Source organism: Streptomyces sp. NPDC031064, assembly GCF_055570965.1.
In genome coordinates, this window is sequence record NZ_JBVIGF010000006.1 from 503,910 (window position 1) to 607,363 (window position 103,454).

General features: G+C 73.4%; 83 protein-coding genes and 2 pseudogenes. 45 read left to right on the top strand and 40 right to left on the bottom strand.

Annotated features, from left to right (window positions below; all coding sequences use genetic code 11):
- Positions 1-107: 107 nt before the first annotated feature.
- Genes ACZ46W_RS23900 through ACZ46W_RS23915 form a run of 4 tightly spaced genes read right to left on the bottom strand, consistent with a single transcriptional unit; the run spans position 108 to position 6,134 of the window.
- A complete protein-coding gene (locus ACZ46W_RS23900) occupies positions 108-1,313 on the bottom strand; it encodes a type III PLP-dependent enzyme (protein WP_468340883.1) in 1,206 nt (401 codons plus the stop codon).
- Entirely contained in the window at positions 1,310-3,085 is a 1,776-nt protein-coding gene (locus ACZ46W_RS23905) for an IucA/IucC family protein (protein WP_468340886.1), read from the bottom strand. The genes ACZ46W_RS23900 and ACZ46W_RS23905 overlap by 4 nt, the downstream gene beginning before the upstream one ends.
- Positions 3,085-4,866 carry an IucA/IucC family protein gene (locus ACZ46W_RS23910; protein ID WP_468340889.1) on the bottom strand — a complete coding sequence of 594 codons (1,782 nt, stop codon included), beginning with the start codon at positions 4,864-4,866 and terminating at the stop codon, positions 3,085-3,087. The genes ACZ46W_RS23905 and ACZ46W_RS23910 overlap by 1 nt, the downstream gene beginning before the upstream one ends.
- The gene (locus tag ACZ46W_RS23915) at positions 4,863-6,134 is read right to left on the bottom strand and encodes an ATP-grasp domain-containing protein (protein ID WP_468340892.1); all 1,272 of its coding nucleotides are present in this window, start codon (positions 6,132-6,134) and stop codon (positions 4,863-4,865) included. The genes ACZ46W_RS23910 and ACZ46W_RS23915 overlap by 4 nt, the downstream gene beginning before the upstream one ends.
- 193 nt (positions 6,135-6,327) lie before the next feature.
- Here ACZ46W_RS23915 and ACZ46W_RS23920 point away from each other — a divergent pair, with 193 nt between their 5' ends.
- The 3 genes from ACZ46W_RS23920 to bfr all read left to right on the top strand — a co-directional run bounded on the left by ACZ46W_RS23920 (position 6,328) and on the right by bfr (position 8,544).
- Positions 6,328-7,182 (top strand): (2Fe-2S)-binding protein, encoded by an 855-nt coding sequence (locus ACZ46W_RS23920; protein WP_468340895.1) that lies wholly within the window; start codon positions 6,328-6,330, stop codon positions 7,180-7,182.
- Between the two features lie 42 nt (positions 7,183-7,224).
- Positions 7,225-7,953, top strand: coding sequence for a DUF2470 domain-containing protein (locus ACZ46W_RS23925; protein ID WP_468340898.1), 729 nt, complete (start codon positions 7,225-7,227; stop codon positions 7,951-7,953).
- 111 nt (positions 7,954-8,064) lie between these two features.
- Positions 8,065-8,544 (top strand): bacterioferritin, encoded by a 480-nt coding sequence (gene bfr, locus ACZ46W_RS23930; RefSeq protein WP_468340901.1) that lies wholly within the window; start codon positions 8,065-8,067, stop codon positions 8,542-8,544.
- Positions 8,545-8,561: 17 nt separating this feature from the next.
- Here the strand turns inward: bfr and ACZ46W_RS23935 are convergent, their stop codons facing one another.
- The gene (locus ACZ46W_RS23935) at positions 8,562-10,133 is read right to left on the bottom strand and encodes a PucR family transcriptional regulator (RefSeq protein WP_468340904.1); all 1,572 of its coding nucleotides are present in this window, start codon (positions 10,131-10,133) and stop codon (positions 8,562-8,564) included.
- 146 nt (positions 10,134-10,279) lie between these two features.
- Here ACZ46W_RS23935 and ACZ46W_RS23940 point away from each other — a divergent pair, with 146 nt between their 5' ends.
- The 5 genes from ACZ46W_RS23940 (at position 10,280) to katG (ending at position 18,996) form a co-directional block, all read left to right on the top strand.
- Positions 10,280-11,824: a purine-cytosine permease family protein gene (locus ACZ46W_RS23940; RefSeq protein ID WP_468340906.1), complete on the top strand. Its 1,545-nt coding sequence runs from the start codon at positions 10,280-10,282 to the stop codon at positions 11,822-11,824.
- A gap of 35 nt (positions 11,825-11,859) precedes the next feature.
- A complete protein-coding gene (locus ACZ46W_RS23945; RefSeq protein ID WP_468340909.1) occupies positions 11,860-12,675 on the top strand; it encodes a lysyl oxidase family protein in 816 nt (271 codons plus the stop codon).
- Between the two features lie 89 nt (positions 12,676-12,764).
- On the top strand, positions 12,765-14,927 hold the full coding sequence (locus ACZ46W_RS23950; protein WP_468340912.1) for a DUF4139 domain-containing protein: 2,163 nt from the start codon (positions 12,765-12,767) through the stop codon (positions 14,925-14,927).
- 9 nt (positions 14,928-14,936) lie between these two features.
- Entirely contained in the window at positions 14,937-16,529 is a 1,593-nt protein-coding gene (locus ACZ46W_RS23955; protein ID WP_468340915.1) for a DUF4139 domain-containing protein, read from the top strand.
- 277 nt (positions 16,530-16,806) lie between these two features.
- Positions 16,807-18,996 (top strand): catalase/peroxidase HPI, encoded by a 2,190-nt coding sequence (gene katG, locus ACZ46W_RS23960; RefSeq protein WP_468340918.1) that lies wholly within the window; start codon positions 16,807-16,809, stop codon positions 18,994-18,996.
- Between the two features lie 306 nt (positions 18,997-19,302).
- Here katG and ACZ46W_RS23965 read toward each other — a convergent pair whose 3' ends face one another.
- Positions 19,303-20,256 (bottom strand): hypothetical protein, encoded by a 954-nt coding sequence (locus tag ACZ46W_RS23965; protein ID WP_468340921.1) that lies wholly within the window; start codon positions 20,254-20,256, stop codon positions 19,303-19,305.
- A gap of 385 nt (positions 20,257-20,641) precedes the next feature.
- Here ACZ46W_RS23965 and ACZ46W_RS23970 point away from each other — a divergent pair, with 385 nt between their 5' ends.
- Genes ACZ46W_RS23970 through ACZ46W_RS23980 form a run of 3 tightly spaced genes read left to right on the top strand, consistent with a single transcriptional unit; the run spans position 20,642 to position 26,228 of the window.
- A complete protein-coding gene (locus ACZ46W_RS23970) occupies positions 20,642-21,592 on the top strand; it encodes a glycosyltransferase (RefSeq protein WP_468340924.1) in 951 nt (316 codons plus the stop codon).
- A 20-nt stretch (positions 21,593-21,612) separates the two neighbouring features.
- Positions 21,613-23,463 carry a hypothetical protein gene (locus ACZ46W_RS23975; RefSeq protein WP_468340927.1) on the top strand — a complete coding sequence of 617 codons (1,851 nt, stop codon included), beginning with the start codon at positions 21,613-21,615 and terminating at the stop codon, positions 23,461-23,463.
- Positions 23,464-23,501: 38 nt separating this feature from the next.
- The gene (locus ACZ46W_RS23980) at positions 23,502-26,228 is read left to right on the top strand and encodes a glycosyltransferase family 4 protein (RefSeq protein WP_468340930.1); all 2,727 of its coding nucleotides are present in this window, start codon (positions 23,502-23,504) and stop codon (positions 26,226-26,228) included.
- Positions 26,229-26,310: 82 nt separating this feature from the next.
- Here the strand turns inward: ACZ46W_RS23980 and ACZ46W_RS23985 are convergent, their stop codons facing one another.
- Positions 26,311-27,789: a glycosyltransferase family 4 protein gene (locus ACZ46W_RS23985; protein ID WP_468340933.1), complete on the bottom strand. Its 1,479-nt coding sequence runs from the start codon at positions 27,787-27,789 to the stop codon at positions 26,311-26,313.
- Positions 27,790-28,201: 412 nt separating this feature from the next.
- On the opposite strand from ACZ46W_RS23985, the gene ACZ46W_RS23990 reads away from it, so the two are divergent.
- Positions 28,202-29,308 (top strand): PucR family transcriptional regulator, encoded by a 1,107-nt coding sequence (locus ACZ46W_RS23990; protein WP_468340936.1) that lies wholly within the window; start codon positions 28,202-28,204, stop codon positions 29,306-29,308.
- 155 nt (positions 29,309-29,463) lie between these two features.
- Entirely contained in the window at positions 29,464-30,843 is a 1,380-nt protein-coding gene (locus tag ACZ46W_RS23995) for a Vgb family protein (RefSeq protein WP_468340939.1), read from the top strand.
- A gap of 57 nt (positions 30,844-30,900) precedes the next feature.
- On the opposite strand, the gene ACZ46W_RS24000 is transcribed toward ACZ46W_RS23995, so the two are convergent.
- A complete protein-coding gene (locus ACZ46W_RS24000; protein ID WP_468340942.1) occupies positions 30,901-32,094 on the bottom strand; it encodes a PucR family transcriptional regulator in 1,194 nt (397 codons plus the stop codon).
- Between the two features lie 710 nt (positions 32,095-32,804).
- Here ACZ46W_RS24000 and ACZ46W_RS24005 point away from each other — a divergent pair.
- A complete protein-coding gene (locus ACZ46W_RS24005; protein WP_468340946.1) occupies positions 32,805-33,545 on the top strand; it encodes a class I SAM-dependent methyltransferase in 741 nt (246 codons plus the stop codon).
- 54 nt (positions 33,546-33,599) lie between these two features.
- Here the strand turns inward: ACZ46W_RS24005 and ACZ46W_RS24010 are convergent, their stop codons facing one another.
- The 6 genes from ACZ46W_RS24010 to ACZ46W_RS24035 form a co-directional block, all read right to left on the bottom strand.
- Entirely contained in the window at positions 33,600-35,198 is a 1,599-nt protein-coding gene (locus ACZ46W_RS24010; RefSeq protein ID WP_468340949.1) for a sodium/solute symporter, read from the bottom strand.
- Positions 35,195-35,563: a DUF485 domain-containing protein gene (locus ACZ46W_RS24015; protein ID WP_468340952.1), complete on the bottom strand. Its 369-nt coding sequence runs from the start codon at positions 35,561-35,563 to the stop codon at positions 35,195-35,197. Before ACZ46W_RS24015 ends, ACZ46W_RS24010 begins: the two co-directional genes overlap by 4 nt.
- 328 nt (positions 35,564-35,891) lie before the next feature.
- Positions 35,892-37,256 (bottom strand): DEAD/DEAH box helicase, encoded by a 1,365-nt coding sequence (locus tag ACZ46W_RS24020; RefSeq protein WP_468340955.1) that lies wholly within the window; start codon positions 37,254-37,256, stop codon positions 35,892-35,894.
- A 186-nt stretch (positions 37,257-37,442) separates the two neighbouring features.
- Entirely contained in the window at positions 37,443-38,000 is a 558-nt protein-coding gene (locus tag ACZ46W_RS24025) for a DinB family protein (protein ID WP_468340958.1), read from the bottom strand.
- A gap of 57 nt (positions 38,001-38,057) precedes the next feature.
- Complete coding sequence (locus ACZ46W_RS24030; RefSeq protein WP_468340961.1) at positions 38,058-39,878, bottom strand: ABC transporter ATP-binding protein; 1,821 nt, start codon at positions 39,876-39,878, stop codon at positions 38,058-38,060.
- A gap of 125 nt (positions 39,879-40,003) precedes the next feature.
- Complete coding sequence (locus tag ACZ46W_RS24035) at positions 40,004-41,107, bottom strand: AI-2E family transporter (protein ID WP_468340964.1); 1,104 nt, start codon at positions 41,105-41,107, stop codon at positions 40,004-40,006.
- 64 nt (positions 41,108-41,171) lie between these two features.
- Between ACZ46W_RS24035 and ACZ46W_RS24040 the strand changes: the two genes are divergently transcribed.
- Positions 41,172-41,681 (top strand): hypothetical protein, encoded by a 510-nt coding sequence (locus ACZ46W_RS24040; RefSeq protein WP_468340967.1) that lies wholly within the window; start codon positions 41,172-41,174, stop codon positions 41,679-41,681.
- Between the two features lie 24 nt (positions 41,682-41,705).
- On the opposite strand, the gene ACZ46W_RS24045 is transcribed toward ACZ46W_RS24040, so the two are convergent.
- The 3 genes from ACZ46W_RS24045 to ACZ46W_RS24055 all read right to left on the bottom strand — a co-directional run bounded on the left by ACZ46W_RS24045 (position 41,706) and on the right by ACZ46W_RS24055 (position 45,436).
- The gene (locus ACZ46W_RS24045; protein ID WP_468340970.1) at positions 41,706-42,563 is read right to left on the bottom strand and encodes a fructosamine kinase family protein; all 858 of its coding nucleotides are present in this window, start codon (positions 42,561-42,563) and stop codon (positions 41,706-41,708) included.
- Positions 42,564-42,657: 94 nt separating this feature from the next.
- Positions 42,658-44,856: a trypsin-like serine protease gene (locus ACZ46W_RS24050; RefSeq protein ID WP_468340973.1), complete on the bottom strand. Its 2,199-nt coding sequence runs from the start codon at positions 44,854-44,856 to the stop codon at positions 42,658-42,660.
- Positions 44,857-44,920: 64 nt separating this feature from the next.
- A complete protein-coding gene (locus tag ACZ46W_RS24055) occupies positions 44,921-45,436 on the bottom strand; it encodes a hypothetical protein (RefSeq protein ID WP_468340976.1) in 516 nt (171 codons plus the stop codon).
- Positions 45,437-45,815: 379 nt separating this feature from the next.
- On the opposite strand from ACZ46W_RS24055, the gene ACZ46W_RS24060 reads away from it, so the two are divergent.
- Positions 45,816-49,196, top strand: coding sequence for an ALF repeat-containing protein (locus tag ACZ46W_RS24060; RefSeq protein ID WP_468340979.1), 3,381 nt, complete (start codon positions 45,816-45,818; stop codon positions 49,194-49,196).
- 8 nt (positions 49,197-49,204) lie between these two features.
- Positions 49,205-49,576: a hypothetical protein gene (locus tag ACZ46W_RS24065; RefSeq protein ID WP_468340982.1), complete on the top strand. Its 372-nt coding sequence runs from the start codon at positions 49,205-49,207 to the stop codon at positions 49,574-49,576.
- A gap of 57 nt (positions 49,577-49,633) precedes the next feature.
- Here ACZ46W_RS24065 and ACZ46W_RS24070 read toward each other — a convergent pair whose 3' ends face one another.
- Both ACZ46W_RS24070 and ACZ46W_RS24075 read right to left on the bottom strand, forming a co-directional pair.
- On the bottom strand, positions 49,634-50,131 hold the full coding sequence (locus ACZ46W_RS24070) for a protease inhibitor I42 family protein (protein ID WP_468340985.1): 498 nt from the start codon (positions 50,129-50,131) through the stop codon (positions 49,634-49,636).
- Between the two features lie 530 nt (positions 50,132-50,661).
- Positions 50,662-52,077, bottom strand: a complete 1,416-nt coding sequence (locus ACZ46W_RS24075) for an MFS transporter (protein ID WP_468340988.1) — start codon at positions 52,075-52,077, stop codon at positions 50,662-50,664.
- Between the two features lie 179 nt (positions 52,078-52,256).
- Between ACZ46W_RS24075 and ACZ46W_RS24080 the strand changes: the two are divergent.
- From ACZ46W_RS24080 to ACZ46W_RS24105, 6 genes and pseudogenes are all read left to right on the top strand, one after another.
- Positions 52,257-52,430 (top strand): annotated as a pseudogene (locus tag ACZ46W_RS24080) (BlaI/MecI/CopY family transcriptional regulator); the annotation flags it as partial.
- Positions 52,431-52,882: 452 nt separating this feature from the next.
- On the top strand, positions 52,883-53,749 hold the full coding sequence (locus ACZ46W_RS24085) for a nuclease (RefSeq protein WP_468340991.1): 867 nt from the start codon (positions 52,883-52,885) through the stop codon (positions 53,747-53,749).
- Between the two features lie 17 nt (positions 53,750-53,766).
- The gene (locus ACZ46W_RS24090; protein ID WP_468340994.1) at positions 53,767-54,165 is read left to right on the top strand and encodes a sugar dehydrogenase complex small subunit; all 399 of its coding nucleotides are present in this window, start codon (positions 53,767-53,769) and stop codon (positions 54,163-54,165) included.
- Between the two features lie 14 nt (positions 54,166-54,179).
- On the top strand, positions 54,180-55,880 hold the full coding sequence (locus tag ACZ46W_RS24095; RefSeq protein ID WP_468340997.1) for a GMC family oxidoreductase: 1,701 nt from the start codon (positions 54,180-54,182) through the stop codon (positions 55,878-55,880).
- Positions 55,881-55,890: 10 nt separating this feature from the next.
- Positions 55,891-56,562, top strand: coding sequence for a histidine phosphatase family protein (locus tag ACZ46W_RS24100; protein ID WP_468340999.1), 672 nt, complete (start codon positions 55,891-55,893; stop codon positions 56,560-56,562).
- 306 nt (positions 56,563-56,868) lie between these two features.
- Complete coding sequence (locus tag ACZ46W_RS24105; protein ID WP_468341002.1) at positions 56,869-58,227, top strand: MFS transporter; 1,359 nt, start codon at positions 56,869-56,871, stop codon at positions 58,225-58,227.
- A 56-nt stretch (positions 58,228-58,283) separates the two neighbouring features.
- Here the strand turns inward: ACZ46W_RS24105 and ACZ46W_RS24110 are convergent, their stop codons facing one another.
- The 6 genes from ACZ46W_RS24110 to ACZ46W_RS24135 form a co-directional block, all read right to left on the bottom strand.
- A complete protein-coding gene (locus ACZ46W_RS24110) occupies positions 58,284-60,236 on the bottom strand; it encodes a helix-turn-helix domain-containing protein (RefSeq protein WP_468341005.1) in 1,953 nt (650 codons plus the stop codon).
- A gap of 74 nt (positions 60,237-60,310) precedes the next feature.
- Positions 60,311-61,096, bottom strand: a complete 786-nt coding sequence (locus ACZ46W_RS24115; protein ID WP_468341008.1) for a 3-hydroxybutyrate dehydrogenase — start codon at positions 61,094-61,096, stop codon at positions 60,311-60,313.
- 60 nt (positions 61,097-61,156) lie between these two features.
- Positions 61,157-61,633, bottom strand: a complete 477-nt coding sequence (locus ACZ46W_RS24120) for an NUDIX hydrolase (RefSeq protein ID WP_468341011.1) — start codon at positions 61,631-61,633, stop codon at positions 61,157-61,159.
- 9 nt (positions 61,634-61,642) lie between these two features.
- Complete coding sequence (gene lnt, locus ACZ46W_RS24125) at positions 61,643-63,262, bottom strand: apolipoprotein N-acyltransferase (RefSeq protein ID WP_468341014.1); 1,620 nt, start codon at positions 63,260-63,262, stop codon at positions 61,643-61,645.
- A gap of 182 nt (positions 63,263-63,444) precedes the next feature.
- Positions 63,445-64,107: a hypothetical protein gene (locus ACZ46W_RS24130; protein WP_468341017.1), complete on the bottom strand. Its 663-nt coding sequence runs from the start codon at positions 64,105-64,107 to the stop codon at positions 63,445-63,447.
- Between the two features lie 48 nt (positions 64,108-64,155).
- Positions 64,156-64,941 (bottom strand): glutamate racemase, encoded by a 786-nt coding sequence (locus ACZ46W_RS24135; RefSeq protein ID WP_468341020.1) that lies wholly within the window; start codon positions 64,939-64,941, stop codon positions 64,156-64,158.
- Positions 64,942-64,999: 58 nt separating this feature from the next.
- On the opposite strand from ACZ46W_RS24135, the gene ACZ46W_RS24140 reads away from it, so the two are divergent.
- The 5 genes from ACZ46W_RS24140 (at position 65,000) to ACZ46W_RS24160 (ending at position 71,337) form a co-directional block, all read left to right on the top strand.
- Positions 65,000-66,193: a glycosyltransferase gene (locus ACZ46W_RS24140; RefSeq protein WP_468341022.1), complete on the top strand. Its 1,194-nt coding sequence runs from the start codon at positions 65,000-65,002 to the stop codon at positions 66,191-66,193.
- A 386-nt stretch (positions 66,194-66,579) separates the two neighbouring features.
- Positions 66,580-67,053 carry a DUF6643 family protein gene (locus tag ACZ46W_RS24145; RefSeq protein ID WP_468341025.1) on the top strand — a complete coding sequence of 158 codons (474 nt, stop codon included), beginning with the start codon at positions 66,580-66,582 and terminating at the stop codon, positions 67,051-67,053.
- Positions 67,054-67,094: 41 nt separating this feature from the next.
- On the top strand, positions 67,095-67,946 hold the full coding sequence (locus ACZ46W_RS24150; protein WP_468341027.1) for an MOSC domain-containing protein: 852 nt from the start codon (positions 67,095-67,097) through the stop codon (positions 67,944-67,946).
- Between the two features lie 77 nt (positions 67,947-68,023).
- A complete protein-coding gene (locus ACZ46W_RS24155) occupies positions 68,024-68,632 on the top strand; it encodes an Rv1733c family protein (RefSeq protein WP_468341031.1) in 609 nt (202 codons plus the stop codon).
- Positions 68,633-68,856: 224 nt separating this feature from the next.
- Positions 68,857-71,337, top strand: coding sequence for a right-handed parallel beta-helix repeat-containing protein (locus tag ACZ46W_RS24160; protein ID WP_468341034.1), 2,481 nt, complete (start codon positions 68,857-68,859; stop codon positions 71,335-71,337).
- On the opposite strand, the gene ACZ46W_RS24165 is transcribed toward ACZ46W_RS24160, so the two are convergent.
- Complete coding sequence (locus ACZ46W_RS24165) at positions 71,307-73,724, bottom strand: hypothetical protein (RefSeq protein ID WP_468341037.1); 2,418 nt, start codon at positions 73,722-73,724, stop codon at positions 71,307-71,309. The genes ACZ46W_RS24160 and ACZ46W_RS24165 overlap by 31 nt on opposite strands.
- A gap of 205 nt (positions 73,725-73,929) precedes the next feature.
- Between ACZ46W_RS24165 and ACZ46W_RS24170 the strand changes: the two genes are divergently transcribed.
- From ACZ46W_RS24170 to ACZ46W_RS24180, 3 genes are all read left to right on the top strand, one after another.
- Positions 73,930-74,760: a DeoR/GlpR family DNA-binding transcription regulator gene (locus ACZ46W_RS24170; protein WP_468341040.1), complete on the top strand. Its 831-nt coding sequence runs from the start codon at positions 73,930-73,932 to the stop codon at positions 74,758-74,760.
- A 423-nt stretch (positions 74,761-75,183) separates the two neighbouring features.
- The gene (locus ACZ46W_RS24175; protein ID WP_468341043.1) at positions 75,184-75,630 is read left to right on the top strand and encodes an SRPBCC family protein; all 447 of its coding nucleotides are present in this window, start codon (positions 75,184-75,186) and stop codon (positions 75,628-75,630) included.
- Between the two features lie 61 nt (positions 75,631-75,691).
- A complete protein-coding gene (locus ACZ46W_RS24180) occupies positions 75,692-76,180 on the top strand; it encodes an SRPBCC family protein (RefSeq protein ID WP_468341045.1) in 489 nt (162 codons plus the stop codon).
- A gap of 88 nt (positions 76,181-76,268) precedes the next feature.
- On the opposite strand, the pseudogene cds1 reads toward ACZ46W_RS24180, so the two are convergent.
- Positions 76,269-77,408: pseudogene (cds1, locus tag ACZ46W_RS24185) on the bottom strand (L-cysteine desulfhydrase Cds1); the annotation flags it as partial.
- A gap of 251 nt (positions 77,409-77,659) precedes the next feature.
- On the opposite strand from cds1, the gene ACZ46W_RS24190 reads away from it, so the two are divergent.
- Positions 77,660-77,989 carry a hypothetical protein gene (locus ACZ46W_RS24190; RefSeq protein WP_468341048.1) on the top strand — a complete coding sequence of 110 codons (330 nt, stop codon included), beginning with the start codon at positions 77,660-77,662 and terminating at the stop codon, positions 77,987-77,989.
- 198 nt (positions 77,990-78,187) lie between these two features.
- A complete protein-coding gene (locus tag ACZ46W_RS24195) occupies positions 78,188-78,730 on the top strand; it encodes an ATP-binding protein (protein WP_468341051.1) in 543 nt (180 codons plus the stop codon).
- Positions 78,731-78,756: 26 nt separating this feature from the next.
- On the opposite strand, the gene ACZ46W_RS24200 is transcribed toward ACZ46W_RS24195, so the two are convergent.
- Positions 78,757-79,023, bottom strand: a complete 267-nt coding sequence (locus ACZ46W_RS24200; RefSeq protein ID WP_366126728.1) for an SHOCT domain-containing protein — start codon at positions 79,021-79,023, stop codon at positions 78,757-78,759.
- 140 nt (positions 79,024-79,163) lie between these two features.
- On the opposite strand from ACZ46W_RS24200, the gene ACZ46W_RS24205 reads away from it, so the two are divergent.
- Complete coding sequence (locus ACZ46W_RS24205; protein WP_468341054.1) at positions 79,164-79,430, top strand: mycoredoxin; 267 nt, start codon at positions 79,164-79,166, stop codon at positions 79,428-79,430.
- Positions 79,431-79,484: 54 nt separating this feature from the next.
- Here ACZ46W_RS24205 and ACZ46W_RS24210 read toward each other — a convergent pair whose 3' ends face one another.
- Entirely contained in the window at positions 79,485-80,711 is a 1,227-nt protein-coding gene (locus tag ACZ46W_RS24210; protein ID WP_468341056.1) for an ROK family protein, read from the bottom strand.
- 191 nt (positions 80,712-80,902) lie between these two features.
- On the opposite strand from ACZ46W_RS24210, the gene ACZ46W_RS24215 reads away from it, so the two are divergent.
- The 5 genes from ACZ46W_RS24215 (at position 80,903) to ACZ46W_RS24235 (ending at position 85,490) form a co-directional block, all read left to right on the top strand.
- A complete protein-coding gene (locus ACZ46W_RS24215) occupies positions 80,903-81,559 on the top strand; it encodes an HhH-GDP family DNA glycosylase (protein ID WP_468341059.1) in 657 nt (218 codons plus the stop codon).
- 41 nt (positions 81,560-81,600) lie between these two features.
- Positions 81,601-81,960 carry a DUF8129 domain-containing protein gene (locus ACZ46W_RS24220; protein ID WP_468341061.1) on the top strand — a complete coding sequence of 120 codons (360 nt, stop codon included), beginning with the start codon at positions 81,601-81,603 and terminating at the stop codon, positions 81,958-81,960.
- A gap of 415 nt (positions 81,961-82,375) precedes the next feature.
- Positions 82,376-83,605 carry an MFS transporter gene (locus tag ACZ46W_RS24225; protein ID WP_468341062.1) on the top strand — a complete coding sequence of 410 codons (1,230 nt, stop codon included), beginning with the start codon at positions 82,376-82,378 and terminating at the stop codon, positions 83,603-83,605.
- A gap of 51 nt (positions 83,606-83,656) precedes the next feature.
- Positions 83,657-84,685, top strand: a complete 1,029-nt coding sequence (locus ACZ46W_RS24230; protein WP_468341065.1) for an ArsR family transcriptional regulator — start codon at positions 83,657-83,659, stop codon at positions 84,683-84,685.
- Positions 84,686-84,737: 52 nt separating this feature from the next.
- The gene (locus tag ACZ46W_RS24235; protein WP_468341068.1) at positions 84,738-85,490 is read left to right on the top strand and encodes a maleylpyruvate isomerase family mycothiol-dependent enzyme; all 753 of its coding nucleotides are present in this window, start codon (positions 84,738-84,740) and stop codon (positions 85,488-85,490) included.
- Positions 85,491-85,589: 99 nt separating this feature from the next.
- On the opposite strand, the gene ACZ46W_RS24240 is transcribed toward ACZ46W_RS24235, so the two are convergent.
- Complete coding sequence (locus ACZ46W_RS24240; RefSeq protein WP_468341071.1) at positions 85,590-86,039, bottom strand: MarR family winged helix-turn-helix transcriptional regulator; 450 nt, start codon at positions 86,037-86,039, stop codon at positions 85,590-85,592.
- 87 nt (positions 86,040-86,126) lie between these two features.
- Here ACZ46W_RS24240 and ACZ46W_RS24245 point away from each other — a divergent pair, with 87 nt between their 5' ends.
- Both ACZ46W_RS24245 and ACZ46W_RS24250 read left to right on the top strand, forming a co-directional pair.
- Complete coding sequence (locus ACZ46W_RS24245) at positions 86,127-87,644, top strand: MFS transporter (protein WP_468341073.1); 1,518 nt, start codon at positions 86,127-86,129, stop codon at positions 87,642-87,644.
- Positions 87,645-87,717: 73 nt separating this feature from the next.
- On the top strand, positions 87,718-87,996 hold the full coding sequence (locus ACZ46W_RS24250; protein ID WP_468341076.1) for a DUF6332 family protein: 279 nt from the start codon (positions 87,718-87,720) through the stop codon (positions 87,994-87,996).
- Here ACZ46W_RS24250 and ACZ46W_RS24255 read toward each other — a convergent pair.
- The 6 genes from ACZ46W_RS24255 to ACZ46W_RS24280 all read right to left on the bottom strand — a co-directional run bounded on the left by ACZ46W_RS24255 (position 87,957) and on the right by ACZ46W_RS24280 (position 93,955).
- The gene (locus ACZ46W_RS24255) at positions 87,957-88,622 is read right to left on the bottom strand and encodes a response regulator (RefSeq protein ID WP_468341079.1); all 666 of its coding nucleotides are present in this window, start codon (positions 88,620-88,622) and stop codon (positions 87,957-87,959) included. The two genes, ACZ46W_RS24250 and ACZ46W_RS24255, sit on opposite strands and share 40 nt — an antisense overlap.
- A complete protein-coding gene (locus ACZ46W_RS24260; protein ID WP_468341082.1) occupies positions 88,619-89,908 on the bottom strand; it encodes a sensor histidine kinase in 1,290 nt (429 codons plus the stop codon). The genes ACZ46W_RS24255 and ACZ46W_RS24260 overlap by 4 nt, the downstream gene beginning before the upstream one ends.
- A 52-nt stretch (positions 89,909-89,960) precedes the next feature.
- On the bottom strand, positions 89,961-91,238 hold the full coding sequence (locus ACZ46W_RS24265; protein ID WP_468341085.1) for a GDSL-type esterase/lipase family protein: 1,278 nt from the start codon (positions 91,236-91,238) through the stop codon (positions 89,961-89,963).
- Positions 91,239-91,279: 41 nt separating this feature from the next.
- The gene (locus tag ACZ46W_RS24270; protein ID WP_468341088.1) at positions 91,280-91,699 is read right to left on the bottom strand and encodes a TetR-like C-terminal domain-containing protein; all 420 of its coding nucleotides are present in this window, start codon (positions 91,697-91,699) and stop codon (positions 91,280-91,282) included.
- 54 nt (positions 91,700-91,753) lie between these two features.
- On the bottom strand, positions 91,754-92,116 hold the full coding sequence (locus ACZ46W_RS24275; RefSeq protein ID WP_468341091.1) for an antibiotic biosynthesis monooxygenase family protein: 363 nt from the start codon (positions 92,114-92,116) through the stop codon (positions 91,754-91,756).
- Between the two features lie 621 nt (positions 92,117-92,737).
- Positions 92,738-93,955 (bottom strand): geranylgeranyl reductase family protein, encoded by a 1,218-nt coding sequence (locus ACZ46W_RS24280; RefSeq protein ID WP_366126711.1) that lies wholly within the window; start codon positions 93,953-93,955, stop codon positions 92,738-92,740.
- Positions 93,956-94,120: 165 nt separating this feature from the next.
- On the opposite strand from ACZ46W_RS24280, the gene ACZ46W_RS24285 reads away from it, so the two are divergent.
- Positions 94,121-95,506, top strand: a complete 1,386-nt coding sequence (locus ACZ46W_RS24285; protein ID WP_468341095.1) for a M20/M25/M40 family metallo-hydrolase — start codon at positions 94,121-94,123, stop codon at positions 95,504-95,506.
- An 81-nt stretch (positions 95,507-95,587) separates the two neighbouring features.
- Positions 95,588-96,310 (top strand): MBL fold metallo-hydrolase, encoded by a 723-nt coding sequence (locus ACZ46W_RS24290; protein WP_468341176.1) that lies wholly within the window; start codon positions 95,588-95,590, stop codon positions 96,308-96,310.
- Between the two features lie 25 nt (positions 96,311-96,335).
- Here ACZ46W_RS24290 and ACZ46W_RS24295 read toward each other — a convergent pair whose 3' ends face one another.
- The gene (locus tag ACZ46W_RS24295; protein ID WP_468341098.1) at positions 96,336-97,388 is read right to left on the bottom strand and encodes an NUDIX hydrolase; all 1,053 of its coding nucleotides are present in this window, start codon (positions 97,386-97,388) and stop codon (positions 96,336-96,338) included.
- A 228-nt stretch (positions 97,389-97,616) separates the two neighbouring features.
- Here ACZ46W_RS24295 and ACZ46W_RS24300 point away from each other — a divergent pair, with 228 nt between their 5' ends.
- Entirely contained in the window at positions 97,617-97,796 is a 180-nt protein-coding gene (locus tag ACZ46W_RS24300) for a hypothetical protein (protein ID WP_468341101.1), read from the top strand.
- Between the two features lie 143 nt (positions 97,797-97,939).
- Here ACZ46W_RS24300 and ACZ46W_RS24305 read toward each other — a convergent pair whose 3' ends face one another.
- Positions 97,940-98,899, bottom strand: coding sequence for an ROK family protein (locus ACZ46W_RS24305; protein WP_468341104.1), 960 nt, complete (start codon positions 98,897-98,899; stop codon positions 97,940-97,942).
- Positions 98,900-99,100: 201 nt separating this feature from the next.
- On the opposite strand from ACZ46W_RS24305, the gene ACZ46W_RS24310 reads away from it, so the two are divergent.
- Positions 99,101-100,132: a LacI family DNA-binding transcriptional regulator gene (locus tag ACZ46W_RS24310; protein WP_468341106.1), complete on the top strand. Its 1,032-nt coding sequence runs from the start codon at positions 99,101-99,103 to the stop codon at positions 100,130-100,132.
- Between the two features lie 9 nt (positions 100,133-100,141).
- Here ACZ46W_RS24310 and ACZ46W_RS24315 read toward each other — a convergent pair whose 3' ends face one another.
- Entirely contained in the window at positions 100,142-101,899 is a 1,758-nt protein-coding gene (locus ACZ46W_RS24315) for a serine/threonine-protein kinase (protein ID WP_468341108.1), read from the bottom strand.
- A gap of 75 nt (positions 101,900-101,974) precedes the next feature.
- Positions 101,975-103,264, bottom strand: a complete 1,290-nt coding sequence (locus tag ACZ46W_RS24320; RefSeq protein WP_468341111.1) for a DUF6986 family protein — start codon at positions 103,262-103,264, stop codon at positions 101,975-101,977.
- Positions 103,265-103,454 lie beyond the last annotated feature (190 nt).

The window sequence follows — 103,454 nt, forward strand, 5'->3', positions numbered from 1 at the left end:
AACGCCCCCCCCCCCCCCTCTCTCCCCCCCCCCCCCCCCCCCCCCCCCCCCCCCCCCCCCCCCCCCCCCCCCCCCCCCCCCCCCCCCCCCCCCGGCGCCTTTTCGCGTCAGCGGCCGAGGAAGTGGAAGCCCGGCCGGGGGTGCATGAGGAAGTCGTGGTGCGAGATGTTCCACGCGTAGGCCCCCGCGAGGCCGAACGCCACCCGGTCGCCGGCCCGGAGCCCGGGCGCCGGGACATTCCGGGCGAGAACGTCCTTGGGGGTGCAGAGCTGGCCGGTGAGGGTGACCCGGTCGCGCCGGGCCGAGGGACGCGGCCAGGAGTGGGGCCACGTGTCCACGGGCAGGACCGAGCAGGGCTGGTCGTGGCCCTTGGTGGCGGGGGTACGCAGGTGGTGGGTGCCACCGCGGACCACGGCGAACTCCTCGCCGTGGCTGTGCTTCACGTCCAGGACCTCGGTGGCGTACCAGCCGCAGTACGCGGTCAGGGCGCGGCCCGGTTCGACGCGGAGGGTCAGGTCCGGGTGCGCGGCGGCGAGGCGGGCGAGGCCCGCGCCGTACGCGGCCCAGTCGAACCGGCGGTGCGGGTCCGCGTAGTCGACCGTCATGCCGCCACCGACGTTGACCTCCGCGAGGCGGACGCGGTGCCGTGCGGCGAGGCCGGTGGCCCAGGTGACGACGGACTCGGCCACCGCGAGCTGCTCGGCGGCGTCCAGGCCGCTGGCCAGGTGGGCGTGGACGCCGCGCAGTTCGAGGTGCGGGTGGGTGCCGTCGGTGAGCAGGCGGACGGCCGCGTCGGCGTGACTCGGGTCGAGGCCGAACGGCGTCGGGCGGCCGCCCATCGTCAGCGAACTGCCGGCCAGCGAGCCTTCCGGCACGGGCACGTTGAAGCGGAGCAGGACGGCCACGCGGGTGTCCGGCGCCACGCGTCGGGCGAGCTCGGCCAGCATGTGGAGCTCGTACGCGCTCTCCACGTGGAAGCGGGCGACGCCCCGCTCCAGCGCGGCCGTGATCTCGGCCGGGGTCTTTCCCGGGCCGCCGAACGCCAGCGGGTGGTCCGGCACCGCCTTTGCCACGTGCGCGAGCTCACCGCCCGAGGAGACCTCGTAGCCGTCCACGTACGGGCCGAGCGCGGCCAGGATCTCCGGCTCCGGGTTGGCCTTGGCGGCGTAGTACAGCTCGACACGCCCGGGCAGGGCCGCCCGCACGGCCGCGGCGTGCTCGCGCAGCGCGGCCAGGTCGTAGACGTAGGCGGGCAGCTCGGCGCAGGACAGGGCGAGGACGCGGTCGCGTACGGCGGCGGTGGGAGTGGTCATCGGGCGGCGCTCCGGACGGGGTCGGCGGTGGACGGCACGTCCTCCGCGAGCGGTGAGGGCAGGCGTACGTAACCGGCCTCGCGGTCGGCCTTGCGCTCCCAGCGGGTGAGCAGGTTGGCCTTGGCGGGCAGCGGCGCGCCGGCGATCAGGGCGGCGAGCCGTGGCGGACGTCCGTGCCGGTCGGCGTGGGCCCGGAGGGTGGCGCGGACCCGGTCCCACAGGGCGTGCTCGATGTGCGGGTGCAGGTCGGCGAGGGCGGCGAGCATCTCGGCGACGTGGTTGACGAGCAGGCAGTACACGACGCGGTCCCAGCCCCGCCCGGCGTCGTACGTCAGGGCCCCGGCGACCTCGGCGGGCAGGGCGGCGAGGGCCCGCGCGTGATGCTCCGGGACGAGCTTGGCGCCCTCCAGGTCACGGAAGAGGACCTGGGCGGGCATGCCGTCGTCGTCCACGCACACGAGGACGTTCTGCAGGTGCGGCTCCAGCACCAGCCCGTGGTCGAAGTAGGCGGCCAGGACGGGCGGGACGAGCAGTCCGAGGTACGCCGCCCACCAGTCGAGGGCGGTCTCGGGACCCGCCCCGGCCAGCAGGTGGGAGACATGGGCGGGGCCCATCGCGTACTCGTCGGCGACGGCACCCGCGAGCAGCGGGGTGGTGCCGGGCATGATCCGGGCGGCCAGCCCTTCCCGCACGATCACGCCGAAGCCTTCGAGCAGGGCGCGGTCCGGGGCACCATCGGGGCCGGGCAGGGCGAGGGTGCGGTAGGCGGGTTCGCGCAGCACGGCGCTGCCGGGGAAACGGGTGGCGAGGTCGGTGAGGACCGGCTCCAGCAGCCTGGTCAGGGCGACCGCGCCCGACAGTTCGTAACGGGCGTTCTTGCGCAGGCAGTTGGTGATGCGGACGTTGAGGCTGAATTTCAGGAACGTCTCGCCGTCGTAGAGGGTGCGTACGGAGGCGGTGGCGGCGAACGGCCGCCCGCCGCGCCCCAGGTCGAGGACGTCGCCCCGGTGGAGGGCGGCGCGCAGTGCGGGGTGGTCGCGCAGCATCTCGTACTGCCACGGGTGGGCGGGCAGCAGCCGGTAGCCGGGCGGGACATCGGGGCGCAGCCGGTCCAGCGGGGCGGCGGCGCCGTCGTCGGCGGTCTCCTCGGCGACCAGGTGCTCGCGGACGGCGAGGTGGCGCAGCGGGAAGGAGGCCCCGGCCTCGGGCGCGTACGACCGCCAGGAGGCGGGGTCACCGGAGCGGGCCTTGGGGGTGGGGTGGAAGCGGTGGCCGAACAGCAGGGACTGCTCGGAGGCGACGTAGGTGGCGCACCTGTCACCGCCGTGGGCGGGGCCGTCCCCCGACCCTGCCGCGAGCGCGACGGATACGGCCCGGTGGCTGGAATCGACCTGCTCCAGGAACTCCTCGTTGCGAACCCCTGTGCGCAGCGACAGCTCGTCCTGTACGTGGGCGGCCAGGCGCCGCCAGGCGATCTCCGCCCAGCCGCCGTCGCGCTGTTCCCGCACCGGCCCGGTGAACCGGTGGGCGCCGATCAGGGACGTACGGCGCAGGGCGACGCGCAGCAGCACGCCCCGGCGGGGCAGGCGCAGCAGCAGGTGGCCGCCGGCGACGACGGCCTGGCGCTCGGGGCCGGACACCTCGCGCAGAAGGCAGTTGAGCAGTGTGTGGGCCACCGCCTCGTCGGCGGTGGGGACGGTGGCGGGGGTGGTGGCGGTGGCGGTGGCGGTGGGGATGGTGGCGGTGCCGGGCGGGTCGTTCAGCGGAGGCATCAAGCGGCTCCAGTGCGGAGAGAGCGAGGAGAGCGGAGGTAGTTGGGGCCGGTGGTGTAGTGCTTGTTGATGTCCGCCGCGCCCGAGCGTTCCTTGGTGAGCAGGGTCCCGGCCGTGACCATGGCCTTGACCGGCAGTTCGGGCGCGTCCAGCACGTGCGCGCGGAGCACCGCACCCGGCTCCCCCGGCGCGGTGCCGAGCCGCTCCACGGCCTCGGCCAGCCGGTCGCGTACCAGCCCGAGCAGCGTCCCGAGCGGGGCACGGCCGTGGCGGGCGAGCCCGAAGGCGTAGGCACCGGCGCAAAGGTGGACGGTGATCGTGGTGAACAGGTCGGTGACGGCCCGGTCGTCGGCGCCCAGGATGCGGGCGTCGTCGAAGGCGGCCGGGTCGGGGGCGTCGGGGCCCAGCGTCTCGCGCATGCGCGTGGTGTTGACGCGCGGGCCGTCGTTGTCCTTGAGCAGCAGGCGCAGCCGGGTGTGTCCCGCGTGGCGGTCCAGTACCAGCGAGATGTTCTGCTGGTGTGACTCCAGCGCGATGCCATGGCCGTAGAGCGTCGTCTGCCAGTCGAGGAGCGGGGTGAGGCAGGCGTCGAGCAGCGCGACCGGGTCGCCGCCGTAGAAGCGGTCGGCGAGGTGGTCGATCAGCAGGCGGCCTCCGGGCGCCCGGCTCAGCAGGCCCGCCATGGGGACGACGACGGTGTCGTCGAGGCCGGCCGGAAGGCGGCGGCAGAGCACGGCGAGGAGTTCGTGCCCGGCGTGGGCGTGGACCGTCTCGTCGGCGTGCAGCACGGTGTCGCGGAAGCGGGGTTCGCGTGCGATCACGGCCTCCAGCAGTCGCTGGCAGGCGGCGCCGTCGACGAGGGTGCCGGGCTTGATGGTCCGGCGGTTGCGCAGACCCAGGGTGGCGGTGGCGAGGGGCAGTTTGAGGTGGAGGGCCGGATCGGCGGTGAGTGCCACCGTGCGCATGGACAGGGTCGGTACGGCGTCGAGGTACGGGCGCTCGGCGAGGACCGCGTCCCGCTCCAGGCCGGTGTCGCGCAGGGCCTCGCGCAGCGGGGCGCCCAGCGTGAGGGGGTGGACGGGCAGGGCGAGGTGGCTGCGGTGGAGCCGCGGCAGCCCGAGCGTCGCGGGTGTGGGCCAGCGGTCCGGGAGCGGGCCGCGCACGGTGAGCGCCTCACGCGGCACGGCGAGCCAGCGCAGCGCGAAGCGCGGGTGGAACTCCGGTGCGTACGCGCGCAGTTGCCGCTCGTCCAGCCCGGCGCGCCCCCGCGCGGTCGGGTAGACGGGGTGGTCGTGGCGGGCGGCGAGCGTGTCGTGGGCCAGGCCGCCGGCGAGGCCGGTCCAGTGGGCGGGGTCGGGGCCGTGGCGGGCGGTCAGGGCGCCGGTGACGTCCTCGTGGGTGCGGGCGTGCAGCCGCATGGTCGCGAGGGTCTGCCGGCACTCCTCGGCGAAGGCGTCGAAGCCGCCGCGGTCGTCCGGGTGGGCGAGCGCCCGCAGGGCGTCGAGCACCTGGTCGTGGCCGGTCAGTTCGGCGCCGCCGGGCTCCCGTACGAGCAGCGGCAGCCGGGCGGCGTACACGCTCTGGAACCCGTCCTCGACGACGGGCAGCAGCAAGGCACCCCGCTCCCGTCCGGGGATCGGGAGCCGCAGCCAGGGGCCGTCCTGCCGCTGCACGAGCGTGGAGCGGCCGCGCAGGCCGACCACGTCCTCGCGCAGCAGCGCGCCGAGCACGCGGAGCAGGAGGTCCCGCTCGGCGGTGTCGGACGGTGTCGCGGTGGTCACGGGGTGATCTCCCAGCGCTGCGCGGCGAGGAAGTCGGCGGCCACGCGGTCGACGGTCTTCTGGTCGGTGCCGGTGGCCCGCAGCACGCCGAGGAAGTCGCGGTTGGTGTGGTACAGCTCGTGCCGCTCGCCGACCCCACGCAGCGGCCGGTACGTGAGGGCCACGCCGTCCACGGTCACGTCCGCCGCGGCGGGGGCGGCCGTCAGCGTCCCGGCGCTCTGGGCGCAGGGGTATTCGAGCCGGGCCGCGCCGTCGGTGCGGGCGCCGAGGTCCGCCGGGAGCGGCTCGCCCAGGTGCGTACGCAGGATGTGTTCGAAGAGCGGGATGCCGAGAAGCTCGGCGAGGAGCAGGTCGCACTGGTCGCCGATGGCGCGGTAGTTGACCTCGATGAGGCGGGCGCGGCCCTCGTGGACCACGAACTCGGTGTGGCAGGCGCCGAAGCCGACGCCCAGGGCGTCGAGCTGGGCGAGGACCTGCGCGACGACCGGCTCGGGGTGGGCCGGGACGAAGGTGAGGCGTTCCTCGATGAAGTACGGCGGCGGGGACAGTTCGGTGTGGAAGCCGCCCAGCACGTGGCGGACGCGGCCGTCGCCGAGCGTCTCCAGGGTGTACAGCTCACCGGCGAGGTACTCCTCGACGACCAGCGCCGCGTGCGGCCGCCGCGCCCGGATCTCCCGGCAGCGCGGCAGCAGGTCCTCGGCCCGGTCGACCAGCACCACGTCCTCGCTGGCCACGCCCTCGCGGGGTTTGACCACGCACGGGAAGGGCACGTCGAGACGCGACAGCAGGGCCGGGAGGTCGTGCCCGGCGGCGGCCGGGAATCCGGCGGGGCGGGCCGGTCCGGCCGGGGACTCGGCGGTGAGGCCCTTTCCGGCCGGGAACTCGGCGGGCAGTTCGGCGGCCCACACCGTGTCGGCGCCGGTCGCCGCGAGGTGGCGGCGCATGTGGGCCTTGTCCTTGGTGCGCAGCGCGGCCCGCCAGCTCTTTGCCGGCAGCCCGAAGTACTCGGCGGCCAGGGCGGCCTGGGTCTGGAGGTGGTCGCTGTTGGTGAAGACCGCGTCCGGCGTGCGGTGGGTCGCGATGCGGGTGATGACGGCGCGGAAGTCGCGTACGTCGCACTCCCGTATGTCGATCCCGGGATGGCGGCGGCGGTGGGCTTCGGGCTGGTCGGTGAGCACGGTGACGTCGAGGCCGAGCCGGGCCGCTGCCGGCAGGAAGCCTTCGCTGACCGAATCGGTGGGGTTGAGGGCGAGCAGGTACAACCGCATGGCGGCGGCCCCTTCCGGAGTCGAAGAGGTGGGGAGGCCGACGGTTTCCGCCACATCGGCGGCGACAGCCTAGGTTAGGCAACCCTAAGGGTTCAACTTCCGCCCCACGCGCGGGACATGGCCCGGTGATCACTGGACATCCACCTCGTGGTTAAGGTTAGGCTTACCTACCTCCCCTCACACTGGAGCGCCGATGACCATGGCACCGGGGACAGCCGCGCCCGGCCGGACCCTGCGCACGGCCGCCGCCCTCACCAGCACGTACCTGCGCCTGGCGGCCCGTTGTGAAGCGCTCGACGTACGGGTTGCACTCGGCCCGGCCACCGGAGGGCAGATCGACGGAGCGGAGCTGGCGGAGAGCCCGGCGGCACTGGACGCCTTCGTCGACGCCGAGGACGCGCGCATCCGGGAACGCCACGGACACTCCCCCCGCCGGGACGTCGCCGCCTCCCGGGCACTGCACGACTACCTCTGGTCGGTCAGCCTGCTGATGAGCGGCGCCTGGTACCTGGAGCGACGCGTCCCGCGCGTCCACCCGCGCGAGGTGCGGCTCGATCCGGCGAGCGGCGCCTTCGAGGTGACGCCCACGTCCGGCTTCGCCTGCCTGCCGGACGACCCGGCGGCGCTCCTGCCGGGGGTGCGGGTGCTCGGCCACGAGGAGGCGCTGCGCGCGGAGTTGCGGTCCGCCGTCGCCGACCACGTACGCCCCCTGCTGGCCGCCATCGGCCCGCACGTCCGGCGCGGGCCGCGCGCCCTGTGGGGCATGGTCGCCGACGACCTCGTCTCCGGCATCTGGTACCTGGGGCGCGCGCTCGGTGAGGAGGAACGGGCCGTGCGGGCCGCGACCGCGCTGCTCCCGACCGGACTCCCGCCGTTCCCGGGCGGCGCCGACTTCCGCGTCCTGGACGGCCGGCGGGGGCAGCGTCACCCCACCCGCACCCGGCTCGGGTGCTGCCTCTACTACAAGCTGGAGCCGGCCCAGGCGTGCCTGACCTGCCCCAGGACGTGCGACGCGGAGCGCGTACGACGGCTGGACGGGGACGACTGACTCCACTAGGTTAGGCAAGGCTTACCTAATTGGAGGTTCCCCATGAGCGCTCCCCACGTCCCGGGACCGGGACCGGTGCCGGCACCGAGCAGCGCCGAGCACGTCCGTTCGGTACTGGCCCGAGCGGTGTCCCTGACGCTCACCACGGAGGGCCGGCAGTACGACCTGATCGGTGCCCACTGCGTCGACCGGAAGGGCCGGGTGACGCTGCATCCGCCGGCCGAGAGCCCCCTCGCGGCACACGCCGCGTGCGCGCCGCGCGGCCCCCTGGCAGCGCTCATGGAGTTCACCGACATCGCCCCCCTCTCCGTACGCGACCGGGTGCGGGCCAAGGTGACCCTCTCCGGATGGCTCGCCCCGGCCGGGCCGCCGGACGACCCCCGTCTCCGTCTCGACACCGCACGGGCGTCCCTCACGACGGTGACGGACACGGCGACGGACACGGTGGACGTAAGCCTCGGCGAACTCGCCCGGGCGGAGGCGGACCCACTGGCCGTCGACGAGGCGGCCATGCTGACGCACCTGGCCGGCGCCCACCAGGACGTGGTCACCCGACTGACCCGGCTCGCCGAACCGGGCCTGCCGCACGGGGTCGTCCGCGTACAGCCCCTCGCCCTGGACCGCCACGGGATCACGCTGCGCTGCGAATACGCCACGAACCACCGCGACGTCCGCGTCCTCTTCCCGGCCCCCGCGCACGAGCCGGCCCAGGCGGGCGACCGTATCCGCGACCTGGTCCGCGGAATCACGTCCGCGGACCTACATCCGTAGAAAGAGCAACGACCCGGGCCGACCAAGCAAGGCCTGACTTCCTGGAACCGATCAGTGCCACGGTGCCACGATGGAGGAGTCCGCCCGCCCACGTGCGGAAGGAGCCTCGCCATGAAGGGCGATTCCGAGGTCGTCGAATTCCTCAACGAGCAGCTCACCGCCGAATTGACGGCGATCAACCAGTACTTCCTGCACGCGAAGATGCAGCAGAGCTTCGGCTGGACGCATCTCGCCGAGCGCACACGCCACGAGTCGTTCGAGGAGATGAACCACGCGGAGGTCCTCACCGACCGCATCCTCTTCCTGGACGGCCTGCCCAATTACCAGCGGCTGTTCCACGTCCGCGTCGGACAGACGGCCAAGGAGATGTTCGAGGCCGACCGGGAGATCGAGGTCGAGGCGATCGACCGGCTCCGGCGCGGCATCGACGTCATGCGCGCCAAGGGCGACATCACCTCCGCGAACCTCTTCGAGTCGATCCTCGCCGACGAGGAGCACCACATCGACTACCTGGACACCCAGCTCGACCTGATCGAGAAGCTCGGCGAACCGCTCTACATCGCCCAGGTCATCGAACAGTCCACGAGCTGACGTCTTCCCATCCGGCATCACGGGAACCGGCCGCACAGGTGCGCGGCCCGCAGGGCGAGCCACACCTCCGTGAGGTCCGCCGTCGACGACAGGTCCTTGCCGCTGAGCCCGGAGAAGCGGCGCAGCCGGTAGAGCAGGGTGTTGGGGTGGATGTGCAGCGCCCGCGCCGCCTCCTCGGTGGACCGGTCCCGCTCCAGCCAGGTCAGCGCCGAGAGCACCAGCGCGCTGCCGTGCTCGGCGTCGTAGCGCAGTGCCGCGCCGAGCACCTGGTCCACCAGCCCGTGCAGGACGGACGGGTCCTCGTGCAGCCAGCGGTCCGTCAGGTCGTCGCCGAACACCACCAAGGACGCGCCCGAGGTGCCCGCTCGGCGCAGTGCCAGCACGGCTTCGCGCCGCGCGAGGCCGAGGCTGCCGCCGGGGGCGAAGGGGCGTGAGACGCCGGCTCTGGTGCGCGGCAGTGCCGTGAGGGCGGAGCGCGCCTCCGGGGAGTCGGTCAGGAGCACGTACAGCCCTTCGTGCCGGCGCAGCACCAGGTGGGGCACGGCCGAGTCGTCCAGGGCCTGCACCACCGCGGCGTCGTCCAGCGGCCCGTCGTCCCCACCGTCGAGGACGGCGAGGAGGACGGGCGCGTCGGCGGTCAGCCCCAGCCGGCTGAGGTGGCGGCGGGCGGTGTCCGGGTCCAGGACGTCCTGGAGGAGTTCCGCCAGCGTCTCCGCCCCCTGGCGGCGGAGCGTCTCACGCTCGTGACGCACCATGGAGACCTGGAGGGCGGCGACGGTCGCGATGTGCTGGACGACGCCCAGTCCGGCCGGTTCCGCGCCCTCGCCCTGCGGCTCGCCCTCCCCTCGCGCGCCTGCCCGCGCCCGCGGCTCGCCCTCCCCCCTCGTCCCTGCCCGCCGTTCCAGCGCCAGCAGGTAGCCGGCCGGTCTGCCGGGGGCGGGCACGGGAAGGACGTACCCGCCGGGGACGGTCGGGGCGGGGTCGGCCGAGCCGGGCAGCAGCGCCGCGTGCCGGGCGGGCGGTACGGGGACGCCGGGCAGCAGCGGGCCCCCGGCGGGCGTGCACAGGTAGAGGGCGTAGCCGGACAGTTGCTCCAGCTTGCGGAAGAGCTCCGCCGCGGTGAGGCCCTCGGCGGCCAGCCAGCGCAGGGCGCCGAAGACCTGGAGCTCGGTGCCGAGCCTCCGCCGGGCACCGGCCTGGAGGGCGGCGGCCACCTCCTGCGCCACGGCGATGAAGGGCACCTGCAACGGCAACTCCAGCACCGGCAGGGACCGTTCGTCGGCCGTCGCCAGGAACTCCCGGCGCAGCGGGGGGACGTGCAGGTGCGCGGAGAGGGCGAGCGCGGCGACGCCCGCGTCGGCCAGCCGCTCGACGTAGGCGCGCTGCCGGACGGCGGTGCGGGGAACCGCGATCCCCGTCGTCATGATCAGCTCCGCGCCGAGCAGCCACGGGGTGGGGTCCTCCAGCTCGCTCACGTGTGCCCATGAGACGTGCCGGTGCAGCCCGCCCTCGCCCGCCAGCACGCGCAGTTGGAGGGCGGGGGAACGCACGAGGTCGCCGACCCGGAAGGCGGCTGTCGGTGCTGTCATCGCGCACATGCTGCATCGTGGCGCGCCACAAAGGAAGAGGTCGCGTTTGAGTGCCGCACAATTGCCGTCCCGTGCGCGGTGACCGCACACTCGGGCCTCCGATTCCGGGCTGTTCCGTCCCGGAGCGAACGAGAACGGGAGGGTCCATGGCGGTCCGGACTGACCATCGCTCGAACCCCGATCCCAGCCGCGTGGAGGTCATCGAAAGCCTCTCCATCCAGCACGTCCCCTTCGCCGAGCGGCACGGCAGGCTGTGGAAGCAGGGGCCCTTCTGGTTCCAGGGCAACTTCCAGCCCTTCACCCTGTCGCTCGGGTTCATCGGCCCCGGGCTCGGTCTGTCCATCGGGTGGACGGTGCTGGCCAGCGCGCTGGGGCTGCTGGTGGGCACGTTCTTCATGGCGTTCCACGCCAGCCAGGGCCCGCAGCTCGGGCTGCCGCAGATGATCCAGTCACGCGGCCAGTTCGGGTACCGGGGGGTGATCGTGCCCCTGGCGGCGACACTGTTCACCTTCGTCGGCTTCAACGTCGTCGACACCATCATCATCGGCCACGGCCTGGAGGCGGTTTTCGGCTGGGACGTGACGGCCGTGGGGATCGGCATCACCGTCCTCGCGGTGGTCCTGGCGGTCTACGGGCACGACTGGCTGCACCGGGCGTTCCAGGTGCTGTTCTGGTGCTCGGCGCCCTGCTGGCTGGCGCTGTCGATCGGCATCCTCACCGGCCGGGTGACCGGCCCGGCCGACGCGGTGGCGGACGCGGGCGGCTTCACACTGGTCGCCTTCATGGCGCAGTTCACCGCCGCCGCCGGATACAACATCTCGTACGCCCCGTACGTCTCCGACTACTCGCGCTACCTGCCCCGCTCCACCCCGACGTCCCGGATCGTCGCCTCCGTCTTCGGTGGCGCGGCGGGGTCACCGATGTGGCTCATCCCGATCGGCGCCTGGATGGCCGCCGGCCTGGGCGTGAACGACCCGCTGGCCGGCACCCGCGCCGCCGGCGACCAGGTGGTGGACGGCCTGGGCGCCACCTTGACGCTGCTGTCGGTGCTCGCGCTCGTGGCCACCATGGGACTCAACGCCTACAGCGGCATGCTCACCGTGCTCACCGGGATCGACTCGGTGCGCCCGATCCGCCCCGGCCGGCGGTCCCGGGTGCTGACCATCAGCGGGCTCGCCGTCGTCTGGTGCGCCGTGGGGCTCGGTGTGTCGGCCGACTTCTCCACCGCGCTGGGCAACGCCCTGCTGCTCATGCTGTACCTGCTGATCCCGTGGACCGCGGTGAACCTGGTCGACTACTTCTTCGTCCGGCGCGGCCACTACGCCATCACCCACCTCTTCCGCCCCGACGGCATCTACGGCGCCTGGGCGTGGCGCGGCCTGCTGGCCTACGGCGTGGGCCTGCTCCTGATGGTGCCGTTCATGGTGGTGGGCCCCTTCACCGGCCCCGTCGCGGCGGCGCTCGGCGGGGTCGACGTGGCCTTCGTGGTCGGCCTCGCGGTCTCCGGAGCCCTCTACCACGCCCTGACCCGCGGCATGGACCTGTCGGCGGAGGAACCCGCGATAGCGGCCAGCGAACGCGAACTGACCGAGGGCGAGGGGGCGTTCGGCGAACGCCCCACCGGGGCGACCCGGGACGGGGCGCCGGGCGGGGACGGCCTCCCGGCCGTGAACCGCGCCCCCGGATCGTGACCACCGAGGTATCCACAGCAACCGGAAGGACAGTCATGAGACGCACACGACGACGCCGGCCCACCGCCCGCACCTGGATGGCCGTGGCCGTGCTGGCACTCGGCACGCTCCTGGCCACCGGCTCCGGCCCGGCCTCGGCCACCGACACCCCCACGGACCGGCTGCCCGCCCTCGAACCGCTCCAGCGGGAACTCGCGGACAACGACCTGGTCCGCCAGCCCGAAACCGGTATCACCTGGCTCCGCTTCACCGGCGCGCCCGCGAACCTGGGCTCGGGGGCCCTGCACGTCACCGGGCGGCGCACCAAGGAGGAGGCCGCGGCGGCGACGCCCGGCAACAACGTGTTGCCCGCCTACCAGCGGATCACCCGCTCCGACGGGTCGTCCTACGAGGTGCCCGTCGGCCTGATGACGTACCACGACGAGCACAAGCACTTCCACATGGAGGGCATCTCCCGCTACCGGCTCATCGACGCCGGCGGCCAGGTGGTGCGCGAGTCACCGAAGGTCGCGTTCTGCCTGGTCGACCTGGAGGTCGCGGACGCCACCCTCCCCGGCACGCCCGTCAACCCCGTCTACAACTCGTGTTCACACAACGCCAACGCGACGACCCTGACGATGGGCGTCTCCATCGGCTGGGCGGACGTCTACGACAAGGCGCTGGACGGACAGTCCTTCGACGTCAGCGCGCTGATGGAGCTCCCGCCGCGGGAGTACACGCTGGAGATGACGACGAACCCGCTCGGTCTCCTGCACGAGGCCAACCGCGCGGCCCCCAGGACGACATCGGTGAAGGTCACGATCGGCAAGGGCGTACCGGTGGGCGTCGGCGGACCACGTCCGGGCGTCTGACCGGCGGCACCGCACGGGGCGGTGGGAGACCTCTCCCGCCGCCCCCGCGTAGGCTTCGCCCCACACGGAGACGTCGGGGGGCGGAGCACATGACGGCTGGGACAGCGCAGAGGTGGGGATCGGCCCTCGATTCGGTCGTGGTGTACGCGCGGGGCGCGGTCTGCCGCCGCCTGGCCCGGGGCAGCGTGCCGCCGGGCGGCCGGGTGCGGGTGACGGGACTGCCGCGTTCGCTGGATCCGGGCTCACTGCGGGCCCGGGTCCTCGGCGGCGCCGGGGTGCGCGTCACCGAGGCCCGGGTGGACGTGGAGGCCGAGCCGCTGGGCGCGGGTACGCCCGACGAGTTGCGGCGCGACGTCGAGCGGCTGAGCGACGCGTACGCGGCGGCGCGGGGCCGCCGGGACCGGGAGCTGAGCCGCATCGAGGAGATCAGGGCGCTGCACCCGGTGCCGCCGGGCCGCAAGCGCGAGGACCCGCACCGCCGCACCCCGGTCGACGCGTGGCTCGAACTGGCCGGCTTCGTCGACGAGCGGCTGACCCGGCTGCACGGCCGCCTCGTCGAGCTGGAGCAGGAGCTGAGCCGCGTCGAGCACGAGCTGGCCGTCGCCACGGACAGGCTGGAGCGGGCCTCCACCGACGCACCGTCAGCGCACGTGGAGACCACGGTGTGCGCGGTGCTGACCCTCGCCGGTGCCGGTGCCGGTGCCGCGGACGGGGACGGCGACGGGGGCGCGGACGGGGTCACGGAGGTCGAGGTGGAGCTGGAGTACGGAGTGCCGGGCGCCGTCTGGGTGCCCGCCTACCGTCTCAGTCACCGTCAGGGTGACGGCACCGGCCGTCTGGTGATGCGTGCCTCGGTCGCCCAGCGCACCGGCGAGGACTGGACCGGCGTGCGCATCGGCCTGGCCACCGCCGACCTGCGGCGCCGCACCGACCTGCCCCGCCTCCGCTCGGTGCGGATCGGGCGCCGTCAGCCCGCCCCCGCGCCTTCCGGCTGGCGCGAGCCCCCGGCGGGCCTCGCCGACCTGTTCACCGGCTACGACGCGGCGGGCCCCCGCCCCGCGACCGAGGCCGTCCCCGTGGCCGCCGTGGGCGGCTCCGTTCCGCCACCGCCACCTTCCCCGGCGCCGCGGGCGTACGGCGGGCCGCCCGGCGCGCACCCGGCGCCCGGCGGTGCGGGCGGCTGGGGAGGCGCGGCTCCCGAGGTCCACGACGGGATACCCGCCCCCGCGCAGCCGGTCAGGTCCCGCCCGGGCGGCAGGCCGCGTACCGCGGGCGGGGGCCTGGCGGGGCCGCCCGCCGCCATGGCGCCCGCCGTGCCACCGGCGCCCGCCGTGCCACCGGCGCCTGCCGCACCCGGCGCACCCGCGGCTCCCGGGCACGCCGCACCCCCACCGCCTCCGGCACCGGTGGCCGGCCCGCCCCGGCCGAGCGGAGCCGAGCTCGACTACGCCGCGCTCGTCCTGTGCGGGCCCGAGGAGCCGGGCGATCGCCGGGGCCGGCTGTTTCCCGACGCGCCCTTCGACGCGGTGGCGGCCGAACACCGGCGGCGCGCCGAAGCGGTGGCCGCGCTGCCGCTGCCCGGGCACGCCGTGCGGCCCCGTGAGTCGGCGGGCTCCTTCGACCACCGCTTCGACGCCGGCGCCCGCGCCGACATCCCCTCGGACGGCACCTGGCACACCGTCACCGTCACCGAGCTCCCGGTCGGGCTGCGTACCGAGTACGTGTGCGTGCCGTCCGTGGAGCAGACCGTGTACGCGACGCTGGTGCTCTCCAACGCCACCGACCATGCTCTGCTGGCCGGCCCGGTGGAGGTCACCGTGGACGACGACTTCCTGCTGACCGCCGCGCTGCCGACGCTCGCCCCCGGCGGTGTCCGCCGCGTGGGGCTCGGGCCCGCCGAGGGCATCCGGGTCACCCGGCGTACGAACCTCCACGAATCCACCTCGGGCCTGCGGGGCAACACCACCGTGCTCGGCCACCGCGTCCACGTGGAGCTGGCCAACCGGCTCGCCAGGCCCGTCACCGTCGAGGTCCGCGAGCGGGTGCCGGTCACCTCGGAACCGGACGTCCGGATCGAGGAACGTGCCGACTGGACGGCGCCCGAGGAGGGCGCCGGGCCCGAGCACCATGCCCCGGGCACCCGCGTCTGGCGGGTCGACCTGCCCGCCGGCGGCACCGCCGCCCTCGACGGCGGCTATGAGATCCGTATCCCGGCCGGCAAGGCCCTGGTCGGCGGCAACCGCAGGAGCTGACGCACACCCATGTCCACGGTCCCGTCCACGGCCCCGGTCCCGTCCACGGCCCCGGAGCCGGTCCCCCTGCCCGTCACCGCCGTCACCTGCCTGGAGGACCGCGCCCACGTGGAGCGCGCCGCCGTGCTCGACCTGGACGCCGGGGTCCAGCGGCTGCGTCTCGGGCCGGTCAGCGCGCTGGCGGTCGACCGTACCCTCCACGCCGAGCTGACGGCCGATCACCCCGTGACCGTGCTCGATGTGCGGATCGTCCGGAGCTGGACGCCACGCGGGCCGGTGCCGTCCGCCGGCGACGACTCCGCCCTGCGCGTCCGCGCGCACGGTCTCGAAGAGGAGCGGCTCACCCTGGAGCAGCGGCGCGACCGGCTGCGCGCCCGTCTCGACCTGCTCGGCCGCCTCGCCGCCGATCTGCTGCGGGAGATCGGCGAGGGCGCCGGTTCCGGGGAGAGCGAAGCGGCCCGCTGGAGCCGCGAAATGGACCGGGTGGACGACGAGCGCGACACGTACGGCGAGGAGCTGCGCACCGTGGAGGCCCGGCTGGCGGCCCTCGCCGCCGAGCTCGGGGACGTCCGGCGGGCCATGGACCTCGCCGAGGAGCGGCCCGCCGAGCTGGTCGGCCATGTCGAGCTGACCGTCCGGGCGGCGGTGGCCGGGCCGGCCCGGCTGCGCCTGAGCCACCTCACCCCGTGCGCGCTGTGGCGGCCGGCCTACCGGGCCGTGCTCGACGGGGACTCCCTGACGCTGGAGACCGACGCGATGGTCTGGCAGCGCACCGGCGAGGACTGGTCGGACGTACGCCTGACGCTGTCGACCGCCCGGTCGGCGCGGGCCACCGATCCGCCGCGGCTGGACGAGGACCGGCTGACGCTCAAGGACCGCTCCGCGGCGGAGCGCCGCACGGTCGACGTCGAGCTGCGCGAGGAGGAGACCGGGGACCTGGGCCCCGCCCCGGTGCTCGGTCTGCCGGGGGTGGACGACGGCGGTGAGGCGCGGGTGCTGCACTCCCCCGCCCCGGTCTCCGTGCCGTCGGACGGCCGCGCCCACCGGGTGCCGCTCTCCGCCTTCAGCACGGCCGCGAGCAGCGAGTACGCCTGCTCACCCGAGCTGTCCCCGCTGGTCACCCAGGTGGTGCGGTTCGACAACCGGTCCGGCCACGCGCTGCTCGCCGGGCCCGTGGACCTGGTCCGGGGCGGCGGGTTCGGCGGCCGCGGCACGCTGGAGTTCGCCGCTCCCGGCGCCCCCGTCGAGCTGGCCTTCGGCAGTCGCGACGACCACCGGGTGGTCCGGTCCGCCGAGGAGTCCCGCGACACGGCGGGGATCACCCAGCGGACCGTGGTCACCCGCACGGTCCGGCTGCACGTGTCCCGGTTCTCCGCCCCCGGGGAGCAGGCCGATCGGGTGGTCGTCCTCCGGGAGCGGATCCCGGTCTCCGAGGTCTCGGCGGTGGAGGTACGCCTCCGCGAGGAAGCCTGTTCCCCGGCGCCCGACGCGGTCGACGCCGACGGCATCGTCCGCTGGGACGTCACCCTCCCTCCCGGTGGCCGCCGCACGGTCACCCTGGTCTACGAGCTGTCGGCGAAGGGCAGGGTCACCGGGCTCTGAGCCCGCTCCCGCCTCGCACGTGGGCGGGCGCACATCCCAGAAAATCTTCACATTCGAGTTCTTGTTACGCGGGGGGCCCTGCGTGTTCTCGTAGCAGTGTGGACCGCGGTGCGCGACCATACGGACGCCGACGTGACGGCCCGGCAGGCGTTTCCGGTCGGCGGGCGCCCTTGGCGCGCCACGGGCGCGGGTCGCGGTGCTCGGCACCAGGCAAAGGCACACAACGTCGAGATCAGCAGCCAGCAGAAGGAAGCACCGAGCAGAAAGAAGGACGGACGTGTCCCGCAGCGAGAGCGAGAACCCTTCGATCCCCTCCCCGACCCCCACCCCGACCCGCCCCAAGACAAACCGGGACTGGTGGCCGAATCAGCTTGACCTCCAGGTTCTCCATCAGCACTCGCCCCAGTCCAATCCGATGGGCGAGGACTTCGATTACGCGAAGGAGTTCGCGACCCTCGACGTCGACGCGCTGAAGCGGGACGTCTTCGAGGTGATGACGGCGTCCCAGGACTGGTGGCCCGCGGACTACGGCCACTACGGGCCGCTCTTCATCCGGATGAGCTGGCATGCCGCGGGGACGTACCGCGTGGCCGACGGCCGGGGCGGTGGTGGCAGCGGCGCGCAGCGCTTCGCCCCGCTCAACAGTTGGCCGGACAACGCGAGCCTCGACAAGGCGCGCCGTCTGCTCTGGCCGGTCAAGCGGAAGTACGGCCGCAAGATCTCCTGGGCCGATCTCCTGGTCTTCGCCGGCAACTGTGCCATGGAATCGATGGGTTTCAAGACGTTCGGGTTCGGCTTCGGGCGCGAGGACATCTGGGAGCCCGAGGAGATCTTCTGGGGGCCCGAGGACACCTGGCTCGGGGACGAACGCTACAGCGGCGACCGGGAACTCACCGGCCCCTTCGGCGCCGTGCAGATGGGACTGATCTACGTCAATCCGGAGGGCCCCAACGGCAATCCGGACCCGGTGGCCGCCGCCCGGGACATCCGCGAGACGTTCGGGCGCATGGCGATGAACGACGAGGAGACGGTCGCGCTCATCGTCGGCGGCCACACGTTCGGCAAGTGTCATGGCGCGGTCGATCCGTCGTACATCGGCCCGGAACCCGAGGCCGCGCCCGTCGAGCAGCAGGGCCTGGGCTGGCGGAACACGTACGGCAGCGGCAAGGGCGGTGACGCGCTCACCAGCGGGCTGGAGGGCGCGTGGACGACCCAGCCGACGAAGTGGGACAACGGATACCTGGACAACCTGTTCCGGTACGACTGGGAGCTGACGACGAGCCCCGCCGGGGCCAAGCAGTGGACCCCCACGGACCCCTCGGCCAAGGACACCGTGCCCGACGCCCACGATCCGTCGAAGCGGCACGCGCCCATGATGCTGACGACGGACCTCGCGCTGAAGGTGGACCCGGTCTACGGGCCGATCGCGAAGAGGTTCCACGAGAACCCGGACGAACTCGCGGTCGCGTTCGCCAAGGCCTGGTACAAGCTGCTGCACCGCGACATGGGGCCCGTCTCGCGTTACCTCGGCCCGTGGATTCCCGAGCCCCAGCTCTGGCAGGACCCGGTCCCCGAGGTCGATCACGAACTGGTCGGTGACCAGGACATCGCCGATCTCAAGGCCCGGATCCTCGCCTCGGGACTGTCCATCCCCCAGTTGGTCACCACGGCCTGGGCGGCGGCGGCGAGCTTCCGCGGCACCGACAAGCGCGGCGGGGCCAACGGCGCCCGCATCCGCCTCGCGCCGCAGAAGGACTGGGAGGTCAACGACCTGCCCGAGGTGACCGAGACGGTACGGACCCTGGAGCGGCTCCAGCAGGACTTCAACGGCTCGCAGAGCGGCGGGAAGAAGGTGTCGCTCGCCGACCTGATCGTCCTGGGCGGGTGCGCTGCCGTCGAGCGGGCCGCGAAGAACGCGGGGTACGACATCACGGTCCCGTTCGCCCCGGGGCGCACGGACGCCTCCCAGGAGCAGACCGACGTGGAGTCGTTCGGCGTGCTCGAACCCAAGGCGGACGGCTTCCGCAACTACCTCCACGCGGGCGAGAAGCTGTCGCCGGAGACCCTCCTCCTGGACCGCGCCAACCTGCTGACCCTGACCGCCCCCGAGATGACGGTGCTCATCGGCGGCATGCGGGCGCTGAACACCGGTTTCAAGGGGTCCCGGCACGGTGTCTTCACCGACCGTCCGGAGACACTGACCAACGACTTCTTCGTCAACCTGCTCGACATGGGCACGGAGTGGAAGGTGTCGGCCTCGACCGAGAACGTCTACGAAGGCCGCGACCGCGCCACGGGTGAGCTCAAGTGGACGGCCACCGCCGTCGACCTCGTCTTCGGTGCGAACTCCCAGCTCCGGGCCGTCTCGGAGGTGTACGCGTCCGATGACGCGGGTGAGAAGTTCGTGCGTGACTTCGTGGCGGCGTGGGACAAGGTGATGAACCTGGACCGGTTCGACCTGCGCTGAACCCGGTGTCCCCGTCGAGCCGCCGGCCCTGTGCAGCACGGGGCCGGCGGCTCGGCCGTCTGTGGGGGGCCGGCATCAAAGGCGCGTAGAGATTGCGGGAAGCGGCGGTGAGATTCCCGGCGGACGGCTACGGCGAGGTGCTGCTGCGGGTCGCCGGTCAGCCGGTGAAGCTGCCGCGAAGGCGGCCCCGCCCGTCCAACTGATGCGGTGGGCGAACCTCCAGAGCCACCGGCCCCACGTTCACCGCGATGCCTCGGACCGCCGGAACGCCCGGCCGGGTTGCCCGGCCGGGCGTCCTGTGTCCGATCAGGCGGGTTCGGGGCAGACGGGCGGGTTGCCGTTCTCGTCCTTCATGACGAAGTTGGCGTCACCGGCGCCGAGACGGTCCACCGAGAAGTTCACCCGCGGCACCTCGCACGGCTTCAGCCACTTGTACGTGCCCACGATGGTGCGCAGTTCGATCGACTCGCCGGGATCCAGGTTGAGGTTGACGTCCTTGCACAGGACCTTGTCGGTGTCGTCCTGATCGATGCGGCACTTGAACTCCTCCGTTCCGCCGTTGCGCGGCGTGTAGAGGCTCTGCCAGCCCAGCCAGTGCAGGCCGCCCGGGCCCAGGGTGAGGGTGACGTCGCGCTTCCCGATCCGCTCGCTGGTGGTGTTGGTGACGGTCACCTTCGGCACGGCCATGCCACCCGGCACCGCGGTGACCCCCTCGACCTGCACGACCGGCCGCGGCTTGATCTTGACCGTCAGGTCCTGCGTCTCGCCATGGGCCGTGAACGAACCGTGGAACGTGCCGCCGACCAGCGGGGCGTCCTTCTCCGCCCGCAGATAGACGTCGTAGGGGCGGGTGTTGACGTGGTTGTGGCTGTCGAACGGCACCCGCGCCGTCTTGCCGTCCGGCGAGATCGTCACCGGGCAGGGCATGCCCCAGCAGTTGGGGTTGATGTGGGTGATGCGCGTGTGCGGCGGGGCCTGGACCGTCAGCTCGGTCGGGTGGTTGTAGTGCTGGTTGTTCGGCGGCAGGATCACCTTCTGCTCGGCGCCACCGGCTTCCAGCTCGGGGACGTTCTCCTGCGGAGGCCGCTGCGCGACGTGCACGGAAGGCGCCTGGGTCGGCTGGGCGACGGCCGTGCCGGGTACGGAGGCCAGGGCGGTGCCGGTGAGGGCGGCCACGGCCATCGCGGCGGCGGCCCACCGTGCTCCGCCGGAGGCCGTTCGCCCACGGGCGGGCCTGCGGGCGGTCGTTGAACTGTGCATGGGTGTCTCCTCTTGGTGGGCGGGAGCGGGCGGGGCGTCCCCGCCGGCATGTGACTCACGCCCTCACCGGGGCAGATGTGCTTCTCGCACCGCGCACATGCGATCCGGCGTCCGGCCCTGGCCACTCCGTCGAGAACCGTGACGACGCGTGCTCACCAACGCCCTCGCACACCGCCACATCGGCCTGTCCGGCCGGGCGGCGTGCGGGTTCCGGTGCCGGTGGAGGGGACGCTCGGAGCGGGTACCGGCCGCCACCGGCCCGGGCCGATGGCCCGCTCCCTGGGCCCGCCGAGTCCGCGGCGCCGCCGACGCGCCGACGGTGCGCGGCGGGGCGGCCGCCCGTCACCGTCGCCTCGCATCCCACCCACCGGAAGGGCACTTCGCCGTGAGACAGCTCCCCCGCACACCCGCGGGTCTCCTGACACCGGGGCCCCGCGCACCCCTCGGCGGTGCGCGGCCCGCCGAGCCGCCGCAGCCGCCCGGGGCCGGCCCCGCACCCACCTACCCGCTCGACCTGGAGATCATCGTTCCCGCCTTCAACGAGGAGGAGCGGCTGGCCCCGACCGTCCGGGCCCTCAACCGGCGTATGCGGACGCTGCCCCTGAGCTGCGCGCTGCGCGTGGTGGACAACGGGAGCAGCGACCGGACGCTGGAGTGCGTGGACAGGCTGGCCTCGTCGGGCATCGCGGTGACCGTGACCGGCTGCGCCCGGCCGGGCAAGGGAGCGGCGGTGGCCCGGGGGATGCTGACGTCCCGGGCGAGGTGGCGGGGCTTCTGCGACGCGGACCTCGCCACGTCCGCCGACGCCCTCGACGACGCGGTGGCCCTGCTGTGCCGGGGTTTCGACGTGGTGATCGGGTCGCGCCGGTGCCCCGGCGCACGCGTACGTACCCGGCAGCCGGCCTTGCGGCGCCTGGGCGGTGCCGGGTTCCGCCTGGCGTCCCGTCCGCTGGCCGGGCCGGTCGCCGACACTCAGTGCGGGTTCAAGTTCTTCACGGCCGACGCGGCGCGCTTCCTCTTCCGCTCTCTGACGACCTCCGGCTTCGTCTTCGACCTCGAACTGGTGGCGCGGGCGCGGGCGTCGGGCCTGCGCATCGCGGAGTTCCCGGTCACGTGGGACGACCGGGGCGGCTCCACGTTCCGGCCGCTGCGCCACACCTGGCCGACGGCGGCGGAGCTCTGGCGGCTGTACGGAACGGTACGCCGCCTCCGGCACGCCGCGCCGGACCCGGGGGGCGGACCCGCGCCGGGGGCCGGCTCCGGGCTGGAGGGCGGCTCGGTGCGGGGGGACGGCTCCGTGCCGGGTGACAGTTCCGTCCCCGTACAGAGACGATGAGGCCGGCGAAGGGCGACCCTGTGGCCCGTCTCCCCGGCGCGGGGGCCCCGGACGTCCGCGCCACGGTGGTCACCCTCCCCCGCGGGGCGCTCGACGGTACCGACCCGGGCCTGTTGGGCCCCGACCCCCTGGTCGGCGTATCGGCCCGCCGGCCCCGCCTGCTGTTGATGGGCTGCGACGTCCACGCCGCCCGCGACCGGCTGGCCCGCGCCGGCATCGATCCCGACGGCGAGCTGGTCGCCGTTCGCCCCGCGCGCCGCAGTGACCTCCTCGGCCGGTACCGGCGCGCCGGCGCCCCCGTCCCGGCGGAACCGCGCACGCCCGGCCGCCGGGCGGCCGCCCTGTGGGTGCCCCTCGGGCTCCTGTTCGCCCTGGCCCTGGCCGCGCGGCTGACCGCTCTCGACACGTCCTACGACGTGTTCGTCGACGAGCTGTACTACACGGACATCGCCCGCAACCTCGCCACCGGTCGCGGGCTGACCTTCCAGGGTGAGTTGTTCGCCCTGCACCCGCCGACCCTCTTCGCCGTGCTGGCCACGGTCCTGCGCCTCACCGGGGGTGAGGGTGACCTGCTGCCGACGGTCCTCGCCGTGCGGCCCGTCATCGCCGTAACCGGCGCCCTGCTGGTCGTCACCGTCACGGCGCTGCTGCACCGGGCCGTGCGCCCGGGGGCCGCCTGGGCGGCCGGACTGCTGCTGGCCGTCGACCCGTTCCTGGGCCGCTTCGACAGCCGCGTCATGCTGGAGACGCAGGCCACCACCGCCGCGGCGGCCGGGATGCTGGTGCTCGCCCACACCCCCGCCTCACCCCGGGGGCGCCGTGCCGGAGCGGTCGGGGGCGGGCTGCTGTTCGCCGTGGCCGTCACCACCAAGGACTGGTACGTCCTGATCACCTTTGGGCCCGCCCTGGCGCTCGGCGCGCTGTCCACCGGCCCGGCGCGGCGCATGATGCTGACCGCCGCCGCCGTCACCGCCGCCGGTTACGCGACGTACGTGGCCGCCGTCTGCGCCACGGGCGGCTGGCCCTCCTGGCGGGCGCAGAAACTCGACGGGCTGGAACGCGCCGTCGGGCTGAAGCAGACCACCGGGTTCCACCGTCCGGAAGCCACCACCGGCTTCACCGACCGGCTCCTCGCCAACGCGGGCCAGCTCGGCGTCTCGTACGCCCTCATCCTCTTCGGTGCCGCCGCCACCTGCTGGCTGCTGTGGCAACTCGTGCGTCGGCCATGGCTGTTCGCCGGTGTGCCCGCGCGGTCGCTGGTCGCCGTGTGGGGCGTGTTCGCCCTGCCCGCCCTGTTGTACGCCGTGCTGTGGGGTACGTGCGAGGAGCAGATGTTCTACTCCCTTCCCGTGATGGGCACCGCGGCTCTCGCCGTTGCCGCCGAACTGCTCCTGCCACGTGGGCAGTCCGCCCGCGCAGTCCCGATCCGCCGACTGGTGCCCGCGGTCGTCCTGGTCGCCGCCCTGACCGCCGACACCGCCGTGTGGGCCCAGGTGCACACCCGCGAGGACGACGCGTACCGACGCCTGATCGCCTGGACCTCCCGCCACCTCCCACCGGACGTACGCGTCGCCGTGACCGAGGAGACGCCCACGCTTCTCCTGCCCCGCACCGTCAAGGGCACGTGGGGCAGCCGGGCGGACCTGGTCCGCCACCGCGCCGACTACCTGCTGCTGTCCGACACCCAGCTCGCGGCGCAGGGTGCCGCCGCCATCGGTCCCGGCCTCCTCTCGGACATCGAGCGGCGGGCCGGGCTCGCGCACCGGGAAGCCGGGGTCACCAACGGGGCCTTGCGGCTCTACGACGTTCGCGGGCTGACCACCGCCCCCGGATCCTGTGCGTCCGCGACTTCTCCGGAGCGTGCCGAATGACCCTCACCACGTCGTCCGGTCGCGGACCGGGACCTGAGGTGCCCACCCTGCGTGGGGCCGGTGACGCCGGGTCCGCGGCGATGCTGCTGGCCGGTTCCACGGTGTTGGCGGGCGTCGGCCACTACGGGCTGTCGCTCCTGCTGGTCCGTCTGCTGCCGCAAGGCCAGTACACCGTCTTCGCCGCCGCAACCTCGGTCCTGCTGACCGTCGGCGTGCTGTCCACCGCGACCGTACCGGCCGTTCTCGCCCGCGAGGTGGTGACCACCCGGGGCGGGGGTGACCGGCGCCGGGCCGCTGTGCGCGCCTGCCTTCGTATGACGGCCGCCCTTGGGGCGGCGTGCGCCCTGGCGGCCTGCCTGGCCGTCGCTCCGTACGCGGGGCCGGGTCTGCTCGCCGCGACGGCCGCCGCCTGCCTGGCGATCTGGTGCGACTCCGCGGGCGCCGGCTACCTCCAGGGCGCCGGCCGGTTCCGGCGCCTGGCCGCCCTGCAGTTGGCGGAGACGGTCGTGCGCTGCTGCGCCGCGCTCGCCGCCGTCGGCGTCGGCTGGGGGGCCGCCGGCGCGGTGGGTGCCACGGCCGCCGCCGCGGGGGCCGGCGCCCTGGGCGCGCTCGCCGCGGTCCGCCGGGGCGGGCCCGGCGCGTGGCGACGCGGGCACCGCGACCGGCACCGGAGCGCGTCGCGCGGCGAGCAGTGTCGCGACCATCGTCACAGGACCCGGCCCTGGGTCCAGTTGCGATTGCGGTTGCGGTCCCGCGTCCGTTTGCGGCTGCGGCCATGGCGTCGGCCCGCTTCCCGTGCGTCGGCCGGGAAACCGGCAGCGCTGACGGGGGAACCGACGGCGGCGCCGAGCGGGCTGTGGCGCCGGACCTGCTCGGTCGCCGGGGTGCAGGTGCTGCTGTGCCTGCTGCTGACCGGGGACGTGGCGGTGTCCACGGCGGTCCTGGGCGGCGCCGCGACCCTGGCGCCGTATCAGGCGCTGGTCGTCCTCGCCCGCCTCCCCCTCCACCTGGCGACGGCCACGGCCACCGTGCTCTTCCCCCGCCTGGTCGCGAACGGATCCCGCACCGCTGTCGGTCGTACGGCCGTCAAGGAGGCGCTGCGCACCCACTGGATCACCGGGGGCCTCCTGACCGCCGTCGTGGTCACCTGTCCCCCCGGCCTCCTCGGCCTCCTCCTGCCCGCCCCCTACGCCCGTTCCGCGCCCCTGCTGCTGCCGCTGGGGATCGCCGGCCTGGCGGGTGCCACCCTCACCGTGACCACCACGGTCTTCCGCGCCGGGCCCTCCGCGCGGCCCGCCGTCCTGCTTCTGGCCGCGGGCTGCCCCGTCCTCGCGTACGCCACCGTCCTCACCGCGGACCGTCCCTGGGCGCTGGCGTGGAGTACGGCGGCCGTCACCGCCGCCGCCGCGGCCGGATCCGTGGCCCTCACGCGGCGGCGGGTCACCGGTCTCGGCCCCGCCGCGGGCGCGACGGCACCCCTGGCCGCCGCCGCTGCCGCCGCCGTCGCGCTGCACGCGCTACGGCCCCACGCGGGGGCGTGGCTGCCCGCCGCGTGCGCGCTGCTGCTCGCCGCGGGTCTCGCCGCCCGTCCCCGGCGCCGCCGCGGCGGTCCGTACCGCGTGCTCCACCTCGGATTCGAGGCCCCGCACAGCCCCGGGGCCGGGGGCGCCGCCCTGCGCGCCCATGAGGTCAACCGGCGGCTGGCCGCGAAGGGCGTCGAGGTCACCGTCGTGTGCGCGCCGTGGCCCGGGTGCGCCGCGACGGTCCGCGACGGTGTGCGCTACTGGCCGCTGCCGCCCCGGCCGGGGCCCCTGGCCCGTCATCGTTTCCTGTACCAGATGACCTACTTCCCCGTCATCACGCTCGGTCTGCCCTGGCTGCTGCGCCGCACGGATCCGGACCTGGTCGTCGAGGACTTCGTACCGCCCTTCTCCAGCGTCTGCGTCCCGTACCTGACCCGTCGCCCGGTGGTCGGCGTGGTGCAGTGGCTTTCGGCGGCGGAGATGACCGCCCGTTACCGGTTACCCTTCCACGTCGTGGAACAGCGCGGCCTGCGCTCGCACACCCGTCTCGTCACCGTGGGCAGGCACCTCGCCGCCGAACTGCGGCGCCGCCATCCCTCCGCCGACGTCTCCGTCCTGCCCAACGGGCTCGCCCCGGCGGCCTTCGTCCCTCCCCGCCCCGGCCCGCGCGACCACCTGCTCTACCTGGGGCGCCTGGAGACGAAGTCCAAGGGCCTCGACCTGCTCCTGCGGGCCTACGCCGACGCCGCTCCCGGTCTGGCCACGGACCTGCTGATCGCCGGGGACGGCCCGGACGAGCGGGCGGCCCGCGCGCTGGCGGCGCGGCTCGGTATCGGCCACCGCGTCCACTGGCTGGGGCGCGTGAACGGCGACGCCCGTTTCCGGCTGCTCGCCGGAGCCCGCCTGGTGTGCGTGCCGAGCCGCTCCGAGACGTTCGGCATGGTGGCCGCCGAGGCGCTGGCCGCCGCCACCCCGGTCCTCGCCTTCGATCTGCCCTGCCTGCGGGACCTGGTGACGGAGGCGGTGGGCGTACGGGTCCCGGCCGGGGACGTGGCCGCCTACGGCCGGGCGCTCAGGGAACTGGCCGCCGACCCCGCCCGCTGCCGCTCCCTCGGCGCGGCGGGTCCCGCGACCGTGCGCCACCTCGACTGGGACGTCGTCGCGGAACGCCAACTCGCCCTCTACTACGAGGCGGCCGCCCCGCCCGGCGGCCCGAGCACACGGTCACGGCACGCCGGGTGAGTGCGGCGAACGCCCGAGCCACCGCGCGGCAGCCGGTCTGCCGCGCGGTGGCATCGGTAGGGGCGAGTCGTCCGGCCGTGCGCTATGGCCTCGTAACCGTGCGGCCGGGGGGACAGCAGGGCGGGTGCTGCCGCCAGCCGAGGGTGTCGTGGTGGCGGCCGAGGCGGATGTCGACGTGCCGGTCCGCGGGGTCGACGCCGATGCGGGTGAGGAGCGCCCTCGCGTCGTGTTCGTCGGCGCCCGGCAGCAGCAGCCTGGCCCGGGGCGCGGACACGTCGATGAGGTCGGTGGCGCGCAGGGCCGTCAGATCGGAGCGGAGCAGGAGGGGGAACGGCATGCTGACCAGGGAGCACAGGTCGGTGGCGGGCGGGTGCCGGGCGTCGCGCCGGGACGTGTTCAGCCGGTGCCGTTCCTCGGTGAGGGCGGCCAGCAGGTGGGCGGCGGTGGCGGGCCAGGTGAAGGACCGGGCCCACGTGCGGCAGTGCCGGTCGTACGTGCCCGGCCGCCCGTCGGGGGCGAGTTCGCGCAGTATGGTGGTGAGTGCGGCGGGCAGGTCCTGGCCGGGGCCCAACAGCCAGCCCGTACGGCCGTCCTGGACGGTGTCGCGCAGGCCGGGCACGTCGTAGGCCAGAGCCGGGACACCGGCCGCCGCGGCCTCCATCACCGACAGGCCCCACCCTTCGCGTACGGCGGTGGTGACGGTCATCCAGGCGGTGGCGAGCAGCGCGTCGCGCTCGGGCCCGGGCAGCCGTCCGTGGAAGACGACGGTGTCGCCCACGCCGAGGGCGGCGGCGAGTTCCTCAAGTCCGCGACGGGCCTCCCCGTTGCCCACGAGGTGCAGCTCCAGGTCCGGGAAGGCGTGCCGAACGGCAGGCAGGGCGCGGATCAGCCGGTCCCAGCGTTTCTGCCGGGCGAGCCGGCCGACGCACACGATGCGTGGCGTCCGCGCGGGCGTACGGGCGTGGTGGTGCGTCGCGGGCGGTGCGGGCGGCAGGCCCGGCGGAGCGAGGTGGACGGGGCCGCGCAGCCCCAACTGCGCGCGGATCTGGGCGCGGGAGGACGGGGAGACCGCGCACACCGCCCGCCGCCCGTACACCAGGGTGCTGCCCTGGTTCTCCAGCCAGCGTCCCAGGGCCGCGACGGGGCGGGGGAACCACAGGGCGAACTGCTGCTGGTGGACGTGGTGGACCAGTAGGACCACCGGGGTGCGACGGGGCAGTACGAGCGGGCTGAAGAACGGTACGCCGTTCTGGGAGTCGATCACGGCGTCGATGCGGCGGCGGTGCCGGAGCAGCCAGAGCAGGGCACGGAGGTACACGGTGTAGCGCCCGCCGCGCCGTACCACGCTGCCGTGCGGGGTCTCCTCGTGTCCGGGCAGGCCCCGGGGGCGGGCGGTGAGATAGGTGACGCGCAGTCCGGCCTCGGTGAACTGACGGGCGGTCTGCTCGCAGTACAGCTCGGCGCCTCCGGCCTGCGGGTGGCGGCCGTCCCGCCAGTTGCAGATCACGAGGTGGCGTCCCTGCCAGTGGGTGACGCCGGGGAACGCGGTCCGCAGGTCCATCACGTCCTCCCGTCGCGCGGTCCCTCGGCGGACGTCCGTGGGTGTGAGTACGCGTGCTGCATCGGCGGTGGCCCCTTTCCGGTTGGCTTTCCGGTTGGCTTTGCGGCTTCCTTGCGGTGCGAACGGGTCGGCCATTGCGTACCGACTGGTTCACCTCATGCCATCGCCGGCGTGGCCGGAAAGGAAAGCTCCTGGCCTTTTCGTTGGACACGGCGGCCATTCCGGCGCCGTACGCGGAGCCTTGCCGTGCCGAGCAGCGCAATTGTTGGACACAATGCACGGTTTACCCGGCGCGTCGCGGCCGTTTTTCTCGCCCGGTTGTCCATAGCCGTGCACCGGAAATGACATTCATGCTGGTTTCTCCGACGAAAGCAGGCCACCCAGTGCGTTTCCCGATGTCATAGGAGCGACCGTGCACGACACCGCGATCCCTCAGCTTTTCGCACCGCCCCGCGCCGCCACGTCCGACGACGAGCCCGCACACCCCCTGCACCGGCAGGTGGCGGCGCTGACCCGGCAGGTCCTCTGCGAACCGCTGCTGCGGGACTCGGCCAACCCCCAGCGTGCCACCACGGTGAGTGACGACCTCGCCGCGTGGATCGCGGTCCTCACCGAGAACCTCCCCGGGGAGCGGGTGGCGGCGCTCTTCCGTGTCCGGGCCGCCGCGCACGCGGCGGCCGGTCTGCGGTGCGAGGAGTCACTCGTGCAGCAGCACGTGTGCGTCACCGCCCTCAACCAGACCGTGGCCGACTCCACCGGAGGGCACACCGGTGGCAGCGAGACAGGCCCCGCGGCGGGGCCACTCAGCCTGCACCTCCTGGGCATCGCCACCACGGCCATCGTCCGCCACTACCGGGGCGGGCACACCGCGCACACCACCGCTGTGCGCGCACTCCCCGCCCCCACGGAGCCCGCAGCCGACACGGCACCACGGTGGTGCCTGTCCGCCACTCAGTCGGGCGAGAACGGCAGGAACGCGTTGTCCCGGTTCCGCGACGCCAACCCGCGGGCGGTCATCGCCGTCACCGGCACACACCTCACCGCCTTCACGAGCCACCGTCCGCGGCAGCCGGAGGTGTTCGGTCCGTACGGGCTCGTACCCGTGGTCAACGGCGAGACCGTACGCGCCGCCCGGCGAGCCGCCCTGGCGGCCGCGGTGGCGAGGCACTACGGCGAACGCGTGGAGGGCGAACGGGTCCTGCCCCTCGTCGCCGCCCTGGACCTGGCGCCGGAGGACTGCGAGGCGTACATCGCCTCGTGCCTGGGGCCGTTGTGCACCACCGACCGGTATCCCCACCTCCTGGAGACGCTCAGCGTCCTGCTGGCGCACAACCTGTGCGTCGCGGCCGCCGCCCGCGCCCTCTACATCCACCGCCACACCCTGACGTACCGCCTGCGGTCGATCCGTGACCTCACCGGTCTCGACCTGAACAGCCCCTTCGACCGGATGCGGGCGGAACTCGCCCTCATCCTCAGCCGCACCCCGCACTGGTCACTGCCGAGGCCCCGCCGTCACTGAACCGGCACGAAGCCGCGCCAGGGCTGGCCGACATGGCCAAACCCGCGCCGGTTCCCGCTTGCCCCGGCTCACCGAGGCGCACTTTCCGGACGGAGGGCGCGGTTCGTACGAGTGGGAGCGACCCACCGGACCGTGCGCCCGGCAAGGAGACCACCATGAAGAACACCATGCGGCGACGGTCCCGGCTGGCCGCCGCGGTCCTGACCGTGGCCACGCTCACCTCGGGGGCGGGTGCGGCCGCCTCCGCCGTACCCGCGTGGGCCGCCGCCCCGCAGGCGGTGGCGGCCGCGGACGCACCGGAGCCCCTGAATTGCCCGTCGGCCGCGTGCCGGCGGGTGAGCCAGGACGTCGGATACCCCAGTGACGTGGCTCTGGACGGCAAGGGGAAGGCCTACGTCGTCGACACCTATAACGGCAGGCTGCTGGAGGTGGATGTGAACAGCGGCAAGTCGACGGTCGTCGCGGAGGGCATCGACTCCCCCTCGGACGTCGCCCTCGACGGCCGGACCGCGTACGTCACCACCGCCAGCTCCGCCAGCACGCTCTGGGCCGTCGACCTCGACACCGGCCGCAAGACCGAGGTCGCCACCGGGATCGACGGCAACCTGGCGGGTACGGCCCTCGACGGCCACGGTTCCGCCTACGTCGCGTCGCAGACGACCGGCAAGCTGTGGCAGGTGGACCTCGACACCGGCCGCAAGAGCGAGGTCGCCTCCGGCATGGACTCCCCGGACGGGCTCGCTGTCGACCCGTCCCGCAACACCGCGTACGTCACCGCCTGGTACACGGTGTGGGCGGTCGACCTCACCACGGGACAAAAGCACGAGGTGGTCAGCGACCTGTACGACGCGGAGGACATCGCGCTCAGCGCGGACGGCACCAAGGGGTACGTCACCGACGACAGCGCCGGCACCCTGACCGAAGTCGACCTGAACACCGGCCGGAAATCCGTGGTCGCCACGGGCCTGGGCAAGTCCGACGGCCTCTCCCTCGACTCGAAGGGCAACGCCTACATCGCCGACTACAACGGTGTCCTGTGGAAGGTCAGGAACCTCGACGGCTCGGCGACCCGGCCCACCCCGCCGCCCACGCCCGGGCCGAGCGGCGTGGAGATCAAGCAGGTCGAAGGGGTCACCGCGGTCCCCGGCAGGGACGCCGTGCCGAAGGTCACCGTCACCAACAACACCGACCACCGCGTCGGTCGGCAGGACGTCACCCTCACCCTCGGCCCCGGCGGGCTGAACTGGCTCGACCGCCAGAACCTCTACACCTCCCGTGACGGAGGCAAGGAGACCTTCGGCTGCGAGATCGTCAAGGACGAACCCAAGAAGGCCCTGTGCAAGGGCGTCGACGTCAACCTCGCCCCGGGCGAGAGCGTCGAGCTGCGCACGGTCGTCGGCACCATGGCCTCCCTCAAGCCCTGCGAGGTGCCCCGCGTCAACTTCCAGGTCGGCAACCACGGCGCCGCCGACGCCAACTTCGTCATGAAGGACAAGGACGGCAAGCCCGACCACTGCCCCGAACCCGCCGCCTGACCCGGCGCTCACCATGGCCCCTGACACCGCGCGCCCCGCGGCGTCAGGGGCTCACCGTCATGAAGGGCTGTGCTCTCGTCGGGAGCGGTCCGTACGCGCCGGCAGCAGCAGGAGGGCGAGTTCCGCACGGAGCCGGTGCAGCGGCTGGTCGAGGTCCAGGCCGGTCAGGGAGCGAATGCAGCGCAGCCGGTAGGTGAGGGTGTGCCGGTGGACGTAGAGGCTCCGGGCGGCCGATGCCGTTCGCAGGCCGTGGGACAGGTAGACCCGCAGGGTGTCGATGAGATGGTGGTGCTTGTCGCAGGTGTAGAGCGGCCCCAGACAGGCCGAGAGGAACTCCTCGCGCCTCTCCGGACCCCATTCCAGCGCGCGGATGAGCGGTAGCACCTGACCGGCGTCGACGTGGTCCACGCCGAAGCGTAAGGCCATGTCGGCCGCCAGTTCCGCGTACCGTGCCGCGCGGACGGTGTCGTCCTCGACGCGGGTGACCCCATAGGGCGGACACCCCTCGGGGGCGCGCGGACGCTGGTGGGAGAAGCAGAAGACCCGCCCCTTCACCACGGAGACGAGCGCCCACGGGTTGGCGGAGCGGAAGCTGCCGACCGCCGCCTCGGCCGCCGGCTGCGCCACGGTCACGAGGCACCAGGACAAGGGGGTCCGCACGTGAGCGGGGAGGTGTGCCCGGTCGGCGGGGTGCCCTTCGCTCCGTACGAGGGCCTCGACACCGGCCTGCGTGGTCTCGGCGGCCGGTAGCGCGCGGGCGGCCCGGTAGCCGCACGCGATGGCGGCGGTCGCCAGGGCGAGGATGTATCCGCTCACTTCGTCGAAGAGTTGCAGGGCGCGCGCCTTCTCGCCGCGGAGGGTGGGGCGTTCCGGGTGGCCGGGGCCTACGACCCCGTCGGCGATCACGGCGGAGACCGCCTCGCGCAGCAGGGCGACCACGGTGTGCTGAAGGAGAATGGCGTCCTCGGGCGGGACTCCCCGGCCGGCGTGCTCACGGCCACGCTCCTCGAAGCGCAGGTCGATGTCCGGCCCGGTGATCTCCCCGGTCAGCGCGGCGAGCCAGACGCCGAGGTCGTCGGTCACGTGTCCGGCGGTCCAGGGGCCCACGGCCGCGAACGACGCCTCCCGGCCGTCGAGTAGTCGGCCGGCGAGGAACCCGGTGCGGTGGCGTACCTCCCGTACCGCCCTGATCAGGAACGGGGACGAATGCAGCAGTTCGGTGTGACAGAACGTGCGGGGGGTGCCGATCACAGGCGTGTATCTCCTTGCACGGAAGGCCCGTCGGGGGGACGGTGAGCGACGATGGCGTGAAGTTGCGCGTTTCCGAGCACCGAGGATGTGTTGCGTGCGGCATCGTTTCGAACGCCAACTGATCTTGACTCTAGGAACGGATCGCCTCGTCAGGTCAGGGCCGACCGGGTGAACGTAAGCGCCCACAGCAGAACTCCGTTCGCGATGAGTCAGGTGCTCGAACGCGATCTCACCGTGGAGCGGCTTCCGTACACGCGCGGCAAGGTGCGCGACCTGAAGTGCGCAGAGCCCGGATCCCGGACTTCACATCAGGTGCCGCGAAGGCCACCGCTCGGGCAAGATCAGTCGAAAGCGATCGTGCCCATCACCTTGCGTGACGACGATGCCCCAACCGGGGGACAGGGAAGTACGCCCGCGCACTTCGGGGCGCACTCAGGCGTTGCAGGGGATGGGCTCAGGGCCGGCGGACACGGCCAAGGCTCTTGGCCACCGGCTGAGAACGGCCACTCCTGACGAACGCACAGCCAGATCTGAGCGACAGTCCCCCAGCCGTCCGTAGAGGAGGCCGGGAGGACGTCCGGATCTTTGTGGCTTCTGCCAGTACGAAGGTGGGCCGGGGTGTGGAGAGACTGCCCACCACAGGCCGTGGCGTGCCCCGGGGACGGGGGGCCGAGGCCCAGGCAATGAGCGAGCACGGGGAGGACAGCACGATGAGCGTGCAGCAGTACGACGAAATCGGTGAGGCGTACGAAGGGTTCAAGGCCCTGCCCCTGGAGCAGTACGTGGTGGTGCCCAGCTTCCTGGGCATGGTCGGGGACGTGCGCGGCAAGTCGGTCCTCGACCTCGCCTGCGGCACCGGTTTCTACAGCAGGGAGTTCAGGCGGCGCGGCGCCGGAGACGTGCTCGGGATCGACATTTCCGGAGAAATGATCTCCGTGGCACAGCAGTTGGAGGACGGCGACCCGCTGGGTGTGCGCTATGAGGTCGGGGACGTGACGGAACTGCGGCCCCTTGAGGAGCGTTTCGACATCGGCCTGGCGGTCCAGTTGCTCAACTACGCGGAGGACATCGCCGCCACGGAGCGGATGTGCCGCAACGTGCACCGCAGCCTGAAGCCCGGTGGCGAGCTGTTCGTGCTCTGCCAGTCGCCCGACTACCGGTTCGACGGGCCCACCCCGGAGAGGTACGGCTTCCGCACCGAGCTGACCGGCGAGGAGGCCGAGACCGGCCCGCGGGTCCGGACCACGGCGCTGCTCGACCCGCCGGTCTCGTTCATCGCCAACCGCCCGCGCCGCGAGGTCTACGAGAAGAGCCTGCAGGCGGCCGGATTCAGCGAGCTGACCTGGGTTGCCATGGAGGTGTCCGACGCGGGCGTGCGGGAGTTCGGTGCGGACTTCTGGGCGGACTTCCACGCCAACCGCCCGCTGGAGATGCTGCGCTGCCGCGCCTGACGGCCGACCGGACACAAGGGGCGCCCGGCCCGCCGGCAGGCCGGGCGCCCCTGCTCACGTGGTGGGGGTGCCGGCCAGGATCACCGGCTCCACCTCTTCATAACGGCGGCGCCGGCCCTCCGCGTCCTGGTCGCCGAGGACCGTGGCGAGCCAGCCGGCCAGGAAACCGAGCGGGACGGAGAGGATGCCGCTGGTCGTGAACGGGAACCAGTTGAAGTCCTCGTCGGGGAATATGGACTGCGGCGTGCCGGACACCAGATTGGTCCCGGTCGTCAGGACGAGGGCGGCGGCGGTGCCCACGATCAGGGTGGCGAGCAGTGCCGTGCGGGTGTAGCGGCGCCAGAAGAGGCTGTACACGAGCGCCGGGGCGATCGCGGAGGCCCCGACGCAGAACGACAGGGTCAGCAGCACCTGAAGGTTGAGGTGGCGGACACCGGCCGCGATCGCGATCGCGACGAGCCCGACGCAGACCGCGGCGGCCCGGGCCATGGCCATCTCCGTGGAGCCCTTCAGGGCGGTCCTGCGCAGCCCGTGCGCGATGAGGTCGTGCGCCAGGGTGTTGGCGCACGCGAGGGTGATCCCGGCGACCGAGGCGAGCAGGGTGAGGAAGACCGCGGTGGCCACCGCCGTGAACAGCAGGGTCTCGAACGTGGTCGGGTCGGTGCCCATGACGGCCTGGCTGACCATCAGGAACGCCGTCTGGCCCTGCGGGTCGCCCGCGACGAGCCCCTCGTGCCCGACGATCGCGGCCGCGCCGAAGCCGATGACCGCGAGCAGCAGACAGGTGACGACGACGGTCGAGACGGCCCAGGACATCGAGCGCCGCACGGCCGTCGCACTGCGCGAGCTGAACATGCGCATCGTGATGTGCGGCAGGACCGCCGCGCCCAGCACGACCGTCAACTGTGTCCCGATCATGTCGATGTCGTCGCCCCCGAACTGGAGCCCGGCGGCGAGGTACGCGTCTCCCGCCCCGCTCCCGTCCTTGGCGGCGTTCAGCAGCAGCGGCAGGCTGAAGTCGAACCGGTCCAGGACGTACGCCGCGATGGCGGTGGCCGCGCCGAGGAGGACGACGGTCTTGACGATCTGGATGAACGCGGTGCCCTTCATCCCGCCGATGGCGGCGTACGCGATCATCAGCAGTCCGAGGAAGACGATCGCCCCGGTCTTGAACCCGTCGGCGTGGAAACCGAGGACGATGGCGAGCAGGTCGCCCGCGCCCGCGAGTTGGAAGATCACCAGGGGCAGCAGCGCGGCGAGGGTGACCACGGCCGAGGTGATCCGTACGGCCGGGCCGGGGGCGCGGCGGGTGAGGACGTCGCCGGTCGTGAACCGGCCGGTGTTGCGCAGTGGTTCGGCGAGCAGGAACATCATCAGGACCAGCGAGAGCACCGTGCTCAGGGTGAGCGTGACCCCGTCGAAGCCGAGAAGCGCGATGATGCCGATGGTGCCGAGCACGGTGCCGGCCGAGATGTAGTCACCGGCGATGGCGAGGCCGCTCTGTACGGGCGACAACGAGCGGTAGCCGGTGTAGAACTCGCCCAGGTCGCCGTGGTCCGGCCCGGTCATCACGCACACGAGCAGCGTGACGGTGATGACCGCGATGAACGCGACCAGCGACATGGTCTGGGCGTCGGAACTGAACTCGGTCATGGCCGGGCACCTCCGGCGGCGCCCTGTCCGGCGCGCTCCCGGATGGCCGTCGCGAGCGGGTCGATGCGGCGGCGGGCGATGCGTTCGTACAGGCCGATCGCCGCGAGCGCCACCGGCAACTGACAGAGCCCGAGCATCAGGCCGGTGTTGAGCCCGCCGGTGACCTCGCTGGTCATCAGCCCGGGCGCGTAGGCCGCGAGGAGGAGGAAGAGGGTGAAGTACCCGAGCGCGGTGAGTGTCGAGATGCGGCGCAGTCTGCGGTAGCCGGTGCGGAGCGTGTCGAGGTCGCCTTGACGGCGGTGCGGCTCGCGATGGTCCTGTCGCTGCGGGGGCGGGTCCGGAAAGGTGCGGTGGTGGTACGACATCGTCGTGCTCCTAGCCGCCGTTGGGGGCAGGCGGGCGGGTGGGTGGGTGCCGGTTGGTCCGCGCATGTTACTCACCAGTAGAGATATGGCGTAAGGGGCGTTCCACCGACTGGACGGCAGGGTGGTGGGACCGTGCCGTGCCGGGAATCACCCGCGCTCCGGTGCCGACGCGCCGCCCGCACCGGCCCGGCCGGTGTCAGCGGCCCGTGCGCACCCGGCCCGGCCGGGATCAGCAGCCCTTGCGCGCCCGGGCCTGGCCGGTGTCAGCGGCCTGGCGCACCCGGCCCGGCCGGTGTCAGCGGCCCGTGCGCACCCGGCCCGGCCGGGATCAGCGGCCCTTGCGCACCCGGGCCGCCGCGCGGGCCTCCGCCGTCTTGCGTGCCTCGGCGGCCTTGCGGGACTCCTTCGCGGGGCGGCCCGGACGGGTGCCGAGGCCGCGGAAGGGCGCGTTGCCGCTGCCGGTCCTCGCCCCGGCCGGCGGGCGCTTCGCCCCGGTGATGGCGGTCAGCCTCTCCTCGCCGGAGCGCACCTGGGTGACGATCGGCCGGATTCCGGCGTCGGACATCATCCGGTTCACATCGCGCCGCTGGTTGGGGGTGACCAGGGTCACCACCTTCCCGGATTCCCCGGCGCGCGCCGTGCGCCCGGCCCGGTGCAGGTAGTCCTTGGCGTCGGCCGGCGGGTCGACGTTGACGACGAGGTCCAGCGCGTCGATGTGGATGCCCCGCGCCGCGACATTGGTGGCCACCAGCACGGTGATCTCCCCGTCCTTGAACGTGGCGAGGGTGTGCGTGCGCTGCGGCTGCGACTTCCCGCTGTGCAGGCCGGCGGCCCGAACGCCACTGGCCCGCAGGTGGCGGGTGAACTGGTCCACGCCCGCCTTGGTGTCCAGGAACATCAGCACTCGGCCGTCCCGCGCGGCGATCTCGGTCGCGGTCGCGTACTTGTCGGCGGCGTGGATGTTCAGCGCGTGGTGTTCCATCGTGGTGACCGCGCCCGCCACCCGGTCGACCGAGGCGAGCACCGGGTCGTGCAGGTGGTCGCGTACCAACTGGTCGACGTCGCCGTCGAGCGTGGCCGAGAACAGCAGCCGCTGCCCTTCGGGGCGGACCTGCCGGAGGATGTCCGAGACCTGCGGCAGGAACCCCAGGTCGCACATCTGGTCCGCCTCGTCCAGCACCGTGATCCGCACCTGGTTCAGGTGGCAGTCCCGGCGCGACACCAGGTCGGCCAGCCGCCCCGGCGTCGCGATGACCACATCGGCGCCGGCCTTCAGCAGGGCCGACTGCCGGTTGATCGACAGCCCGCCGACCACCGTCGCCAGGCGCACGTTCAGCGTCCGCGCGTACGGGGTCAGCGCGTCGCCCACCTGCTGCGCGAGTTCCCGGGTCGGCACCAGGACCAGTGCGAGCGGCCGCTTCGGCTCCGCTCGCCGTCCTGCCGTCCTGACGAGGAGCGCGAGCCCGAAAGCGAGCGTCTTGCCGGAGCCGGTCCGCGCCCGGCCGAGGACATCGCGCCCGGCCAGCGCGTCGGGCAGGGTCGCCGCCTGGATCGGGAACGGTTCGTTCACGCCCAGGCCGGCCATCGTCTCCAACAGCTCCGGCGGCAGCCCGAGGGCGTCGAAGGACTCGGCCGGCGGCAGGCCGGGGGCCACCGTCCGCGGCGCTGTGGGGGCCTGCGGCTTCGCGTTCATGGGAACCTTCCTCGATCGGGCGCCCGGAACGCGCCGGGGTCCGTACCCCTCGGTACGGACCCCGGCGATGTCGAAGCGTGCCCCGATTTTACCAGCGGACAGCCGGCCACCCGCGTCGGCCGTTCACCCCGGCCGCCCGGGCGGCACGCCGCCGCGCCCGGGACGAGCAGGAAGCGCCGGGGCCCGTCACTGGCCCACCCTGCCGTCGATGCACTCCCGCAGCAGGTCGGCCTGTCCGCAGTGCCGGGCGTACTCCTCGATCCGGTGCACCATCAGCTCGCGGACCGCGATCCGGTCCTTCCCCACCCGCTCCCCCAGGTCCGGGTGCCCGGCCAGGGCGGCGTCGGTCGCGGCCTGCTCGCGCTCGAGGTCGGCGTACGCGGCGTCGACCACGGCCGGGTCCGCGACGGCTCCGTCGAAGTCCGCGTCCTTCTCGCCGTACAGCCTCGGCAGCGGGTCGCCCTCGGTGATCCAGTTGCGCCAGTCGCGTTCCACCTCGGCCAGGTGCCGGACCAGGCCCAGCAGCGACAGCGTCGACGGCGGCACCGACCGCCGGGCCAACTGCCCGGCGTCCAGGCCCTCGCACTTCATCCGCAGGGTGATGCGGTAGTTCGCAAGGAAGTCCAGCAGCGTCGCGAGCTCGCCCTCCGGAGTGTGCTCGTTGTCGCGGGGATCGTCGGCCGGATCGGCCCACATGTCGGGGTGGACCGTCGCCTGGGTCCATCGCGCGGGTTGGTCGCTCATGGGTCGCATGGTCGCCGTAACGGCCCGGCCCCGCCACCGAATTGGCGCCGCCGCGGTTCAGCGCAGGTCGGCCGGGGCGGCGGTGTCGTCGAGGAAACCGCCCGACTGGTGCTGCCACAGCTTCGCGTAGGAGCCGTCGGCGGCGAGCAGTTCCTGGTGCGTTCCCTGTTCGACGATCCGCCCGTGGTCGAGGACGACGAGCCGGTCCATGGTGGCGACCGTGCTCAGCCGGTGTGCCACCACGAGCGCCGTCCGTCCGTCCATGAGTCGCCACAGCGCGTCCTGGACGAGGATCTCGCTCTCCGAGTCCAGCGCGCTGGTCGCCTCGTCCAGCAGCAGGATCGGGGCGTCGCGCAGGATCGCCCGGGCGAGCGCCACCCGTTGGCGCTGGCCGCCCGACAGTTTCACCCCGCGTTCGCCCACCATCGTGTCGAAGCCGTCGGGGAGCGGGTCGGCGAACTCCGTCACGTGCGCCGCCTCCGCCGCGCGGCGGATCTCGGCGTCGGTGGCGTCCGGCCGGGCGAACGCGATGTTCTCCCGCAGGGTCCGGTGGAACATCGCCGGATCCTGCGGTACGTAGGCGATCAGACCGCGCAGGTCGGCCTGACGCAGTCGGCTGATGTCCTGCCCGCCGATGAGGATGCGGCCGGCCTCGATGTCCATCATCCGCAGCAGCAACCGGGTGAGCGTGGTCTTGCCCCCGCCGGAGCGGCCGACGAGACCGACCTTCGTCCCGCTGGGCACCACCAGATCGAGGCCCTCGAAGAGGGGTTTTCCCGCCGTGTGGCCGAAGCTCACGCCCTCGAAGCGCACGTCGGCGGACTTGGTCGTCAGCGGCTCGGGGGACGGCGGGTCGACGACGGTCGGCGATTCCAGCAGCAGTTCGGTGAACTGCGCCGCCTCCGTCATCGAGCTCTCCAGGCGGCGGTAGATCTGGTTGAACTCGAACATGATCCGGGTCGCGTTCGCGTAGTAGGTGAAGGCGACGATGACCGCCTCCACGCCCTGCTCCCCCGCGCCGAGCGCCAGGGCGAGCACCAGGCCCAGCACGTTCGTCAGCACGGACATCGGCGCCACCACCGTGTCGATGCGCAGGTTGCCGTAGTCCCAGGAGCGCAGCGTGAGCCGCCGCGACTCCGCGACGCGGGACCGGTGTTCGGCGGCCTCCCGCTCCTCGGCGGCGAACGACCGGACCGTGTCCATGTTCATCAGGCTGTCGGCGACATGGCCCGACACCCGGGCGATCGCCTGCTCGCGCTGGGCGACGAGCGCCTGCCTGCGGCGGATCAGGGGCGCCACGACCAGCGCCGTGAGGGCGATCAGCGTCAGGAGCCCGACCACGAGCATCGGGTCGTACTGCCACAGCACCACCGAGGCGAACGCCAGCGGCACGAAACTGCCCATGACCGAGAACGTCAGCGTGTCGACGAACTGCTCGAAGCGGGTGGCGAAGCTGAGGACGCGTTTGGTCAGCGACCCGGCGAAGTTGTCGTGGAAGAACGCGGCGTCCTTGGCGAACAGCTCGTCCATGCCGACCACGTACAGGTGCTCGATGCCACGGGCGTCAAGGCGGTTGAGGCAGTGCAGACCGATGCGCCACAGCGCCTCCGCCAACAGCAGTACACCGGCGAAGCCGAGGACGTAGGGCAGCATCGGCCCCACGGCGAGGGCGCCGCCGCCCTCGCCGGCGATGTGGCCGACGAGCTTGGCGACGACCAGCGGCGCGATGTACTGGATGCCGATGTTGCCCAGCGCCGGCAGCAGCATCGCCGGCACGGTCAGCAGGCGGAGCCGGACCAGTTCCCTTCCGTAGTGACGGAGCGCGAGGAGTACGGAGCCCTTGCTCGGCAGATCTTTGCCTAAGTCCGACAATCCCATCCCAACCCTATGCAGTGCCCCAGCAGGTGAGGAAATGGAGTGTCCCGCAGGGGCGTCCGCACAGTCCAAGCCTTTTCACCCATGGTGGCGGGCATACGCCACCACCGGCGCGGGCGGCCCGGGCGCTACGAGGGCACGGCCGCCTCGGAGCGCGACTCCTCGGCCTCGGGTTCCCGCAACTGCTCGCGCACGTAGTTCCAGACCACCGCGATCAGCGCGGCCGCCGGTACCGCGAGCAGGCTGCCCACGATGCCGGCCAGGCTGCCGCCCAACGCGACCGCCAGGAGGACCACCGCCGCGTGCAGGCCGAGCCCACGGCTCTGGATCATGGGCTGGAACACGTTGCCTTCGAGCTGCTGCACCACCACGATGATCGCCAGCACGATCAGCGCGTCCGTCAGGCCGTTGGAGACCAGGGCGATGAGCACCGCGACCAGACCGGCGAAGAGGGCGCCCACGATCGGCACGAACGCGGACACGAACGTCAGTACCGCGAGCGGGAGCACCAGCGGAACCTTGAGGATCCACAGGCCGATGCCGATGAGAACGGCGTCGAGCAGACCGACGAACGCCTGGGAGCGAACGAACGCGCCGAGGGTCTCCCAACCGCGCTCGGCCACGATGGGGACGTCCGTGGCCAGCCGGCCGGGGAGCTGACGGGTCAGCCAGGGCAGGAACCGCGGGCCGTCCTTGAGGAAGAAGAACATCAGGAAGAGCGCCAGGACGGCGGTCACCACGCCGTTGACCACGGTGCTCACTCCCGCGACCACCGCGGTGACCATGCTGCCGATGCTGTCCTGGATACGGGCCACGGCCGTGTCGAGGGCACCGGTGATCTGGTCGTCGCCGATGTTCAGCGGCGGCCCGGCGGCCCACTCGCGCAGCCTCTGGATGCCCGCGACCACGCCGTCGGCCAGCTCGCCGGACTGGGAGGCCACCGGAACCGCGATCAGGGCCACGATGCCCGTGACCACGAGCAGGAACGACACGGTCACCACCGACGCGGCCAGGGCCGGCGGCCAGCCCCACCGGCGCAGAAGCCGGGCCAGGGGCCAGGTCAGTGTGGTGAGGAACAAGCCCACTATCAAAGGCCAGACGATCGACCACATCCGGCCCAGCAGCCACAGGGCCACCGATGCCGTCACGAGGACCAACAGCAATTCGACGGAGACACGTGCCGATGTGCGCAGCGCGGCGGCGGTTTTCGTGGAACTCAACGAAGCAGGCATGGGGGCACCTTATGGGTACGTCCGTCGCGCTCCGCAATCGCCGCCGGTCGGCATAATGCCCGGCATGAACACCCGTGCCGTCGCCCGCGTCCACCTGCTCATCTCCGTGGAACTCACGCTCGCTGGCGGCGTGCTCGCCGCTCTCGGCGGCCTCCTCGTGAGCGGGCCGGCCGGCGCGGTGATCGCCGGCGTCCTGACCGGCGCCGGTGTCCTGACCGGCTCCCTCCTCATCCGCCGGCGGATCTTCGCCGGATTCGACCGGGCCGCGAAGGAGGCCCACGGCCATGGCTACGCCGAGGGGCTGGCGCAAGCCGTGCTCCTGGGCATCTCGACGTACGAGGCCGCCGTGTTCCCCCTGACGGGCGGCGGGGTCTCCGCCGACGAGCGGCTGGCGCGGCGGACCGTCGCGTACCGCATCGCCGCGGACGACGGGCTGCCGCACGCGGTGCGCACGGCGGCCGCCGCCGCGCTCGAAGCCATCGACGACGGCGAGGACACCGAGGCCGTCCGGCACGCCGTGCGGGACCTCAACCTCGCGGTTTTCCACCTGCGTACGGGCCTTGACGCGTCGTAGCCACTGCCGCGGTGCGCACCGGGGTCAACTGCCCGCTGCCGCCCGTGCGATTGCGAGGGCCTGCTCGGCGTAGCCGCGGCCGAACAGCACCGCGTGCACCAGGAGCGGGAAGAGCTGGTGCAGCCCGACGCGTTCGGCCCAGCCGGGGGCCAGTGGCGCCGCCTCCCGGTAGGCGTCCAGGATCTGCTCAAGGCGGGGGCAGCCGAACAGCCGGAGCATCGCCAGGTCTGTCTCGCGGTGGCCGCCGTGCGCGGCGGGGTCGATCAGCCAGGCGTGCCCGTCGGCGCCCCACAGCACGTTGCCGTTCCACAGATCGCCGTGCAGCCGCGCGGGCGGTTCGGCGGGGCCCGCCAGGTCGGGCAGCCGCGCGCAGACGGCCTCGACCAGGGCTGCCTCGGCGGGCCGCACGGTGCCCGCGTCGACGGCGGCGCGCAGGTACGGCAGCACGCGGTGCTCGGCGTACCAGTGCGGCCAACTGTCCCCGGGCGCATTGCGCATGGGAGCCCGGCCGATGTACGCCGCCTCGGGGCCGCCCGGTGGGGCCGCCCCGAACGCGGGGGCGCCGGAGGCGTGCAGCCCGGCAAGGGCGCGGCCGAGGCGTGCGGCCGCCCGTGCGCTCGGTGGTCCGGTCGGCACGTGGTCGGTCACCAGCCAGTGGCGGTCCTGGCCGCCCACGGCCGGGACGCGGACGGTGCCGGCGTCGGCCAGCCAGCGCAGGCCCGCCGCCTCGGCGGTCACGGCGGCGGGGTCGTCGCCGCGTTTGACCACCACCGCGTGGCCGTTGTCGAGGGTGACGTGGGTGAGCGCGCCGGAGAGCGGACGCTCGCCGACCACCGCCCGGCCGGTGAGGCGCGCCGCCGCGGCCCCGGGTCCGATGTGCACGGACACCAGGGTAGGCGCACGCCACAGCGCCCCCGGCTCACCTGGGGGAGCTGGGGGCGCTGTTCGCCGCGACGGCCTGATGGCCGCGTACCGGCTAGCGGACCGCGTAACCGAAGCGCGCGCCGACGGACGGCAGGCCGCCCGAGCCGGGCTGGTACGTGGTCACGGCCGCCTTCGTGCCGCCGCTCACGTTGGACCAGGGCAGCGCGTGCACGGCGCCCAGGGACGGGCCGTACGGCATGCCGATGTACAGGTGGCTGCCGGTGAAGTGGATGCTGCGGCCCACGTACTGGTTGACGCCGGGGCTGCCGGGCAGGCCCGCGGAGTTGCCCGCCTCGATCCAGACCTCGGAGTCACCGGCCGTGCCGAGCAGCGGGAAGGTCTCGACCGCGCCCGCCTTGGTGGCCGTACCGACGGCCTCACCGGGCACGCCGACCGCGACCCGCAGGGTGCCGGAGGTGCTCACCGCGCGCGGTGCGGTGTTGATCGCCGTGACCTTCTCGCCGAACCGGTCGTCGGCCTCGGCGGTGCCCGACACGGTGTCGTCGGCGGTGCCCTGCCAGAGGACGTCCTCCTCGGTGAACGCGCCCGCACCCGTGACCTTGAAGGTCAGGACGCGGCCCGCCTGGGCCCGCTCGGCGCCACCGCTCTCCACGGCGAGGCCCTCACCCGGCGAACCGACGACCAGGAAGGAGTCCGTGGCGGACGCGGCACCCGACGGGCGGTACTCGACCAGCGCGAGGGAGGCGCCGAACGCGTCGCCCGCCTCGGAGCTGCCGGAGACGGTGCCCAGCTCCTGGTCCAGGCCGGCCAGCGGCTTGGGGTGGCCGTCGGCGTGCAGCGTGTGGGAGAAGAGCGCCACGCCGCCGGCGCCGGCGATGGTGCCGATCTTCTCGCTGGGCGCGCCGATGGCGATGTGGTGCGCGTCGGCCGCGATCGACGTGCCGTAGCCGTCGTTCTCCTCGGCGGTGCCGGGGACGTCGGTCTTGTCCTGGTGGACCGAGATGTTGGTGGTGCCGCGCAGGTAGTAGGCGCTGCCCGCCTTCTTGATGGTGCCGAGCGCCTCGCCGGGCACGCCGATCACCAGGTACGGCTCGCCGGCCGCGGTGTGACCCGCGGCGACGGCGTGGCCCATGCGGTCGCCCGCCTCGGAGGCGGACGCGGCGATGCCGCCCGCGCCGGCGCCCTGTTCGAGGTGGGTGGCCTTCTGGGAGCCCGTGCCCAGGCCGCCGGCCGCGCCGTACAGCACGTCGGCGAAGCCCGCGTCGACGGCGTCGCCGACGTCCTCGGCGGGGGTGCCGACGAGGAGGTCGGTGTAGCCGTCCTCGTTGTAGTCGACGGTGTCGAGGCTCTCGCCGAACCAGTCGCCGGGCTCGGCGCCGCCGGCCACCCAGTCGAGGTCCTGGTTGATCTCGGCGGTGCCCTTGCCGCCGCCGTACACGATCCGGACGACACCGGCCTCGGTGTCGCCGGCGACCGTGGCCTTGGGGTCGGCGATGGCGACGTCCGCGATGGCGTCGCCGTTGAAGTCGGTGATGCGGGGGGCGCCGGTCTTGGAGTTCACCCAGGAGGCCAGGCCGTCGACGCGGGCGATGGTGCCGCCGGTGCTGGTCTGGGTGGCGTCGATGCCGTAGCAGCCGCCCTGGTACGACTTGCTGCTGAGGCCGACGAGGGTGGTGCCGCGGACGACCGGGCCGCCGGCGTCGCCGGAGCAGGCGGCCGCGCCGTTCTTGCCGGTGACGGTGGCGTCGGTGGTGGCGACGGAGTTCACCGTGTAGGTGCCGGTGTGCAGGGTGAGCGGGGCCCACTCGGTCTTGGTGCGGCCGTACCCGGCGAACGTCAGGTCCTCGCCCGCGGTGGGCGCCGTGGTGGCGAGCGCGATGGGGGCGACGTTGGTGACGGGGCGGTTCAGGCGGGCCAGGACCACGTCGCGGTCGGTGCGCGGGACGAGCTCGACGACCCGGCGCTCGGCGCCCTGGGTGCCCATCAGGTCGGCGCGGCCGATGATGGCGGTGGTCTTGACCTTCGGGGCACCGGCGGGTACGGCGAGGCTCACGGCCGGGTCGTCGGCGAAGCAACTGGCCGCGGTGAGCAGCCACTCGGCGTCGACCAGGGCGGCGGAGCAGCCGCGGTCGTGCGGGCCGACGGTGATCTGCGCGGTGTAGGCGTAGGTGGTGTCGGTGGAGGCGGTGCCACCGGTGATGGCCGAGGCGGGCGTGGCGCACAGCGCGAGCGGGCCGGCGGCCAGGGCCGCGCCGAGCGCGGTGAGGCGGAGGCGTCTGGTGTGATGCATGACCGTGGTGTCCTTCGGTTCCTTGGCTTGAGCGGTCTACAGGGGGACAGGTGCTCGGTGAGCGCTACGCGGAGGTCCGTATCTCCACGAGCATGTGCTCGCGCCCCTGCTCGTCCGCGCTCTCGCCGACCGCGGTCCAGGTGTTCTTCTGGACGTCGAAGGACTTCTCCTCGGTGCCGACGGTCATGTCGACCTGGGCCGTCTGGCCGGCGCTGCCCTTGATGCCGTAGACGGAGGGGATCTCCAGGGACAGCCAGCCGCTCTTGCCGGTGACCTTGAAGCAGATCTTGTCCTTGCTGCGGGCCCAGACCTCCATGAGGCCGGTCTCGCTCGCGCAGTCGGCCAGCACGATGTGGCCGTCGCCGCGCTTGAGGACGATGTTCCTCTCGGCAAGGATCTTGTCGGCCTGCGGGTAGTTGTAGTCCTCGACCGCGTAGCCGGGCGCCGCGTCGGCGACGGCCTCGACGGAAGCGCCCTGCGGGAATACCTCCGCCTGACCCCCCATCACCGCGACCCATGCCAGGGCGCTCGCCGCAACGGCCGCGCCCACCATGCGCATTACTGCGCTACGTGCCTTCATCACTGTCCTCGTCGTCGGTTCCGGATGAATTCCGGAACGTTAAGGAAACCGCACCATCAAAGCCACACCCCCCCGGCGCGATTTCCCATATGAAAACCCCCGTTCCGCTTGGCGTCCAACGCCAAAGACGGACCAAACGGCAGAAGTACCCGAGTCCGCCCCGTGACCTGCGTCACACTCGAAGAGGGTTGTAGTGAATTCCGTCAAGAGTTCACATCCAAGAGATCACGGCTTGATGAAGCACTGCTGCGATAGCTCCGGATTCGGTCAACTTGCCGGGATTCCGCTTGTTTTTGCGGCGAATCCACAGGTGGTCAATGCGACATGACTTGATTAGGGTCACGGGGCGCATTTCCATTTCTCTCCCCGAGGGACCGCTTTGAACACGATCTTCTGGAGCAGGCGGCGCGTTCTCGGCGCGCTCGCGGCCGGCACGGCCGTGGCCGCCACCTCGAGCCTCGTCCTCAACCGCGCCACCGCCTGGGCCGAGACGCTGCCGGCCGAGAGCCCTCCGCCGAACCTGCCCGACACCGATCGCGGCAAGGCGGTCCTGGCGTTCAAGACCGGCGGCAAGGCGGTCCGTCAGGCCGCGCTGGCCGCGCTCACCGGCACCCCGGCCGCCCTGACCGACTTCCTGACCAGGGAACTGCCCCTCGCCCGCGCGGAGGACAACCGTTTCGCGCTGATCTCGGGTCTCCCGTACGCGGGCAAGGCCGTCCGCGCATCGGCCAACACGGCGCTCGGCGCGGGTGATGACGCGATCAGCGCCTACCTGGCCGGTGGCTACGCCGCCGACCATCACGAGGACCTGCGCCAAGCGGTGTTCACCGTCCTCAACAACAGCGGCAAGGGCGTGCAGCGCGAGGCCCGTGAGGCGCTGACCACGGACACCCCCGCCGCGCTCAAGGCCTTCCTCACGGAAGGCCGGTTCATCGCGCAGGAGGAGGACGACCGCGTCGCGGTCTTCAGGATCCTCAGCACCGCCTCGCCCCAGGTGAGGGTGTACGCGGAGCGCGCCCTGAACGACGGCTCACCCGAGGCGATCCGTACGTTCCTCGCCTCCGGCCAGCACATCGCCCGCGCCCGGGACCAAGAGGCCGCGACCATCGACCAGTTGGTCGCGATCGTGGAGCGCGAGGGCAAGATCGCGGGGCTCAAGACGGAGCAGGCCGTCGCCGCCTCCGTCATGGCCAAGGATGCCGCCGAAAAGGCCAAGGCCGCGGCCCTGAAGGCGGCGGAGGAGGCCCGCGCGGCCCAGAACGACGTGGCCAAGTCGGCGAAGGCCGCGAACGCCGCCGCGTCCGCCGCGCAGGGCGCGTCCTCCGCCGCCAACCGGGCGATCGCCGCCTCCCGTACGGCCCAGAACGCCGCCTCCCGTGCGGCCTACGCCGCCCAGGCCGCCGCCGCTGCCGCCGCCACGGCCGGCAACGCCGCGGCCCGCGCCTACCACGCCGCGATCGCCGCGTCCAAGGACGCCAAGCACGCCGAGGCCGCGAACCTCGCCGCCCAGGGCGCGAAGGAGGCCGCCGCCAAGGCGCGCACCGCGGCCGCGGCCGCCGACCAGGCCTCGGTCGCCTCCAGGTCGGCCGCGTCCGCGGGTGCTTCCGCGGCGTCCGCCGCCCAGAACGCCGCCGCTGCCGCCGGCGCCTCGGCGGACGCGGCCGCTTCGGCGGGCGTCGCCCAGTCCCAGGCGGCCGCGGCCCAGGCGGCCGCCGCCGAGGCCGACGCCGCGGCGGCCCGCGCCACGAAGGCGGCGAACACCGCCCAGACCCTGGCCAACCGCGCGGCCGACGCCGCCGCGCTCGCCCGCGACGCCGCCAACAGCGCGGCCGAGCACGCCGAGAAGGCCGCGACCGCGGCCGAGGACGCGTACATCAACGCGGGCAAGGCGATCGAGTACGCCACACGCTCCACCGCGTACGCCGACGCCGCGGTGGCCGCCGCGAACAAGGCCTACGACGCGGTCACGGAGGCCAAGGCGGTGGAACAGGCGGCCCGTGACGCGGAGACCGCCCGGCTCAACGAGGAGGTCGAACTCGGCATCATCCTGGCCCGGGAGAAGGCGAAGGCCGAGACGGGCGAAGCCGCCCGCGCCGACCGGGAGCGCACCGAGGCGGACAAGACGTCATCGGAGATCAAGGACCTGATAGCCGCCGCCGAGACCGCGCTCGGTTCCGGCGACATCGCGAAAGCCGTGGCGGACGGCCGCAAGGCGGCCGCCAAACTCCTCACCGCCACCGGTACGTGGACCCGCGAGGCCGCCGAATTCGCCCTGGCGGGCAACGACGAGGACGTCATCAACTGGATCGACGCCGACCGCGGCCTCGCCCAGCGCATCGACGACCGCGAGACCGTCCTGGCCGTGGCCCGGATGTCCACGGCTGACGTGGCCAAGGCCGCCCACGCCGCTCTCGCCAGCACCGACGAGGACGCACCGACCACGTTCCTCTCCAGCGGCGCCATCGCGGCGGGGGCCGAGGAGTACCGCCTCAGGATCTTCAAGCTCCTCAACGAGAACCCGGGCACCGCCGTCAGGACCAAGGCCCAGGCGGCGCTCGACAACGGCGGCGCGGTCGCCATGCACCGCTTCCTCGCCCTCGAACTCGCCGAGGCGCTCAAGGAGGACGACAACGTCGCGGTGCTGCGTCTGCTGAACACCGGCGGCCCGTACGTACAGGCGGCGGCGAAGATCGCCCTTGAGGGCTCGGCCAAGATGCGGCGCAGCTTCGTCGCCTCCGGCCAGTTCCACGCCGCTCGCATCGACCACGACCACGCCACCCACGTGGCGGCGATCCGCGCGTCCATCGCTCACGCGTCGAAGATCGCGCTGAAGGCGCTGGAGGACGCCGCCCGTGCGTCCAAGGCCGCGGCCGAGGCCCGCGCCGCCGCGGACGACGCGACCTACTGGTCGAACAAGGCTGACGGCTACTACAAGGACGCCCTGGCCTCGTCCGAGGAGGCGAAGAACAACGCGGACGCCGCCGACGCCTCCGCGCAGAAGGCCGCCGAGTCCGCCGCGGCCGCGAAGAGCGCCGCGAAGGTCGCGCGGACCGCGGCCATCACCGCCAACTACTCGATGCGCCAGGCCCTGACGTCCGCGAAGGAGGCCGTGTCGTACGCGTACGACGCGCAGGCCTCCGCCACCAAGGCGCAGGCCGACGCCATCGCGGCCGGCAAGAGCATGACGGAGGCCGCGGCCGCCGCCAGCGCGGCCAAGAAGATCGCTGCCGACAAGCGCCGGGCCGAGGCCGAGGCGAAGGCGCAGACGATCGCGATGGAGGCGGTGGCCTACAAGACCGAGGGCAAGACCCCGGTCGACCAGGAAGTACAGGAGGACGGCAACACCGAGTACTGGCTGTTCCCCTCGGACATCACGAGCGCCAAGGACTGGAATGCCTCCCTTGGCAACTGGTCCACGGTCACCGGTGTGGCCTCCGCGGGGCTCGCCATCGCCTCGTTCTGGTGCCCGCCTCTGCTGGCCGTCGCCGGCGCCGTGGGCCTGGTGTCCTGGGGTCTCAGCGGCGTGCAGGTGGTCATGGCCGGCTTGGGCTGGGGCGTTCCCAGCCCCAAGTTCAACGAGGACCTCGCCGGGTTCCTGCTCGGTGGCATCTTCTTCGGCAAGGGCAAGATCCTGGAGCAGCTCGGTTACCTGGACGAGGTGGGCGGTTACGTCGGCGCCAAGATCTCCGAGGTCGCGGGCGCCGTGGCCGGTGCCGCCGGCGACGTGGCGGACACCCTCGGCGACATCTTCGACTGGTAGGGAGGCCCATGCTCACCGCCCACTTCACGCTCACCCACTGGTGGATCGCCGCGATCGTCTCGGGCCTCGCCCTGGCGGCGGCGGTCGCGTCCCTGGCCCCGAAGACCAGGGGCAAGCTGATCGCGGCGGCGTCCGTCGTGCTCGTCACCGGGTTCTACACGGCCTCGCGCGGGTCCGGCGACGGGGCGCGGCAAGCGTTGCAGCTCTTCACCCTGGGCACCTTGCCCCTGGCGGTGCTGCGGCTGGTCTTCGCCGGGTACTTGCGGCGCCAGCTCGCTCTGCGGCGCTCGGGGCGTCCGATGGAAGAGATGACGGGCAAGCAGATCGCGGTCTTCCTCGTGGCCTTCGTCGCCGTCGTGCTCTGCGTCGCCATCCTCTGACGTACGGGGGGCGGCGCCGCGGCAGCGGCGCCGCCCCCCGGCCGGCCGAGGGGACCGTCAGCGCACGGTGATCTCGTAGCGGAAGAACGCCGGCTCATCGCCGGGCTTTTCCGTCGCGCCGGCCGTGGGTACGGGTGCGGCGCTGGCCCTTGCCTGGGCGAAGCTGCCGCAGCGGGCAAACGGGCAGTGCAGCAGCGTCACCGTCGTCGTGCCCTTGGCGCGGGCGGTGAAGTCGAAGTACGCCGTGCCGTCCCCGCCGCCGGCGATGTCCTCGTCGGTGCCCTCGATCTCTTCGTGGGTGCCCTTGTAGTCGAGCACCCCGTCGTCCGGCTCCGGGTCGGCCAGGTACCAGTGCTCGCCCATGTAGGGCCGGGCCGGGACCTTCAGGGTGAACTCCTCGCCGGCCGCCACGGTGATGCGGCGCTCGGCCGTGCCGTACTCGGTGGGGCCGAAGAACCCGGCGACGGCGAGGACGAGGCCGAGAGCGAGGGCGCCCAAGGCGCCGACGAGCAGCGAGCGGGCCGTCTTCGAGGGCGGTATAACGCGTTTGATCATGTCGGCCGGGAATCTAGCACGACCGCCGCCCCGGTCCGCGACCACGTCTGCGTCCGCGACCACGGCCGCGTGGCCGGTGGGCCATGGCCGCTGACCATGGCTCAGTCACCGGCCGTGGAGCACCCGGCCGGCTCGTGGGGTCGGCGACCAGCGCCGCGCTGATCGGACTGCCCAAGCTGCCGCCCGGTTGGGAGGCCCGAGACCTCACCTGACGGGAGTTGACGGCAGCCCCGCTGTTCCGTCCATCGCCCTGCACGGAGGAGCCCGGCGCATGGCGAGGGGCCCGGCGCATGGCGAGGGGCCCGGTCACGGGGAGGAGGAGCCTTCACGGAACTACACGACCGGAGCGCCGGTCAGCAAAGGCACGGGCGACTGCGCCGGCCGTCTGCAATGACAACCGCGGTGCTGATCACGCTCACGGGCTTCTGTCGAGGACCGGATTCCAAGCGAACCAGTCCAGCGTGGTGGCTGCTCCTCACCGCTTCCAGCGCCTGGTGAAGACCCACGTGTTGCGGGCAAACATGACGCCGTCATGCCGCCTCCTCGACCGGAGCCGGCGCCGTCGACTTGCCGCCGCGCATCAGCAGTCCGGTGAGCAGGCCACCGGCCGCGGCGACCGCTGCGGCGCCCAGGAAGGCGGCCCTGAAGCCGTCGGTCAGCGCCGGCAGGTCGCCGAGCCTGCCCGCACCCTGTGAGGTGGCGAGTGCGGTGAGCGCGGCCAGACCGAGGGCGGAGCCCACCTGGTAGGTGGTGTTGACGATGCCGGAGGCGAGACCGGCCTGTTCCTGCGGGACACCGGAGATCGCGGACATCATCGCCGGGATGTAGGCCAGGGACATGCCGGTCGCGGCGACCAGAGAGGCGGGCAGTACGTCGATCACGAAGGTGCCGGTCGGCTCGACGGCCGCCAGCCACACCAGGCCCACGGCCAGGACCAGCAGACCGCCCGCGATCAGCGGCTTGGCACCGAAGCGGCCCAGCAGCCGAGCGGTGATGAGCGTCATGAAGATCATCAGCAGCCCGGTCATCGGCAGAAGAGCCGCGCCGCTGGCGAACGCCCCGTACCCCAGTACCTGCTGGAGGTAGAGGTTGAGGAAGTACCACATGGGGATCCATGCGGCACCCAGCAGTGTCATCGCCAGGTTCGAGATCCCGAGGCCCGGGGTGCGCCAGACGCCGAGCGGCATGAGCGGGGCCTTGACGGAGCGCTGGACGAGGAAGAAGAGGGTCAACAGGGCTGCCGCACCGACGAGTTCCCACACGGTCTGGTTCGCACCCCAGCCGACCTCGGGCGCCCGCACGACGGCGAAGACGGCCAGCGCCAGACCGCCGGTCACGGACACCGCGCCGAGAATGTCCACCGAGCCTCGCCGTCCCGCGACCGAGGGGAGCAGGCCGGTGGCCAGCAGGGTGGCGATGCCGATCGGGACGTAGATGATGAAGACCCACGGCCAGCTCGCCCACTCGGTGAACACGCCACCGAGGAAGACACCGGCGGTGCCACCGGCCGGTGCCGCCGCCCCGTACAGGGCCAGGGCCTTGCCGAGCTCCTTCGGGTTGTGCCCGAAGAGCATCATCAGCAGCGTCATCGACGCGGGCGCGATGAGCGCGCCGCCCACACCCTGTACCGCGCGGCCCACGATCTCGACCCAGGCACTCGTCGCCGCCGCGGCCACCACCGAGCCGGCCGTCAGCACGACCCAGCCGGAGACGAAGATCCGCCGGGCGCCGAGCAGGTCCGACAGGCGTCCGCCGAGCAGCAGCAGACCGCCGAAGGCGATGACGTATGCGTTGAACACCCACTGCAGGTCACCCTGCGAGAAGCCCAGGTCGCGCTGCATCTCGGGAAGCGCCACACCGATGATGGACGTGTCCATGATCACCATGAACTGGGCGGCGGCGAGCACGAGAAGCGCCCACCAGCGCCGTGGATTAACGGTTGACATCGCTCTACTCCTTCACGAGAGACTGATACCCCCAGGGGGTATTCTGGCGAGTGAGACAATATACCTCCGAGGGGTATTACGGAAGGGCGATGAGCCGCGCGAAGGGTCGCCACCTCGGGGCGCCAACGACGGCGGCTCACCATGGGCGCCGTACTCTGCGGCGGAAGGAAGACGGGGCCATGCGCCGACTTGGCGATCTCGAAGCGGAGATCATGGACCGTCTGTAGACATGGAACCGGCCCGAGGTCCGCGAGGTCGTGGACGACATCAATGAGGGCCGGCCCGACGCGTACAGCACGGTGGTACTTCTTGCCTTGGCCCTGGGGAACGTCGTCACCCAGCGCAAGCAGGGCCTGTTCGACGGCCGCGACCAGCTCCGCCATCGCCCCCGCCCCGCCGCGCGCACACGGCACCTCGACCGCGGTGGTGCGTCGGGCTGTCCGGGGACGGCCGTCTGGGCAGCTACCGAGGCGACGGCATGCCGTCCGCGAGCATTCCGGGCACCCTCGGGCGGGCTCTGGAACGTACGGCTCGCGAACTGACGCCTGGGCCGACTACGGCCGCGACTCCTAGCGCCGCATAGAGCCCCGGGGCCGGCCTGCCGGGCCGGTCCCGGAGGTGTCGAGCTGTTCAAGACGGGCGGCAGCGTGGTGCTCGCGCTGAGCGGTGAGGGTGGATTCGACGTCCGGGTGGTCCAGCAACGGGATCAGCGTGGTTCACCCTCCGTACAACGAGATGCCCGTAGGGTGACGGTAAGTGATGTCCTCTCGGTGTTCGCACCCCTGCCCAAGGAAGTCACCTCGCCATGCCCATGCTGTTGATCAAGGGCTCGTACCACATCATCGGAGCCCGTCCGGACGGGGACACCGTCAATTTCACCCCTGACGATCCGTCCGAGTGGAAGCTGGTCGGCGGGATCCACAAGGTCGAACACAACACATCCGGTAGGGCCAGGCTGCGGCTGGACGCCATCGACGCGCTGGAGACGCACTACTCCCGAACCGGCCCGGAGGTCCACCAGCCGCTGGCCCACGCTCACGCCGCGCAGAAGGAGCTGCTGAGCTGGCTCGGCTTCACCAGCGTGACGCGGGACGCGAACGAGAAGGTCACCGCTGCCACCCCCGCCACCGTGCCCGGCTGGATCCTCACCCGTGGTGCGGGTAAGGATCATCGCTGCATCGCCCTGGCCGGCCGGGGCACGCCCCCGGGCACGAGTGGGACGGAGATCTTCGTCGACGCCGCGCTGCTGAAGACCACCGTCAACCACCATCTCCTGGCGGCCGGCCTGGCCTACCCCACCTACTACCGCAACTTGTTCGCCGACCTGCGCACCGAACTGACGGCCGCGGTCCACCAGGCGCAAGCCACCACGCCCGCCAAGGGTCTGTGGCCCGACGACGTCACCCTCGACGGGGCGACCATCACCGGCATGTCCTCGCTCACCAACGACGTGGTGATCCTGCCGAAGCTGTTCCGGCGGCTGGTGGACTACCTCAATCTCGGCGACCCGGACCTGAGCGGCTTCCCCGCATTCCTGGACCAGGCCCAGGACAAGTTCTGGATCCTGTCCACCGGCCAGCCGACCACCGGCCTCGACGCGGTGGTCGAAGTCATCAACAGCAAGGTGCGAATGACCCACCCCTCCGAAGACCTCGTCTTCGAAGAGAACTGAGCAGAAGGCACCCCGCCATGACCCACGCCGCAGATTTCCGTGCCCTGTCCGAACTACTCACCGGCGAATTTCCGCTGGACCCCGCGACGGCCGACGCGCACCGGGAGCGGCTGTCCCGCCACTTCCCCGCAGACCTGGACCGCCTCATCGACGCCTACCGCACAGCCTCCGGCCAGCCGGACCCCGGCGCGGCTCTCTTCGCCGCCGTCAACGCCGACCCGACGCTCGCAAGGGTCGCCCGGGAGACGCTCGCCATCTGGTACACCGCGCAGTTCACCAGCCCGGACAACACGCAGGACGCACCGGACACCCCAGCGCGCTACCGCGCCGGGCTGGTCTGGAAGGTGATCAGCGCCCACCCCATCTCCGCAGCCCCGGTTCCGGGCGGCTACGGCTACTGGACCCAGCACCCCTGAGGCAAGGAGACCTGATGGACACCACCTACGACGTCGTCATCATCGGGGCCGGCGTGGCCGGCGCGCTGTGCGCCTGCCGGATCAAGGCAGCCAAGCCGCAGGCGCGCGTCCTGCTCCTGGACGCCGGCGACAACGACGTCGACGACGACCAGCGTCAGGCGTTCGTCGACGCCTACCAGGTTTCCCCGAGCAAGAACGTCCCCTCCCCGTACGCCTCGCTGCCCAACAACAAGCTCGGCTACGCACCCTCCTCCGACGGCACCAGCGACCCGGTCGCCATGAACCGCTACTACCTGCAAAACGGCCCCGATCTGTTCAAGAGCGGCTTCCAGCGCATGGTCGGCGGCAGCACCTGGGCCTGGCGCGGCAACACCCCCCGGTTCCTGCCCAGCGACTTCGAGCTCAGGTCCCGATACAACATCGCGGTGGACTGGCCGCTCACATACGACGACCTTGAGCCGTACTACGCCCAGGCCGAAGTCGAACTCGGCGTAGCGGGGAACCGCGACGAGTGGGAGACGCTCACCCCGCGCAGCACGGACTATCCGATGCCGGGCATCGCCGCCAGCTACGGCGATGAACTCGTACGCGCCGCCCTGGCCGGCATCAAGCCGATCGACGGCACTCCCGTCACCGTGCTCACCACCCCCCAGGCCCGCAACTCGGAGGAGTATCAGGGGCGCAGCGCCTGCCAGGGCAACTCCAGCTGCATTCCCGTCTGCCCGTCCGGCGCGAAGTACGACGCCTCCGTCCACGTCCGCCGCGCCCGCGACGAACTCGACGTCCACGTCCGTAGCGGCTGCACCGTCACCCGCCTCGTCCCGCGACCCGGCAACGCCTCGCCCACAGTGGTCTTTCGCGACTGGACCACCAGTGAACGAGCCGAGGAACAGGTGAACGGCACGCACGTCGTGCTGGCCGTGAACGCGATCGAGACGCCCAAGCTGTGGCTGATCTCCGGCCTGGACAACCGCAGCGACCAGGTCGGCCGCAATCTGATGGACCATCTTGCCGAGGAGGTCGTCGGACTGTTCGGACAGCCCGTCTTCCCCTACCGAGGCCCCCAGTCGACTCTCAGTATCGAGACCTTCCGCGACGGGCCATGGCGGCGCACCACCGGCGCGTTCCGCATGACGATCGGCAACGACGGATGGGGCCGCTTCGAATCTCCCGGCACGGCGGTCGACAAGCTGATGTGGGATCCATCAGCCAAGAAGCTCAAGCACTACGGCACAGACCTGCAGCACAAGCTCGCCGAGCGGGTCACCCGCATGCTGCGCATCGGCTTCTCCACCGAACAGCTCCCCGACCCCGCCAACCGAGTCACCCTCTCGGACGAGAGGGACGGCCTCGACATCCCCCGGCCCAAGATCGCCTTCCGTATCGACGAATACTCCAAGCGGGCCCTCGCCTACGGCCACTCCGTGGCCCGCCGGATCTGGCAGCACCTGGAGGACACAGCCGGGGCGGAAGAAGTCGAACCGCTGCAGCCGACGCTGAAGTACAACGGAGCCGGCCACCCCATGGGCACCACCCGTATGGGAACCGACCGGACGACGTCCGTGGTCAACCCGGACGGCCTTTCCCACGCCCACTCCAACCTGTGGGTCGTCGGGCCCTCGGTCTTCCCCACCGGCAGCACCGCCAACCCCACCCTCACCCTTGCCGCACTGACCCTCCGTACCGCCGACAAGCTCGCCGCCACGCTGCCATGACACAGTCACCATGACCATCACCACACGGCTGACCATCGCCCGCCACGGACAAGCCCGGTGCAACGTCGACGGCCGCGTCGGCGGCCCCAAGACCTGCACCGGGCTCACCGGCCACGGACGCCACCAGGTCGAGCTGCTGGCCACCCGCCTCGCCGCCCAGCAACGCACCGGCCCCGCCGTCGACGCCCTGTACGCCGGACCCAGGCCGCGCCTCCGGGAAAGCGGCCAGATCCTCGCCTCAGCACTCGGCCTGCCGCTCCTCACCGACCCTGGACTCGACGGTCCTCACCCCGGCCAAGCCGACGGAAAGCTGTGGCAGGAAGTGGAGAACGCCTTCCAAGGCGCCCCGCACACCCATCCCGACCGGCCCTACGCGCCCGGCTCGGAGACCTGGAACGGCTACCTCACCCGAGCAGCCGACCACCTGGCCGCCCTCCTCGAACACCACGAAGGCCACCATGTGCTGCTCGCCGCCCACGGCGAGACTGTCCACGCCGCCTACCACCAGCTCCTCCACGTCCCCACCTGGACGAGTGCGCACACACACCTCGGCACGGATCACGCCGGCCTGACCCGCTTCGAGCACCACCAGGACGACTACGGCAACCAGTACTGGGTCCTTGCCGTCCTCAACGACACCGCTCACCTCGACGCCCTCGACCGTCCTCGCAGCGATCGATAGACGAACCACACGCGGTGTACCGCCGCACCCCGTCCGCGACGCACCGGCATGTTGCGCGGCACCCACCAAACCAGCACCGGAGTCAGCACGCCACCTCCAAATCGCGCTCCATCGGTGCAACTCGGACAGTCCCGATCGCGACCTCGGTCCGAAGCCGTCACAGAGCCCCGGCACCGCCTCCATGGTGGCCTCGCGCACACCCGACCCCACAACTATGGTGTCCCAACACATACGCCCCTGACCTGCGCGTTCCTACGGTATGGCGACACGCAATCGTCCCCCGCCAGCCGCCAGGAAGTGGTGCCCATGTCCTCCCCCGCGACCGCTCCACCAGCCCCCGCCAGCCTCAAGCGCATCGTCGCAGCGAGCCTCATCGGGACCACCATCGAGTGGTACGACTTCTTCCTCTATGGGTCGGCTGCCGCGCTCGTCTTCAATCGGCTGTTCTTTCCCGACTCCGATCCGCTCGTCGGGACCCTGCTGTCCTTTCTGACGTACGCCGTCGGGTTCGCCGCGCGGCCGCTCGGGGCGTTGGTGTTCGGGCATTACGGGGACCGGCTCGGGCGGAAGAAGTTGCTGGTACTCAGCCTGTTGCTGATGGGTGGGGCGACCTTTGCCATCGGGTTGTTGCCGACGCACGCCACCATCGGAACGGCCGCTCCCGTACTGCTCACCGTGTTGCGGTTGGTGCAGGGGTTTGCGCTCGGGGGTGAGTGGGGCGGGGCCGTGCTGTTGGTGTCGGAGCACGGGGACGCGCGGAGGCGTGGGTTCTGGGCGTCGTGGCCGCAGACCGGGGCGCCCGCGGGGCAGTTGCTGGCGACCGGGGTGCTGTCCGCGCTGACCGCACTGCTGTCGGACGCGGCCTTCACCTCGTGGGGGTGGCGCATCCCGTTCCTGCTGTCCGGTGTTCTGGTGATCGTCGGCCTGTGGATCCGGCTGTCCGTCGACGAGTCGCCCGTCTTCAAGGCCGCCTTGGCCCGGGCGGAGGCGCGGAAGGCGGAGACGGCCCAGGTGGAGAGGATGCCGCTGGTCGCCGTGGTGCGGTACCACTGGCGCGATGTGCTGATCGCGATGGGCGCCCGGATGGCCGAGAACATCAGCTACTACGTCATCACGGCGTTCATCCTGGTGTACGCGACGACGTCGGCCGGGCTCAGCAAGCAGACCGCGCTCAACGCCGTACTCATCGCCTCCGCCGTGCACTTCGCGGTGATCCCCGCCTGGGGTGCGCTGTCGGACCGTATCGGCCGCCGGCCGGTCTATCTGATCGGTGCGGTGGGCGTCGGGGCGTGGATGTTCCCCTTCTTCGCGCTCATCGACAGCGGGAGTTTCGGCAGTCTGCTGCTGGCCGTGACCGTCGGGCTGGTGCTGCACGGGGCGATGTACGCGCCGCAGGCGGCGTTCTTCTCCGAGATGTTCGCGACCCGGATGAGGTACTCGGGCGCCTCCATCGGCGCGCAGTTCTCGTCGGTGGCGGCCGGTGCCCCGGCGCCGCTGATCGCGACCGCGCTGCTGGCCGATTACGACAGCTCGACGCCGATCGCCCTGTACGTCATCGCGGCGGCCCTGCTCACCGTGGTCGCGATCGCGTGCGCCCGGGAGACCCGCCACCGGGACCTGTCCGATGTGGCGGAGGAGCGGGAGGGGGCCGTGGTGGGGCGTTGAGCCCCTCAGCCCCGGAACGGAACGGCCGGTCGCCCCGCGCGGGGCGACCGGCCGTTTCAGCGTGTGACGGCGGCCGACATGGAGTGGAGGCGCAGGGCGAGCTGGATCTCCAGGGCCCGGGGCGGGGACTGCCAGTCGGGGCCGAGGAGCCGGCCTATGCGTTCCAGTCGCTGCGCCACCGTGTTGACGTGGACGTGCAGTTCGTCCTTCGTACGGACCGGGCTCATTCCGCTGGCGAAGTACGCGTCGAGCGTGCGGACCAGCTCGGTGCCACGGCTCCGGTCGTAGGCGATGACGTCGCCGATCGTGCGGGTCACGAAGCCGGTGATGTCCCGGGTGTCGGCCAGCAGCAGGCCCAGGAAGCCCAGGTCGGGGGCCGCCGCGCCCTCGCCGGAGCGGCCGAGCAGACGAAGCGCGTCCAGGCAGCGGCGGGCCTCGGCGTACGCGGGGGCTATGGCGCCCGGGTGGGCGGCGGGCGCGTCGACCGGGGAGGAGGCCCCGACGGTGACCGGCTCGCGCAGGGCGCCGCCGAGGTGCTTGGCCGCCTGGCGGGCCAGGTCGGCGGCGGTGTCGCCCGGCCCCAGCGGCAGCAGCAGCACGGTGCCGCCGTCGCGTGCGGAGGCGAGGCCGTGGCGGGTGGCCGCCAGGTGCGAGGCGGCGGACCAGAGGCGCTGCCGGTCGGCCCCGTCCCGCTCGGTGGCGTGCGGATCGGCGTGCGGATCGGTGTGCCGGTCGGCGTACGGGTCGGCGGGCGCGTCCGGTCGGTCGATGCGGGCCGCCAGCACCACGTGCGGGGCGTCGAAGTCGGCGCGGAGCCGGGCGGCGCGCTCCTTGAGCAGCCGCCGGTCCCGCTCGGGCGCGTCCAGCAGGTCGTCCAGCAGTTCGCCCCGTACCCGCTGTTCGGCCTCCCCTGCTGAGCGGCGGGCGAGGAGCAGCAGGGAGGTGACCATCGCGGCGCGCTCCAGGGTCCGCTGGTCGACCGGATCGAGGTCCGGGTGGCCGTGGAGCACGAGCGCGCCGAGGACCTCGCCGCCCGCCGACACGGCCGCCACCCATTCGTCGCCGCGGCGGGTCGCGTGGCCGTCGACGCACTCGCTGGGCAGCGGGCCCTCGGTGAACTCCACCGAGCCGTCCAGGACTTCGGACACGGCCGCCGCCACGTCGTGGACGCCGCCGCCGCGCAGGACCAGCTCGGTCAGCCGGTCGTGCACCTCCGAGGCGCGCTCGATGACTCCGCTGTGGGCGCGGATGATGCCGTTGGCCCGCTCCAGCTCGGCCAGCGCCGACCGGGTCTCGGCCAGCAGGTTGGCGGTGTCGATGGCGACGGCCGCGTGCGCGGCGAACGAGCCGAGCAGCGCGACCTGTTCCCGCTCGAATACCCGGGCGCGGCGGTCGGCGGCGAAGAGCACGCCGATCACCTGGCTGCCGAGCATGAGCGGCACGCCCAGGATGGCCACCAGGCCCTCGTCCCGTACGCCGGAGTCGATGGCGCGCGTGTGCCGGAACCGCTCGTCGTCGAAGTAGCTCTCCGTCACGTACGGCCGGGCGGTCTGGGCGACGAGGCCGCCGAGTCCTTCCCCCATCCCGAGGCGGAGCTGCTGGAAGCGCGCCGACACCGAGCCCTCGGTGACCCGCATGTAGGTGTCACCGGCGGCCGGGTCGTTGAGGCTCAGGTAGGCGACCTCCGTGCCCAGCAGCGACCGGGCGCGCTGCACGATCGCGCGCAGCACCGCGTCCAGGTCGCGCAGCCCGGCCAGGTCGTGGGCCGTCTCGAACAGCGCGGACAGCTCGGCCTCGCGGCGGCGGCGCCCCTCCAGCTCGGCGCGGACGCGCAGCGCGAGCTGCTTGGCGTGGTCGAGCGCGGCGAGCGCCTCGGGCCCGGCGCCGCTCGCACGGGCGAGCAGCACGGGCCGGTCGTACGCCTCGACGGCCGCCCCGCGCGCGAGAAGCCCCAGGTAGGCGGCCGGGTCGGCGCTGGGCTCCGGCGTGCGGAGCTGTTCTTCGGACATGGTCACAGGGATACCTGCCGTACGGGTGGTCGCACCAGCCCTGTGGACAACTCGCGGAGTGCGCCGTGGCCGGCTCAGTGCGCGGTCCAGCCGCCGTCGAGGACGACGGAGGTGCCGGTGATGAAGGAGGCGTGCGGGGAGCAGAGGTAGGCGACGGCCTCGGCGACCTCTTCGGGTTCGACGAGCCGCTTGAGCGCGGAGTCCTTGAGCAGGACGTCGGTCAGGACCCGCTCGGGCGGGATGCCGTGGGCCTCCGCCTGGTCCGCGAGCTGTGCTTCGACCAGGGGGGTGCGTACGTAGCCGGGGTTGACGCAGTTGGAGGTGACGCCGTGCGGTGCGCCTTCGAGGGCGGCGGTCTTGGACAAGCCCTCCAGGCCGTGTTTGGCGGCCACATAGGCGGACTTGTAGGCGGAGGCGCGCAGCCCGTGTACGGAGGAGAGGTTCACGATCCGGCCCCATCCTTGCGCGTACATGTGCGGCAGCGCGCCTCTGATCAGCCGGAAGGGGGCCTCCAGCATGACGGTGAGCACGGTGTGGAAGACGTCCGGGGGGAACTCCTCGATGGGGCGGACCAGTTGCAGACCGGCGTTGTTGACGAGGATGTCGGTGCCCGCCGCCAGTTCCCCGGCGGCGTCGAGGTCGGTGAGGTCCAGGACGTGGGGTTCGACCGCCCCGGCCGTCGCGGGCGCCGTCCGGGTCAGGGCGTCCAGGCCCCGGGCGTCCCGGTCGACGGCCCGGACCTTCGCCCCGGCGGCCGCGAGCCGCAGCGCGCAGGCGCGGCCGATGCCGCTCGCCGCGCCGGTGACGAGGGCGGTCCGGCCGCCGAGGTCGAGGGAGGTGACGGTGTGGGGTGCGGTCATGTTCCGCACCCTAGGGAGCATGGCGCCCACGACCGATGTGGCCCGGACCCACACTTCGCCTTATTCAGCCGTGGTGGAGAACCATGTGGGGCCGTCGGTGAGGGCCTGCTTGATCCGGAACAGTTCACCCTCACGCAGCGGCGGGAGCGCGTCCAGCGGGAACCACCCCACCTCCAGCGACTCGTCGTCGTTGACGCGCGCCTCCCCGCCGACGGCCCGGCAGCGGAAGCAGATGTCCACGTACTGGCACTGGTCGCCGTTGTCGTACGTGACCGTCGGCAGCGTCTCCACGAGGACCACGCGTTCGGCGACGCACTCCACGGCCGTCTCCTCGTACACCTCCCGCACGGCGCCCACGGCCGGCTGCTCCCCCGGCTCCGGAATGCCCCCGACGAGCGACCACCTGCCGTTGTCGGCGCGTCTGACCAGCAGGAGCCTGCCCTCGTCGTCGAAGACGACGGCGGTGACGCCCGGGAGGAAGAGCAGTTGGTGCCCGGCACTGGCCCGCACGGCCCGGATGAAGTCAGGAGTTGCCATGCCCCGACCCTAGGCCGTGGCGGCCCCCCGCCGGGTGCGCCGGCGGACGGCGGCACCGTAGGCCGCCCAGCCCAGGCCGGCGGTGGCCAGGGCCACGAGGGCCGCCTCGGGCAGCGTGCCCATGCGGGTCGCGGGTGTCAGCGAGGAGCGCAGCGGGACCTCCGCCACCAGGGCGTCGGGCGTGAACATCCGGGACTCCCGGACGATGGACCCGTCCGGCCGGATGATCGCGCTGACACCGCTGGTGACGGGGACGACGACGGAACGGCTGTGCTCGACGGCCCGCACCCGCGACATGGCGAGCTGCTGGTAGGTCATCTCGCTGCGCCCGAAGGTGGCGTTGTTGCTCGGTACGGAGATGAGCCGGGCGCCGTGCGTGACGGTGTCGCGGACCGCCCAGTCGAAGGCCGCCTCGTAGCAGGTGGCCAGCCCGACCTTCGTGCCGGCGAGGTCGAAGACGCCCACCTCGCTGCCGGGTCCGAAGTCGCGGCTGACCCGGTCGACGTTCTTGTTGAAGATCCGTACGAACGAGCGCATCGGGATGTACTCGCCGAACGGCTGGACGTGCCGCTTGTCGTACGTCGCGACGGGGCCGCGCCGCGGGTCCCACTGGATCAGGGTGTTGCGGAGGGTTCCGGTCTCGGGCGTCAGGACGGCGCCGATGACGGTCGGTACGCCGATGGCCCTGACCGCCTCGTCGATGACGAACCGGGCGTCGCCGTTGCGGTAGGGGTCGAGGTCGGAGGAGTTCTCCGGCCACAGGACGAAGTCCGGCTTGGGCGCCTTGCCCGCCGCGACGTCGGCGGCGAGCTGCTCGGTGCGGCGGGCGTGGTTGTCGAGGACGGCGCGGCGCTGCTCGTTGAAGTCCAGGCCCAGGCGCGGCACGTTGCCCTGGATGGCGGCGACGGTGGCGGTGCCGTCCTCCGCGGCGTCGGAGACGAGCGGCTGGGCGGCGAGGGCGGCCGTGACCGGGACGAAGACGGAGAGCGCCGCCGCGGCGAGGGGGCGGCGCGGGAGGGCGCCGGTCGCCCTGTACGTACGGAGGACGCGTACCGTCTCGTACAGGCCGAAGCCGCACAGGGCGACGGCGAAGCCGAGCACGGGGGTGCCGCCCACGGCGGCGAGGGGCAGGAACAGGCCGTCCGCCTGGCCGAAGGCGATCTTGCCCCAGGGGAACCCGCCGAAGGGGACACGCGCGCGTGCCGCCTCGCCCACGATCCATGCGGCGGCGGCGAACACCGGCCAGGCGGGGAGGCGTGAGACGGCGGTGACGAGGAGGCACGCGGCCCCGACGAAGAGCGACTCGGCGGCGACCAACGCCAGCCACGGCCCCGCCCCGACCTCCTCGCCCGTCCACACGAGGAGGGGCAGGAGGAAGCCGAGCCCGGCGAGATAACCGAGCCCGAAGCCCGCCCGCAGCCGCCGCCCCCGCAGCGTCCACCCGAGCAGCGCGAAGCCGGGCACGGCGAGCCACCACAGGGGGCGGGGCGGGAAGCTCAGGAAGAGCAGTGCTCCGGACAGCACCGCGGCCGCCGGCCGGACCCACCGCGCCAACCACCCCGGCAACCGGACCCGCCGCTTCTCGGGGGCGGGAGGGGGAACATCGACGGCGGTCATGGTGGCGCTCACGTGCCGGAGTCTACGGCGATCTCCTGTACGAACGGGAGGGCGGCCGGTGGCCCCGGGCGCGCGACGCCTCCCGGGGGAGCCTTCCGGAGGAGCCTTCCGAAGGAACTTCCCCAGGAGCCTTCCGGACGACGGGATCGTCCGGCGGGGGTGACGTCAGCGGCCGGGTGCAGGGTCGGGTGGCGTCAGCGGCCGGGTGCGGGGTCGGCCGTGGGGTCCGGACGGTGCGGGCCGGGGCCGTCGGGGCCGCCCGTGAGAGGGGCGCCGCCCGGGGCGTCCGTGAGGGTCCACTCCCCCTTGGCGGGGGTGGGCCGCCGCAGGCGGAGGCGGTGGCGGATGACGCGGACGGCCGCTTCCGCGTCGTCCACGGTGACCGTGAAGCTGCGCCCGTCGCCCAGGGTGAGAATGAGGCCCTCGCCCCGGCGCACCACGACCGCCGTGCCCTTCTCGGGCAGCCAGCGGTAGCCCCAGCCGCCCCACTGGCGCGGGGTGACCGAGGGCGCGAATTCGGCGTCCACCACGGTGTCGAGCGGGATGCGCCGGCGCGGCACGCCCATGTGACCGCAGCGCACGTCGAGGGCGTGGCGGTCGACCGTGATCTCGACGTGGACGAAGGCGAGCGTCCCGAAGAGGACCAGCAGCCCCGCCGTGACGCAGCCGACCACCGCCATGAGCAGCGCGGCGGTGCCGGAGGTCCACGTCGTTTCGACGGCGAGCCCGACACCGAGGGCCACGCAGGCGGCGCCTGCGGCCGCGAGCACCCACTGGACGCGATTGGTGGCCCGCCCGGTCCAGACGTCGGGCACCGGGTCTGCGGGAGGTCGCTCGTCGCGGGAGTGGTCCCTCATGAGTAGCAGCGTACTCACGTTCCGCAATCAAGGCCCCGCGTGCGGGCGTCAGTGCGTCGGCGCGGCCTCGCCCAGCAGGCGGCCTTCCGCGTACGTGAGGGCAGCCTCCGGGAGCTCGGCGGTGCGGCCGCTGAGCAGCACGGTCAGGCCGGTGCCGGGTGTCGCGGCGGGCTCGGGCAGCGCGCCGATACGGCGCAGCGCCTGGGCGGCGACCGCGTCGGCCGAGCCGTACAGCACCACGGGGGGCCGGCCGGCGGGCTGGACGGCCGCCCGGATGCGTTCGGCGACCAGTTCGTAATGGGTGCAGCCCAGGACGACGGCCCTTACATCGGAGGGCGTGAGCGCGGCGGCCGCGGCGATGGCCCGGTCGATGGCGTCCTCGTCGGCGTACTGGACGGCGTCGGCGAGGCCCGGGCAGGGCACCTCGGTGACCTCGACGGAGCCGGCGAAGTCGCGGATGAGGCCGCGCTGGTAGGGGCTGCCCGTGGTGAGGGGGGTGGCCCAGATGGCGACGGGCCCGCCGCCTGCCGCAGCCGGCTTGATCGCCGGGACGGTCCCGATGACCGGGATCGCGGGCTCCAGCTCGGCGCGGAGCGTCGGCAGGGCGTGGACGGAGGCGGTGTTGCAGGCCACGATGAGCGCGTCCGGGCGGTGCGCGGCCGCCGCGCGGGCCACGGCGAGGGCGCGCGTGGTGAGGTCCTCGGCCGTACGGGGCCCCCAGGGCATCCCGTCGGGGTCGGAGGAGAGGACGAGAGCCGCGTCCGGCCGCAGCCGGCGTACCGCGGCGGCCGCCGCCAGCAGGCCGATTCCGGAGTCCATAAGCGCGATCTTCACCCGATCACCCTAGCCGACGACCCTTGCGCTCCCGGCGTTGTGGGGCAGACTGCGGCGAATGAGCACCATTGCGTGGATCGCCCTGGGGTCGGTGGCCGCCTGGGCGTGGCTGCTGCTCGGGCAGGGCTTCTTCTGGCGGACCGATCAGCGTCTGCCGCGCCTCGCGGAACCGGACCGGTGGCCGTCCGTCGCCGTGGTGGTGCCGGCCAGGGACGAGGCCGAGGTGCTGCCGCTGAGCCTGCCGTCGCTGCTGGCGCAGGACTATCCGGGGCCGCTGGAGATCTTCCTGGTGGACGACGGCAGCACGGACGGCACGGGGGATCTGGCGCGCGCGCTGGCCGTACGGTACGAGGGGCCGGCGCTGACGGTGGTGTCGCCCGGCGCGCCGGAGCCCGGCTGGACCGGGAAGCTGTGGGCACTGCGGCACGGGATCGCCCGGGCACGCGCGCGTGGCGCGGAGGACGGCTGCGGCGGACCGGAGTACCTGCTGCTGACGGACGCCGACATCGCCCATGAACCGGACAGTCTGCGCGAGCTGGTCGCGGCGGCCACGGCGAACGGCCTCGACCTGGTCTCGCAGATGGCGCGGTTGCGGGTGGCGACGGGGTGGGAGCGGCTGGTCGTTCCCGCGTTCGTGTACTTCTTCGCCAAGCTGTATCCGTTCCGCCGGGTCAACAGGCCGGGTGCGCGGACGGCGGCCGCGGCGGGCGGGTGCGTGCTGCTGCGTACGGAGGTGGCCGTGCGGGCGCGCGTTCCGGAGGTGATCCGTCAGGCGGTGATCGACGACGTGTCGCTGGCGCGGGCGGTCCAGCGGGCCGGCGGCCGCATCTGGCTGGGGCTCGCCGACCGGGTGGACAGCATCCGTCCGTATCCCCGGCTGGCGGACCTGTGGCGGATGGTGACGCGCAGCGCGTACGCCCAGTTGTGGCACAACCCGGTGCTGCTGGCCGGGACGGTGGTGGGGCTGGGGGTGGTGTACCTGGCGCCGCCGGCCGCCGTGGGCGCGGGGCTGCTCGCGGGCGACACGGCGGCCGGTCTGCTGGGCGGGGCGGCGTGGGCCGTGATGACGGGGACGTACGTGCCGATGCTCCGCTACTACCGGCAGTCGCCGTGGCGGGCGCTCCTGCTGCCGTTCACGGCGTCCCTCTATCTGTGCATGACGGTCGATTCGGCGGTGCGGCACCACCGGGGACGGGGGGCCGCCTGGAAGGGCCGCACCTATCCTCGCCCCGAGGTCGCGCCGGACAGGTGACGGGGCGTCAGGGCGGCTGCCGCGAAGAGGACACCGGCGCCGCAGCGCACTTTTCCGGGCACGCGGAGTTACGCCGGGCCAATTCGATGTTGATGGGGCGTGAAGACCGCGCACGCCCGGTGGAACATTGACCTTCATTAAGCATGGACATGCTGACCAGTACCCGCCGCCGAGCCGCCGGGGATTTATGTATGGGCCACCTTGCCGGGGGCTTCGACGGGCTCGGGCGACCTGCCGGTAACCCCCCATCAGCCTGGCCTTTACACGGACGGTGACCGTTTTTCCCGGGTTCGCTCGTATTGGCGATCGGCGGCCACTCACACCGCGTAAAACAACCTGCTTATCAGCCTCCCCAACCAGCACATCGTGGGCTTAACTTATGTGCCATGACCTCCCCCCGTTCCTACGGCGGCGCGTACTACAACGCGCCGTCGTTCCCGGACACCCCGATCTACGACTCTCTCGTCGCGGAACGGGGCACGCCTCAGATCGCGCCGATCCGAGTGCCCCCCGCGTACGACACCGGCAACTCCTACCTGCCGGCGCTCCCCGCGGCTCTCCCCGCCCTTCCGGCGGCTCCCTCCCAGCCCATGCCGTCCTATGGCGGCGGGTCGTACGGCTATCCCCAGCAGGCAGCTCCGCAGCCCGCCCCGCTGCAGCACATGCCCGCGCCGTACATCCCGCAGCAGCCGACCGCCGCGCGCGGCGGCTATCCGGGCCCGCAGCCCCACCACCAGTCGCGGCCGGTGCCCACCGGGTACGAGGCGATGCGCCCGGCGGCGCCCCGTCCCGTCGCGGCGCCCGGGCCCTCCCCGTACGACGACCCGTACAACCGCCCCTACCAGGGCGGGGGGTACTGAATCGCCCGGTCGGACGCCACGCGTGCTGGCAGGATGAGGCCATGCCGACTCCTGCCCTCCGCTCGCTGCACGTCCGCCCGGTCAAGTCCCTCCGGGGGGCCTCGCCCGTCGAGGCGGCGGTCGAGCCCTGGGGTCTCGCCGGGGACCGCCGCTGGATGCTCATCGACGCCGCGGCGAAGGTGGTCACCCAACGCCAGCAGCCCAGGCTGGCGTTGGCCTTCGCCGAGAACGTGCCCGGCGGCGGCATCCGGGTGTCCGCACCGGGGCTGGAGCCGCTGACCGTCGCCGTACCGGAGCCGTCGGCGACCGTCCCGGCCGAGCTGTTCCTGTCGAAGGTCGAGGCGGTGCCGGCCGGGCCCGCCGCGGACGAGTGGTTCAGCGCCTACCTGGGCCAGGACGTACGGCTGGTGCACCTCGACGACCCGGCGCGCCGCCGCCCCATCGACCCGGAGTTCGCGCTGCCCGGGGAGACCGTCAACTTCGCCGACGGCTACCCCCTGCTCGTCACGTCCGTCTCCTCACTGGACGCCCTGAACTCCCTCATCGCCCGGGGCGATCACCCGGACGAGGGCCCGCTGCCCATGGACCGCTTCCGGCCCACCGTGGTCGTCGAGGGCACCGCCCCCTGGGACGAGGACCACTGGACCCGGATCGCGATCGGCGAGGTCGCCTTCCGCGTCGCCAAGCCGTGCGCGCGCTGCGTCGTGACGACCACCGACCAGCGGACCGCACGCCGCGGCAGGGAACCGTTGCGCACCCTGGCGCGGCACCGCCTCATCGGCAAGAAGATGATCTTCGGGCAGAATCTGGTGCCCGAACACCCGGGCACGCTCCGGGTCGGCGACCCGGTGGAGATCCTCGGCCGGCACGTCCCGCCCTCCTCCGTCGCATAGGCCGTGCCTTCACGGGAACCCGGGAGTCCGGCAGACGCGTTGACGGGCATGACGGACACGGAAGGGGGTGCGGGCCTGTGCGTGCGGTCGTCGGACTCTGGCGCTGGCGGCACAATCCCCTGCGCCGGGCCACCGATCTCGCCGAGGCATGGGTGGCGTTCGCCGCCCTGCTGCTGATGTGCGTCGCCGCTCCGGTCGCCGGCTGGATCTGCGGCGCGCTGACCAACACCTCGCTCCAGCAGGAGGCGCGGCTCCAGCAGGAGCAGCGGCACCTCGTCACGGCCCATGTGCTCGGCCGCGACGAGAGTGCCCGGACGACCGCGCGCGACCCCGAGGCTGCCACCCAGCAGCAGATACGCCGCGCGGTGATCGCCCGGTGGACGGGGCCGGACGGCACGGTGCACACCGGGGCGCTGACCACCGCACGGGACAACGCCGACCCGGGCGACACGTTTCGCGTCTGGACCGATGGCAAGGGCCTGCTGGTCGACCGCCCCATGACCGAGGAGACCGCCCACGACCAGGCCGTGCTCGCCGGCATCGGCACCTCGCTGCTGGCGGCCGGGCTCGTCGAAGGCGCCAGGCGAGTCGTCGTATGGCAGTTGGTGCGACGGCGGTACGCCCGACTGGACCGGGCATGGGCGCAGGCCGGACCGGACTGGGGCAGGACGGGCGCGGGAAGCTGACGGGCCCTCGCCGACTGGGACGTCCGACGGGCCGGGGCAGGCCGACGGGCCGGGGCAGGCTGACGACCCGGGGCAGGCGACCACTCCCAGGCGGGGCGACCACTCCCAGGCGGGCCGACCGTCCGGGGTGGGCCGACCGGTCAACTCGTCGGCTCCGCGCGCGCTACGGTGGTGCGATCGTCCGGGAAGACGCGCGAGGCACGAGGTGGGGGCAGAGCAGCACCATGGCACAGGGCACGGTCCAGGTGACGCACACCGGCACATCGCGGTGGCGGCGCCGCACGGGCGAGTACGCCTCCCTCGCCGCGGCCCTGGAGGCCGCCGGTGACGGCGATGTCCTGACCATCTCCCCGGGGACGTACCGGGAGAACCTGGTCCTCCGGCGCGCCGTCACCCTGCGGGGCACGGAGGGCGCGGTCGGCCCGGTGCGGATCGCCCCGGCCGACGGGGTGCCGCTGACCGTGCGCGCCTCGGCGACCGTGCAGGACCTGCACGTGGAGGGCCAGGACACCTCGGCGCCCGCGCTGCTCATCGAGGACGGCACGCCCGAGCTGCTGGACCTGCGGATCGTGACCCGCTCGGCGGCCGGCGTGGAGGTGCGGGGCGCGGCGCGGCCCACCGTGCGGCGCTGCACGGTCGACAATCCGGCGGGCGTCGGTATCGGCGTACTGGACGGCGCGGGCGGTGTGTTCGAGGAGTGCGAGGTGGTCTCGGCGGGGCAGTCGGGCGTCTCCGTGCGCGGGGGCGCGCACCCCCGCCTGGAGCGGTGCCGGATCCACCACGCCTCGGGCGCGGGGCTGTCCGTGACCGGCGAGGGCAGCGGCCTGGAGGCGATCGGCTGCGAGGTGTACGAGATCAAGGGCAGCGGCGTCCAGGTCACCGGCCGCGCGGCGGCCCACCTCACCGACTCGTCGGTGCACCGCACGACGGCCGACGGGGTCACCCTCGACACGGACGCGGTGCTGACCCTCTCCGACTGCGACATCCACGACATCCCGGAGAACGCGGTCGACCTGCGGTCCCGTTCGGTGCTGACGCTGACCCGTTCGACGGTGCGGCGGTTCGGCCGCAACGGGCTGTCGGTGTGGGACCCGGGCACGCGTGTGGACGCCAACCAGTGCGAGATCCACGACAGTACGGGCGACTATCCGGCGGTCTGGGTCAGCGATGGCGCGACGGCGGTCCTCGACTCGTGCCGCGTCCACGACGTACCCGACGCGCTGTTCGTCCTCGACCGGGGCTCGCGCGCCGACGTGGTGGACAGTGACCTCTCCCAGGTGCGGAACACGGCGGTGTCGGTCAGCGACGGCGCCACCGCCCAGCTCGACGACTGCCGCATCCGGGAGGCGTCCACCGGGGCCTGGTTCCGCGACCACGGCAGCGGCGGCACCCTGAGCGGCTGCACCATCGACTCCGTACAGACCGGTGTCATCGTCACCAAGGGCGCCGATCCGGCGATCGAGCGGTGCACGGTCACCTCCCCCGCCGAGGCCGGGTTCTACGTCTCGGCGGAGGGCCGCGGCACGTTCCACGGCTGCCGGGTGACGGGCAGCGGGGGGTACGGCTTCCACGTCATGGACAACTGCCGCACGACGCTGAGGCGGTGCCGTACGGAGCGGTGTGCACGCGGTGGATACGAGTTCGGAGAGGAGGGGCCCGTCGTCGAGGACTGCACCGGCGACGAGAGCGGGGTCCTCACCGCCCGGGCCGAGACCACCGTCCTGGCCGCGACCCGGTCGGTCGGCGGGCTGCTTGGTACGGTGCCCTCCGCCGTCCCGCCCCAGGCACCGGCCCCCGTCCCTCCCCAGGCCCCGTCCATGGCGCCGTCCCGGAGCACGCCCCAGGTACCGGCTCCGACCACCGCCATACCGGAGCCGCCCGCCGGGCCGTCCGTGCGCAGTGCCGAGGACGTCCTGGGCGAACTCGACGCCCTGGTGGGTCTCGACAGCGTCAAGCGTGAGGTGCGCACCCTCACCAACATGATCGAGGTCGGCCGCCGGCGCCAGGAGGCGGGGCTCAAGGCCGCGTCCGTCCGCCGCCATCTGGTCTTCACCGGGTCCCCCGGCACCGGCAAGACGACCGTCGCCCGCCTGTACGGCGAGATCCTCGCGGCCCTGGGCGTGCTGGAGCGCGGCCATCTCGTCGAGGTGTCGCGCGTGGACCTGGTCGGCGAGCACATCGGCTCCACGGCGATCCGCACCCAGGAGGCGTTCGACCGGGCGCGCGGCGGGGTGCTGTTCATCGACGAGGCGTACGCCCTGTCGCCCGAGGACTCGGGGCGGGACTTCGGGCGTGAGGCGATCGACACGCTGGTGAAGCTGATGGAGGACCACCGGGAGGCGGTCGTGGTGATCGTGGCCGGGTACACGGCCGAGATGGAGCGGTTCCTGACCGTCAACCCTGGTGTGGCGTCCCGTTTCTCACGGAAGATCACCTTCAACGACTACGTGCCCGGCGAGCTGCTGCGGATCGTGGAGCAGCAGGCGGAGGAGCACGAGTACCGGCTCGCCGAGGGGACGGCCGAGGCGCTGCTGAAGTACTTCACGGAGCTGCCGAAGGGGCCCGCGTTCGGCAACGGCCGCACCGCCCGCCAGACGTTCGAGTCGATGGTCGAGCGGCACGCGGGCCGGGTCGCCGGGCTCACCGAGATGAGCACCGACGACCTCACCCTCCTCTACCCCGAGGACCTGCCCGAACTGCCCTGAGCCCCGTCCGGTGCGCCCTCCTGGGTCCGCTGCTCGGGAACCGGCACCGGGGCCTGAACTGGGGCCTGCGCCGGGTCCGGCAGCGGGTCCGGGAGCGGCAGGGCGGGCGGCAGCCGGTCGAGCAGTACGGTGCGTTCCTTGGCGAACACCGGGTCGGCCTGGTAGTCGCCGTGGCCCAGGATCGGTTCGGGCAGCGGGTGCTCATGGGTGCGGCCGTAGACGACCGGGTCGCGCAGCGCCTTGTGGTCGACCTCCGGCTTGTCCCCTTCGGCGGGGACGTTCACCGGCCCGCCTATGGGGTCGGTGCGCCGCCACAGGTTGCGCCAGCAGTGCACCTCCCGGTGGAGGGCGGCCAGGGGGCGGGGCCCGAAGTAGGCGGGGAACCACCGCCCGTACAGCCGTTCCAGGGGCGAGCCGTAGGTGAGCAGCGCGACGCGGCGCCGGGTGGCGGCCGGGAGCTGCCAGACGGCGGCGGCGGCCAGTACGCTGCCCTGCGAGTGGCCCGAGATGACCAGGCGGCCGCCCGTACGGCCGGTCCAGGACGACATGCGCCAGGCGAGGTCCGGCACGGCCCGCTCCGCGTAGCAGGGCGGGGCGAACGGGTGGGCGGCGCGCGGCCAGAACGTACCGACGTCCCAGAGGATGCCGATGGTGCGGCGTGCGGAGGCGTCCTTGTAGGCGCGGCGGCCCCAGGTGACGAACAGTATGAAGCCGAAGCCGATCAGCCAGGACCCGAGCGCCTGCGCCGCCTCGGCCGCGCTCTCGACGAACGGGTGCCGGCCCTCGAAGGCCTTGCCCGGCACCGTTTCACTCACCCACGCCCCGACGAGCGCGGCGGCGCCCAGCAGGAGGGTGGCGGCCGCGACGATGCCGGCGACGCCGGGCGCCGCGTCGGTGAGGGCGGCACGCGCGCGCGTGGCGGCGATGCGCCGGGTGCGGACGGGATCGGGCTTCTCGCCCTCGTACTCGGCCTCCACGACGGGCGCCAGGCGGCGGGCGGTGAGCGCGGTGCGGATGCCGAGGACGACGGCCGGGACGAGCAGCAGGAGCAGCAGGACGGGGATGACGGATGCCTGCCAGCTCAGCAGCACGGGCGGGCCGATGGGGTTGTCGCCGGTGCCGGGCGTGGCCGGGCCGTCGAGCCAGTCGGCGACCCGCTGCGCGACGCCGCCGCTCATGACGCCGCCGAGCGCGCAGGCCAGCATGGCGACGGCGGGGCCGCCGAGCCCGCGCAGGACGGTACGGGTGTGGGGGGCGCGGCGGTACAGCCGCAGCGCCACCACGGCGAGGGCGAGGACGAGGGCGCCCTGGGACAGGGCGATCACGCTGAACGTGACGTCCCCGGGGAGGGTGCCGGCCGAGCGCCAGCCGGGGCGGGACCAGGCGGCGTACAGCACCGCGAGGACGAGCAGGGCGATGGAGGCGGCCGGCAGCCAGGTGACCACGGCGCGGTCGAGCCGGTTGTCGAGCCGCTTCTCGCTGCGGCCCCGGCGGCACACCACCCACGTCACGACGACCCCGCCGATGAGCAGGGCGCCCTCCAGCGTCCAGCCGAGCACCTCGCGGGCGGGGCCGGCCGCCTGCCGGTCGTACCGTGCCGCCGCGCCGCCGACCGCGGCGGCGACGGTGAGGAACCCGGCGGCGGTGTGCGCGGCGCGCAGCCGGGCGACGAGGCGGCGGCCGTACCAGAAGCCGGGGCGGCCGAGGGCGGGCCTGGGCTGCCCGGCGGGTACGCCGTCCCCGTCCATCTCGCCGCGGGGCGGCCGCTGGGCCTCGTACGCGCTCCAGGTGCGGTTGGACAGGTACCACAGGAGCCCCACCAGAGCGGCCGGGACGAGGGCGGCGAGCGCGAGCCGGCGGCCGGGCTGGGACCACCAGCCGCCCTCGGCGGCCGACATGAAGCCGAGCCAGGACCGCTCCTCGGCGCAGCGGGTGGACCCGGCGCACTGCCAGGCCGTGAGGTCCAGGGCGACCTCACAGGCGGCTGCCGTGAGCAGCACGGTCAGGGTCAGGGCGACGAGCCGCACCAGCACGCCGTACAGCCGGACGGTGGTGGCCTGCCGTTCGGCGGGCGGGCGCATCCAGTGGGCGAGGTTGGCGACCATGAACGGCAGGAGCAGCAGCCATAACGCACGGGCGCCGTTGCCGGAGGTGAGGTTGCACCAGCAGTACGCCTCCGGGACGGGCCGTCCGTCGGCGAACCGCTCCGGTTCCTCCTCGGCGTGCTGGTCGACGGTACGCCGGTAGATCGCCGCCGTCTCGTCGCCGGTCACCCGTACGGTACGGGGATCGTCGAGCATGAGCTCGGGCGTCGTACCGCCGACGCCGTGGACGAGCAGTTCCAGCGCGGCGCCGGGGCGGGTTGGCTCCGGGGTGGCAGGGGGCACGTGGGTGGCTCCCTCTCAAGGCGGGCGGGCAGGGTTGCGGGGTGTGGCATGACCGGTTGTGACCGGGCATTGTCAAGAATCGTCGAACATGGCGGTCCGTGGCAGGGTTCTCACCGAATCTCCCCGGTCTGTTGTCTCCGGACCCGTGGCAGGATGATGAGCCTTGGCCAGCGGTGGTGACGACATGGAAGGACCGGCCCCTGCGGTGAGCGACAACCAGAACCTCCTCGCGGAGCAGCGGCGCGCCTTGATCCTTGACGAGGTGAGGCGGCGCGGCGGGGTGCGGGTCAACGAGCTCACCCGCAAACTCAACGTCTCCGACATGACCGTCCGGCGGGACCTGGACGCGCTGGCGCGGCAGGGCGTCATCGAGAAGGTCCACGGTGGCGCGGTGCCGCTGGTCGAGGCGAGCACCCATGAGCCGGGGTTCGAGGCGAAGTCCTCGCTGGAGCAGGGCGCCAAGGAGGCCATCGCGCGGGCGGCCGCAGCGATGGCCGCGCCGGGCAGCGCGATCGCCCTGTCGGGCGGTACGACGACGTACGCGTTGGCCCAGCACCTGCTGGAGGTGCCGGACCTGACGGTGGTGACCAACTCGGTACGGGTCGCCGATGTGTTCCACACGGCGCAGCGCACCGGCTCGGGCGGCGCCCCGCGCCCGGGCGCGGCGACGGTGGTGCTGACGGGCGGGGTGCGGACGCCCTCGGATTCGCTGGTCGGTCCGGTGGCGGACCAGGCGATCCGCTCGCTCCACTTCGACGTGCTGTTCCTCGGGGTGCACGGCATCTCGGTGGAGGCCGGTCTGTCGACCCCGAACCTGGCGGAGGCGGAGACCAACCGCCGCTTCATCCGCTCGGCGCGGCGCGTCGTCGTCGTGGCGGACCACACCAAGTGGGGTGTGGTGGGCCTGAGTTCCTTCGCCCGACTGGACCAGATCGACACTCTGGTGACGGACGGCGGCCTCTCCGACGAGTCCCGCGCCGAGATGGCCGAGCACCTGCCGGGTCTGGTCGTGGCGGGCGAGGAGGACGCGGCCTGACGCCCCACGTCCGGCACGCGCGGCAGGGCCCGCTGCGGCGGGGCGGTGCGGCGGGGCCCGCTGTGGCGGGACGGTGCGGCGGGGCGGTGCGGCAGGGGACGGTGCGGCAGGGCCCGCTGTGGCGGGACGGTGCGGCGACGGCGTGTTACGGCGCGGGCGTGTTACGGCGCGCCGGCAGGCGAGCGTTACGGGGCGCGGGGGCGGGCGCTACGGCGCGGGGCGGTGCCCTCCCGGGGCGCGGCGCGGGGCTGTGCCCTGACGGGCGCGGCACGGGGGTGCGGCGTGAGGCGGGCCGGCCTGGTGCGTCGGCCTGATGCGTCGGCCTGGTGCGTCGGCGGCGGTGTGCGCGAGTCCGGCCCGGGGACTGGTTCGGCGGTCGCCCAGGCCACCAGCGGGACCGTCCGGCGCGCATACGATCGGGGCATGGCTCTGTTCAGGATCGTCCGCGGTGCGCCGATGTCCGCCGCCGAGGCGTGGCGGCGGCTCACCGACTGGCAGGCCCATGCGGCGCTGGTGCCGCTGACCCGGGCCAGGGCGGTGAGCGCGGGGCACGCGCGCGTGGGGAGCCGGTTCACCATGCGCACCGGAATCGGGCCGGTCGGGTTCGACGACCCGATGGAGGTGGTCCGCTGGGAGCCGCCCGCGCCGGGTGGCGGGGCCGCGGGCGTGTGCCGGCTGGAGAAGCGGGGCCGGGTGGTCACCGGGTGGGCCGAGATCGAGGTGCGGGAGACGGCTCCGGGGGCGGCCCGGGTGACGTGGACGGAGGAGCTGCGCCTGCGGGGGCTGCCGCGATGGGGCGATCCGGTCCTCGCGCGGGCGGGCCGTTGGGTCTTCGGGCGGGCCTTGTCCGGTCTTCTGGCGGACAACTGACGGGTCGGCAGCTATGGTGTGGGGCCCTGGCACCCCCCTCATATGCTGGAGGTACGGTCCCATGGCACGCCGACTGCGCCCTGTCGGGCTCGACTTCCTCGAGTCCGCGCCCCTGCGTCTGGTCTTCGACACGGAAGTCGCCGCGCCGCCCTCGGCGGTGTACCGGGCGCTCGCCGAGGAGGTCGCGGACAGCCCTTCGTGGTTCCCCGCCATCGCGGCCGCCCGGCCGACCGCCGGCGGTGCCGGCCGGGAGATACGGCTGCGCGGCGGGGTGGTCTTCCAGGAACGGATACTGGTGACGGACGCCGCCGAGCGGTACGCCTACCGGGTGGAGGAGACCAACGCCCCCGGCGTGCGGGCCCTGATGGAGGAGTGGCTGCTGAGCCCGGCGCCGCACGGGTCCGGCACCCGGGTGCGGTGGACGATGGCGGCCGAGGGCGCCGTACCGTTCCGGCTGGTGATGCGGCTGGCCCGGTCCGGGGTGGGCCGCTCGTTCCGGGACGCGATGCGCAACCTCGACCGAAGACTCACCTCGTCCCCGGCACCGTAACGTTTCGTCAGTCGCGCGCGGCCCCGCCGCTCGGGCCGGGCCTACCGGGCGTACCGGGCCGGACGGGCGTGGCGGGCGTGGCGGGCGGGTCCGGCCACACGCCGCTGCCGACGAACTCGTCGATGGCCGCGCTGTACGGGGCGATGTCCAGGCCCTGTTCGGCGAGCCACTCGTCGGAGTAGTACTTGTCGAGGTAGCGGTCGCCCGGGTCGCAGATCAGGGTGACGACGCTGCCGGTGCGGCCGTCCGCCACCATCTCGGCGACGATCTTCAGCGCGCTCCACAGGCCGGTCCCCGTCGAGCCGCCCGCCTTGCGCCCGATGGCGTTCTCCAGGGCGCGTACGGCGGCCACGCTCGCCGCGTCGGGCACCTTCATCATCCGGTCGATCGCGCCGGGGACGAAGCTGGGCTCCATCCGGGGCCTGCCGATGCCCTCGATGCGCGAGCCGCAGTCGCTGGAGGCGTCCGCGTTGCCGGTGGTCCAGCCCTCGAAGAAGCAGGAGTTCTCGGGGTCGGGGACGCAGATGCGGGTGTCGTACATCATGTAGTGGACGTAGCGGGCGATGGTCGCGGAGGTGCCGCCCGTACCGGCGGTGGCGACGATCCAGGCCGGTTCCGGATAGCGCTCCAGCCGCAACTGCTGGTAGATCGACTCGGCGATGTTGTTGTTGCCGCGCCAGTCGGTGGCCCGCTCCGCGTATGTGAACTGGTCCATGTAGTGGCCGCCGGTGGTGGCGGCGAGGGCGGCGGACTCCTCGTACATCTTGCGCGAGTCGTCGACGAAGTGGCACCGCCCGCCGTGGAATTCGATGAGCCGGATCTTCTCCGGACTGGTGGTGCGCGGCATGACGGCGATGAACGGGACGCCGATGAGGCTCGCGAAGTACGCCTCGGAGACGGCGGTGGAGCCGCTGGACGCCTCGATGACGGGCTTTCCGGGACGGATCCAGCCGTTGCACAGCCCATAGAGGAAGAGCGAGCGCGCCAGGCGGTGCTTGAGGCTGCCGGTCGGGTGGGTCGACTCGTCCTTGAGGTAGAGGTCGATGCCCCACCGTTCGGGCAGCGGGAAGCGCAGGAGGTGGGTGTCGGCGGACCGGTTGGCGTCCGCCTGGACCTTGCGTACGGCTTCTTTCAGCCACTCCCGGTAGGCGGGATCGCTGCGGTCCACGTCGATGGTCACGGCCGGGTCGGCGGGCCCTGGTCGTCCTGCTTGCTCAACGGTGCTCACGCGCCACTCCTCATCGTTCTCTCCCCTGCTGCCCCATCCCGAACATACCGCGCTCACCTGCACAAACGATGACTTTGATGGCCCATAGGGAACGCTTGCAGAGCGCTCACGCGGGGACGCCGGGGCGCCCCCACGCGCCCCCTCGCGTCGCAAGGGGCGCAGGGGGCGCATCCACCCACGCGCCCTGGTGTACGGGCGCGTACTTGTGCAGACTGGCCGGATAAACCTGCGCGAAGGGGGCTGGGTACGACATGGCCGAGGCCGATTTCAGCGCCACCGGCGTACGGATCGAACGGTGGCCGCGTTCGCTGACCCGGGCGGGCGAGGTCCTGATCAAGGACGGCAGGCTGGCGCTCCTCACCAGCTACGGACGGGTGATCGACAGCGCGCCGGTACGGGCGGTCAGGGCGAGCAGGCCCTGGTTCGCGGGGCGCGAGGACGCCATGGTGGCGACGCTCAACGGCACCCGGTACCGGCTGACCATGGGGCAGCGCGGCCGGAGGAGCCACGGTGCGGCGGGGACGGCGCCGGCCGGCCGCCTACTGGAGGCCGTGCGCCGGGCGGGCGGCGGCGGGGACTGACGGAAGTGACAGCAGGGACCCACGGGTAACCGGTCGCCGCGAGTTGCGAAGCGGTCACCCTTGGTCCACGCTGGACTGACATCACTACCCAGGGTGCACCGGCGGTGACGCTGCGATCCAGCCCGCCGGACCAACAGCCAGCCAACTACTGGATCCGATCTCCGTCTTCTTCCGGACCTATTTCGGGGAGTCGCAGCCGTGATCAGCCAGGCAAGCAGGCAGTGCACGGTAGAGCTCCAAGCCCTGCCGTCGCGGATCGGTCAGGTCCGCAGAATCGTTTCAGCGCAATTGCGCTACTGGAATCTCGATTGTCTGATCGAGAAGGCCGCGCTCGGTGTCACCGAGCTCCTGACGAATGTTCACCGGCACGCCGAGCCGGACAAGATGTGCACCGTCGAGATCGAGCTGCTGCTCGACCGGCTCACGGTCTCGGTCCACGACCACGACCCCCGCCTCCCCACGGTCAACCCCTCCGACCCGCTGGCCACTTCGGGCCGCGGTCTGGCCCTGATAGAGGCGGTCAGCGAGAGTTGGGGCGCCCGGCCGCAGGGCGAGTCCGGGAAGGTCGTGTGGTTCACCCTTCCGGCGCCGTCGACCACACCCATGCCGATACCGCCCCTTCCGGTGTACGGGGCCGCCACCAGCGGTCCGTTCACGGGCGCGGTGCCCTTCGGGGACACGGCGGACGCGGCGGACGCGGTCCGCGAACGGGCCGCCGCCCGGCCGGCCGTGGCGGGCTGACCGGGCGGGGGGCCTGCGTCGGCCGTTCACCCCTTGCCGGGGGCGGGGCGGCCGAACTGCTCCTCCAGGACGGAGAGCCGGCGCCAGTACTCGTCCTCGTCGATCTCACCGGCCGCGAAGCGGTGGCCGAGGAGAGCGATCGGTGACTGCTCGTCGGGAGCGCCCCGGTGGTGGCGGCGGCGGTGCCACGGGGCGCGGCGCAGCAGGGTGACGACGGTGAAGATCACCGCCGCCCAGAACAGCGGGAAGAAGAGGATCCAGGGGCCGGGTCCGTCGTGGGCGAGGGTGGTCATCTCGGTCAGCTCCTCGGTGCGATGGGTCGTCTCGTACCTCCGAGACTGACCGGACGGGGCCGCCCCCGTCGTCGTACGGGCAGCGGCACCGCGCGTACGACGACGGGAGTACGCTCTGGCGGTGACGGAGGGGGAAGGTCATGGGCGAGGAGCGCGAGGGTGTCGTCGTCTACTGGCGGCCCGGCTGCCCGTACTGCATGAAGCTGCGCCTCCAACTGCGCTTCACGGGACTTCGGTACACCGAGGTGAACATCTGGAAGGACCGGGAGGCGGCGGCTTTCGTCCGCTCGGTCGCCGACGGCAACGAGACCGTGCCGACCGTGAGCGTGGGCGGAACGGCGTTGGTGAACCCGTCGCTGCGGCGGCTGCTGAAGGCGGTGAGGACGCACGCCCCGCACTTGTTGTGAGCCCGCCCCTCAGCCGCCGCCCGGCGGGGTGGGCTTCGCCGGGCCGGGGCGGCGTTACGCGGCGGGGCGGCCGAGGGCGGCGAGGGGGTCGTCGAGGACCGGTTGCCAGGCGAGTTCGGCGGCGCCGGCGAGGCTGTTGTGGTCCAGGGTGCAGCCGAGGATCGGTACGCCGCCGCTGCGGCCCCACAGGCTGCGGTCGGCGACCACGGCGCGCAGCCGCTCGGGGTCGGCGGCGAGCAGTTCGCGGTGGAGGCCACCGAGGATGATGCGGTCGGGGTTGAGGATGTTGACCAGACCGGCCAGGCCCAGCCCGAGGCGGTCGATGAGCTCCTCGGTGGCGACGCGCACGCCGGGGTCGTCGGCGTGGTCGCGAAGCAGGTCGCGGCACTGCTGGAGCAGGGAGACCTCGGGTCCGGGCTCGCGGCCGACGGCCATGAGGAAGGCCAGCGGGTCGGCCTCGACGTCGAGGCAGCCGCGGCTGCCGCAGTAGCAGGGACGGCCCTCCGGGTTCACGGTGAGGTGGCCGACCTCCAGGGCGAGGCCGGAGCTGCCGGTGTGCAGGCGCCCGTCCAGTACGAGGGCGCCGCCGACGCCGCGGTGCCCGGTGGCGACGCACAGCAGGTGCTGCGCGCCGCGCCCGGCGCCGTGCCGGTGCTCGGCGAGGGCGGCGAGGTTCACGTCATTGCCGGTGAAGGCGGGGCCGTCGATGCCGGCCGCCCGGACCAGGTCGGCGAAGATGTCGCGCACGGGCGCCCCGGCGGGCCAGGCGACGTGGAGCGGGTTGAGGGCGGTGCCCTCCGGTTCGGCGACGGCGGAGGGGACCGCCAGCCCGGCGCCCACGCAGCGGCGCCCGCTCTCGCGCAGCAGGTCGGCGCCCGCCCCGACGACGGCCGCCAGGACCTGGGCCGGGTCCTCGGACACGGTCACGCAGCCGGGCGCGGTGGCCACGATGCGGCCGCCGAGGCCGACGAGGGCGGCGCGGAAGCCGTCGGCGTGGATCTGGGCGGCCAGCGCCACGGGTCCGTTCTCGTCGACGATGAGCCGGTGGGACGGCCGGCCCTGGGAGCCGGCGGCGGCACCGGGGCGGGAGTCGACGCGGATGAGGCCGAGGGCCTCCAGTTCGGCGGCGACGGCTCCGGCGGTGGCACGGGTGACGCCGAGTTCGGCGGTGAGGACGGCGCGGGTGGGGGCGCGTCCGGTGTGCACCAGTTCCAGCGCGGGTCCGAGCGCGCTGCGGCCTCTGTCCAGCCGTGATCGGGTCGTGGTCGCCTTGCCGTTCATGGTGGCGAGTCTCCCATGATCCAGGGGCCCGTCCGGCCGGGCGGTGCTGTTTCGGCCGGTCGTGGACGGGTACTGCGGGCGGCAGGGTCGCCGGAGATCGGTCACCGTCGCCGGAGGCCGGTCACCGGGAGCTCCGGTCACCGGGCGGGAGCCCTGGTCACCGGGGGCCGCGAGAGGTTCCGGGAGGTTCCATGGCACGTCCCGACAGAGAGACGACCGTCCGGGCCCTGCTCGACGAGGAGGGCCGCACCTACGCGGAGCAGGCCGGGATCCACCTCAAGGACACCCCCCAGCCGCTGTACCAGCTCCTGGTGCTGGCCCATCTGCTGAGCGCCCGCATCCGGGCCGACACGGCCGTCGCGGCGGCCCGCGCCCTGTTCGGCGCGGGGATGCGGGACGCGAAGCACATGCGCGACGCCACCTGGCAGCAGCGGGTGGACGCGCTGGGCGAGGGCGGTTACCGGCGTTACGACGAGCGGACCGCGACCCAGCTCGGCAAGGCCGCGGAGCTGGTCCTCGACGCGTACGGCGGCGATCTGCGCCGGCTGCGCGACAAGGCCGGCGGCGATGTGGAGCGGCTTCGCACCCTGCTCCAGGAGGTGCCGGGGATCGGCCCGGCCGGCGCGGACATCTTCCTGCGCGAGGCGCAGGGCGTGTGGCCGGAGGTGGCGCCGTACCTGGACGGCAAGACGCTGGCCGGAGCGAAGCGGCTGGGCCTCCCGGCGGACCCGGAGGCGCTGGCCGGACTGACCGGGAAGGAGGAACTGCCCGCGCTGGCCGCCGCGTTGGTGCGCGCCGCGCTGGACAAGCACGTCGTCGACGAGGTCCGGGAGATCGTCCACGGATAGGGCGTCGGCGAGACGGTCCACGAGACAAAGGGAGGATCCGGATGACCACCCCCGACCGCAGCGAACTCCCGCTGCCCGATTACGACGAGCTGAACGTAGGCACGCTGGAGCACCGCATCCGGTCGCTCGGCGTCCCCGAGCTCGACCAGTTGCTGCACTACGAGCACGAGCACGCCGACCGCGCCATGGTCGTCCAGGTCCTGACGGCCCGGAAGCGGCAACTGGATGCCGGAGCCCCCCTGTCCGGCGGCAACCCGGCCGCCCGCAGGGCCGACGTGGCCGGTCACGGCCAAGGCGGCTCGCCCGTCTCGCCCGCCACGTCGCCGGAGCCCAGCAGCCCACCGCCGCACGGCACTCCGGACCAGCGGGGCAAGCCGAAGGGCAACCGCACGGGCGGCTGAGCCCGCCCGTTCACGCAACGGCCACCGCACGGGCCCCTCGCCCGGTCGCGCGCAACGGCCACCGCACGGGCCGCTCGCCCGGTCGCGCGCAACGGCCACCCGGGGGGCATGGGGCCGCTCGCCCGGTCCCGCAACCTCCGCCCACGCGGGGCGGGCGCACCCGGCCGCGTAACGGCGCCGCCGCGCCAGGCGGGCACGCACGCCCGCGCATACCGAGCGTACGGAGCCCGTGCGCCCCGACGCGCGACGGCGCCCGACTCCCGGCGCGCCCCACGCACGAGGGCGCCCCGTGCCGGAGGCCAGGCGGCCGAGCCGCGTAACGGCGCCGCGCCCGGCCTCAGGGCCGGGCCCCCGCCCGATCGGCGCCGGTGCCGGGCGGTTGATGGGCGCTGGTTCCGACCCCTATCCTGAGTTTGTGCCGCACCTAAACAAACTACGGACGGCCGTTCCGGGGGGCTCCGGCGGAGACACCGCCTCACGCGCCCTGGCCCGCCTCCGCACCGCCCTGACCTTGTTCTTCGCCCTCGACGGTTTCCTGTTCGCCGGCTGGGTGGTCCGCATCCCGGCCATCAAGCAGCAGACCGGAGCCTCCGCCAGCGACCTCGGGCTCGCCCTCCTCGGCGTATCGGCCGGCGCGGTCGTGACCATGACGCTCACCGGCCGCCTGTGCCGGCGCTTCGGCAGCCACCCGGTGACGGTCGCCTCGGCGGTGCTGCTCAGCCTGAGCATCGCGCTTCCCCCGCTGACCCACTCGGCGCTCGCCCTCGGCCTGGTCCTCCTGGTCTTCGGCACCGCGTACGGCGGCATCAATGTGGCCATGAACAGCGCCGCCGTCGACCTCGTGGCCGCGCTGCGCCGCCCCGTGATGCCCAGCTTCCACGCCGCGTTCAGCCTCGGCGGCATGCTCGGCGCCGGGCTCGGCGGCCTGGTCGCGGGTGGCCTCTCCCCCACCACGCACCTCCTCGGCCTCACGGTCGCCGGCCTCGCGCTGACGGCCGCCGCCGGGCCCGTGCTCCTGCGTCACCCCGCCCCCACCCTCCCCGAGACGGTGCCCGCCGACGAGCGCGCGCCGGGCCGGATGGACGGCCGGGCCCGCCGGCTGGTGGCCGTCTTCGGCGTGATCGCCCTGTGCACGGCGTACGGAGAGGGGGCGCTGGCCGACTGGGGGGCGCTCCACCTGGAGCAGGACCTGCACGCCCACCCGGGCGTGGCGGCCGCCGGATACTCGCTGTTCGCGCTCGCCATGACCGCCGGACGCCTCTCGGGGACGGCGATGCTGGAGCGGCTCGGGCAGACCCGCACCCTGGTGGCGGGCGGGGCGACCGCGGCCACCGGGATGCTGCTGGGCGCCCTGGCGCCGACGGTGTGGCTCGCGCTGGCCGGCTTCGCCGTCACGGGGTTGGGCCTGGCGAACATCTTCCCCGTCGCCGTCGCCAGGGCGGGCGCCGTGGCGGGCCCCGCCGGGGTGGCCGCCGCCTCCACGCTGGGGTACGGCGGGATGCTGCTCGGGCCGCCCGCGATCGGGTTCCTCGCCGACTGGTTCTCCCTGCCGGTCGCGCTGACGACCGTCGCGGTGCTGGCCGCGGGCGCGGCCCTGATCGGGTACGCGGCACGCGGCGCGTCGGCGGCGGGGCGGCCCGGATAGCGTGGGCCCGCCGGCCGCCGGGACGGCGGCGCAATGGCACCAGGGGGGACAGTGATCCGGATCCACTTCACGGCCGCCGACTTCGCGGCGGTGCGCCTCGCACCCCGGCCGGCCCCCTTGCAGGAGCTGAACGCGGCGCTGATGAGGATGACCGTCCCCGGCGACGAGTTGCTCTTCGGGCACTGGAGACAGCGGCTGCTCCGGGCCTTGCCGATGGCCGTGCGGCCGCTCGCGGATCTGGTTCCGGCGCGCCAAGCACCCCGTTTCCTCGATGTGTTCAGCGACACGCTGGGGGGCGGCCTGGACACGGTGCGGGCCTCGCACCCGGAGTTGGTGCGCACCGAGATCGAGCGCGTGTACGCGGGGACCGCGATCCGGCCCCCGGCGTGGGTGCGCGACCTGCACCGGGGCGACGCCGAGGCGTGGCAGGTGCTGCGCCGCGCACAGCAGGCGGCGTTCGAGACGGTGCTGCGGCCGGTGTGGCCGCTGGTGCGCGACCTGCACCAGGCGGAGTTCACGCGCCACGCCCTGACCGTCGCCGAACACGGGGTCGGCGCCGCACTTGCGGGCCTGGTCCCGGGCTCCCGGCTGAAGGAGGGCGTCTGGGAGTTCGGGGCGGAGAGCGACCGGGTGATCGAGCTCGGCGGGCGCGGCCTGGTGCTGGTGCCCACCTTCCACTGGAACGGCCACCCCCTGATCGCCGACCTGCCCGGCCGGCCCCTGTTCCTGACGTACGCGGCCGGCTCCGGCGTGCCGCTCTCGCCGACGGGACCGACGGGACCGGCAGGAGCGGCAGGACCGGCAGGACGGACGGACCGGGTCGGTACGGCCGAGGCGCTGGCCGGCGTGCTGGGGCGTACCCGCGTCGACGCCCTGTTCCTCCTCGCGGAGGAGCACACGACCAGTGGGCTGGCCCGGCGGCTGGGCGTCAGCAACGCCACCGCCTCGGCCCACGCGGCCGCGCTGCGGGCAGCGGGACTGATCAGCACCGTCCGTGCGGGACGGGCGGTCCGGCACCGCCGCACCGAGCTGGGAAGTCTGCTGGTACGGGGGCGGGGCGGGCGGGCGGCCGCCCCCTGACAGCATCCGGACACACCGGCCACGGGCGGCGCCGCGCTGGCAGAATCGCGACATGGAGATCACCGAGCACATCAAGTCCCTGGCCGCCGAAGGCCAGTTGCTCGCCGAGGCGGCCGACAAGGCCGGAACCGAGGCGCCGGTGCCGAGCTGTCCCGGCTGGCGGGTACGGGACGTGTTGCGGCACACGGGCATGGTGCACCGATGGGCCACCGCCTTCGTCACGGAGGGACACACCTCGTTCCACCCGGCCGAGGGCGAACCGGACCTGGACGGCGCCGAGTTGCTGGCCTGGTTCCGGGAGGGCCACGGCCGGCTGGTCGCCGCGCTGACCGACGCGCCCGACACCCTGGAGTGCTGGGCGTTCCTGCCCGCGCCCTCGCCGCGCGCGTTCTGGGCGCGGCGCCAGGCGCACGAGACCGCGATCCACCGGGTGGACGCGCAGTTGGCGCTCGGGGCGGGAGCGGCGGAGGTACCGGAGGTGGCGCCCGCGTTCGCCGCCGACGGGATCGACGAGCTGCTGTGCGGCATGCACGCCCGGGAGAAGAGCCGGGTGCGTACGCCGGAGCCGGGCGTCCTGCGCGTACGGGCGACGGACACCGGTGACGTGTGGACCGTACGGCTGTCGGATCAGGCGCCGCGCACGGTGCGGACGGACGAGGGCCCCGTGGACTGCGAGCTGAGCGGACCGGCCGGACGGCTGTACCTGACCCTGTGGAACCGGCTGTCCACCGACACGGTGACCGTCACCGGGGACGAGCGACTGGCGCGGATCTGGCGGGAGACGTCCGCCGTCACCTGGTCGTAGAGCCGGGCGCCGACACCGGCCCCGACTCGGACACCGGCCGCGGCCCCGACACCTGCACCGGCCGCGGCCCGAGCCCCGCCCCTACACCGGCCCCGACGCCTACACCGTCCCCGGCGCCGGCCGCGACCCCGGCCCCGGCCCCGGCCCCGGCCCCGGCTCACCGGCGAGCATCCGGCTCAGCACGGCACGCTGGAAGGGCTGCGCCTCGGCGTGCCGGGCGCGGCCCGCGTCGGTCAGGGCGACCCGCACTCCGCGCCGGTCCTCGCTGCACATGCCCCGGGTCACCAGGCCGTCCTTCTCCAGCCGCGCGACCAGCCGCGACAGGGCGCTCTGGCTGAGGTGCACCCGGGAGGCGAGCTCCTGCACGCGGTACGCGCAGCCGCCGTCCTCCGCCGCGCCCTCCGCGAGGACGTCGAGGACCTCGAAGTCGCTGGCGCCGAGCCCATGCCGGTGCAGCGCGCGGTCGAGTTCACACATCGTGCGGGCGTGCAGGGCGAGCACGTCGCGCCACTGTTCCACGAGCGCGCGCTCGGACTTCGTCACAGCCATGGAGCCACGTTAGCAGGGAAGACACCGATTGTTGCATCGGAATTAAATGCGCTTGCATTCAATGCATGTGCATGTACTGTGCTCCGCATGACCTCTCCGCTCAACGTCCCCTCCCCTGCCGTGCCTTCGGCCACCGAGGACCGCTGGAGCCCCCGCCTTTGGGGCACCCTGCTTGTCCTGTGCGCCGCGATGTTCCTCGACGCGCTCGACGTCTCGATGGTCGGCGTCGCCCTGCCGTCCATCGCCACCGACCTCGGGCTGTCCACCGCGACCCTCCAGTGGATCGTCAGCGGCTACATCCTCGGTTACGGCGGTCTCCTGCTGCTCGGCGGCCGCGCGGCCGACCTCCTCGGCCGCCGCCGGGTCTTCCTGATCGCCCTCGCCGTCTTCGCGCTCGCCTCCCTGCTCGGCGGACTCGTCGACTCCGGGCCGCTGCTGATCGCGAGCCGCTTCATCAAGGGCCTGAGCGCCGCGTTCACCGCCCCCGCCGGCCTCTCGATCATCACCACCACGTTCAAGGAGGGGCCGCAGCGCAACCGGGCCCTGTCGATCTACACCACCTGCGCCGCCACCGGCTTCTCGATGGGCCTGGTGCTGTCCGGGCTGCTCACCGAGCTGAGCTGGCGCTGGACCATGCTGCTGCCCGCGCCCATCGCGCTGCTCGCCCTGGTGGCCGGCCTGAAGCTGATCCCGCACAGCGACCGCGAGGACACCCGGGGCGGCTACGACGTCCCCGGCGCCGTCACCGGCACGGCCGCCATGCTGCTGCTGGTGTTCACCGTGGTCCAGGCGCCCGAGGTGGGCTGGGCCTCCGCCCGTACGCTGCTGTCCTTCCTGGCCACCGCCGCCCTGCTCGCCGCGTTCGTGACCATCGAGCGGCGCAGCGCGAGCCCGCTGCTGCGCCTCGGCGTGCTGCGCTCCGGTTCGCAGTTGCGCGCCCAGCTCGGCGCCGCCGCGTTCTTCGGCTCGTACGTCGCCTTCCAGTTCATCGTCACGCAGTACATGCAGTCCCTGCTCGGCTGGAGCGCCCTCCAGACCGCGCTCGCGTTCCTGCCGGCCGGTGTGCTGGTGGCGCTCTCCTCCACCAGGATCGGTGATGTGGTCGACCGGTTCGGTACCCCCCGGGTGATCGCGACGGGCTTCACGCTCCTCGTCGCCGCGTACGCGATCTTCCTCCAGGTGGATCTCACCCCGCGCTACGCGGCGGTGATCCTCCCCTCCATGCTGCTGCTCGGAGCCGCCTGCGCCCTGACCTTCCCCTCCCTCAACATCCAGGCCACCAACGGCGTGGACGACGAGGAGCAGGGCATGGTGTCCGGGCTGCTCAACACCTCCATCCAGGTGGGCGGCGCCATCTTCCTCGCCGTGGTGACCGCCGTGATCACGGCCGGTGGCCACGAAGGCGGTCCCGCCGCGTCCCCGCAGGCCGTCCTGGACAGCTTCCGCCCGGGTCTCGTCGTGGTGACCGCGATCGCGCTCGCCGGACTGCTGATCACCCTCACCGGGCTGCGGCGCCCCCGGCGTACGCCCCAGCCGTCGGTCGTGGTGGCGAAGTCGGCCGGTGCGACTGCCGAGAAGGGAGAGCCCGTCGGCGTACGGGACTGATCCGTCGACGCGCGCGGTGCGGCCGGTGGGCGATGTCCTTGCCCACCGGCCGCACGCTTGTGACACTCGGCCCATGGGGAATCGAACACAGGCTCAACGGGACGCCATCACCGTCGAGATCGGGTACGCGCTGGTGACCGCGGCGCTGCTGGCGGTGGGGCTGTTCCTGGTGTGCGCCGCGCCCGTGCTCGTACTGGGCCTGGAGGGCGGCGCGGCGCGGGGCGTGCTGGTGGTGGCCGCGACGGCGGGCTGCCTGGGGTTCGTGACACGCGTGGTGCGGGTGCTGTGGCGGTTCGGGGGCGGGTCGAGCGTTCAGCCGAGCCAGCCGGGGCGGACCAGGCCCGACTCGTAGGCCAGCACGACGAGTTGGGCGCGGTCGCGGGCGCCCAGCTTCACCATCGTGCGGCTGACGTGGGTCTTGGCGGTCAGGGGGCTGACGACCAGCCGCCGGGCGATCTCCTCGTTCGACAGGCCGATGCCCACGAGCGCCATCACCTCCCGCTCGCGCTCCGTGAGCCCGTCGAGCCGCGCGTCGTCGGCGGGCCGCTTGGAGCGGGCGGCGAACTCCGCGATCAGCCGGCGCGTCACCCCCGGCGACAGCAGCGCGTCCCCGGCGACCACCGCCCGCACGGCGCGCAGGAGTTCGTCCGGCTCGGTGTCCTTGACCAGGAAGCCGGACGCGCCGGCACGGATCGCCTCGAAGACGTACTCGTCCAGCTCGAACGTCGTCAGCATCACCACCTTCACGCCGTCCAGCCGGTCGTCCTCGGTGATCCGGCGCGTGGCGGCCAGCCCGTCGAGCACCGGCATCCGGATGTCCATCAGCACGACGTCCGGCCGCAGTTCCCGTACGCGCGCGACGGCCTCCTCGCCGTCGGCGGCCTCCGCCACCGTCCCGATGTCCGGCTGCGCGTCCAGCAGCGCCCGGAAACCGGCCCGGACCAGGGCCTGGTCGTCGGCGAGCAGCACACGGATCACGGTGTGTTCTCCTTCGGGCGGAGGGGCAGGGTGGCGTGGACGCGGAAGCCGCCGTCCGGGCGCGGGCCCGCCTCGATCGTGCCACCGAGGGAGGCCGCCCGCTCCCGCATCCCGGCCAGCCCGTTGCCGGTGCCGCCCGCGTCGGTGCCGGTGGCGGGGCCCTCGTCGTCGATACGGAGGTCGAGGCGGCCGGGCGCGTACGCGAGGTGTACGCGGGCGGTGCGCGATCCGGAGTGGCGGACCACGTTGGTCAGGGCCTCCTGCACGATGCGGAACGCGGCGAGGTCGGCACCGGGCGGCAGGTCGGCCTTCGTCCCGTCGGTCGTCACCTCGACGGCCAGTCCGGCGCTCGCCGCCTGCTCGACGAGTTCCGGGAGCCGGTCCAGGCCGGGGGCGGGGGCGCGGGGCGCGTCGGCGCGCTCACCCGGCGTACGGAGGGTGTCGAGCACCTGCCGTACCTCGCCGAGCGCCTCCTTGCTGGCCGCCTTGATGGTGGTGAGCGCGGTGCGCGCCTGCTCGGGGTCGGAGTCGAGCAGGGCGAGGCCCACACCCGCCTGGACGTTGATGACCGAGATCGAGTGGGCGAGCACGTCGTGCAGCTCGCGGGCGATCCGCAGCCGCTCCTCGTCGGCGCGGCGCTTCTCGGCGGCGGCGCGCTCGGCCCGCACGCGCGCCCACTCCTCACGGCGTACGCGGGCGAGTTCGGAGAGCGTGACGACGGCGACGACGGAGGCGGCGATGGGCAGTTCCTGGCCCCAGGGCGCGGGCCCGTCGCCGCCCGGCGGCAGGTACCGGTACAGCCAGTGCGCGACCAGCAGGTGCCCCGCCCACAACAGGCCGAGCGCCCACCAGGCCGCGTACCGGTGTCCGGCGACGATCGCGGCGAAGACGGCGAGGGCGATGGTGAGGAAGACCGGTCCGTACGGGTAACCGGCGCCGAAGTAGACGAGCGCGGTCGCCACAACGCCGTACAGCACGGTGACGGGGTACCGGTGGCGCAGCACGAGCATCGCGGGCCCCGCCAGCAGCAGCGCCCGCGCGAGGGCGTCCAGCGGCTCCCGGTCCGGCTGGCCCCTGGCCGCGAAGCCGGTGCCGACCAGCACGAACACGGCGAGCAGGAGGCTGGACCGCCACGGCACTCCGCCATCGGGCTCACGCCGGGGCCGGTCGCGCGTCCACGGCGGCCCGCCGGTCCGCCCCTCCGGCCACGGCACCCGGCCACCGCCGCACGCACGCGACGCGTGGCGCGTCCGACCCTCGTCCCCGCTCCGGTTCCTGCCTCGCATACCGCCACGCTAGACGCGGCCGCCCGGGCGCGGCGTCAGCCGAGCGGGGTGATCAGCGGTACTCCCCCGGGAGTACGGCGCCGCCGTCCTCGACTGCGGTGTCCGGGGCGAAGGCGCCGTCCGGGGCCAGAGCGCCGTTCGCGGCGAAGGCTCCGTCCGGGGCGAAGGCTCCGTCCGGGGCGAAGGCCAGCGCGGCGAAGCGTTCGCCGATGCGGCGGTGGGTGGCGGCGTCCGGGTGGAGCCGGTCGGGCAGCGGCAGTTCGGCGGCGTCCGGCTCACCGTAGAGGTCACGGCCGTCCATGTAGTGCAGGTGGGGGTCCTGGGCCGCCCGCTGCGCCACTGTCCGGGCCAGCTCGTCGCGGATGACGCCCAGGGTCAGTTTCCCGCTCGCGCGCTCGGCCGGATCGCCCGTGGCGCGGAAGCGCAGTTGCCCGGCGCCGAGGGCGGTGAGGTCCGCGGCACTGGGGCCGGGTGTGTCCTCGTGGATGGGGCACAGGATCGGCGAGACGACGAGCAGGGGTGTGGTGGGGTGGCCGTCGCGGATGGTGTCGAGGAAGCCGTGGAGCGCGGGGGTGAAGGCGCGGAGGCGCATGGCGTCGGTGTTGACCAAGTTGATGCCGATCTTGACGCTGATCAGGTCGGCGGGGGTGTCCCGCATCGTACGGGCGGTGAACGGGTCGAGCAGGGCACTGCCGCCCAGGCCCAGGTTGACCAGTTCCACGCCGCCGAGGGAGGCGGCGAGTGCGGGCCAGGTGGTGGTGGGGCTCGCGGCGTCGGAACCGTGGCTGATCGAACTGCCGTGGTGCAGCCACACCTTGCGGCCCCGGTCCGGTGCGGGCTCGACGGGGGCGTCGGTGCGCAGGGCGATCAGCTCGGTGGTCTCGTCGTGCGGGAGCCAGATCTCGACGTCCTTGACGCGGTCGGGCAGGCCGGTGAAGCGGAGGGTTCCGGACGGGCCGGGCCGGTGGTCGGCGGTCCCGGTGGTCATGTCGATGGTCAGGGTGTTGCCGCCGTCGACGCTCGCCTGTCCGGCCAGGACGCCGTCGACGAGCAGGTCGTATACGCCGTCGGGGCGGGCCGGGGCGCCGACGTAGACGCGTTTGGTGGGCCGTGTCTCCAGCTCGACGCCGGTGGCGCGGGTGCGGAAGACCAGCCGTACGCCGGAGGGCTGGGCCTCGGCCATGGCCAGTTGCCCGTCGGCGCACTGGGCGCGGGCCCAGGCGGGCAGCCGGTGCGGCAGCACGCCGTGCTCGGTTCGCTCCACGTCGAGGGCGCCGCGCAGGAGGTCAGCGGTGACGGGCGTGGTGATCGGATGGTCCGTGGTGGGCATGGTTCGGCCTGTTCCTCGAAGTGGCGGGTGGGTGGGCGCGTTCAAGGGCGGCGCGGGGGCCAGTTGCGCAGCGTGGCGTCGAGAGCGTCCAAGATCCGCTCCCAGCTCTCCTGTGAGCCGGGGGCGCTGTGGCTGAACCCGCCGGACAGCTCCAGGCCGGCGTAGCCGTGGAAGACGCCGCCGAGCAGCCGGACCGCGTGCGTCCGGTCCGGCTCGCCCAGGTCGTAGCCGCGCGGGATCGCCCGCGTCATCTCCGCGTGCCTGCCGCCCGCGCTCGCGGCGGCCGTCTCCGGATCGAGCCTGAGCTGCGCGGCGGCGTGCTCCTCAAGGGCGAGCAGGGCGACCCGGATCTTGAGGGCCCTGGCGAGCGCGGTCCCCGTCACGTGCTCGAAGCCGACCTCATCGGCAAGTTCCGCACCGGCCCCGGCCAGTCGTTCCGGGGTGAGTCCCACGCGCACCATGGCATCGATTATGCGTTTGCCCAAACGCAAACGAGGAGGACTTCAGGCATCTACCTATTCATCGCGGTCGACGGCGAGGTCGACGACCACGTCGTACAGGCCTGGGTTCGGAGTGATCGGCGTCGCAGTGCCCTCCCGGGCCGCTCGGGTGCGCTGCTGGAATTCGGCATCCGCGGTAGCCGCCTCCCACGCCTCCCGGCTCTCCCAGTGGGAGACGTTGACGAGCTGGAACCTGGTCTCCGACGAACGCGCCCGGTGCAGGCGGGAGTCGAGGAAACCGGGTTTGGCGCTCATGAGCGCGGCGCGTCGCTCCCACTGGGCGACGAACGCGTCGACCTGGTCGGCGGCTATGTCGAAGACGTTGATGAACGTCACCGAGGAGGCCGGGGCGTGCACGGGCCGGGTGTCTGTGGTCAAGGCGGACTCCAGGATCGGGAGGTCAGGAAACGTTCGGGGGTCTCAGGGCTCGCCGCGCACCGCTGCGAGCTGGGCAAGGCGAAGGCCACGACGCGACGAGCCGCACGAGCGAGGCGGGCGGGTTTCCGCGTCCGGCGAGGCGGCGGCTTGGGGTCGATGTCATCACACGTCACCTGCGCATTCCTTCGTCGGTGCCAACGAGAAGTGATCATGGCGGCGATACCTGACAGCCTCCGTCATGTATGACGCAAGCGGTGACGTACGACCTCCCGACCGGTATCGGGAGGGGACTCGGGAAGGGCGTCCGGATCTGGGTGGGGTCCGTCCCCGGACGACGCCCGGACCGACGCCCGGGCCGGCACGCGAGCCGACATCCAGGCCGGCATCCGGCCCGGCCTTCGAGCCGGGGCCCCGGCCACCCCCCGGCCCGCCGTCCAAGCCGGCGCCCCACCCCGCGCCGGACCGCCATCGCGCCCCGGCGCCCGGCGTTCCGGACGCCGTCGGGTGAACCGGGGGGCCGTCGGGCGGATCGGAGGCCGTCGGGGTGAACCGGGGCCGTCGGGGTGGGCCGGACGCCGTCGGGGTGAACCGGGGGCCGTTGGGGTCGTCGGTGGGGCCGGGTTACTGCCGGCGGTCGAGGGCGTCCAGGGCGCGGCGGGCGACGGCGGAGTTGCGGACCAGGCCGGCCAGGGTGGTGACGCCGCGGGTGATGTCCGTGAACGCGCGCCAGGCCGGGCGGAAGCCGGTGATCGTCGCGTGGAGCAGGCCCGGGCGCTTCTCGAAGAGGGCGAGCATCCGGCGGCCGACCGCCATCTCGACGCCCAGCCCGGCCTTGATGGCGAACGCGTAGTTCAGCGCCTGGCGCCGCGCGTCCACGGCGTCGTTCGCCTCGGCGATCCGTACCGCCCACTCCCCCGCCAGGCGCCCGGAGCGCAGCGCGAAGGAGATGCCCTCACGGGTCCACGGCTCCAGCAGCCCCGCCGCGTCGCCGCACACCAGCACCCGCCCGCGCGACAGCGGCGAGTCGTCGCTGCGGCACCGCGTCAGGTGCCCGGACGAGATGGCGGGCTCGAAGCCGGCGAGCCCGAGCCGGGCGATGAAGTCCTCCAGGTACCGCTTCGTGGCCGACCCCTCGCCGCGCGCCGAGATCACGCCCACGGTGAGCGTGTCGCCCTTGGGGAACACCCAGCCGTAACTGCCCGGCATCGGCCCCCAGTCGATGAGCACCCGCCCCGCCCAGTCCTCCGCGACCGTCTCCGGAACCGGGATCTCCACCTCCAGGCCGAGGTCGACCTGGTCCAGCTTGACCCCGACGTGCGCCCCTATCCGGCTGGCACTGCCGTCCGCGCCGACGACCGCCCGCGCGAGCACGACCTCCCCGTCGGCCAGCACGACCGCGACCGTACGCCGGTCCGGCACCGCCGTGCCGTGCTGCTCGACGCGCGACACCGTGGCGCCCGTACGCAGCTCGGCGCCCGCCTTCTGCGCCTGCTCGACCAGGCCCGCGTCGAACTCGGGCCGGTTCAGCAGCCCGAACAGCATCCGCTTCGAGCGGCGCGTGCGCGCGAAGCGGCCGTTCAGCGAGAACGTGACGGCGTGCACCCGGTCCCGCAACGGCAGTTCGAAGCCGGGCGGCAGGGCGTCGCGCGACGGGCCGATGATCCCACCGCCGCACGTCTTGTAGCGCGGCAGTTCCGCCTTCTCCAGCAGCAGCACCCGACGGCCCGCGACGGCCGCCGCGTAAGCCGCGGACGCTCCCGCCGGCCCCGCGCCGACCACGACGACATCCCACACCGGCGCGGAGTACTCGTTACCGGCGTCTGCGTTCTCGCTGCTCACGATGTGCTTCTGCTCCTGATCCCGACCCGACCCATGGTCCGTGCTTGTGATCGCATCCTACGGCGCGGGCCGTCCCCGCCCACTGTGGGAGGATCGGACACGCGTTCGCGGTACAACGACACACGCAACGCCAGTCTTAACGTCGCACCCACCAGGAGCGTGCCCATGACCGCCCAGCCGACCCGGCCGGTCCCGCAGATCGCCGAGACCGTCGCCTCCCTGATGCCCCGCGCGAAGGCGGAGCTCACGGAACTGGTGGCGTTCCAGTCGGTGGCGGATCCGGCGCAGTTCCCGCCGAGCGAGTGCCGGGCGGCGGCCGACTGGGTGGCGGACGCGCTGCGGGCGGAGGACTTCCAGGACGTGTCGGTGTTCGACACCCCGGACGGTTCGCAGTCGGTGTACGGCTACCTCCCCGGCCCCGAGGGCGCGCCGACGGTGCTGCTGTACGCGCACTACGACGTGCAGCCGCCGCTGGACCTGGCCGGCTGGGTCACCCCGCCGTTCGAGCTGACCGAGCGGGAGGACGGCCGCTGGTACGGGCGCGGTGCCGCCGACTGCAAGGGCGGCTTCATCATGCACCTGCTCGCGCTGCGCGCCCTCAAGGCGAACGGCGGCATCCCGGTCGGCGTCAAGGTCATCGCCGAGGGCTCGGAGGAGCAGGGCACGGGCGGGCTGGAGCGGTACGCGGAGGCGCACCCGGAGCTGCTGGCGGCGGACGCCATCGTGATCGGTGACGCCGGGAACTTCCGGGCGGGTCTGCCGACCGTCACGGCGACGCTGCGCGGGATGACGATGGTGCGCGTCACGGTGGACACCTTGCAGGGCAACCTGCACTCGGGGCTGTTCGGCGGGGCCGCGCCGGACGCGCTGGCCGCGCTCATCCGCGTCCTCGACTCGCTGCGGGCGGAGGACGGTTCGACGACCGTCGACGGGCTGGACGCCGAGGGCGAGTGGCAGGGCCTCCAGTACCCCGACGAGGACTTCCGCAAGGACGCCAAGGTGCTCGACGGGGTGGGCCTGATCGGTCACGGCTCGGTCGGCGACCGGCTGTGGGCGCGCCCGGCCGTCACCGTCATGGGCATCGACTGCCCGCCGGTCGTCGGCGCCACCCCGTCCGTCCACGCCACCGCGCGCGCCCAGATCAGCCTGCGGGTGCCGCCGGGGCAGGACGCCGCCGAGGCGACGAAGCTGCTGGCCGCCCACCTGGAGGCGCACACCCCGTGGGGCGCGCGGGTGTCGGTGGAGCAGGTCGGGCAGGGCCAGCCGTTCCGGGCGGACGTGACGAGCCCGGCGTACACCTCGATGGCCGAGGCGCTGCGGGTGGCGTACCCGGGCCAGGAGATGCAGATCGCGGGCATGGGCGGGTCGATCCCGCTGTGCAACACGCTGGCGGCACTGTACCCGGACGCGGAGATCCTGCTGATCGGGCTGAGCGAGCCGGAGGCGCAGATCCACGCGGTGAACGAGAGCGTGTCGCCGGACGAGCTGGAGCGCATGTCGGTCGCCGAGGCGGTGTTCCTGCTGAACTACGCCGCGTCCGGGCGCGGTTGAGCCGACGGCGAATCTGCGCACAGCAGAGCCGGGGGCGTTGGGGGGCGGGGCGTGCGTACGTTCGGCGGCATGACCACGAACATGGATGTCATCGAGGTACGGCCCCGCCTGCTCATGCTGCGCTTCCCGGTCGGCCAGGCCTATCTGTGGGCCGACGGGGACGCGGGCGACGGCGGCCTGACACTGATCGACGCGGGCTGGGCGGGCGCGGGTCCGCGGATCGAGGCGGCGATACGGAGCCGGGGCCTGCGCCCCGAGGACCTGCGCCGGATCGTGCTCACCCACGCCCACCGGGACCACGTGGGCGCGGCGGGCGAACTGGCCGCCCGGTTCGGCGCCGAGGTGGTGGCGCACGCCCTGGACGCGCCGGTCGTCCGGGGCGAGGCGCCGGTCCCCGACCCGGTCCTGCTGGACTGGGAGGTGCCCCTGTACGAGCACGGGCTGACGGTGCCGGTGGCGCCGCCGACCCGGGTGGACCGTGAGGTCGCGGACGGGGACGAGCTGGGGTTCGGCGACGGGGCGCGGGTGGTGCACACGCCGGGCCACACGGACGGCTCGATGGCGGTGCACCTGCCGCGCCACGGCGTGCTGTTCACGGGTGACACGGTGGCGTCGGTGGGGCAGGTGGCCCTGGGCGTGTTCCACGTGGACCGTGAGCGGACCAGGGCGTCGATGCGGCGGCTCGCCGCGCTGGCGCCGGACACGGTGTGCTTCGGGCACGGGGACCCGCTGACGGACGGTGCGGCGGCCGTGCTGAGGGCGGCGGCGGACCGGGACGCCGCCGTCGGCGCCGTACAGCCGTAGGAGCCCCGTCAGGACCGCTGTTCGGTCACGCGGCGATGCCGCCGACGGGGACGCCGGCCTCCAGGTTGAGCACGGTGCCGCGTTCACGGGCGCGCAGCGCCCAGCGGAGCCGCTCGTAGCGGACGGGGGGGAGCATCCCCGACGCCTCGCCCTCGGTGACGAACCGCCAGCCGCGCAGCTCGGCGCCCGGCAGCAGGACGCTCCGGGCCTGGGCGGCGGTGAGCCGGCCACCGTCGAAGAGCAGCCGGAGCCCGCCGTAACCGGGCGGCCGCGGCGGCTCCCAGTCGACGAGCAGCAGCCTGGGTACGGCGTCCAGTTCGAGCCCTATCTCCTCGGCGACCTCCCGCATGCCGGCGCGGGCGGGGGGCTCGCCGCGCTCGACGACCCCGCCGGGGAACTCCCAGCCCGGCTTGTAGGTGGGATCGACGAGGAGCACGCGGTCCTGCTCGTCGAAGAGCAGGACGCCGGCGGCGAGGGTCTCGCCGGTCGGCTCCGGCGTCTGCACGATCCCGCACGAGCCGGCCGCCCCGCCGCGTATCGCGTCGGCGATGGTCCGCGCGGTCTCGGCCGGGGTGAGGCGGCTGTTGTCGACGGCGTAGGCGTCGGTGGCGAGCCAGCCGCCGAGCGCCGCCCGGTAGGGCTCGATGTGGTCGTACGCCCACTGCCGGACGCGCTCGCTGCCCTCCGGGTCGTCCTCGAATTCCTCACGAGCGGCGATACGTCCACGCAGTATCGTTTCGTCCGGTGTCAGCAGCACATGGTGCACGGCGATGCGGCGGGCGGCGAGCCCCCCGAAGATCTCATCGCGGTACTCCTGGCGCAGCAGGGTCATCGGCACCACCAGTACGCCGCCGACCTCGGCGAGCATCGCCGCGGCGGCGTCCACGACCATGCGCCGCCACATCGGCAGGTCCTGGTAGTCGGTCACTTCGGCGAGCCGCTTCTGCGGCAGCAGGTGGCGCAGCGCCCCGCCGATGATCTCGGGGTCGTAGATGGTGCTGTTCGGGATCAGATCGACCAGTTCGCGCGCGGCGCTGGTCTTGCCCGCACTGAACGCACCGTTGATCCAGACGATCACGGTTCCCCCTCCTCCGTAGCCCCCAGTGGCTTGCCCGCAACACCCTGCCACGGAAACCCGCCCGGGCACGCGGGTGTCCGACGCGCACACAACTGTGGCCGGGCTGTTGCGCTTCCGTCGCGCCCGGCGGGGCACGAGAAACGTCTCACTGTACGAAGAGATGCCTGCTGAGCCGTGACACTCCGGCGTGGAGTGTCGTTGGAGCAGGTGATGGACAGGGGGTACGCGATGACACGCACGGTGCTGGAGAGGTTCCCCGCGGGTGGCCCGCACGGCTCGTGGCCGGCCGAGGAGTTCGCCCAGGCCCGCCGGGCCGAGGGCCTCGCGGCGGAGGTGGTCATGGACCTCACCACGGACACGTTCCTGGTCATCGTCCCCCAACCCCGCCCGTCCACCACCCCGTCCTGACCACCCCGTCCTGACCGCCCAGGGCGCGCCCGTGCCGGCGCCCCGGTCGGGCCGGGGCGGTGAGTCGCCGTCGTCCGGGGGCCGGAGGGCCGGGGCGGTCGGCGCCCCACGTGCGACAAACCCCCGCCAGGCGCCCGTGGGCGTCAGGCGGTGGAGGTGACCGGGGCCGGGCCGCGGGTGGCGGGGGCGGCTGCGGCGGCGGCGCCGAGGAGGCCGGCGTCCGTGCCGGTGAGGGCCGGGGCGACGGTGAGGCGCCGGACGAAGGAGAGCGTGGCGTAGTCGCGCAGGGACCGCCGCAGCGGGGCGAACAGGACGTCGCCCGCGCCCGCGACCCCGCCGCCGATCACCGCGATGTCGATCTCGACCAGCGTCGCCGTGGCGGCTATCCCGGCCGCCAGCGCCTGGGCGGCGCGCTCGAAGGACGCGGTGGCGACCGGGTCCCCGGCGCGGGCCGACGCCGCCACCGCGGCGGCCGTGGTGTCGCCGTCGGGCCCGGGGCGCCAGCCGTGCTCCAGGGCGCGACGGGCGATGTTCGGGCCGCTGGCGATGCGCTCGACGCAGCCGCGCGCCCCGCACGGGCACGGGTCGCCGTCCAGGTCGACGCTGATGTGCCCGATGTGGCCTGCGTTGCCGGTGGGGCCGGTGTGCAGGCGGCCGCCCAGCACCAGGCCGCCGCCGACACCGGTGGACACGACCATGCACAGCGCGTTGTCGTGGCCCCGCGCGGCGCCCAGCCAGTGCTCGGCCGCCGTCATCGCCACGCCGTCGCCGACCAGTTCCACCGGCAGGCCGCCGGTCGCGCGGCGTACGCGCTCGACGAGGGGGTAGCCGCGCCAGCCGGGCACGTTGACGGGACTGACCGTGCCGGCCGAGGCGTCCACGGGGCCCGCGCTGCCGATGCCCACGGCGCCGACGGCCGCCCACAGCGGTGACGCCGCGAGCTCGGCGAGGACCGCTTCGACGGCGCCCATCACCGTCTCGCCGTCCTCCCGCGCCGGCGTCGGCCGCTGCACCCGCAGCAGAATGCCGCCCCCGCCGTCCACCAGCGCACCGGCGATCTTGGTGCCGCCGATGTCGAGCGCGGCGACGAGGTCGGAATGCATCGGCGTCGGATCCCCCGGGAGAGCGTCAAGGCCCACGAGCGGCTGGCGGGCCTCTGGTTTCACGGCCACGTTCAAGAGCGGTTCAAGAACGCTTCACCTCAGTCTCCCCCGTCATGACAACGTTGTCCAGGGCCTATGCTCGACGCCACAGCCTTGCACACGCTCCCGCCCGCCGGACGACGAACGACAGGACAGCGCACCGTGGCCGAGACCGCCCGCCGCCCCGCCCACCGCTACGGCACCCGGCCGACCATGAAGGACGTGGCCGCCCGGGCGGGCGTCGGGCTGAAGACCGTCTCCCGCGTGGTCAACGGCGAGGCGGGCGTCACGGCCGACACCGAACGCCGCGTGCAGGAGGCCATCGAGGCGCTCGGCTTCCGTCGCAACGACAGCGCGCGGGTGCTGCGCAAGGGCCGTACCGCCTCCATCGGCCTGGTCCTGGAGGACCTCGCCGACCCGTTCTACGGTCCCCTCAGCCGCGCCGTCGAGGAGGTCGCACGGGCGCACGGCGCCCTGCTGATCAACGGCTCCAGCGCCGAGGACCCGGACCGGGAGCAGGAACTGGCACTCGCCCTGTGCGCGCGCCGCGTCGACGGGCTGATCGTGATCCCGGCCGGCACCGACCACCGCTACCTGGAGCCGGAGATCAGGGCGGGCATCGCGACGGTGTTCGTGGACCGCCCGGCCGGGCGGATCGACGCGGACGTCGTGCTGTCCGACAGCTTCGGCGGCGCCCGCGCGGGCGTCGCGCACCTGATCGCGCACGGGCACCGGCGGATCGGTTTCATCGGCGACCAGCCGCGCATCCACACCGCCGTGGAGCGGCTGCGGGGCTACCGCGCGGCGATGGAGGACGCGGGGCTGGCGGTGGACGACGCCTGGGTGTCGCTGGGTTCGACGGAACCGGAGCGGGTACGGCAGGCGACGGCCGCGATGCTCACCGGCCCGGAACCGGTGACGGCCGTCTTCGCGGGCAACAACCGGGTGACCGTGACCGTCGTCCGCGAACTGGCCGGGCGCGAGCGACCGGTGGCGTTCGTCGGCTTCGACGACATCGAACTCGCCGACCTGCTGGGCATCACCGTCATCGCGCAGGACGCCGCCGCGCTGGGGCGCACGGCGGCGGAGCGGCTGTTCCGGCGGCTGGACGGCTTCGACGACGCCCCGGCCCGGACCGTTCTGGAGACGGTGCTGATCCCGCGCGGCTCGGGCGAGATCCCGCCGTCCTCCTGACGGGCGGCGTCAGCAGACGGGGAGTCCGGGCACCGGCTGGTCGTTGTCGCCGCCCTGGATGTAGACGTCGCTGACGTACACGCCGGTGTTGCCGCTGTCGTCGTCCGTCCTGGCCCACCAGACGTTGGTCCACTCGCCGTGGGTCTCGCGGCGGCCGAGGTTCGCCTGGCAGTAGAAGTAGTTGGTGCCCGCGTTGAGGATGCCCGCCTCGGTGCCGTCGGCCCGGTAGGACTTCGCGGTGCGCCACACCTGGCAGTTGTACTTGCCGCCGCCGATGGAGTGGCAGACCGGCGCCGGTGCCGGGTCCCCACCACCGCCGGTGGTCGTCGTGGAGCCGCCGCCCGTGCCCGAGCCGCCGCCCGTGGAGCCGGTGCCGGTGCCGGTGCCGGACCCGGAGCCCGAGCCCGCCGTCCCCGACCCGCCGCCCGTGGAGCCGCCGTCCGTGCCACCGCCGGTGGCCGTCCCGGGGGCGGAGGCGCGGGGCTTGTCCGCCGCCGGGGAGGACTTCGCGGCCGTCGGCTCGGAGGGGGACGGCTTGGCGCCGGCCGGCGTACCGCCGGACGCGGAGGGGGTGGCCCCGGGGTCGAGCGGGCGGCCCGCCTCCGGGCTCCCGTCGGCTTTGGCCTGCCCGCCCGCCAGTTCCTGGCTCGTCGCCCTCTTCTCGCCGTCCATGAAGGTGTACGTCACGCCTCCCCCGGCCAGCACAACGGCCACCGTCGCCGCCGCCACGAGCCCCTTGGCGCGGCCCTTGCGCCTCTCCGGCTTCGCCGGAGCCACCGGCGCCGCAGGAGCCGCCGGAGCGGCCGGAGCGGCCGGAGGCACGGGCTCGTGGGGCAGGGCGGGCGCCGGGCCGAAGCCCGGTGGCTGGTGCGGGAGCACGGCGCGCTCGGTCGGTACGTATGCCGGGGTCCCGCCGGCCGGCCCGGGGTCACGCCCCTCCGCGACCGCGGCCAGCAGCCTCGCCGCGCTCGCCGCGTCCGGTCGCCGCGCCGGGTCCTTGTCCATGAGCTGCCGCAGTACGGGACCGAGGACGCCCGCCCGCCGCGGTTCGGGCAGCGGCTCGGAGACGATCGCGGTGAGCGTCGACCAGGTCGACGTACGCCGGAAGGGCGAGGCGCCCTCGACCGCCGCGTACAGGGTGGCGCCGAGCGCCCAGACGTCGGAGGCCGGGCCGGGGTCCTGTCCCTGCGCCCGCTCCGGGGCCAGGAAGTCGAGTGAGCCGACGATCTCGCCGCTGCGGGTGAGGTGGGTGGTGGAGCCGTCGCCGGGGTCCTCCATGGCGGCGATGCCGAAGTCTGTGAGGACGACACGTCCTCCTCGGTCCAGGAGGACGTTGCCCGGCTTGACGTCCCGGTGGAGCACTCCGACCGCGTGCGCGGCGTCGAGCGCCTCCAGCACCCTGGCGCCGATCGCGGCGGCCTCGCGCGGGTCCATGACGCCGCGCTCGGCCAGGACGTCGTCGAGGGAGGGGCCGTCGATGAGCTCCATGACGATGACCGGGCGGCCCTGGTGGTCGGCGACGTCGTGCACCGAGATGACCCCGGGGTGGCGCACGCGCGCGGCCGCCCGCGCCTCGCGCTGCATCCGCAGCCGCAGGTCGGCCAGTTCGTGCCCGGAGGAGTCCGTGTACGTACGGAGCTCCTTCAGGGCCACCTCGCGGCCCAGCACCTCGTCGACGGCGCGCCAGACGACGCCCATGCCGCCGCGCCCGAGCTGCCGGACCACCCGGTAGCGCCCGGCGATCAGTTCGTTCTCCCCCGAAGACACCGCTGCCCCGTTCCCTGTGTCGTGTTCCCGTCCGAACGCGTACAGAGTACGGGGCAGCAGTGACAGCCTCGGCGCCTACTGGGCCGTGGCAGTCAGGTCACCGCGCCGCGGAGCGGCGAAGCCGTCCAGATCGGCGCGGGTGAGTCCGGTGAGGCGGGCGACCTCGTCGGTGTCGAGGGCGCCGCAGTCGATGCCGCGCAGCAGGTAGGAGCTGAGGGCCTTGGCGGTGGCCGGCTCGTCCATGACGTCGCCGCCGGCGTGGTTGGCGTACGCGGCCAGGCGGGCGGCGGCCTGCTGGAAGCCCTCGCGGTAGAAGGCGAAGACGGCGGCGTACCGGGTCGGCAGGTGGCCCGGGTGCATGTCCCAGCCCTGGTAGTAGGCGCGGGCCAGGGCGCGGCGGGTGAGGCCGTAGTGCAGGCGCCAGGCGTCGTGGACCTTCTCGGTGGGGCCGACCGGGAGGACGTTGGTGGAGCCGTCGGAGACGCGTACGCCGGTGCCCGCGGCGGCGACCTGCATGATCGCCTTGGCGTGGTCGGCGGCCGGGTGGTCGCTCGCCTGGTAGGCGGCCGAGACGCCGAGGCAGGCGCTGTAGTCGAAGGTGCCGTAGTGCAGTCCGGTGGCGCGGCCCTCGGCGGCGTCGATCATGCGGGCGACCGTGGCGGTGCCGTCGGCGGCGAGGATGGCCTGGCTGGTCTCGATCTGGATCTCGAAGCCGAGGCGGCCGGCGTCGAGGCCGTGGGCCTTCTCGAAGGCCTCCAGCAGCCGTACGAAGGCGCCGACCTGCTCGGCGTAGGTGACCTTGGGGAGGGTGAGGACGAGGCCCTCGGGCAGGCCGCCGTGCTCCATGAGGCCGGTGAGGAAGACGTCGGTGGTGCGGATGCCCCGGTCGCGTACGGCGGCCTCCATGCACTTCATGCGGATGCCCATGTAGGGGGCGGCCGTGCCCCGCTCGTACGCCTCCGAGATCAGGCGGGCGGCACGGGCGGCGTCGGTGTCCTCGTCCTTGCCCCCGTAGCCGTCCTCGAAGTCGACGCGGAGGTCCTCGATGGGCTCGCGCTCCAGCTTGGCCCGCACGCGCGCGTGGACGTCGTCGGCGAGCTCGTCCGAGAGGCCGAGGACGGCGGCGAGGGAGGCGGCGTCGGGGGCGTGCTCGTCGAGCATGGCGAGGGCCTGGTCGCCCCAGGAACGGATGGTTCCGGCCTCGAAGACCTCGCCGGGCACGTACACGGTGTGGATCGGCTGGCGGGTGCCGGGGTCGCCCGGGTAGCGGCGCGCCAGCTCCTCGTCGACCGAGACGAGGGAGGCGCTGATGTCCTCGCTGACCGCGCCGGCGAGGCTCGTTGCCGCCTTGTCCTGCTGACCCATTCCCACACCCTCCAGGTTTCCACTACACGGAATCAACAATCCGTATGGTGAAGTTAATGGGTGGCCATGACATGCGTCAATGGTCACCCCAACGGCGCGGGGGGGGGGGGGGGGGGGGGGGGGGGGGGGGGGGGGGGGGGGGGGGGGGGGGGGGGGGGGGGGGGGGGGGGGGGGGGGGGGGGGGGGGGGG

What these genes read in the sequence shown, in the direction of transcription:
- ACZ46W_RS23900 (WP_468340883.1), bottom strand. Translation starts at nt 1,313, where the DNA reads ATGACCACTCCCACCGCCGCCGTACGCGACCGCGTCCTCGCCCTGTCC.
- ACZ46W_RS23905 (WP_468340886.1), bottom strand. Translation starts at nt 3,085, where the DNA reads ATGCCTCCGCTGAACGACCCGCCCGGCACCGCCACCATCCCCACCGCC.
- ACZ46W_RS23915 (WP_468340892.1), bottom strand. Translation starts at nt 6,134, where the DNA reads ATGCGGTTGTACCTGCTCGCCCTCAACCCCACCGATTCGGTCAGCGAA.
- ACZ46W_RS23920 (WP_468340895.1), top strand. Translation starts at nt 6,328, where the DNA reads ATGACCATGGCACCGGGGACAGCCGCGCCCGGCCGGACCCTGCGCACG.
- ACZ46W_RS23925 (WP_468340898.1), top strand. Translation starts at nt 7,225, where the DNA reads ATGAGCGCTCCCCACGTCCCGGGACCGGGACCGGTGCCGGCACCGAGC.
- bfr (WP_468340901.1), top strand. Translation starts at nt 8,065, where the DNA reads ATGAAGGGCGATTCCGAGGTCGTCGAATTCCTCAACGAGCAGCTCACC.
- ACZ46W_RS23935 (WP_468340904.1), bottom strand. Translation starts at nt 10,133, where the DNA reads ATGACAGCACCGACAGCCGCCTTCCGGGTCGGCGACCTCGTGCGTTCC.
- ACZ46W_RS23940 (WP_468340906.1), top strand. Translation starts at nt 10,280, where the DNA reads ATGGCGGTCCGGACTGACCATCGCTCGAACCCCGATCCCAGCCGCGTG.
- ACZ46W_RS23945 (WP_468340909.1), top strand. Translation starts at nt 11,860, where the DNA reads ATGAGACGCACACGACGACGCCGGCCCACCGCCCGCACCTGGATGGCC.
- ACZ46W_RS23950 (WP_468340912.1), top strand. Translation starts at nt 12,765, where the DNA reads ATGACGGCTGGGACAGCGCAGAGGTGGGGATCGGCCCTCGATTCGGTC.
- ACZ46W_RS23955 (WP_468340915.1), top strand. Translation starts at nt 14,937, where the DNA reads ATGTCCACGGTCCCGTCCACGGCCCCGGTCCCGTCCACGGCCCCGGAG.
- ACZ46W_RS23965 (WP_468340921.1), bottom strand. Translation starts at nt 20,256, where the DNA reads ATGCACAGTTCAACGACCGCCCGCAGGCCCGCCCGTGGGCGAACGGCC.
- ACZ46W_RS23985 (WP_468340933.1), bottom strand. Translation starts at nt 27,789, where the DNA reads ATGGACCTGCGGACCGCGTTCCCCGGCGTCACCCACTGGCAGGGACGC.
- ACZ46W_RS23995 (WP_468340939.1), top strand. Translation starts at nt 29,464, where the DNA reads ATGAAGAACACCATGCGGCGACGGTCCCGGCTGGCCGCCGCGGTCCTG.
- ACZ46W_RS24005 (WP_468340946.1), top strand. Translation starts at nt 32,805, where the DNA reads ATGAGCGTGCAGCAGTACGACGAAATCGGTGAGGCGTACGAAGGGTTC.
- ACZ46W_RS24010 (WP_468340949.1), bottom strand. Translation starts at nt 35,198, where the DNA reads ATGACCGAGTTCAGTTCCGACGCCCAGACCATGTCGCTGGTCGCGTTC.
- ACZ46W_RS24015 (WP_468340952.1), bottom strand. Translation starts at nt 35,563, where the DNA reads ATGTCGTACCACCACCGCACCTTTCCGGACCCGCCCCCGCAGCGACAG.
- ACZ46W_RS24020 (WP_468340955.1), bottom strand. Translation starts at nt 37,256, where the DNA reads ATGAACGCGAAGCCGCAGGCCCCCACAGCGCCGCGGACGGTGGCCCCC.
- ACZ46W_RS24025 (WP_468340958.1), bottom strand. Translation starts at nt 38,000, where the DNA reads ATGAGCGACCAACCCGCGCGATGGACCCAGGCGACGGTCCACCCCGAC.
- ACZ46W_RS24030 (WP_468340961.1), bottom strand. Translation starts at nt 39,878, where the DNA reads ATGGGATTGTCGGACTTAGGCAAAGATCTGCCGAGCAAGGGCTCCGTA.
- ACZ46W_RS24035 (WP_468340964.1), bottom strand. Translation starts at nt 41,107, where the DNA reads ATGCCTGCTTCGTTGAGTTCCACGAAAACCGCCGCCGCGCTGCGCACA.
- ACZ46W_RS24040 (WP_468340967.1), top strand. Translation starts at nt 41,172, where the DNA reads ATGAACACCCGTGCCGTCGCCCGCGTCCACCTGCTCATCTCCGTGGAA.
- ACZ46W_RS24050 (WP_468340973.1), bottom strand. Translation starts at nt 44,856, where the DNA reads ATGCATCACACCAGACGCCTCCGCCTCACCGCGCTCGGCGCGGCCCTG.
- ACZ46W_RS24055 (WP_468340976.1), bottom strand. Translation starts at nt 45,436, where the DNA reads ATGAAGGCACGTAGCGCAGTAATGCGCATGGTGGGCGCGGCCGTTGCG.
- ACZ46W_RS24065 (WP_468340982.1), top strand. Translation starts at nt 49,205, where the DNA reads ATGCTCACCGCCCACTTCACGCTCACCCACTGGTGGATCGCCGCGATC.
- ACZ46W_RS24070 (WP_468340985.1), bottom strand. Translation starts at nt 50,131, where the DNA reads ATGATCAAACGCGTTATACCGCCCTCGAAGACGGCCCGCTCGCTGCTC.
- ACZ46W_RS24075 (WP_468340988.1), bottom strand. Translation starts at nt 52,077, where the DNA reads ATGTCAACCGTTAATCCACGGCGCTGGTGGGCGCTTCTCGTGCTCGCC.
- ACZ46W_RS24085 (WP_468340991.1), top strand. Translation starts at nt 52,883, where the DNA reads ATGCCCATGCTGTTGATCAAGGGCTCGTACCACATCATCGGAGCCCGT.
- ACZ46W_RS24090 (WP_468340994.1), top strand. Translation starts at nt 53,767, where the DNA reads ATGACCCACGCCGCAGATTTCCGTGCCCTGTCCGAACTACTCACCGGC.
- ACZ46W_RS24095 (WP_468340997.1), top strand. Translation starts at nt 54,180, where the DNA reads ATGGACACCACCTACGACGTCGTCATCATCGGGGCCGGCGTGGCCGGC.
- ACZ46W_RS24100 (WP_468340999.1), top strand. Translation starts at nt 55,891, where the DNA reads ATGACCATCACCACACGGCTGACCATCGCCCGCCACGGACAAGCCCGG.
- ACZ46W_RS24105 (WP_468341002.1), top strand. Translation starts at nt 56,869, where the DNA reads ATGTCCTCCCCCGCGACCGCTCCACCAGCCCCCGCCAGCCTCAAGCGC.
- ACZ46W_RS24110 (WP_468341005.1), bottom strand. Translation starts at nt 60,236, where the DNA reads ATGTCCGAAGAACAGCTCCGCACGCCGGAGCCCAGCGCCGACCCGGCC.
- ACZ46W_RS24115 (WP_468341008.1), bottom strand. Translation starts at nt 61,096, where the DNA reads ATGACCGCACCCCACACCGTCACCTCCCTCGACCTCGGCGGCCGGACC.
- ACZ46W_RS24120 (WP_468341011.1), bottom strand. Translation starts at nt 61,633, where the DNA reads ATGGCAACTCCTGACTTCATCCGGGCCGTGCGGGCCAGTGCCGGGCAC.
- ACZ46W_RS24130 (WP_468341017.1), bottom strand. Translation starts at nt 64,107, where the DNA reads ATGAGGGACCACTCCCGCGACGAGCGACCTCCCGCAGACCCGGTGCCC.
- ACZ46W_RS24140 (WP_468341022.1), top strand. Translation starts at nt 65,000, where the DNA reads ATGAGCACCATTGCGTGGATCGCCCTGGGGTCGGTGGCCGCCTGGGCG.
- ACZ46W_RS24145 (WP_468341025.1), top strand. Translation starts at nt 66,580, where the DNA reads ATGACCTCCCCCCGTTCCTACGGCGGCGCGTACTACAACGCGCCGTCG.
- ACZ46W_RS24150 (WP_468341027.1), top strand. Translation starts at nt 67,095, where the DNA reads ATGCCGACTCCTGCCCTCCGCTCGCTGCACGTCCGCCCGGTCAAGTCC.
- ACZ46W_RS24160 (WP_468341034.1), top strand. Translation starts at nt 68,857, where the DNA reads ATGGCACAGGGCACGGTCCAGGTGACGCACACCGGCACATCGCGGTGG.
- ACZ46W_RS24175 (WP_468341043.1), top strand. Translation starts at nt 75,184, where the DNA reads ATGGCTCTGTTCAGGATCGTCCGCGGTGCGCCGATGTCCGCCGCCGAG.
- ACZ46W_RS24180 (WP_468341045.1), top strand. Translation starts at nt 75,692, where the DNA reads ATGGCACGCCGACTGCGCCCTGTCGGGCTCGACTTCCTCGAGTCCGCG.
- ACZ46W_RS24190 (WP_468341048.1), top strand. Translation starts at nt 77,660, where the DNA reads ATGGCCGAGGCCGATTTCAGCGCCACCGGCGTACGGATCGAACGGTGG.
- ACZ46W_RS24200 (WP_366126728.1), bottom strand. Translation starts at nt 79,023, where the DNA reads ATGACCACCCTCGCCCACGACGGACCCGGCCCCTGGATCCTCTTCTTC.
- ACZ46W_RS24205 (WP_468341054.1), top strand. Translation starts at nt 79,164, where the DNA reads ATGGGCGAGGAGCGCGAGGGTGTCGTCGTCTACTGGCGGCCCGGCTGC.
- ACZ46W_RS24210 (WP_468341056.1), bottom strand. Translation starts at nt 80,711, where the DNA reads ATGAACGGCAAGGCGACCACGACCCGATCACGGCTGGACAGAGGCCGC.
- ACZ46W_RS24215 (WP_468341059.1), top strand. Translation starts at nt 80,903, where the DNA reads ATGGCACGTCCCGACAGAGAGACGACCGTCCGGGCCCTGCTCGACGAG.
- ACZ46W_RS24220 (WP_468341061.1), top strand. Translation starts at nt 81,601, where the DNA reads ATGACCACCCCCGACCGCAGCGAACTCCCGCTGCCCGATTACGACGAG.
- ACZ46W_RS24235 (WP_468341068.1), top strand. Translation starts at nt 84,738, where the DNA reads ATGGAGATCACCGAGCACATCAAGTCCCTGGCCGCCGAAGGCCAGTTG.
- ACZ46W_RS24240 (WP_468341071.1), bottom strand. Translation starts at nt 86,039, where the DNA reads ATGGCTGTGACGAAGTCCGAGCGCGCGCTCGTGGAACAGTGGCGCGAC.
- ACZ46W_RS24245 (WP_468341073.1), top strand. Translation starts at nt 86,127, where the DNA reads ATGACCTCTCCGCTCAACGTCCCCTCCCCTGCCGTGCCTTCGGCCACC.
- ACZ46W_RS24250 (WP_468341076.1), top strand. Translation starts at nt 87,718, where the DNA reads ATGGGGAATCGAACACAGGCTCAACGGGACGCCATCACCGTCGAGATC.
- ACZ46W_RS24260 (WP_468341082.1), bottom strand. Translation starts at nt 89,908, where the DNA reads ATGCGAGGCAGGAACCGGAGCGGGGACGAGGGTCGGACGCGCCACGCG.
- ACZ46W_RS24265 (WP_468341085.1), bottom strand. Translation starts at nt 91,238, where the DNA reads ATGCCCACCACGGACCATCCGATCACCACGCCCGTCACCGCTGACCTC.
- ACZ46W_RS24270 (WP_468341088.1), bottom strand. Translation starts at nt 91,699, where the DNA reads ATGGTGCGCGTGGGACTCACCCCGGAACGACTGGCCGGGGCCGGTGCG.
- ACZ46W_RS24285 (WP_468341095.1), top strand. Translation starts at nt 94,121, where the DNA reads ATGACCGCCCAGCCGACCCGGCCGGTCCCGCAGATCGCCGAGACCGTC.
- ACZ46W_RS24290 (WP_468341176.1), top strand. Translation starts at nt 95,588, where the DNA reads ATGGATGTCATCGAGGTACGGCCCCGCCTGCTCATGCTGCGCTTCCCG.
- ACZ46W_RS24300 (WP_468341101.1), top strand. Translation starts at nt 97,617, where the DNA reads ATGACACGCACGGTGCTGGAGAGGTTCCCCGCGGGTGGCCCGCACGGC.
- ACZ46W_RS24305 (WP_468341104.1), bottom strand. Translation starts at nt 98,899, where the DNA reads ATGCATTCCGACCTCGTCGCCGCGCTCGACATCGGCGGCACCAAGATC.
- ACZ46W_RS24320 (WP_468341111.1), bottom strand. Translation starts at nt 103,264, where the DNA reads ATGGGTCAGCAGGACAAGGCGGCAACGAGCCTCGCCGGCGCGGTCAGC.